This is a genomic window from [Enterobacter] lignolyticus SCF1, assembly GCF_000164865.1.
GTDB lineage: Bacteria > Pseudomonadota > Gammaproteobacteria > Enterobacterales > Enterobacteriaceae > Enterobacter_B > Enterobacter_B lignolyticus.
The window spans coordinates 2,399,063-2,513,724 of sequence record NC_014618.1 but is presented as its reverse complement, the minus strand read 5'-3'; the positions used below and the strand labels follow the sequence as shown (position 1 = coordinate 2,513,724).

Sequence of the window (114,662 nt, the reverse complement as noted above, 5' to 3'; positions counted from 1 at the left end):
GCGGGCGCTGCCGCGGCTTTTGATCATCAGCTCGCCGTTCTGGTGCAGGCCGGAGAAAATGTCAGCGCGGCAGACCACGTTGTCGCCGTGCACCAGGCGGGCGCTGCCTTTATTGTTCAGCAGCTGGTAGCGCAGCGACGGCGCTTTACCGGTGACCGGGTCTTTCACATCCACAATCACCCGCCAGCTGCCGTTCAGGAAGCGGGTGGTTCCGGCCCGCATTTGCCCGGCGTCCATCACCAGCGCATCTTTCGGGATAGCGGCAATCACGACCGGCTTGTTCTGCGTTTTCTCCTGCGGCTTTTCCTCAGCGCGCAGCGCGGAAACGCTCGCCTGATGCAGCGGCAGCGTGGTGGTCAGGGCGGGGACGGGCGGCGGCTGCAGAACCTCAGGCGGCTCAGCCTGGGCCGTGACGGGTGCAACGGGCGCCGCGCTCTGGCTCGTCCACAGCAGCGGCGCGGCGACGGCGGCGATCATCAGCGCGGCGGCCGGCAGGCTCCAGAGCGGTATCCGACGCTGACGCGCGGCCGCCGTGGTTTCGGCGGCGACGGGCGCAGGCGCGCTCTCAACGAGAACCGGCGCCTGCGGCGGCAGTTCCGGCTCGTCTTTCGGTTCGGCGATAACCTGTACCGGCGGCGCCAGCAGGGGTTCATCCGGCTGCGCCAGCGTGATTTTTGGCGCAGGCAGGGGATCGGCCTCTGGCTCTACGGCGACCAGTGGCGCATCGAGCGTGGTGGTCTGCAGGCAGGAGAAGCGATCGTCGCGGGCGCGCTCGTTCAGATTGACAAAGCCCCAGAAGGTGATGACCGGCTTTCCGTCGATCAGGAATACGTGGTTTTCACCGGGAAACTGCAGCGTTTTTTCCAGCAGCGCGCCAAACAGCTGCTGCGCGGTTTTATCCGACTGCAGGCATTTGCGGCTCAGGCTATCCGCGCCGTCGGCCAGCTTTTCCAGCATCCGGAGCGCGCGGTGGCGCTGGTCGTCATCCGCCGCTTTCCAGGACGTGACCTGACCTTCCACTGGCGCATACCAGTCAACGCGGTCGCCCTCGTCGTTGACCTGCGGTATCGCCAGACAATCCACCAGCGCCTGCTGTTTGCGCAGGCGCAGGGTTTCACGAATCTGCAGCGCGGAGGCAAACACGGCCTGACCGCCGCCGCCCACGGCCTGGAAATCATCCAGATCTCCGCTGCGCAATAACGTTTTCGCCACTTTCTTATCCCATCGACTTTTTCACGCCTCTACTCTACGAGATGCAGGCGGCGGCTAAACGGCGGAAGAGAGGGCAAAAACGGTAAATCCTCGCACTATTGAGCGCTTGCATTTTTTTAATGCGCCTAAGTGAAATTGCTGCTGATGACGCCAGTAATATTTTGTGATTCAGCATAACCTGATGACGATTGGTTATTTGCCAGCCTTTCGCGGCTGTGCTGTTATAACGGAATAATAAAACAGAAGGGCTTATAACGATGTTCGCAAGGAAAACCTATCTCGCGCTGGCGCTCAGCGCGCTGTTACCGGCAGGCGCCGCGATGGCGGCAGGTAACGATACTCTGATTTATTGCTCTGAGGCGTCGCCCGAATCCTTTAACCCGCAAATCGCCAGCTCCGGCCCGTCGTTTGTGGCAAGCTCCCAGACGCTGTATAACCGACTGATTACCTTTGATCCGGTGAAGAATACCCCGGTGCCGTCGCTGGCAACGGCGTGGACGATTTCCCCGGACGGTAAAACCTATACCTTTACCCTGCGTCAGGGCGTGAAGTTTAACAGCAATAAGTTCTTCACCCCGACCCGTGATTTTAACGCGGACGACGTTATTTTCTCCGTGATGCGTCAGAAAGACCCTAATCATCCGTACCATAAAGTGTCGCAGGGCAGTTACGAGTATTTTAACGACGTGGGCCTCGATAAGCTGATTAAAGACGTGAAGAAAATTGACGATTACCACGTTCAGTTTGAGCTTACCGAACCTAATGCCGCGTTTCTGGCCGACTGGGGCATGGATTTCGCCTCGATCCTCTCCGCCGAATATGCCGATGCGATGATGAAAAAAGGCACGCCGGAAAACGTCGATAACTGGCCTGTCGGCACCGGGCCGTATGTGCTGCAGCAGTACAAAACCGATTCGCAGATCCGCTATCTCGCCAACCCCCACTACTGGGAAGGCGACGTCCCGACCAAACACCTGATTTTTGCGATTACGCCGAACGTCGAAACCCGTCTGGCGAAATTGCAGACCAACGAGTGCCAGATTATTCCGGCGCCGTCTCCGGTGCAGTTCGACATCATCAACAAGAATAAAGACCTGACGCTGCACGCGGTAGAGGCGCTGAACGTCGGCTATCTGGCGTTTAATACCGAGAAAAAGCCGTTTGATAATGCGCTGGTGCGTCAGGCGCTGAACTACGCGACCGACAAGAAGGCGATTGTGAACGCCGTCTTTATGGGCTCCGGCACCGTGGCGAAATCGCCGCTGCCGCCAAACATGCTGGGCTATAAAAAGGATCTGCCGGACTACGGCTACGATCCGGAAAAAGCCAAAGCGCTGCTCCGCCAGGCTGGGGTAGCGGAGGGTACCGAAGTGACCCTGTGGTCGATGCCGGTACAGCGCCCGTATAACCCGAACTCGCGCCGCATCGCCGAGATGATCCAGAACGACTGGGCGAAAGTGGGCGTGAAGGCGAAAATCGTGACCTTCGAATGGGGCGAGTACCTGTCCGGCATGCGTAAAGGCGAGCACGATTCAGCGCTGTTCGGCTGGATGTCCGACAACGGCGACCCGGATAACTTTGCCGATACCCTGCTCGGCTGCAACAGCATTAAAACCGGATCGAACGCCGCGCGCTGGTGCGATAAGGGGTATGATGGTTTAGTCCAGAAAGCGAAGCTGACCAGCGACCCTGCTGCCCGCGCCAGGCTCTACGGCGAAGCGCAGGAGATTTTCTATCAGCAGGCGCCGTGGATTGCTCTGGCAAACGGGAAAACCTTCTACGCAACCCGCAGCAACGTCTCTGGCTTTAGCGTAAGCCTGATGGGCAGCGATTTTTCCAAAGCGAAGCTGAACTAAGGAGTCGGTATGTCACACCTGGATGACGTGATTGCCCGCGTTGACGCCGCGGTTGATGAAAGCGTGATTACGCATATGAATGAGCTGCTGATCGTCCTGAGCGACGATGCTGAGCTGAGCCGGGAAGACCGTTACGCTCAGCAGCAGCGTCTGCGCACCGCGATTGCCCATCACGGGCGTCAGCATAAGGAGGACGCCGAGGCGCGTCAGGAGCAGCTCACCAAAGGCGGCACGATCCTCTGAGGGTATCTTGATGCATAGCCGTTGAAGATAAAGACATAGCGGCATCGGTTATGCATTATAGGGTACTAATTTTTTCGGGGGTAAAGTAGGCGTAATCGCGCTTTACCCTTGCTATTGAGAGGAGTTGCAATGCGTAAAACAACATGGATTTTGATTGCGGTAGCGCTGCTAATGTTTGGTTATGAATACTTTACACGGTAGATGCTGATTTAACGCCCTGTCATCGATCGTCAAAACTGGCGTCTGGCGACCAGACAGGCGCCGATTCTTGTGTTGTTCTCCTTTTTTATCAATTGGATGTGTTGGTTTTTTCTTCCGATGTCATCATTTGCAGTTAAAAAAATAATCCTTATTTATCAAATGGATGTGAATGGTTTTGGGGAGGGAAAATTACCTCAAAAACCCTCGTTCTATGATTGTCACATTGTTTCGTAGCACAAAAGGCTAATTCAGCATCTAGGGTGATTTTCAAATTCTGTGGTTCCCTAAAAAAGAGCCGCCACGGATTGGATGGCTTGCTGGCGTGTAAGGTACCTCATGTCAGTGCCCCCCGTTCGTTGCCGTCATGGATTCGGAGCCGGGGAGTGCAAGGGAAACCGAACCTCCTGAGACCGGAGGCAACCCGCCCCCCATGTGAGAGTGATTGAGTTCGCGAAGGTCCATGGTTTGGGGGGCGCTATGCCTGGAGACGGTAGGGTTAGCCGTAAATGGGCGCATGTTTTGGATGAGCAGCCACTCAGACCGAAATCGATAGCGATCACCGTCAGCGCAGCTGAATTGTGCCTATTGGTTTTGGGGGGGAACTATACCCCCCAATCTCCGCTCCTCCCATCTGCGCCGCCACGCTCGCACTCACCCGCCGCACCACCAGAAAAAAATAAACCAACTCGTTAACATATGGCACTGGACACATCGAAACAAATCAAGGATGACCCGCAAGCCTGGGCTGAGTCTCGGCAAAAGCTCTCATACGCTGACGCCATAAAGCTGATGCGTGCAGCCGGGATAATCGCCAAGAAGCAAAACCGCATCAAGGCCGAACACTGGAAAGAACTGGAGGAGCTACAGCTACAGCAGGCCCGCGCACTATCGGTGATGAACATGCGCCACAACCTCGGCCTCATTGCGTCCAACCGGTCCCGCCTCTTGGCGCTGCTTCAGGCCTGCCTCGAAGACCCGGAGACCAAAGATTCCGCATTCGTCAGCCTGACGGCAACCTGGCACCGCATTGCTACTGCTCCGCTGTCCATCGCGGCAGAGGAAATCGAGAAGATTGTCGAGGATACGCTCTCAGACGACGAGCTTGAAAGGCTGCGCCAGCAGTACATCAAGGGCGGCATTGAATGAGCACGCAGGCTCGCCGCAACGACGTGCGCAAGCTGGCCCTGGCGATTTGTGAGGCCGGTGTGCGACCCGCTTCGTCAGCGAACGGCGCGTTTTACGCTGGTGCGTCCAACGGTTTTGTGCAGCCCGCAGAAACAACACCCATCGACACTAACGGATATGAGGAGAATTGGGGGCACACCATATGGGGGTGGTATGGCAACTACACGACCATGAGAACCGGGATTATGGTCGGGCAATTTTATTTTGCCAACTTCGCAATCACCCACGACGGTTACGCGGAATCATGGCAATTCCGCAGCTGCGGGCAATTTTGGGCTCCGGGGCTGATATTCCAGAACGGGGGGCAGCCAGTGACCGCGCTCAAGCAGGTTGAGAAAATGCTGGAGGTACACGCCACCGTCCTTCGCAGCGAAATAATGGCAGAGATAAGCCGCAGGCTGGATGCTGCCGGTATACCCCATATCCAAAATTAAACAATTAGAAGCACCGAAAGATTAATTAGTAATCATCGACCCGCGCAAAATGTGCGGGTTTATTTTGTAGAGTGCATGGAAATGAAAAAGAGATTTGTATTTGTAGTTGCCTTGAGTCTGTTTTCGGCGGGGCTGGGCGCCAAAGCGCTGAATTGTGTCAGCGAAGAGGGTGCTAGTCGTGCAGTCACTGTAAACGCCAAGTCGTTAGTGGTTAACGGGAAAACGTATAAACACGTGTACAGTGGTAGATCAAGCAGTACTTACTCAGATGGCTCGAACAGTATATTCGCGATTTCATATGGTGAAGCACAAAAGATGGTCGAGTCTGGGGAGGCGGGTAAGAATTCATATGCTGCGGCAGTACCACCGGGCGGGGCGTACATGTCAACGGGGGAGGGGTTGGGGCAAGTTAGCTGGATTTGCTTTCCAGCGGAAAAGGAAAGTGTGGGCGCCGTAAAATGAAAAAGGGGATCTTGGGGGTCACGATGTTGGTCATGGGACTGTCGTTTACTTCGGCAGCGGGCGATACGCGCCTCAGCGAACAGCAGTTGGCGGATATGTGGCTGCGTGCGGACAAGGCGGAGCGGAACGGGAAGGACGCGCAGGCGATATCCGCATGGATTAAAAGTGACTACGGGGATCAGGCGGTTACTGAATGGGGTGAGCCAATAGCGGTAATAGAGAGTATAGAAATTCACGCAGATGAAACAAGCGTGCAATCCGCTAAGGCTACGCTCAGGTCTGCCGTTGCTGGCGGGGATGCCAAAACAATTGAGCGGAAGAATGACGTTTTGCAGTCAATCGAGAAGGTTGGGGGCACCGGGATTCCTGTGTGCTACGTGGTGGCGAATACGCGAGCGCGCACGCTGTCATCCGCTAATGCGATAACTCACGGAGATACCTGCGAGGATATTGCCGCCGGTATAGCGGCTGAAATGATTGGTAGAGCGCCAAAGGCAAAACTAAAGGTGGTGGTCAATGGTAGGCCGCTATGACGGAACCCTCTTCGGCGGGTTTTTTGTTTTTGTGGTGGTATGAGATGGGTATAGGCCGAACATTTTCCGGGGTACGAGATAAGGTGGGTATCACAGCGGAAGACAATCGTGAACTACCTACTTTCTACGAGCAACGCTCGCTTTCAGGGCGACTATACAAAGAGCACGGAATAGACGTGCAAATGTTATGGGGGCATAAAACGGCGAAAATGTCTGAGCTGTACCTAGAAGATAGGTCTGATGAATGGCAGGTTATTGCGCTGTAGTTTTGGTGTGGAGTTTTGGGGATATTTTGGGGAGTAAAAATATCCCTTTTAAAATCAATCAAATATCAGAATTGACGTCTGGCCACCAGCCAGGCGCCAACCACCAGCATCACCGCGCCGCACACCGGCCCCACCAGCGCCCGCCACGGTATTCCCTGATGGCGCACAACGTCCATCGCCAGCCCGCCGATAAGCTGGCTGGCGACCAGCACCGCGATAGTGGTCGCCGCGCCGACGTACTGGTAGCCGCTGATGCTGGCAAAGACAAAGAACGAACCCAGCAGGCCAGGGACGAGCGTCCACCATTTGACGTTGGCCGCCAGCTCCTGGAAACCCGCCAGCCCGTGCTTGATCAGCAGAATCGACACAAACAGCACGATCCCCACCAGCGAGTTCAGCAGCATGGCGATAAGAATGGTGGAGGCAGACTGGGTGATGCGCACCATCAGCGTATTCTGCACGACCAGGCCAATGCCCGCAGCGATAAGAAAGGTGAGGGTCAGCGGCTGGTTCATGGCAGGGCGTCCGGCTCGCTGCGGTTATCCAGCTGCAGCTGCATAAAGGTCAGATCCAGCCAGCGGCCAAACTTGGTGCCGACCTGCGGCATCTGCGCGGTGGTTATAAACCCGAGCGAGGCATGCAGCTTCAGCGACGCGGCGTTCTGCGATTCGATACCGGCGACCATCACGTGTTTGCCCACGCGTTTCGCTTCGCTGATAAGCCGGGTCAGCAGCAGGCGGCCAAGGCCTTTCCCCTGATGCTGCGGGTGCACGTACACCGAATGCTCCACGGTATGGCGAAAACCGTCGAAGGCGCGCCAGTCGCCGAAGGAGGCGTAGCCGGTAATGACGCCGTTATCTTCGCTCACCAGCACCGGATAGCCCAGCAGCTGTCGCGCCTCATACCAGGCGATGCGGTTATCGGTATCGACGGTTTGATCGTTCCAGATGGCGGCGGTGTGGACAACGGCATGGTTATAGATTTCCGCAATTGCCGCGCAGTCGTCTTTACAGGCATAACGAATGGTCATAAAGCCCTCGGGTGTTCACTATAGTAGTACAGTATAGATACTATAGTTTTGCTGAGGTTGTCACCTTTTTCCTGCGGGGCGCGCAATTGTGCGTGCCTGGATCATGCACTATAGTGTTACGCCATGAATACTATTGAAGACACTCTTAACGCGCGGATCGGCGCCCGCATCCGCATCGAGCGCGAATCACGCAGCTGGTCGCTGAGCGAACTGGCCGATCGCGCCGGGGTCTCCCGGACGATGATCCACAAAATCGAACGCGGCGACAGCAGCCCAACGGCCACCATGCTCGGGCGGTTGTCCGGGGCGTTCGGCATCAGCATGTCGACGCTTATCGCCCGCGCCGAGATGCAGGAGGGCAAGCTGCTGCGTTTCGCCAGCCAGCCGGTATGGCGCGACCCGCAAAGCCATTATCTGCGCCGCCACGTGTCGCCGCGCAGCGACCTGCCGATTGACCTGGTGCAGGTTGAGCTGCCGCCGGGCAGCGATATTCCGATGCCCGCGTCATCCTATGCGCTGGCGCGCCAGCTTATCTGGCTGCAGCAGGGTGAACTGCTGTTTATCGAAGGCGATACCCGTCATGCGATGCGGGCCGGGGACTGTCTGGAGCTGGGGCCGCCGAACGACTGCCGGTTTGTGAATGAATCGGCGGAGAGCTGCGTCTATCTGGTGGTGCGCCTTAACCACTCCGGCGCCTGATCCCGGATGCGGTTTTTTCACGGGATAAACGGCAATTTATTTTACTAAAGCCATTATTCATAGTCGGCCATGGGTAAAAAAGTCAAAAACGACGCATTTTGCGTCGTTTTTTTCATGCAAATTTCCAGGTTACGACTTTACTTAATCAGGCAGGACCATTTTATTTTATGCCCACCAGATGGCTATTTTTTTCTCTAAACGTCGATGATTAAAATAACAGACGTACTTTAATACTGGATACAGGAAAGGTACATGTCTGGTTTTGAAAAAGCACAGCGACTGAGCCTGACGATGCAGGTTGAGGCTAATTTAAAGAATGCGTTGATTATCGGGGCATTAAAACCGGGAGCCAGGCTGATAACCCGGGATATTGCCCAACAGCTGGGAACGAGTATTACGCCGGTGCGCGAAGCGCTGCTGCGCCTGGCGTCGGCAGGCGCGCTGGAGGCGGCGCCCGCCCAGGCCTTTCTGGTGCCGAGGGTATCGTTACAGCGCTATCGCGAGGTGAATCAGATCCGCAAAATGCTGGAGGGAATGGCGGCATCGGCGTCAGCGGCGCTGATGACGCCGGATAAAATCCGCCGTCTGCGCCAGTGCGCGCAGGAGCTGCATGAGGCGAAAGCGCAGGGAAATATGGAAAGCGCGCTGCAGGCCAACTGCCGTTTTCGTTTTCGGCTCTACGAATATGCGGATATGCCGACGCTGGCCGCGCTGATTGAACAGCTGTGGGTGCGGATTGGCCCCTGCTTTAATTATCTGCATCCGCTATCGTGCGACGTATTTAAGTTTAACCACTTCTACGATGATTTACTGGCGGCGCTGGAAAACGGGGATGAGGCGCAAAGCTGCATCGCCATTTGCCGGGCTATCGATCAGGGGGAGGCGATTTTACGCCGACAGTACGCCAGTGAGGCGTAGCGGCATGATTTCGGGTGCCGGTTGCCGGCACCCGAAGTACCGTCACATAAAGGCGTAGGCTACCGATAACCCTACGCCGTAATTACGCCCCGGCGCCGGCTCATAATAGCGGCCGTTGGCTTCATTGACGATAACCGAACCGACGTAGCGACGGTCGAAAAGGTTGTCGATACGGCCGAACAGATCCATCTTCCAGGGGCCGAAATCGAATTTGTAGCCGGTGTTCAGCCCAACCACCGTCCAGGACGGGGCGGCGGCGGTATTTTCATCGTTGGCCATGATATCGCCCATATAGCGGATGTCCGACCCGGCATACCAGCCCGTTTCCGGCGCATATCCCAGCGACGCGTAGCCCATATTGCGGGCGATCCCCGGTATGCGGTTGCCGTTGCAGCTGGCGTCATCGCAGACGTTGCTGCGGTAGGTGGCGTCGAGCCACGTCCAGGCTGCCTGCAGGCGCCAGTTTTCGGCAAACTGCTGGTCCAGCGACAGCTCTGCTCCCTGACGGCGCGTTTTTCCGGCGTTCTTGTAGCTGGTGCGCCCGCCGCTGCTGCTGGCGACGACGATTTCGTTATCGGTGTCGGTCTGGAACAGCGCGGCGCTCAGCAGGCCGTTGCCTATGCGCGTTTTGCTGCCGATCTCCACCGTCTCGTTGGTCGCGGGCTGCAGCGCGACGTTGAGGCCGCTCTGGTTATCAGGGCGGTAGGAGAGCTCGTTGATGGTGGGGGTTTCAAAACCGCACCCGGCGGAGGCGTACAGGTTCCAGGCATCGGTCAGCGCATATTTTAGCGAGCTGACCGGCAGCCACTTGCGGTAGCTGGCGTCGCCGCTGTCGTCGCCGTTGCCGGGAGCGATGTAGTGGTCGTTAGAGTCAAACCAGACAGAGCTGTAGCGCACGCCAGCGTCCAGCGTCAGCTTATCGGTTAGCTGCCACTGGCTTTGCAGATAGGGGTCGAGGTTCCACATCAGGTTGCGTTCGTCGCGACGCAGCGCTCCGGTCTGGCCGTAATCCGGCACGCCGTTGTTCATCACGAAGTTCTGGTAGCCTTTACGCTGTTCGCTCATGTTCTCGTAATCCAGCCCGGTGGTAATGCTGACCGGCACCAGCAGCTCGCCGCGGTGCGTCCAGCGGGTGTCGATGCCCTGATAATACCGGGCCAGATCGATAACCCCGCCCGCGCTGGCCGGGTTAAGCTGCGGGCCGCGGGGAATCGACTGATACTGGGTGGTCTGTCGTTCGCCCGCGTACATCATGACGTTAAGGTCGTCGCGTTCGCTGAGCTGGCGCTCATAGCGAACGCCTGCCTGGGTCTGCGTGATGTCTTTACGGGTACTGTACTGGTCGCCGCGCGGCGACTGCTGCGGATCGCTGCGCCATTCATCCCAGCTCAGCCCGCCCGGATCGTTGGCCTTGATATCGACGCTGTTGAACAAAAGCGTCAGCGTGCTGACGTCGTCGATCCTCACGCCCAGTTTGGCGTTGGCGAGGTTTTTGCGCGCGCTGCTGTGGTCGCGATAGCCCTGAGTGGCAAACCGGCTGGCGGAGACGGCGTAATTCACATCGCCGGCGTGGCTGCCGTCGCCCACCGCGCCGGTGGCCTTCAGGCCGTAGCGCCAGCTGCCATAGCTGCCGTAGTAGCTGCTGGCCTCGATCGTCGCGGGCTCACGGCCCGTCTCGGTGGTGATATTCATCACGCCGCCGGAGGCGTTGCCGTACAGCGCGGAGAAGGGGCCGCGCAGCACGTCCACGCTTTCAATGCTGTTGATGTCGATGTTCGACGTCTGCCCCTGGCCGTCCGGCATGGTCGCCGGGATCCCATCGACATACAGGCGGATACCACGCACGCCGAAGGTGGAGCGGGAGCCGAAGCCGCGAATTGAGAGCTGCAGATCCTGCGCATAGTTTTGCCGGTTCTGCACCTGCAGGCCTGGCACCGCGCCGAGGGATTCTGAGAGGTTGACGCGCGGCGTCGCGCGGCGCATATCGTCGCCGTCCACCACGCTGATGGCGGCAGGGGTATCCAGTTCGGAGACGGGCTGGGGGCTGGCGGTGACGATCAGCGTCTGTTCATCGGCCGCGGCGGCATCGGGCAGGGCGATAAACGGGAGGAGCAGCGCGGGAAGCGCAGCCCGGCGGGCAGCAAGGACTTTCATGGGCGTTCTCTGTATAACAAACAGGAGGAAATGTATGTGAGCATGTTAATGTTTTTGTAAATTATTTGAAAATATTAAAGGCACGTTACGTTAAGTTCTGCGTTAACACTGGCCTGCTTGTGGCTAAATGCGTATTTAACGCTCCACTTTGTGACAAATAATGATTACTATTCGCATCTATAACTACGGCAGGGCAACGACTCCGCCGACCGGAAGCCTGTGATGCAGCACCATTTTTTGTTTATCAAAGGAAGTCGTCATGTCATTACGTCATTTTTCCGCACCGCGCCTGCGCCGTTCGTTGTTGTTAACCTCACTGCTGCTGGCGGGGTCGTTTACCGCTCAGGCTGACGAAATGCTGCGCAAGGCCGTGGGCAAAGGCGCCTATGAAATGGCCATCAGCCAGCAGGATAACGCGCTGTGGGTGGCAACCTCCCAGAGCCGGAGCGCCGACAAAGGCGGCGTGGTCTATCGCCTCGACCCGCAAACGCTTGACGCAACGCTTGCGGTGCACAGCGACGCCAAACCGTTCGGCGCGGCCATTAATAACCAGACGCAGACCCTGTGGTTCGGCAACAGCATCGACGGCGCGGTGACGGCGGTCGACGCCAGAACGGGCGAGGTCAAAGGGCGCCTGACGCTGGACGGCCGTAAGCGCAGCGAGACCGTTAAACCGCTGCAGCCGCGCGAGCTGGTCGTCGATGAGAAGCGCAACACCGTCTACATCAGCGGCGTGGGTAAAGAAAGCGTTATCTGGGTAGTGGACGGCGCAAACCTGACGCTGAAGACAACCATCAGCGGCACCGGCAGCCGCAGCACCGCGCTGGCATTGGACCGCGATGCGCAGCGTCTGTATACCGTTAGCGCCGACGGCGAACTGGTGACGATTGACACCGCGAGCCACCGTATTCTCAGCCGTAAAAAGCTGGCGGACGACGGCAAAGAGCACGCGTTCCTGAACATTGCTCTCGACCAGGCCGGGCATCGCGCGTTCATCAGCGATTTTAAACAGCCGGAGATACTGGTGGTGGACTACCGCGACGGTAAGGTGCTGGAGAAGATTTCCGCCGCGGAATCTCTGGCGGTGCTGTTCAACCCGGCGCGCAACGAAATTTACGCCACCCATCGCAAGGCCGGCAGCGTCAGCGTGATTGACGGCAAAAGCTATAAGGTGGTGAAAACGTTCGACACCCCGACGAATCCGAACAGCCTGGCGCTGTCTGCGGACGGTAAAACGCTGTACGTCACCGTGAAGCAGGCGTCTTCGCGGGAGAAAGAAGCGACGCAACCGGATGACGTTATTCGTATCACGCTGTAATCCTTCATGATGTCCCGATCCCTTCGTCTGTAGCGGAGAGGGGATCGCAATCACCTCCTGTTACAACCCGCCGGTAGCCCTTCGCGGCGCAGAGGCTTAAAATCCTTCTCCTTTCAACCGGCTGGCAGCCGGTGACGGATCATGATGGAGAACCAATGAAAAAGCCTTTCTTATTCTTTTTGGCCGGGACGGTGCTGGTCGCGCTGGCAGGCTGTAGCAGCAACTATGTAATGACCACCAAAAGCGGACAGACGATTGTCACCCACGGCAAACCGCAGCTCGATAAAGAGACCGGGATGACCCGCTATGTCGATCAGGACGGTAATGAGCGGCAGATTAACAGCAGCGACGTGGCGCAGTTAATTAAAGACTAAGTCCGCGAGAAAGATTGCCCGCCGGGCGGCGGGCAACAGAAACGACACGGATCAGCGGGCATCCGTTTGCTGCGTCAGGACGTTGCCCGGCGCGTCGCGATGGATGTGGTGTACGCGTTTGCGAACGCCAAACCAGCCCGCCACCAGCAGCACGGCGATCAGCGGAATCGATCCGATGGTGTAGGTCCCGTTCGGGTAGTCGAACGCCATCAGCACCAGCACGCTGAGCAGGAACAGCAGCGTCAGCCAGGAGGTCACCGGCGCCCCAGGCATACGGAAGCTGACCGGCGCGCATTTCCCTTCTTGAATCGCCTTACGCAGGCGCATTTGACACACCACGATAAACGCCCAGGAGGCGATAATCCCCAGCGAGGCGACGTTGAGGACGATTTCGAACACCTGCGATGGCACCAGATAGTTCAGGAAGACGCCAATCACGTAGACGCAGAGCGTGGCGAGGATCCCGGCGTACGGCACCTGGTGGCGGCTCATTTTTGACATGAACTGCGGCGCGGACCCGCCCATCGACATCGAGCGCAGAATACGGCCGGTAGAATAGAGCCCGGAGTTCAGGCTGGAGAGCGCCGCCGTCAGCACCACGATGTTCATAATGCTGCCGATATACGGCACACCAAGCTTCGAGAAGAAGGTTACGAACGGGCTCTGTCCCGCCTGGTAGGCGTTCCACGGCAGCAGCAGCACCAGCAGCACGACTGAACCGACGTAGAACAGGCCGATGCGCCAGATAACGCTGTTAATCGCTTTTGGCACCATTGTTTGCGGATCTTTGCACTCCCCGGCGGCGGTACCGACCAGCTCGATAGAGGCAAAGGCGAAAACGACCCCCTGCACCAGCACCAGCGCTGGCAGCAGGCCATGCGGGAAAAAGCCGCCGTTATCGGTGATCAGATGGAAGCCCGTGGCGCCGCCGTCCAGCGGTTTGCCGCTGCCGAGAAACACGGTGCCGACCACCAGAAACACCACAATAGCCAGCACTTTGACCAGCGCGAACCAGAACTCCATTTCGGCGAACCACTTCACGCCGATCATGTTCATGGTGCCGACAATCGCCAGCGCGCCGAGGGCAAATACCCACTGCGGCACATCGCCAAACGCGCCCCAGTAGTGCATGTAGAGCGCAACGGCGGTGATATCCACAATGCCGGTCATCGCCCAGTTGATGAAGTACATCCAGCCAGCGACAAAGGCGGCTTTTTCGCCGAGAAATTCGCGGGCATAAGAAACAAAGCTGCCGCTGGACGGACGATGCAGCACCAGTTCACCGAGTGCGCGCAGAATGAAAAAAGAGAATATACCGCAGACGAGATAAACGATGGCCAGGGAAGGACCGGCCATCTGCAGGCGCGCGCCCGCGCCTAAAAATAACCCGGTGCCGATGGCGCCGCCGATGGCGATCATCTGCACCTGACGGTTGCCCATGGCTTTGTGATACCCCGCGTCCTGCGAGTTCAGCCATCGGCGTTTGGCAGCATGATGCTCTGCCGCGCTGTTATGTTCGGTGTTCATTATAGTATTCAGATTCCTGTCATTACCCCAAACGGGGTTAAAGATATTTTGTTACGCAGAAATGATTGCGTACAGCATATTGCTCTGTTTTTCCCGGCATTCTGACGTAGGGATAAGACAAAAGCTGGCGCAGCATCCTACCTGTAAATGTTAAATGACGCAAAAGGTTGCCGCGGCAGGCTACACTTTGAGTGGGATGGGGGGCCAAATCGATGTCATCACTTTTTGCTTGCCGGAGGCGGCGAGGGGAATTCCCTTTGCGACCGCTCTTTTCGCTGTGCCTTGCGCTGCTTGCCGTGGCCTTTGCCGCCAGGGTTCAGGCGGCGGGGGGCGTTTTTGAGGAGTCTCTTGCGCTGCCGGTGGTGATTCATGGACACCGCTATACGCTGGATACTCTGGTGGTACACCCGGATGCGCCGGGCCGCTATCCGCTGGCGCTGATAGCCCAGGGGTCGAGCAGTTCGGAGTTTTCACCCCAGGATATCCGCCCGGACAGCTTTCGTTCAATTGCCCATGATTTCGCCCACCGCGGCTGGACGGCTGCGGTGGTGATGTGGCGCGGCTATGGAGCCTCAAGCGGCAGCGTGGTGGATGACGCCGGCACCTGCAAAGCGCCGGAGGCGGGGCGCTTTCTCAGCGATCATGCCGACGATTTGCAGGCCGCGATGATCTCGCTGGCGCACCGGTCGGACGTCGATTCGACGAAAAAAGCGCTGGTGATGGGGCTGTCTATCGGCGGCGTTTCCGCGCTGACGGTGGCGGGAAGGGTGACGATGCCGCCGGTCGGGGCGGTGATTAATGTCTCCGGCGGCGTCTATATGGATGCCCAGCCGTTTAAGCCCAACCCCGCCTGCCATCTGTTTTATGACGACCTGGTGATTGAGATGGGACGAAATGCGCATAATGTCGCGACCACCCACACGGCGATCCCCACGCTGTGGCTGTATGCCGCAAACGACCCCTGGTTTTCACCGCAGCTGGTCTGGCGGATGATCTCCGCCTGGCGGACGGCAGGCGGTCTTGCCGAGCTGAAGACGTTTCCGCCGTTTCAGAATGACGGGCACAAAATGATGCTGAGCGAAGCCGGGCGGCGCCTCCTGCTGCCGGAAATTGACCGCTTCCTGCGCGCGCACGGATTCCCGAGCTGGGACGAACGCCCGTGGGAAGGGTTTCTGGGTCAGCTGAGCTACGAGGACCGGGAGCAGGTCTATGACTATTTGCGTTCGGGGAGCACGGAAAAAGCGCTGGCCCGTGGGCAGGGCGGTCAGGGGTTTTACTGGTACAGCGGCGCGGCGACGCCTGCCGACGCGCGGGATGCGGCGCTGAAGCTGTGCCACCGGCGTACGGGCGATGCGTGCAATATCATTGCGGAAAACTTTCAGCTTCTCACCCGCTGACGATCAGGGCACAAAGTGTTAATCCAACGGCTAGCGGCATGATAGTTTTGAGGGCCGAGACAATAAGGAGATAGCCATGCCACATATCGATATTAAATGTTTTCCCCGCGGCCTGGACGACGAACAAAAAGCCGCGCTGGCGGAGGATATCGCCGAGGTGATTATTCGTCACCTCAACAGCAAGGACCGCTCGATAAGCGTCGCGCTGAATGAGGTGGCGGAAAGCGAGTGGAAATCGCAGGTGTGGGATAGCGAAATCGCCCCGCAGCTGGAGTCGCTGATTAAAAAGCCCGGTTACGCGATGTGACGGCGTCCCGGTAGCCTCACGGCTACCGGGCGTTTACTCCGCGGCGCGGACAAGGCGGCCGCTGGTAACGAACGTTCCGGCGCCGAGATGGTGTAACGTGTTGCGCTTATCGTCGTCAAACTGCCAGCGACCGGCGACGAAGGCCTGCTCATCCGCAGCGGCGCTGACGACCTCGCCGAACAGGGTATCGTACTTTTCCTGCGCACCGGTGGCGGGCAGCAGCCTGCACTCCATCCACGCCAGACACTTCTCTTCAATAAGCGGCAGACCAAGCACCGGCCCCTGGATAACCGGGATCCCATAGCAGTTGAATTTATCTTCATCGCGTCCGCTGACGCTGCCGACGGCGTAGGTCCAGTTCGTGGCCTCAACGCCCGGGATAACGATGCCAAAACGGCCGCTGCGCTCGATGAGCTCGCGCGACCAGGCGGATTTATCCACGACGATGGCAATGCGCGGCGGATCGAACTCCACCGGCATTGACCAGGCCGCCGCCATGACGTTTCGCCGCTCGATCTGCTCGTCATAGGTGGTAATCAGGATAGTCGGGCCGTGATTAAGCAGGCGGCTGGCATGTTTTAAGTCCACAGGGCGAAAATGAGGCATGGCAATTCCTCCGGATAATTTGCTGCATTACACTGCGAGGCGGGGGGAATGACAAGCACGGACGGGTAAATCGATCGCACAAAAACGACGGTCAGCAGAAAAAAATGCGTTATAAACAAAGCATCGTCATTGCAGGAGGCATCATGAGCCCATTTTTAATCGCCTATTTTTCCCGTCTTCACTGGACGCAGCCCCCGGCGGTCGACCTCGACACGCTGCGGGAGCTTCACCTGCGCCACAACTGCGCCATTCCGTTTGAAAACCTGGACGTTCTGCTTCCCCGGGAAATTCAGCTGGACGATCAGTCGCTGGAGGATAAGCTGCTGACCGCCCGACGCGGCGGCTACTGCTTTGAGCAAAACGGGCTCTTTGAGCGCGCGCTCAAAGAAATTGGCTTTAACGTGCGCAGCGTGCTGGGGCGCGTGGTGCTGGCAAACCCGCCGCAGATGCCGCCGCGTACGCACCGGCTGCTGCTGGTGGAGCTGGCCGGAGAGCGCTGGATTGCCGACGTCGGGTTCGGCGGGCAGACGCTGACGGCGCCGATTCGCCTGCTGGCGGATAAAGAGCAGGCTACGCCGCACGGAGTATATCGCCTGCTCAACGAAGGCAACGACTGGATCCTCCAGTTCCTTCATCACGAACACTGGCAGTCGATGTACCAGTTTGATCTCGAAAAGCAGTATTTCACCGACTACGTCATGGGCAATTTCTGGTCGGCCCACTGGCCGCAGTCCCATTTTCGTCACCATCTGCTGATGTGCCGTCATCTGCCGGAAGGCGGTAAGCTGACGCTGACCAATTTCCAGTTCACCCGCTGGGAGCAGGGGCATACGGTAGAAAAGCGCACACTGCCGGACGTTGAAAGCCTGTACCTGCTGTTGCAGGACACCTTCGGCATCGGCGTGGATGACCACAAAAACGGCTTCACGCTGGCGGATCTGGCCGCCGTGATGTCGGCGTTTGAGACGCATCCGGAAGCGGAAAAATAGGGCGGTAAAGGGTAGTGCTTGTCAGTTAAGCACTGCAGGTTGTTCCGTTCACCTGATGACCTGCAGGCTCTGAGACTTCACATCCTGTGAACGGGACAAGGGGGCCACCACGGCCCCATTGTATCCTGAGTTTTGGTTAGAATAACCCTGTAGAGATTTGCGACTGGCCGGAGCCGTCTGCCGGTACCATTACTGAGAGACAATGGCCGTCAGATTAACGACGCGATCGAACAATCTGATATCGTCGGGTGAAATACTCCACCGGCGCGCTCCAGACGTGAACCAGACGGGTGAACGGGAAGATCAGGAAAATGGTCATACCGAGCACCAGATGCACGCGGAACACGAACGCCACGCCGTCGAGATGCTGGGAAGCTCCGCCCCGGAAAGTTACCACCGCCTGCGCCCAGTCTACCAGTTTCAGCATCTCGCTGCCGTCCGGATGCTGTGCGGAAAACGGAATGGTGATTAGCCCAAGAATGCACTGAATCAACAGAATGCTGAGGATCAGAATATCCGCCGTGGTCGAGGTGGCCCGCACCCGCGGGTTGCACAGACGACGGACCAGCAGCCCTGCGCCGCCGACCAGCGTCATCACCCCGCACACGCCGCCGAGGATCATCGCCATCAGCTGCTTTTGCGACATCGGCAGGAACCAGGAGTACACCCAGTGCGGCGTCAGCATGCCGAAGAAGTGGCCGAAAAAGATCCCCAGGATGCCGATATGGAACAGGTTCGACCATATCACCATACCCCGCTTATCGAGCATCTGGCTCGAGGCGGCGCGCCAGGTGTACTGACCGTAGTCGTAGCGCAGCCAGCTGCCGAGCAGGAACACGGTGCCGCAAAGGTAGGGGTAGATATCGTAAAAGAAGACGTTAAGGTACTGTATCATTTCGGGCCTCCGGCACGGACGTCGACATACTGCGGCGCGACGTCCTGGCTAAAGCGTCGTTGATAGTGTTGCAGCGGAGAGCTGTCGCAGGCGGTGGCGTTATCTTCGATAAACTTCACCTGCTCCTCTTCCCATACCGCATCCAGCGCCTGGCGGGTATCGTCACGCTTCTCGCCGGTCACCTGCTTAGTGACGCTGTCACTTCTTAGTGGGCTGTTCGCCAGCATCAGCAGGGCGTCGAACAGCGTCCACCAGGACGCCTGGCGTTGTTTCAGCCGGCCGCCCAGCAGCGCCAGAATGGGCGCAACGTTCTGTAGCCCGTCGCGCGCCTCGTCGGGCGTCAGCGTACTGAGGTACTCCAGATACAGCGGCAGGTGGTCCGGCAGCTCGCGACAGTCAAGCGCCAGACCGGCCTGCTCATACTGGGCGAGCAAATCCACCATGGCCTGTCCGCGGTCGCGGGATTCGCCGTGTACGTGCTCGAACAGCAGCAGCGACGTCGCGCTGCCGCGCTCGAACAGATCGCACCATTCTTCCTGTTTATCCAGCAGCGGGGCCGCCAGATGCTGCGCCACCCAGGACTCCAGCGCTGGCGCCTCCTCGCGGGCCAGCGCCAGGGCGTCGTCGCGGTTTTCCCACAGCAGCGGGTCGGGGTACTCCAGCAGCAGGGCGATAAGCTTAAGGACTGGCATTATTCTCCCTCCCCGTGCTGGCGTACGCCGGAAACGTCGATTGCGTCAATACGGCGGCTGTTGAACAGGTTGAATTTGGTGTCGGAGCCGTGGCAGCCGTCGCCAAAGCTGAAGCCGCAGCCGTTGCGCTCCGGGAAGGCTTCACGCGCCAGCTCGCGGTGGCTGGTGGGGATCACGAAACGATCCTCGTAGTTGGCGATGGCGAGGTAGCGGTACATCTCCTCGACCTGCGCGACGCTCAGACCGGTCTCTTCCAGCGCGCGGGTATCGGTGACCCCTTCGACGGTCTGCGAACGCTTGTAGTGGCGCATCGCCATCATGCGTTTGAGCGCGCGCAGCACCGGGCCGGTATCGCCAGCGCTCAGCATATTGGCGAGGTACTGCACCGGAATGCGCAGGCTCTCGACCTCCGGCAGAATGCTGCCGTTGTGCGGCAGACCGCCCGCATCGGCCACGGACTGGATCGGCGACAGCGGCGGGACGTACCAGACCATCGGCAGGGTGCGGTACTCCGGATGCAGCGGCAGGGCGAGCTGCCACTCCATCGCCAGCTTATACACCGGCGACTGCTGAGCGGCCTCGATAACGTTATGCGGAATCCCTTGCTTCAGCGCTTCCTCTATCACGTTCGGGTCATGCGGGTTGAGAAATACGTCGCACTGGCGCTGATACAGGTCGGTCTCATGCTCGGTGCTGGCGGCTTCTTCAATGCGGTCCGCGTCGTACAGCAGCACGCCAAGGTAGCGAATACGTCCGACGCAGGTTTCGGAGCAGACGGTCGGCTGGCCGGATTCAATGCGCGGGTAGCAGAAAATGCATTTTTCCGATTTTCCACTCTTCCAGTTGAAGTAGATTTTTTTGTACGGGCAGCCGCTGATGCACATCCGCCAGCCGCGGCACTTGTCCTGATCGATAAGCACGATGCCGTCTTCTTCCCGCTTGTAGATAGCGCCGCTCGGGCAGGTGGCGACGCAGCTTGGGTTCAGGCAGTGCTCGCACAGGCGCGGCAGGTACATCATGAAGGTGTTTTCGAACTGGCCGTACATCTCCTTTTGCATGGCCTCGAAGTTGCGGTCTTTCGCGCGCTTTTCGAACTCGCCGCCGAGCAGCTCCTCCCAGTTCGGGCCCCATTCGATTTTATTGATGCGCTCGCCGCTGATCAGCGATCGCGGGCGGGCGGTCGGCAGGTGTTTGCCTTCCGGCGCGCGCTGCAGGTCCTGGTAATCGTAGGTAAACGGCTCGTAGTAGTCGTCGATGCCCGGCAGCGACGGGTTGGCAAAGATTTTTGCCAGTACGCCCACGCGCCCGCCGAGGCGTGGCGTCAGCTTGCCGTGGATGCCGCGGATCCAGCCGCCTTGCCACTGCTCCTGGTCCTCCCAGTTTTTCGGATAGCCGATGCCGGGCTTGGTTTCCACGTTATTGAACCACGCGTACTCCATCCCTTCACGCCCGGTCCAGACGTTCTTGCAGGTGACGGAGCAGGTGTGACAGCCGATGCATTTGTCGAGATTGAGTACCATCCCCACTTGCGAACGTATCTTCATTTTTTCGCCTCCTGAACCTGATCCCGACCTTCGTCGTCCAGCCAGTTAATATTTTTCATTTTACGGATCATGATGAACTCGTCGCGGTTGGAGCCGACGGTGCCATAGTAGTTAAAGCCCCATGCCAGCTGGGCGTAGCCGCCGATCATATGGGTAGGTTTCGGGCAAACGCGGGTGACCGAGTTGTGGATGCCGCCGCGCCGTCCGGTTACTTCGGAGCCCGGGATGTTCATGATTCGCTCCTGGGCGTGATACATCATGGTCATGCCCGGCGGCACGCGCTGGCTGACCACCGCGCGGGCGGTGAGCGCGCCGTTGGCGTTGAAGGCTTCAATCCAGTCGTTGTCGGCGATGCCGAGCTCCCGGGCGTCGGTTTCGCTTATCCATACGATCGGCCCGCCGCGCGACAGTGTCAGCATCAGCAGGTTTTCGCTGTAGGTGGAGTGGATGCCCCATTTCTGGTGCGGCGTCAGGAAGTTCAGCGCTTTCTCCGGGAAGCCGTTCGGCGGGATAGCCTTCATCTGGCTGACGCTGCGGGTATCAATCGGCGGGCGGTAGGCCACCAGGCTTTCGCCAAAAGCGCGCATCCACGGATGGTCCTGATACAGCTGCTGGCGGCCCGAGACGGTGCGCCACGGAATCAGCTCGTGGACGTTGGTATATCCGGCGTTATAGGAGACATGCTCGCTTTCAAGACCGGACCACGTCGGGCTGGAGATTATCTTGCGCGGCTGGGCGACGATATCGCGAAAGCGGATCTTCTCGTCCTCTTTGTTGAGCGCCAGATGCCGGTGATCGCGACCGGTGAGTTTGCTCAGCGCGTCCCAGGCCTTCACCGCCACCTGGCCGTTGGTTTCCGGCGCCAGCGCGAGGATCACCTCGGAGGCGTCAATTGCGGTGTCGATACGCGGACGGCCTTTGGCCGGGCCGTCGGCCTTGACGTAGTTTAGCTTGCTGAGGAAGTCGACTTCGGTTTGCGTCTGCCAGGAAATGCCTTTGCCGCCGTTGCCGAGCTTGTCCATCAGCGGGCCGAGCGAGGTGAAGCGCTCGTACGTCGCCGGATAATCGCGCGCCACCACCAGAATGTTGGGCGCGGTTTTGCCTGGCAGCAGCTCGCATTCGCCTTTGCGCCAGTCGGCCACGCCGAACGGCTGCGACAGCTCGGCCGGGGTATCGTGCAGCAGCGGCTGCAAAACGACGTCTGTTTCCTGCCCCAGGTGCCCGACGCAGAGCGTCGAAAAGGCTTTGGCGATCCCCTTGTAGATCTCCCAGTCGCTTTTCGCCTCCCAGGCCGGGTCGACGGCGGCCGTCAGCGGGTGGATAAACGGATGCATGTCCGAGGTGTTCATGTCGTCCTTTTCATACCAGGTTGCGGTCGGCAGAACGATGTCGGAAAACAGGCAGGTGCTGGACATGCGAAAATCGAGCGTCACCAGCAGGTCTAGTTTGCCCTCGATGGCGGCGGTCTGCCATTCCACCTCTTCCGGCTTCACGTCGTCGCTGTCGCCGAGCGCCTCGCCCTGAATACCGCTGTCGGTGCCGAGCAGGTACTTGAGCATATATTCATGCCCTTTACCGGAGGAGCCGAGCAGGTTGGAGCGCCAGATAAACAGGTTGCGCGGATGGTTGTTGCCGCTGTCAGGCTGCTCGCAGGCCATGCGGATCTCGCCGGAACGCAGCGCCTGAGCGGTATAGTCGGCAGGCGATATGCCGGCAGATTCGGCCTGGCGCTTGATGGTCAGCGGGTTAACGTTGAGCTGCGGCGCCGACGGCAGCCAGCCCATGCGCTCGGCGCGGACGTTGAAATCGATCAGGTGGCCGGAGAACTGGCTGGCGTCGGCCAGCGGCGACAGCAGTTCGCGGGCGGTCAGCTTTTCATAGCGCCACTGGCTGGCATGATTGTAGAAGAACGAGGTGCTGTTCATCTGGCGCGGCGGACGGTTCCAGTCCAGCGCAAAGGCCAGCGGCAGCCAGCCGGTTTGCGGGCGCAGCTTCTCCTGGCCGACGTAGTGCGCCCAGCCGCCGCCACTCTGGCCCACGCAGCCGCAGAACACCAGCATGTTGATCATGCCGCGGTAGTTCATGTCCATGTGGTACCAGTGGTTTACCCCGGCGCCGAGGATTATCATCGATCGGCCATGGGTCTTGTGCGCCGTATCGGCGAACTCGCGGGCGATCTGCGCAATATGCCGCTGCGGTACGCCGGTTATCTGCTCGGCCCATGCCGGGCTGTAGGCTTTCACTTCGCCGTAGTCGCTCGCCGCCAGCGGGTCGTTCAGCCCGCGATCCAGACCGTAGTTCGCCAGCACCAGGTCGTAAACGCTGGCTACCCGGGCCGTCGTGCCGTCGTGCAGCGTCAGCGTTTTCGTCGGCAGCTTACGCACCAGCACCGGCTCCTGTTTGACGCTGCGAAAATGTGGGTTTTCATTACCGCCGAAGTAGGGGAACGCCACGCCGGTGACGTCGTCATGGGCGCCGAGCAGGGTGAGCTGCAGCTCGGTTTCCTGACCCGCCGCCAGCGTCTCAAGGTTCCATTTTCCCTGCTCGCCCCAGCGAAAGCCGATCGAGCCGTTAGGCGCTACCGGCACGCCCGCGGCGTTGAGCGCTACGGTTTTCCACTGCGGGTTATTGGCTTCGCCGAGGTTATCGACCAGATCGGATGCGCGCAGCATCCGGCCCGGTTCGTAGCTGCCGTCGTCGCGGGCGTCGAGCAGGACCAGCATCGGCATGTCGGTGTAGCGGCGGCAGTAGTTGAGGAAGTAATCGCTGGGGTTGTCGAGGTGAAACTCTTTGAGGATCACGTGGCCCATCGCCATTGCCAGTGCGCTGTCGGTGCCCTGTTTCGGCGCCAGCCACTGGTCGCAGAGTTTCGCCACTTCCGAGTAGTCCGGAGTGATGGCGATGGTTTTGGTGCCCTTGTAGCGCACTTCGGTAAAAAAGTGGGCGTCCGGGGTGCGGGTCTGCGGTACGTTAGAGCCCCAGGCGATGATATAGCTGGAGTTGTACCAGTCGGCGGACTCCGGCACGTCGGTCTGTTCGCCCCAGGTCATCGGCGAGGCGGGGGGTAAATCGCAGTACCAGTCGTAGAAGCTCAGGCAGGTGCCGCCGAGCAGTGACAAATAGCGGGTGCCCGCCGCGTAGGAAACCATCGACATCGCCGGGATCGGCGAAAAGCCCGCCACGCGGTCGGGGCCGTAGCGTTTGATGGTCCAGACGTTGGCGGCGGCGATCAGCGGGTTCAGCTCTTCCCAGGTGGAGCGTACAAAACCGCCGTGGCCGCGCGCCTGCTTGTAGCGTCGGCATTTTTCCGGGTCCTGCATGATGGCGTCCCACGCCAGCACCGGATCGCTGTGCTGCGCGAGCGCCTCGCGCCACAGCGCGATCAGGCTTTTGCGGATTTGCGGGTACTTCAGCCGGTTGGCGCTATACAGGTACCAGGAGTAGCTGGCGCCGCGCGGGCAGCCGCGGGGCTCATGGTTGGGTAAATCGGGGCGGGTGCGGGGATAGTCGGTTTGCTGGGTTTCCCAGGTGACGAGACCGTTTTTGACGTAGATTTTCCAGCTACACGAGCCGGTACAGTTAACGCCGTGGGTGGATCGCACAATTTTGTCGAATTGCCAGCGCTGGCGATAGCTGTCCTCCCAGTCGCGGTTGTTGTTCATCACCTGTCCATGGCCGTTGGCGAAGGTTTCGCCCTTTTGCTTAAAGTAACGCAAGCGATCCAGTAGTTTGCTCATGACGTTTCTCCTGACGGGGCAGAACCTGCCCCGGGGTTGCACTGCTCACGCTGTTCTGATTTATGCTTTTGGCGACGTGCGGCGACCGTAGACGACCCAGGTCACCCCCACGCAGACGATGTAAAACACCAGAAAAACCTTCATGGCGCCGACGGGAGAGCCGGTCATGGCAAGCGAGGTGCCGAAGGCTTTCGGGATGAAAAAGCCGCCGACCGCGCCGATAGCGGAGATAAAACCCAGCGCCGCCGCGGTGTCGGTCACCGCCTCCTGCTGCGCCTGCTCGTCGCTGCCGCCGCGCTTTTTCACCCGGGCGATGGTTATCTGACGGAAGATAATGGCGATCATCTGGAACGTGGAGCCGCTGCCGAGCCCGGCGGTGAGGAACAGCCCCATGAAGACGATGTAGAAGGTGGTGAAATTCCCCTGCGAGCCGCCGCCGGGCAGCGTGAGGAACAGCAGGGCGGTAAACAGCGCCATAAAGACGAAATTCACCAGCGTCACCCGCACGCCGCCGAGCTTGTCGGAGATAACCCCGCCCGCCGAGCGCGCCAGGGCGCCGAGGAAGGGGCCGAAGAAGGCCAGCTTCAGGATATTGACGTCCGGGAACTGGGTTTTCGACAGCATGGCGAACCCTGCCGAAAAGCCGATAAAGGAGCCGAAGGTCGCCAGATACAGCAGCGCCAGCACCCACATGTGCAGCCTGCCCAGCACCGGCAGCTGGTCCGCTACCGAGGCTTTCGAGCTGGCGATATCGTTCATCCCGAACCAGGCGGCAAGAGTGGCGATAAGCAGCAGCGGCGCCCAGATCCAGGCCGCATTGGCAAGCCACATCGTCGAACCGTCGCCCTGCGGCGCGCCGTGAACGCCGAGAAAGGTGAAGACCGGCACAAAGATCACCGCCGGGGCGACCATCTGCATCACGCTGACGCCGAGGTTGCCGAGGCCGCCGTTGACGCCGAGCGCGCTGCCCTGTCTGGCTTTCGGAAAGAAAAAGCTGATATTGCCCATGCTGGAGGCGAAATTAGCGCCGGCAAATCCGCACAGCAGCGCAATTACAATAAATACCCAGTACGGGGTAGCGGTATTTTGAATGGCAATTCCGAGCCAGATGCAGGGAATAATCAGAATAACCGTGCTTATTACCGTCCAGTACCGGCCGCCAAATATAGGTACCATAAAGGAGTAGGGCACGCGCAATATTGCCCCGGATAAAGAAGGCAGTGCAGTTAATAAAAACAGTTCATCGGTAGTAAAATTAAACCCGACTTTATTCAGGTTGACCGATACGGCGCTAAACAGCATCCATACGCAGAAGGCCAGCAGCAGGCAAGCCACAGAAATCCATAGATTTCTTCTGGCAATATGCTTGCCCTTATTCTCCCAAAACGCCGCGTTTTCTGGCTTCCAGTTGCTTAAAAGATAATGATTATTCTTCTCACTTTGTTGTGACATATCGCCCTCGACTGCGCCAGCATATGATTGAAAATAAGCAAAAAGAAATGGGCAGAACCTGGGTTCTGCAGATGGGGTTGAATTTTATGGTGATGTGAAAAAGGATAGATAAAAAAGGACGACCCCGCGAATGGCCGTTGGATATAGCGCGGCTTAAGTGTTACTAATTGTAATTATACTCCCGAGGCTCACCGGTTTGCGCCGGAATGATTTTGAGTCTTCAGGGGGAATGTTACGAAAATAACTCAAGCTGAATAACGTGCTGCAGGTGGCGGGTGAATGCGGCATCGTCTACCTCCGGCATTCCCAGCACGTAAATCCCGTCCAGTCCACAGACCAGCGAAATCAGCCGCCAGGCGATATTTTCGGCGCTATCGCGCAGGGTAAATTCGCCAGCGGCATGGCCCGCGCGAATGATCCTGACCGCTTCGTCATGCCACAGGTTCATGGTCAGCAGGTACGCGCTTTTGATTTCCGGATCGCTGTCGGCCAGCAGCTGCGCCTGGCGCCACAGGCGGATATAGGGCTCCAGCCGTCCGTCCTCGCTGCCGAGGGCGGAAAACAGCTGTTCACGCCAGCCGGCGGTGCGCGAAAGGCGCTGCAGATCCATCATCTCGCGGATCACGCGGATAAACGCCTGGGATTTTAGCTCGCCGGAGGAGGTGAAATGGTGGTGGACCTGGCCTGCGGCGACGCCCGCGGCGGTGGCGATGTTGCGGACCGTCATACCGGTAAACCCTTGATCCAGCGCGACGCGCATGGCGGCCTGCATGATGGTTTCCCGACGTTCTTCGCGATTCAGATAGCCCATATCTCTCTTCCCTGGCGGTGATAGGGCGATAATAACAAAAAGCTGGACAAGTGTTCAACTTTCCCCCACGATCGCAAACTGGACGGATGTCCAGCTTTGTATTTATGAGGGAGATGTATGTTTCGCCAATGGGTAACGTTATTTGCGATTTTGCTGGTGTATATCCCGGTCGCGATTGATGCCACCGTGCTGCACGTTGCAGCGCCGACGCTGAGCGTATCGCTGGGGACCAGCAGCAATGAACTGTTATGGATAATCGATATTTATTCGCTGGTGATGGCCGGAATGGTGCTGCCGATGGGCGCGCTTGGCGATCGCATCGGCTTTAAGCGCCTGCTGCTGTCCGGCAGCGGGCTGTTCGGCCTTGCCTCGCTGGCGGCGGCGTTCGCCCCCAGCGCGATGTGGCTTATCGCCGCCCGCGCCTGTCTGGCCGTCGGGGCGGCGATGATCGTTCCGGCGACGCTGGCGGGTATTCGCAATACCTTCAGCGAGGCGCGCCACCGCAATATGGCGCTGGGGCTGTGGGCGACCATCGGTTCCGGCGGCGCAGCGTTCGGCCCGCTAATCGGCGGGATTGTGCTTGAGCACTTCTGGTGGGGCGCGGTTTTTCTGATCAACGTACCGATCGTGCTGGTGGTGATGGCGGTTAGCGCGCGGGTCGTGCCGTGGCAGCCGGGGCGGCGCGAGCAGCCGCTGAACTTTACCCACGCGGTCATGCTGGTGGCGGCGATTCTGCTGCTGGTGTGGAGCGCCAAATCGGCGATCAAGGGCAGCGAAGGGCTGGGGTTTGTTGCGCTGGCGCTGCTGGTGGGCGGCGTACTGCTGACGGCCTTCGTGCGCATTCAGCTGGCGGCGCGTACGCCGATGATCGACATGCGGCTGTTCACCCACCGTATTATCCTCTGCGGCGTGATGATGGCGATAACCGCGCTGGCGACGCTGGTGGGCTTTGAGCTGCTGATGGCGCAGGAGCTGCAGTTTGTGCACGGCAAAACGCCGTTCGAAGCGGGGCTGTTTATGCTGCCGGTGATGCTGGCGAGCGGTTTTAGCGGCCCCATCGCCGGAATACTGGTGTCGCGCATTGGTTTGCGTGAAGTGGCGACCGGCGGCATGATGCTCAGCGCGTTAAGTTTCCTCGGACTGTCGATGACCGATTTTACCACCCAGCAGTGGCAGGCCTGGGGGCTGATGACGATGCTGGGCTTCAGCGCCGCCAGCGCGCTGCTGGCCTCAACGGCGGCGATAATGGCGGCGGCGCCGAAAGAAAAAGCGGCCGCGGCCGGGGCTATCGAAACCATGGCCTACGAGCTTGGCGCCGGGCTGGGTATTGCGGTGTTCGGTCTGATCCTCACCCGCAGCTACAGCGGCTCTATTTTGCTGCCGGACGGGCTGCTGGCCGGGGAAGCGGCGCGGGCGTCGTCGTCTATCGGCGAGGCGGTACAGCTGGCGCAGACGCTGGAGCAGCCGCAGGCGATGGCGGTCATCGACGCGGCGAAAACCGCGTTTATTTCATCGCACAGCGTGGTGCTGTTCAGCGCCGGGGGAATGCTGCTGGCGCTGGCGGTCGGCGTCTGGTTCGGCCTGGCAAAGGTGCGCCAGACCGCGTGAAGCTAGCGGCTTCGGGTGGCTAACCAGCACAACAGCGAGCCGGCGCACACCATGCAGGCGCCCTGCCAGAAGCTCCAGGAGAGCGGGGCGCTGAGCAGGAACGAGGCCAGCGCCGAGGACAGTACCGGGGTAAAGTAGGAGCCGACGGCCAGCAGGCTGACGCTGCCGTGCAGGATGCCGATGTTCCATGCCGCGTAGGCGAAGCCGAGCGACAGCGCGCACATAATAAGTTTGATAACCACCGGCCAGCTGAACTGCATCGGCGGCTGGTCGCTGAACAGATATTGTATCCACAGGCTAAGCCCCGTCAGTAATACGAAAAAGGTGATGCCGTTTTTCCCTTTCGCATATTTCGCGGTAACCGTACAGTAGGCTGCCCAGATAAATGCGCCGCAGAAGGCCAGAATATAGCTCAGGGGGCTGGAAATAATATTGCTGATAATTTCATCAATATTTAATCCGTTCTCGCCGCCGAGTACCCAACTGACGCCGAGCAGCGAAAGCAGGAGCCCGGGGACGATCAATAAGGTTGATTTTTGACCGTTAAACAAAATAGCGAACAGAATGGTCAGGCTCGGCCACAAATAATTCACCATCCCCACCTCGATGGCCTGCTGACGGGTGGCGGCATAGCCCAGCGACAGGGCAAGACAAATTTCATAGCTGACGAACAGCAGGCATCCGGCCAGCAGGTAGCGCAGAGAAAATTGCCGTACGCCAGGGATTCCGACGGTGAAGACCAGCAGCAGGCCGCTTAGCGAGTAGATCATCGCCGCGCCGCCGACGGGCCCGAGCCCCTCGCTGACGCCGCGGATAAGCCCGACCATGGTGCTCCACAGGATGATGGCGATGAGTCCAATAAGCGTCGCGCGTTGTTTTGTCATTTTCCCCGGAGTTCTTTTCTTGAGACCAAAGAATAATTTATACCACTTTTATGGCGGCGGTGGGGCGTTAATTTCCGTCACCTTAATCACAAAGGATTATTAAAATTCGCCAGCGCCAACTATTAAGGGGGCATTAGTTTTCGATATTGATTTGACGCAAAAAAATCAGCGCCCGGGCTGTTAGTTTTCCCCGTGATTTATCCTGATTAACGAGGAAAACAATGGACGTCAGTCGCAGGCAGTTTTTTAAAATCTGCGCGGGCGGTATGGCCGGGACCACGGCCGCGGCATTAGGGTTCGCCCCGAAAATGGCGCTGGCTCAGGCGCGTAACTATAAGCTGTTACGCGCAAAAGAGGTTCGTAATACCTGCACATATTGCTCCGTGGGATGTGGGCTGTTGATGTACAGCCTGGGGGATGGCGCGAAGAACGCCAAAGAAGCGATTTATCATATTGAGGGCGACCCGGATCATCCGGTCAGCCGCGGCGCGCTGTGTCCCAAAGGGGCCGGGCTGCTGGACTATGTCCACAGCGAAAACCGCCTGCGCTATCCGGAGTATCGGGCGCCGGGGTCGGACAGGTGGCAGCGCATCTCCTGGGACGACGCGTTCTCCCGAATTGCAAAATTAATGAAAGCCGATCGCGACGCCAACTTTATAGAAAAGAACGAGCAGGGCGTCACGGTCAACCGCTGGCTTTCCACCGGGATGCTCTGCGCATCTGCGGCAAGTAATGAAACCGGCATGCTGACGCAAAAATTTGTGCGCTCTCTCGGCATGCTGGCGGTAGACAACCAGGCGCGCGTCTGACACGGACCAACGGTAGCAAGTCTTGCTCCAACATTTGGTCGCGGTGCGATGACCAACCACTGGGTGGATATCAAAAACGCCAACGTCGTGGTGGTGATGGGCGGTAATGCCGCAGAAGCCCACCCGGTGGGTTTCCGCTGGGCGATAGAGGCGAAAAACAACAACGATGCGACGCTTATCGTCGTCGACCCGCGCTTTACGCGTACGGCGTCTGTGGCCGATATTTATGCGCCGATTCGCTCCGGTACGGACATTACGTTCCTTTCCGGTGTGCTGCTGTACCTGATCGAAAACAATAAAATTAACGCCGAATACGTTAAGCACTACACCAACGCCGGCCTGCTGGTGCGGGAGGATTTTGCCTTCGAAGACGGTTTGTTCAGCGGTTATGACGCCGAAAAACGACAGTACGATAAATCGTCCTGGAGCTATCAGTTCGATGAAAACGGCTATGCGAAACGCGATGACACCCTGACCGACCCGCGCTGCGTGTGGAATCTGCTGAAGCAGCACGTTTCCCGCTATACGCCGGAGGTCGTCGAGAATATTTGCGGTACGCCGAAAGCGGATTTCCTGCGAGTGTGCGAAGTGCTGGCGTCGACCAGCGCGGCGGACAGAACCACCACCTTCCTGTATGCGCTGGGCTGGACGCAGCACACCGTGGGCGCGCAGAACATCCGCACTATGGCGATGATCCAACTGCTGCTCGGCAATATGGGGATGGCCGGCGGCGGCGTGAACGCCCTACGTGGACACTCCAACATTCAGGGCTTAACCGATCTGGGGCTGTTGTCGACCAGCCTGCCGGGCTATCTGACGCTGCCCTCTGAAAAACAGGCGGATCTGCAAACCTGGCTGGCGGCGAATACGCCAAAAGCGACGCTACCGGATCAGGTGAACTACTGGAGCAACTATCCGAAGTTTGCCGTCAGCCTGCTGAAATCCTTCTACGGCGATGCGGCGCAAAAAGATAACGACTGGGGCTTCGAGTGGCTGCCGAAATGGGACCAGTCGTATGACGTCATCAAGTATTTCAACATGATGGATAAGGGGCGCGTCACGGGCTATATCTGTCAGGGCTTTAACCCGGTGGCCTCTTTCCCCGACAAAAACAAGGTGGTTCGCAGCCTGAGCAAGCTGAAGTACATGGTGGTTATCGATCCGCTGGTAACGGAGACCTCCTGCTTCTGGCAGAACCACGGCGAAATGAACGATGTGGATACCGCGTCGATTCAAACCGAAGTGTTCCGCCTGCCGTCGACCTGCTTTGCCGAGGAAGACGGTTCGATTGCCAACTCCGGGCGCTGGCTGCAGTGGCACTGGAAAGGTCAGGATGCCCCTGGCGAAGCGCGTAACGACGGCGAAATTCTTGCCGGGATTTACCATCGCCTGCGCGCGATGTACCGCGCGGAAGGCGGCAAGGGCGTTGAGCCGCTGCTGAAGATGCGCTGGGACTACAAGCAGCCGGACCATCCGGAATCCGCAGAGGTGGCCAAAGAGAACAACGGCGTGGCGCTGGCGGATCTCTTTGACGCCAACGGTAATCTGCTGGCGAAGAAAGGCCAGCTGTTGAGCAGTTTTGCGCTGCTGCGTGACGACGGCAGCACTGCGTCTTCCTGCTGGATCTATACCGGCAGCTGGACGGAGCAGGGCAACCAGATGGCTAACCGCGACAACGCCGATCCGTCTGGGCTTGGCAACACGCTGGGCTGGTCCTGGGCGTGGCCGCTCAATCGTCGCGTGCTGTATAACCGCGCCTCGGCGGATATCAACGGCAAGCCGTGGGATCCGAAGCGGATGCTGATCGAGTGGAACGGACAGAAGTGGACGGGTAACGACATTCCGGACTTCAGCACCGCCGCGCCGGGCAGTAAAACCGGGCCGTTTATCATGCAGCCGGAAGGGCTGGGGCGTCTGTTCGCCCTCGACAAGCTGGCGGAAGGCCCGTTCCCGGAGCACTACGAGCCGATGGAAACGCCGCTCGGCACCAACCCGCTGCACCCCGGCGTGATCTCCAGCCCGGTGGTGCGTATTTACGAGGACGACGTGCTGCGTTTAGGTAAGAAGGACCGGTTCCCGTACGTCGGCACGACCTATCGCCTGACCGAGCATTTCCATACCTGGACCAAGCACGCGCGGCTTAACGCCATCGCGCAGCCGGAACAGTTTGTAGAGATAAGCGAAACCCTGGCGGCAAGCAAAGGCATTGCCAACGGCGACCGTGTGACGGTCAGCAGCAGGCGCGGCTTTATCCGCGCCGTTGCGGTGGTTACCCGCCGTCTGCAAACCCTGAACGTCAACGGCCAGCAGGTGGAAACCGTCGGGATCCCGCTGCACTGGGGCTTTGAAGGCGTGGCGCAAAAGGGCTATATCGCCAACACCCTGACGCCAAACGTCGGCGATGCCAACTCGCAAACGCCGGAGTATAAGGCGTTTCTGGTCAACATCGAGAAAGCCTGAGGAGCGATTCAATGACAATGGAAACACAGGACATTATCAACCGCTCCGCGACGAACCCGATGACCCCCGCGCCGCGTGCGCGGGATTACAAGGCTGAAGTCGCCAAGCTTATCGATGTCTCCTCCTGCGTGGGCTGTAAAGCCTGCCAGGTGGCCTGCTCAGAGTGGAATGATATCCGTGACGACGTGGGGCACTGCGTCGGGGTGTACGATAATCCGGCCGACCTGAGCGCCAAATCCTGGACGGTGATGCGCTTTAGCGAAACCGACCAGAACGGCAAGCTGGAGTGGCTTATCCGTAAAGACGGCTGTATGCACTGCGAAGATCCGGGCTGCCTGAAGGCGTGCCTGTCAGCCGGAGCAATTATTCAGTACGCGAATGGGATCGTCGATTTCCAGCAGGACAACTGCATCGGCTGCGGCTACTGCATCGCCGGGTGTCCGTTCAACATCCCGCGCCTCAATAAAGAGGATAACCGGGTCTACAAATGCACCCTGTGCGTCGATCGCGTCAGCGTCGGCCAGGAGCCGGCCTGCGTGAAAACATGCCCGACGGGCGCCATCCATTTTGGTAGCAAAAAGGAGATGCTGGAGGTGGCGCAGGCGCGCGTGGACAAACTGAAAGCGCGCGGCTATCAAAATGCGGGCATTTACAATCCGCAGGGGGTGGGCGGTACGCACGTTATGTACGTGCTGCATCACAACGACCAACCTGAGCTGTATCACAATCTGCCGAAGACGCCAGCGATCGATACCTCCATCAACCTGTGGAAAGGTGCCCTGAAACCGCTGGCTGCCGCCGGTTTTATCGCCACCTTTGCCGGGCTGATTTATCACTACATCGGTATCGGGCCAAATAAAGAGGCGGACGACGACGAGGAGGATCGCCATGAGTAAGTCGAAGATGATTGTGCGCACGAAGTTTATCGATCGCGCCTGCCACTGGACGGTGGTGATCTGCTTCTTTCTGGTGGCGGTATCGGGGATTTCGTTCTTTTTCCCGACGCTGCAGTGGCTGACCGAGACCTTCGGGACGCCGCAGATGGGGCGCATTCTGCACCCGTTCTTCGGCGTGCTGATTTTTGTGGTGCTGATGTTTATGTTCGTGCGTTTCGTCCATCACAACATCCCGGACAGGCAGGATATTCCGTGGTTGAAGGGGATTATCGAAGTCCTGAAGGGCAACGAGCATAACGTCGCGAAAGTGGGTAAATACAATGCCGGGCAGAAGATGATGTTCTGGACCATCATGAGCATGATCTTTGTGCTGCTGGTGACGGGCGTTATCATCTGGCGTCCGTATTTTGCTCAATATTTCCCGATTCAGGTCGTGCGCTATAGTCTGCTTATCCATGCGACCTCGGCCATCATTCTGATCCACGCCATCCTGATCCATATGTATATGGCCTTCTGGGTGAAGGGGTCGATTAAAGGGATGGTTGAAGGCAAGGTGAGCCGCCGTTGGGCGCAGAAGCATCATCCGCGCTGGTATCGCGACGTCGAACGTCTGGAGGCGAAGAAGGAGAGCGCCGAAGGGATACGCTAACGACTTGCCTGATTTGGCGCTACGTTCGTAGCGCCTTTGATCGATGCCTGCAGTCAGATACCGGTAATAAGCGCATCGACTGCCGCAACAACGTCATGTCGGGCGCTTTTTAAATTACATACAAAATCATTATGATTAATTTTAAGAATATTCAAGTTAGTAATCATAGGTGCGTAAAGAACCCATGTGTCGAATTCGATATTAATTTTTGGCGCTATATGGCGATGCCAGAGTGATAGTGAACGATTTTGCATTAATGGAACAATGGTTCTGGTAGTGAGATCCTCATAGCAATCATTCTGTATTATTATATAGTAAGGCCAGATTTTACTCGTTGCAGGTGAGGGGTTCCGGTAAACATTAAATTGTTTGAGCATTATAGCACCTTAAAAAAATCGTCATCCGTGAGTGCTCCATGTGTAGCTACAATCTCATTCATTGCACATATAAATTCTTTATCATGTTGGCGCTGCTCCTCATTTTCTTCCGGTGTCAACGTTGAGTGCTTCAGCCCCGGTGCGCTGTGCGGCTGCACATCATAGCCGTTCGTCGATGTCGATTTCATCGTGCTCTCCTGTGTTGGTGAGTGCATTATCTTCCTGCCGCGTTAAAAAACAATATGCTTTTCCCTGCCGTTTACTCATTTGCGCTGAGGGTTCTGAATAACAAGAAAGGGTCTGGTATTGCAGTGCGGAATTGTGAGGTGTATTCCTTCTTTTTTATTTGGTGAAATAAAACCGGGGTTTCCCCCGGTCAGAACAGCTCAGGAATAAAGCGGAAAGGGTAATCGACAGGCTTTATTTTACCAATTTTCCGTTTTGGCAGTTTAACCGGCTCCATCGGCAGGTCTTTATAGGGTATGCGAGAGAGCAGGTGCGAAATAATATTCAGCCGGACGCGCTTTTTATCTTCGGAGCGGGCGACGAACCAGGGCGCCCAGGCGGTATCGGTGGCGGCGAACATCGCGTCGCGCGCCTGGGTATACTCATCCCACAGGTTGAACGATTTGATATCCATCGGCGACAGCTTCCAGATTTTGCGTCCGTCGTCGATGCGGTCGCGCAGGCGGCGCTCCTGCTCCTTCGGGGTGACTTCAAGCCAGTATTTGAGCAGGATAATCCCGGATTCCACCATGGAACGTTCCACCAGCGGGGTGCCGTCGAGAAATTTTTCGACCTGCTCCTCGGTACAAAAGCCCATCACCCGCTCAACGCCCGCGCGGTTATACCAGCTGCGATCGAAAATAACGATTTCGCCCGCTGCGGGCAGGTGGCGGATGTAGCGCTGGAGATAAAGCTGGCTCTTTTCTCGCTCCGTCGGCGCGGGAAGGGCGACGACGCGGAATACGCGGGGGCTTACGCGCTCGGTAATCGCCTTGATGGTGCCCCCCTTACCGGCGCCGTCGCGGCCTTCAAAGACGATACAGACTTTGAGCCCTTTGGCGACAACCCAGCGCTGTAGCTTAACCAGCTCCACGTGGAGGCGCCGCAGCTCCTTTTCGTACGCTTTCGTCTTCATTGAAGCAGGCGTTGATGTCTCTGCGATGATGCTGACTTTTTTCTTGTTTCCCATAGCTATCTTCTTCTTCTGTGGAGGATGTTGGGATTGTTGAGGTAACACTTTGAAGTGTAATCGCGCCCGTGCGGGATCGCGAAAATTATGCAGAGAAAAAACAGGCGCCAGCATGGCGCCTGTTTGATGGGGCTATAGCCGCTCAAGACGGGCGTTGAGGGCGTCTATCTCCTCACGCCACTGCGCCTGCAGCTGCGGTTTTTGATGTTTCGGCTTTCGCGCCAGATCGTCCGCCAGCAGCGACTCAAGAGCCACCAGCGTCTCCAGCAGGTCCTCCGGTTCTTCGGCGGGCGTCGGTCGCCCACCTGCGCGGGCGGGCGCGATAGCGGTACTGTCTGAGCCATTGCGCAAGCGCTCCCAGGCCGCGTCGGCATCATGCCACTCTTCCAGCCGACCGTTATCGATTAACCAGAAACGGTTACAGCTTTGCGCCATCAGCTGGCGGTCATGGCTGACCAGCAGGACGCCGCCGGAAAACTCGCGCAGCGACTGCGCCAGCGCCTCTTTACCTTCCATATCGAGATGGTTGGTCGGTTCATCCAGCATCAGCAGGCTATAGCGCGCCAGCGTCAGCCCGACGAACAGCAGCCGGGAACGCTCGCCGCCGCTCAGTGAATTCACCTGCTGGCCGTGTCGGCTCCACGCAAATCCGGCGCTGATAAGCGCCATTTTGCGTTCTTCCGCTGAGGCCGCGAACGGCAGCAGGGCGTCAAACAGCGTGGCGTCATCCGCCAGCTGGCGCAGCGTCTGGTCGTAATAGCCGATGTCCACCCGCGGATGGATTTTCAACGCCGCGTCAGACGCAGGCAGGCCGACGTTTTGCCAGATAAGCCGCAGCAGTGAGGATTTCCCGCAACCGTTGCGACCGATAACCGCCACGCGATCGCCGGATTTAAGCCGCGCTGCTCCGGTGGTGAACAGCGCCGGTAAGCCCGGCGCGGGTGCTACCGCGAGGTTTTCCATTTCCAGCAGACGGTCGGCCTGCAGCGCATCGCCGCGCAGTATCAGCTGCCACTGGCTGCCGGCGGTAACGTCCGTCTGGCTTTCCGTTAGCCGTTCAACCTGCTTTTCCATCTGTTTGGCTTTACGGGCAAGGCCTTCGTTATCGTAGACTTTGCCCCAGGTGGCCAACCGTCTGGCGCTGGTGGCGATGCGGTCTATCTCTTTCTGCTCGGCTTTAAACCGCAGCGCATCGCTCTCATCCTGCGCCGCCAGCGCCTGACGCGCGGCGCTGCAGGGCAGAGCAAACGCGTGCAGACGACGGTCGCGCAGGATAAGGCTCGCGTTGGTGACGTTATCCAGCAGCTGCTGGTCGTGGGAAACCAGAATAAAACTGCCGTTCCAGCCGTTGAGAAAACGCTCCAGCCACAGCAGCGTGGGCAGATCGAGGTGGTTGCCAGGCTCATCCAGCAGCAGCAAATCCGGCTGGCGGATGAGCGCCCGCGCCAGCAGCAGGCGGGTATGCTGGCCGCCGCTCAGCGTTGCCGCCGTCAGCGCGGTATCCTGCGGGCTAAAACCCATCTCCGCCAGCAGGGCTTCGGCGCGCCAGCGCTGAGGCTCGCGTTCCAGAGGCGGCAGCTGCGCCAGCACGGCCGTGAGCAGGGTTAACTCGCCCAGCTGTTCCGGTAAATGCTGTTCCACGCGTCCCGGCAGGCAGTGGCGGGCGAGAGAGACGGAGCCCGAAGAAGGGGGCAGAGTGCCGTCCAGCATCTTCAGCAGCGTGCTTTTGCCGCAGCCGTTGTAGCCGATAAGCCCGACGCGGTCGCCTTTTTTCAGGGTAAAAGAGAGATCGGAAAACAGCGGACCAAAAGCCGTTTCCATGCACAGCGCTTGTGCAGTCAGTAATGTACTCATGTGAACTTACTCAAGTGTTACAGGCATGTTTATGCCTCGTCAAACATCGCTGACGATAACCTGATAAGCCCGAGAGAAGGGATTTGGGGTGGTTTCTTCGCTCAAGCCACCGTTATCGCAGCACGATACCGATAACGCCTGAGCAGATGCGATCACCAAAAGTATGTGAAATATCAAACATTTCACAGTACGGCATGGGATCCTCCTTATATTTTCATCAAGTTAATAGGTGAGGCGAGTGTAGCGGGGAATGCGGGTATTGACCAGTCGCGGGAGCAGGACCTACGAAGATACGTAGGTCCTGTCGGACATCAGACGGAGGTGCGGCGGTAGTTGCGGTATTCCGGCAACCAGAAGTTGTCGTCAATCGCCTGCTGCAGCGCATCGGCGGAGGTATTCATCGCGACGCCCTGCTGCTGCGCCATTCTGCCGACCGCGAAGGCAATCGCCCGGGAAACTTTATGGATGTCTTTTAGCGCCGGCAGCACCAGACCTTCGCCGTTATTGACCAGCGGTGAGTGTTTGGCGAGCGTTTCGCTGGCGGACATCAGCATTTCGTCGGTGATCCGCGTGGCGCCAGCGGCGATAACGCCAAGGCCGATACCCGGGAAAATGTACGAGTTGTTGCACTGGGCGATGGGGTACGTCTGGTCTTTCCACACTACCGGGTCGAACGGGCTACCGGTGGCGACCAGCGCATTGCCTTCGGTCCAGGCGATGATGTCCTGCGGCGTCGCCTCCACGCGGGACGTCGGGTTGGACAGCGGCATGACGATCGGCCGCGGGCAATGCTTGTGCATTTCGCGGATGATCTCTTCGGTGAAGAGGCCGGTCTGACCGGAAACGCCAATCAGAATGTCCGGCTTAACATTGCGCACCACGTCCAGCAGCGACAGGACGTCTTCTCGGGTGTCCCAGTGCTCCAGACCGTCGCGCTTTTGCACCAGCTTGTTCTGGAACGGCAGCAGGTTCGGCATCTGGTCGGTGAGCAGGCCGAAGCGATCGACCATAAAGACGCGGGAGCGCGCCAGCTCCTCGCTCAGCCCTTCGCGCTGGGTCTGGGCGATAATCTGCTCGGCGATACCGCAGCCGGCGGAGCCTGCGCCAAGGAAGACGATTCTTTGATCGCACAGCTGGCTGCCTGCAGCGCGGCTGGCGGCGATCAGCGTGCCGACGGTGACGGCGGCGGTGCCCTGAATGTCGTCGTTGAACGAGCAAATTTCATCGCGGTAGCGGTTGAGCAGCGGCATGGCGTTCTTCTGCGCGAAATCTTCAAACTGCAGCAGAACGTTCGGCCAGCGGTGTTTTACCGCCTGGATAAAGTCATCCACAAACTGGTAATACTCATCGTCGGTAATGCGCGGGTGGCGCCAGCCCATGTACAGCGGGTCATTGAGCAACTGCTGGTTGTTGGTGCCGACATCCAGCACCACCGGCAGGGTATACGCCGGGCTGATGCCGCCGCAGGCGGTGTACAGCGACAGCTTGCCGATAGGGATCCCCATCCCGCCGATACCCTGGTCGCCGAGGCCGAGGATGCGCTCGCCGTCGGTGACCACGATAACCTTAATGGTATGGTTCGGCACGTTTTGCAGGATATCGTCCATGTTGTGGCGGTTTTCGTAGGAGATAAACACGCCGCGCGCGCGGCGGTAGATCTCCGAAAAGCGCTCGCAGGCGGCGCCGACGGTGGGGGTATAAATAACCGGCATCATCTCGTCGAGATGGTTCTCGACCAGACGGTAGAAAAGGGTTTCGTTGGTGTCCTGGATGTTGCGCAGATAGATGTGCTTATCAATCTCGGTTTTGAAGCCCTGGTACTGGATCCAGGCGCGCTCTGCCTGCTCTTCAATGGTTTCCACCACCTCCGGCAGTAAGCCCAGCAGGTTGAAGTTGCTGCGCTCTTCGACGCTGAAGGCGCTGCCTTTGTTCAGCAGGGGAAACTCAAGCAGGATCGGGCCTGCATAGGGGATGTAAAGCGAACGGTTTTTTTTATGGTTAAGTAACATCTTACTCACTCCTTTGTCATCACTCCCGGCCTGTACCAGAGGCGGCATGGACCGGCGGGTACGGCGGCGGGGCAGAGTATAAAGCAAGTGCCTGCAAAAAGGGGCATCAGAAGGGATGTGAAAGTAAAAAAACAGCATCTTTGTTGTGAAGCCTGTGTTACGCGCGAAGCTGTGAACGGCCGGATAGCGCGTCGGTATTTCACTAATAGCTGTAATAACCCGAACTGTTTTAAATTATAAAAATATTCGCTTTCCGATTTAAATGAATAAGCACGCAATGCTTAATGTTATTCTGTTATGCTTATTAATATGTCTCGTGCCTGTAGCAATACAGGGCCAGTAGTAGTTCTTTCCTAACTATTAACTCGCGTAGACCCCTCCCTGGAATTCGTCCGATTTGCCAGGGAGGCTTTTTTAGTGAAGATGCCAGGCGATAGTGGTCGAGCTAAATCGATAATGCTGAATTCATTCAGCGTAATACCGTTGCTTCGCATCATCATTAATATAACGACAATTGTATCAAGCCACCTCGCCCGATATCGTCGCCGGTATCGGGTATTTTTTTATGGACGCAGGAGTCAACGGGTTGACTCCTGGCGTTAATTACATAATTTTCATGCCGATAAACTGGTTCATATGCCCGGCGCGCTTGATGAAGAGCAGCGCTTCAAGCGTGGCGACGTCCTGCTCCGTTGGGCCAGACTCCAGTCGGTCATACAGCTGTCCAGGGCTAATGCCGAACAGCGGGTAGAGGATACCCGCGAGGCGTCTGTATTCTTGTTTTATTTCAGAACTGGCTTTGCCGGATAATGGGAAATTGGAGAGTTCAATTACTCCATTCTGGAATGTGTGATGTTTGTCGAGCGTGCGATCCATCTTATCGTCCTTTGGTGTTGATGAGCGTACCGGCAATGCGGATATCATATTTTAACGTGTTTGCGTATTCCGATTCACTGAAAAATAGCGGCAATATATTTTTTAAAACGATATTTTTTTATAAAATGAATTAAAGATTGACAGCTGCTGATGTATGGCTGGCGGAAATAAAGAAAACCCCGCACAGCAAAAGCGGGGTCAGGCTCGACGTCGATAACATTTATACGCGGCGTTTACGGCCGGTTGCATGGGTATGGTTAAGCATGGTCTCTGCGTCGCCTTCGATCAACATCTTTTTCTGGTTAGACAGCTTGTAGTTTAAGCCGAGGATATGACGTGCCTTGCGGTTCGATTTCATTCTGACTCCTTAATCCTGTTTCTGGTTTCAAGGACAGGCCCGGCGGGGCCGGGCGGAATGCAACCCCATAGTGCATCGCGGAATGTTGATGCAGCTATGATACTCGGCCATCTCTGCAGAAATAGCAACGTCAGTACGCCGGATTAAGCGCCTTTACCATTTCATTTCCCCTTTGTTGACCTTCGCGCTCAGCTCCAGTGAGCTGTCGTCTTTAAGCGCTGGCCACTGTTTTTTCATCGCGGCGGTTACGCCTGCGGCGTCGCGGTGCGCGGCCAGCGCCTGTTCAAACTGCGCGAGGTAGTCGCGGGTGAAGGTAATCGCCCTGTCGCCCTGCGGCGGAGTGCCCAGATAGTGGCCCGGGATGACGCGCTGTGGGTGAAGCGCCGCCATCGCGTCAAGGGTCTGGCGCCATTCGTCGCGGCTGGCGGTGGTTTGCGTATCCGCCGTCCAGACATGAATGCCCCAGGAAATGGCGGTACCGCCGAGAATGGTTTTATTCGCCGGGATCCAGACGTAAGCGGCATGGCTGTCCGGCTGCTTGATCTCTACCTTTTCACCGTCGATGGTGAAGGTATCCGCGCTGATGACCTGAGGAACATAGACCGCGTCCGGCGCGCCGTCCTTCATTTTCGGTCCCCACCAGGCAAGCTTCGCCGCTTTGGTGGCGTTGATATGGTCAACCACCTTTTGGCTGGCGACGATCTCGACCTGCGGGAACGCCTTCACCAGCGGTTCGAGGCCAAAGTAAAAGTCCGGATCGCCGGAGGTGATCACAATACGCTTCAGCGGCTTGCCGTTTTTGCGGATCATCTCAAGCAGTTTTTCTCCGTCTTTCACGTTGAACTGCGCGTCAAACAGTACGGCCTCATGCGGACCGGAAACCAGCGTCGAGGTGACCGGAAACAGCCCCTTTTCCTGCGGGTTGTAGACCTCAAGGGTAAGCGGCGCGGCGAGAGTCGCGGTACTGAACAGGGCAGTGGCAATAGCAACAGCGGTTATTTTCATGATGTCATCTCATTAACGGGTGAATACGGCTATTGTACGGAAATCTTGATTTGCAAGAATTCCTGAAAAAAGAGATGCTGAGTTTCATAAATCGAGCAAATGGGGGCGGAAATGGACCGCATTATTGCCGCAGAGGTTTACAATCGCATCTGTGAGCTTGGCAGCCTGAGCGCGGCGGCGCGGGCGCTGGGAATGTCGAGGCCGATGGTGAGCCGCTATCTTGAACAGATGGAAAAATGGGCGGGAGCGCGGCTGATTCATCGCTCAACCCGCAGGCTGACGCTGACGCCTGCCGGGGAGAAAACGCTGCAGAAAACTCGCAACCTGGCGCGGCTGTCGCAGGAGATTGAAGGGCAAACGCAGCGCAATACGCCAGCCGGCGTTCTGCGCGTGGCCTGCGCGCATTTTACCGCCATGCAGCTGATTTCACCGATATTGCCCGATTTTCTCGCCCGTTATCCGCAGCTGCGGCTAGAGCTGGATATCAATAATCATCCGGTGAGCCTCGTCGGTGAGCGTATCGATGTGGCAATCCGCATCACCGATAACCCCGAGCCGGGCGCTATCGCCAGACGGCTGGGGGAGTGCCGTTCGGTGCTCTGCGCGGCGCCTGCCTATCTGCAGCAGCGGGGGACGCCGGACACGCTGGCGGCGCTGGCTGACCATAATTGCCTGCACTACAGCCATTTTGCCGGCCAGGCGTGGCACTTCAGCGATGCGCAGGGCGAAAGTCATTCCGTGGCCGTGCAGGGTAATTTGAGCGCCGGAATTTCGTCGCTGCTGCTCGACGCGGCGCTTGCCGGCTGCGGCATTGCGATGCTGCCCTGGCTTGAGGCGCAGCACGGGCTGGAAAGCGGCGCGCTGGTGCCGCTGCTGGCGGGGTATCAGCCGAAATCGCTGGGGGTGTACGGCCTCTATTTATCGCGCGACTATCAGCCTGGCGCGCTGCATCTGTTTCTGGATGAGGTGCAAAACAGACTGATATCGCCGCACACCTGACCGACATTATCTCGTTCTATACTTTACTTCCCACAGTTAAGTCGAAGAGGTGAAATGATGACTATCCACAAGAAAGGACTGGCGCACTGGGAAGGCGATCTTAAACGCGGCAAAGGTACGGTTTCCACCGAGAGCGGGGCGCTAACCCAGCAGCCTTACGGCTTTAACACCCGTTTTGAGGGCGTGAAGGGGACCAACCCGGAAGAGCTTATCGGCGCGGCGCATGCCGCCTGTTTTTCGATGGCGCTATCGCTGATGCTGAGCGAAGCAGGCTTTACCGCAACCTCGATCGATACTACCGCGACGGTATCGCTGGATAAAACCGCGTCAGGTTTTGCGATTACGAAAGTCGCGCTGGAAAGCCGTATTGCGGTGCCCGATGTCGATGCCGCGACGTTCGACGGCATCATTCAGAAAGCGAAAGCAGGATGCCCGGTTTCACAGGTGCTGAAGGCGGAAATTACCCTCGATTATCAGCTTAACGGCTAGCGGAATATGCCCGCATCTGCGGGCATATTCCGTGAGTTAGCGCAGGCGGCGGTGCAGAAGGCTGCCGGTCAGCACGGCGAGAACCAGCATCAACGCGATGAACCCGCCGACGCCGTTCCAGCCGTAGTTGTGCCAGAACACGCCGCCTGCCGTACCGGCAATACTGGAGCCGAGATAGTAGCTGAACAGATACAGCGACGACGCCTGCCCGCGGGCGCGACGGGCGCGCGGGCCTATCCAGCTGCTGGCGACGGAGTGGGCGGCGAAGAACCCGGCCGAGAACAGCAGCATCCCGGCGAAAATCAGCCACAGCGAGGAAAACAGCGTCATCAGCAGGCCAAACAGCATCACGCCGGTCGCGGTGACCATCACCGGTCCGCGCCCGTAGCGCTGCGTCATGGCGCCCGCTTTCGGCGAGCTCCAGGTGCCGGTGAGGTAGGCGAGCGACAGCAGGCCCACTACCGCCTGGCTGAGCGACCACGGCGACATCATCAGGCGATAGCCGATGTAGTTAAACAGCGTGACGAAGGAGCCCATCAGCAGGAAGCCTTCAAGAAACAGCAACGGCAACCCGCGGTCGCGCCAGTGCAGGCGGAAGTTGATCAGCAGCGATTTCGGGCGCAGCGATGTCGCTTTGAAATGGCGCGAGTCGGGCAGAATACGCCAGAACATCAGCGCGGCGGCCAGCGCAAAACAGCCGATAATCGCAATCGCCGCGCGCCAGCCGAAGAAATCGGTAATAACCCCGGTGATGAGACGCCCGCTCATGCCGCCAATAGAGTTACCGCTGATATACAGCCCCATCGAGAAGGCGACGAAGCTCGGGTGAATTTCTTCACTCAGGTAAGTCATGCCCACCGCCGCCACGCCGCTCAGCGACAGGCCGATCAGGGCGCGCATAATCAGAATGCCCTGCCAGCTGGTCATCAGCGTCGACAGCAGGGTGCAGCAGGAGGCCAGCAGCAGCGCGGTGACCATGACCTGTTTACGGCCGATAGCGTCAGAAAGCGGGCCGGTAAACAGTAGACCCACCGCCAGCAGCGCCGTGGAGATGGAAAGCGAAACGCTGGCGCTGGCGGGCGATACGCCGAACTCGTTCGACAGCACCGGCAAAATCGGCTGTACGCAGTAGAGCAGCGCGAAGGTCGCCAGACCGGCGGAGAAGAGCGCCAGGGTGACGCGAATAAACTGGGGAGTACCGCGCTGGATAAACTGACCCGGCTGGGCAGGGCGAGTATCGTTGATCGTGGTTGCCGGAACATTATCAACGGTGGTTGTACGACTCACGGGAAGATCCTTGGTGATAACAGCGAATAAAGAAGACGACACAGGTCACAGAATCAGGGTAGGAAATTGTGAATATTCTGTCTAATATATTAATAATCTCAAATGATATTTTAAACGTATGAATATTGAGCTGCGTCATCTGCGCTATTTCGTGGCGGTGGCCCAGGAGCTGCATTTTGGCCGCGCTGCCGCCCGCCTTAACATCTCCCAGCCGCCGTTAAGCCAGCAGATTCAAACCCTTGAAAATGAAATTGGCGCCAGGCTGCTGGCGCGCACCAACCGAAGCGTCAGCCTTACCGAAGCCGGAAAACAGTTTCTTGCCGACTGTCAGCAGATCCTGATGCAGGTCGAAGAGAGCGCGGCCCGCGCCGCCAGGCTCCATCAGGGCGAAACCGGCGAGCTGCGTATTGGCTTTACCTCGTCAGCGCCGTTTATTAAAGCGGTCTCCGACACGCTGTCGCTGTTTCGCCGCCAGCACCCGGATGTGCATATTCAGACGCGGGAAAGCAATACCCGTGAGCAGATAACGCCGCTGAACGAAGGCGCGCTGGATCTGGGCCTGATGCGCAAAACGCAGCTCCCGGAGACGCTCGAATGGCAGATTATCCTGCGTGAACCGCTGCTGGCGATGATCCATCGCGATCATCCGCTGGCCGCTCAGGCGCAGGTCAGCCTGGCGGAGCTGGTGACGGAGCCGCTGGTGTTTTTTGACCCGCAGGTCGGCACGGGGCTGTACGACGATATTCTGGGCCTGCTGCGCCGCTATGGCGCTCCGGTGATTACCCAGGAGGTGGGCGAGGCGATGACCATCATCGGACTCGTGGCCGCCGGGCTTGGCGTCTCCATTCTGCCGGCCTCGTTTAAGCGCGTTCAGCTCAATGAAATGCGCTGGCTGCCGATAGCTGAACAGGATGCGGTGTCGGAGATGTGGCTGGTCTGGGCAAAACACCATGAGATGAGCCAGTCGGCGATGCGTTTTCGCCAGCAGCTGCTGGCCGCCGCGAATGTGCACAGTTTCGCCGTAAATGAATGAAATTATGTGCAGTAAATCACACGGCGAAGCAAAAATTTGACGACTGGCGTTGAAGTGCTTCACCATAGCCCCAAGATTATTTCGAAGCGCGAAAATAAGGGAGTCCGCGGTGGTAGCTGAAAGTCAACCAGGGCATATTGATCAGATTAAGCAGACCAATGCCGGGGCGGTGTATCGCCTTATTGATCAGCTCGGCCCGGTGTCCCGCATTGACCTTTCGCGCCTTGCTCAGCTTGCTCCTGCCAGCATCACGAAAATCGTCCGCGAAATGCTGGAAGCCCATCTGGTTCAGGAAACTGAAATCCAGGAGCCGGGCAGCCGCGGTCGTCCGGCGGTCGGGCTGATGGTCGAAACGGAGGCCTGGCACTATCTGTCGCTGCGTATCAGCCGGGGAGAGATTAACCTCGCGCTGCGCGACCTCAGCAGCAAGCTGGTGGTGGAAGAGCAGCAGGAGCTCCCGCTCCAGTCGCCGCAGCCGTTCCTCGAACGGGTGATTCAACATATTGACGCGTTTTTTATTCGCCATCAGCAGAAGCTTGAAAGGCTGACGGCTATCGCGATTACGCTGCCAGGCATTATTGATACGGAAAACGGCATTGTTCACCGCATGCCGTTTTATGACGATGTTAAAGAGATGCCCCTTGGGGAAGCGCTGGAATCGCGTACCGGCGTACCGGTCTATATTCAGCATGACATCAGCGCCTGGACGATGGCCGAAGCGCTGTTCGGTGCCTCCCGCGGCGCGCGGGACGTGATTCAGGTGGTTATCGACCATAACGTTGGCGCAGGCGTCATTACCGATGGCCGCCTGCTGCACGCCGGCAGCAGCAGCCTGGTGGAGATAGGCCATACCCAGGTCGACCCGTACGGCAAGCGCTGCTACTGCGGCAACCACGGCTGCCTGGAAACCATCGCCAGCGTTGAGAGCGTGCTGGATCTTACCCAGGTGCGCATGAAGCAGTCGATGAGTTCAATGCTGCATCAGCAGCCGCTGACGGTGGAGTGGCTGTGCCAGGCGGCGCTGCTGGGCGACCTGCTGGCAAAGGATATCATCAGCGGCGTGGGCACCCACGTCGGCCGCATTCTCGCCATTATGGTGAATTTATTTAATCCGCAAAAAATTCTTATCGGATCGCCGTTCAACCTGGCGTCCGACATTCTGTTCCCTGCGATTGGCGCCTGTATTCATCAGCAATCCTTACCTGCCTACAGTAAACATATTGCGGTAGAGAGCACGCAGTTTCTTAACCGGGGTACGATGACCGGCGCCGCGCTGGTAAAAGATGCGCTCTATAACGGATCGTTGCTCATCAGACTGTTACAGGGTTAACATTTTTTCACTGTTAACGGAAAAATTGCGCTATCTCAATCTTGCCGGTAAAGGCATCACGTAGACTTTCACCACACTGAATTATTACTTTTATTGATATTTCACTCGTGTTGTTGTGGAGTTAGCTATGCTTAAGCGTTTCTTTATTACCGGTACTGATACCTCTGTTGGCAAAACAGTCGTGTCCCGCGCGCTGCTTCAGGCGCTCGCTGCCAGCGGGAAAAGCGTGGCAGGGTACAAACCTGTCGCTAAGGGCAGCAAAGAAACGCCGGACGGTCTGCGCAATAAAGACGCGCTGGTGCTGCAAAGCGTTTCTACGCTGGCGCTGTCCTATGACGAAGTGAATCCGATCGCGCTCAGCGAAGAGGAAAGCAGCGTCGCACACAGCTGTCCAATCAACTATTCGCTGCTGTCCAACGGCTTGAGTACGCTCAGCGGGCAGGTCGATCACGTGGTGGTTGAGGGAACCGGCGGCTGGCGCAGCCTGATGAACGATCTGCGTCCGCTGTCCGAATGGGTTGTCCAGGAACAGCTGCCGGTACTGATGGTGGTGGGGATCCAGGAAGGGTGCATCAACCACGCGCTGCTGACCGCCCAGGCTATCGCCAACGACGGCCTGCCGCTGATTGGCTGGGTGGCGAACCGGATCAACCCGGGGCTTGCGCACTACGCCGAAATCATTGAGGTGCTGAGCAAGAAATTGCCGGGGCCGCTGGTTGGCGAGCTGCCGTATCTGCCGCGCGCCGAGCAGCGCGAGCTGAGCCAGTACATCGACTTAACGATGTTCGGCGACGTGCTGGCGGTAGATAGAGTCGTGGCGTAACGTCCTCGACAGCACCGACGCCACCACGCAGGACATCAGTAAACCGGGCAGCAGCGTATACTGCCCGGTCATTTCACAAATCATCAGCGTCGCCATGATCGGCGCATGCGTTGTTGCCGCCAGCAGCGTCGCCATTCCCGTTAATCCCATCAGTATTGCCACCTCGTCGCCGTGCGGCAGCCATACTCCCCACATGCGCGCAAACAGCATCCCGACCGCCATACCGACAAACAGGGTGGGCGTGAAGACGCCGCCCGGCGCGCCGGAGCCGCTGCTGGCAAGCACGGCAAGCAGCTTACAGATAAACACCCCGGCGATAACGCTAAAGACCGGCGGCGTCAGCAGATAGCCCTGCACCACGCTATAGCCGTTGCCCCAGACCGCAGGGGTGAGCAGCGACAGCAGCCCGACGATAACGCCGCCGAGCGCCAGCTGCCACGGCGGGGAGAGCCTGAGGCGCAAAAACAGCGAGTGGCTAGCGCCCATCCCCCAGATAAACAGCGGGCCGCACAGCCCGGTCAGCAGACCGGTCGCCAGCATCAACGCATAGCTGGCGGCGGTCAGCGGCGCGTCCATGTGGACGCTGTACAGCAGCGCCGGGCCGCCGCTCAGCAGGTTGGTGGTGAGCAGGGCGACCACGGCCGCCACGACCACCGGGCCGAGCGAGGCGAGCATCAGCGTGCCGAAGAGGATCTCGGCGATAAACAGGCTGCCCGCCAGCGGCGCGTGATAGGCGCTGGCCATCCCCGCGGCGGCGCCGCAGGCTATCCACAGCTTCCATTCGGATTTGGGCGTGAAGCGCTGGGCAAACCAGGACGCCGCCAGCGCGGCCAGCAGGATCATCGCCCCTTCGCGGCCAATGGCGCTGCCGCTGACGACTACCAGCAGAGACGCCAGCGATTTCACCAGGCTCGCGCCGTAGTCGAACTGCCCGTCGCCGGTTTCCAGCGCCTCCATGTAGTCAGTGGGCGCGTGGGGACGCTGCCGGGTATAGCGCTGCCATCCCCAGAGCAGAGTCCCCGCCGCCAGCCCGCCGAGCGCCGGCGTCAGAAAGCGCCGCCACCCGGGCAGGCTTGCGGCGGCATTCACCAGGCTGCCGCTGTCGTTACTGAGCAGCAGCCATTCCAGCACCAGCATCGCATGACGAAACAGCGCGACCGCCAGCGCGGCGAGAATACCGAGGATCACCGCAATCAGCAGGCGGCGGAACATGGCGTGAATGTCGGGCCAGGCGTGGAGACGTTGCATGCGTTTCAATGATTAATCAGAGTGATACCGTATTGTGAGTGGAAACCGGCGAGTTGGCAAAAGCGAAAAATGCCGAAGGGACACAAAAACGCATTTCGTGACGTTGTCACGCGAATGTTGAACCACTGCGCCCGCCCGCAGGCAGGCGCAGAAGCACTAGCGGAACAGGTCTTTTTCAGCGACCGGGATCAGCAGCTGCGACTGCCACACCTGCAGGGTGTGCTGCGTCAGCTGGCCCAGAGCCTGATAAAACGGGTGTCCTGCATGCTGGACGAACACCTGCAAAAAGCGGTTCGCCCACGGCAGCACGTGCCAGGCCATCAGCTGCTGCCAGGCGTCGTCCCGGCCGTTTTCCCGCAGCCAGGCGCCGAGCATCAGCAGGGTACCGAAGTGGTCTTCCGGCTCGTTCTGTTCGCTGTCAAAGGCGATACCGTTCTCGCGCATCCACTGGCGCAGCGCCAGCGTTGAGTCGCCGAACAGCACGTTTTCCCGATCCAGCCAGACCGAGCCCCATGGCGGCGCCGGCAGCGCCCACGGGCCGATAAACAGACGCTGAAATGCTTCAGGCAGCGCTTCGTCGCAGGGGGCGCTGAAGCGGGCGGAAAGCTCATCGGCCTGCGGCAGCGCATCGGGCCACTGTTCGCTCCAGGAGCCGTCGGTAAACGCGTTGACCAGCGGCGCTGCCTGCTCGCTGTCGGGGGCAAAATAGAACAGGGCGCCCAGAATACGGGCGGTAAAAGCGAATGCGTCGCCTTGCTGGCGTGTTGTCATAACGTTATTTCCACAAAACGAAGGAGGCGAGCGTTTCCCGCCTCCGGAGTGTCACTATGATCTCAGACCTTCTCAATTTCCACCAGATTCGTGTGCTGGGGGTTACCCTTTGCCAGCGGAGAGGGACGATGGGTCGTGAGCGTATTGATACAGGCGCCGCGATCGATACGATCGCCGCCCATACTGGCGTCGTGCCAGGCGCCCTGGCCCATGGCGCTGACCCCGGGCATGATGCGCGGCGTTACTTTGGCCGGAATACGCAGCTCGCCGCGGGCGTTGAAGACGCGCACCATATCGCCGTTGGCGATGCCGCGCCTGGCGGCATCTGCCGGGTTTATCCACACTTCCTGCCGACAGGCGGCCTGCAGCACGTCGATGTTGCCGTAGCTGGAGTGGGTTCGCGCTTTATAGTGGAAGCCGAACAGCTGGAGCGGATAGTCGCGGCGCTGCGGGTCATCCCAGCCTTCAAAGGTGGAGGCGTACACCGGCAGCGGGCTGATGGTTTCGTCTTTCTCCAGCTGCCAGCTGGCGGCAATTTGCGCAAGCCTGGCGGAGTAGATCTCAATTTTGCCCGACGGCGTTTTCAGCGGGCTGGCGACCGGGTCGTCGCGAAACGCCTTGTAGGCCACAAAATGGCCGTTCGGATCTTTACGTTTGTAGATTCCCATCGCTTTCAGTTCGTCATAGGCGGGGAGCTGCGGATCTTTGGCGACCATTTTGGCGTACAGGTGCTGCAGCCACTGCGACTGCGTACGCCCTTCGGTAAATTTCTGATAGACGTCCGGGCCAAGGCGCTTCGCCACTTCGCTCATGATCCAGTAGATGGGTTTACGCTCAAATTTCGGCGCGGTAACCGGCTGCAGGAAAATCAGATACCCCATGTTGCCCGCATAGTCGTTCGGGATGATGTCCTCCTGTTCGACGGTCATCAGGTCCGGCAGCAGGATGTCGGCATACTTCGCCGAAGAGGTCATAAAGTTGTCGATCACCACAATCATTTCGCACTGGCTGTCATCCTGCAAAATGTCGTGCGTTTTGTTGATGTCGGAATGCTGGTTGGTAAGGGTATTACCCGCATAGTTCCAGATAAACTTGATGGGGACGTCGAGCTTATCTTTGCCGCGCACGCCGTCGCGCTTTTTGGTCATTTCCGGGCCGCGGGCGATTGCGTCGGTCCAGCTAAAGCAGGAGATGCTGGTTTTCACCGGGTTCTCAAGCACCGGCATGCGCTCGATGGTGATGGTGTAGGTGGACTCGCGGGCGCCGCTGTTGCCGCCGCTGATGCCCACATTGCCGGTGAGAATCGCCAGCATGGCGATGGCGCGCGAGGTCAGCTCGCCGTTCGCCTGGCGCTGCGGTCCCCAGCCCTGACAGATATACGCCGGTTTAGTGCTGCCTATCTCCCGCGCCAGCTGGATGATTTTGTCTTCCGGAACGCCGGTAATACGCGCAGCCCAGGCCGGTGTTTTGGCCACGCCGTCATCGCCCTGGCCGAGGATATAGGCCTTGTAATGACCGTTGGCCGGCGCGCCTTCCGGCAGGGTTTTCTCGTCGTAGCCGACGCAGTACTTATCCAAAAAAGGCTGGTCGACGAGGTTTTCATCGATCAGCACCCAGGCGATGCCCGCGACCAGCGCGGCATCGGTGCCCGGGCGAACAGGAACCCATTCATCTTCGCGCCCCGCTGCGGTATCGGTATAGCGCGGGTCGATAACGATCATTCGCGCGTTGGAGCGCTCCCGCGCCTGCTCAAGAAAATACGTAATACCGCCGCCGCTCATGCGGGTTTCCGCCGGGTTGTTGCCGAACATCACCACCAGCCTGCTGTTTTCGATATCGGAGGTGCTGTTGCCGTCGTTTGAGCCGTAGGTGTAGGGCATCGCGCAGGCGATTTGCGCCGTGCTGTAGGTGCCGTAATGGCTGAGATAGCCGCCGTAGCAGTTCATCAGGCGCGCCACCAGCGATGCATAGGGCGAAGAGCGGGTGATATTGCCGCCGACAATGCCGGAAGAGTAGTTGATGTAGACCGCTTCGTTGCCGTACTGCCTGACAATGCGTTGCAGGTCGCCGGAGATGGTATCCAGCGCTTCCTGCCAGCTGATTCGCTCAAATTTGCCTTCGCCGCGTTTGCCCACGCGTTTCATCGGGTAGTTGAGACGTTCGGGATGGTTAATTCGCCGACGAATTGAACGCCCGCGCAGACAGGCGCGCACCTGGTGGTCGCCGTAGACGTCATCGCCGGTATTGTCCGTTTCCACCCAGTACACTTCGTTATCGCGCACGTGCAGACGCAGGGCGCAGCGGCTGCCGCAGTTTACGGAACAGGCTCCCCAGACGACGCTATCGTGCGGTGCGGCCGCCTGCTGGACGGCCGCCGCCGCGCCGCGCAGGCTGAAAGGCAGGGAAAGACCGCCCGCGGCCAGCGCCAGTGAACCGATAGCTGAGGATTTAATCAGAGAACGACGGCTGATGCCGCCGTGGAGTTCATGTTCAGACATTGTGCACTCCAGCCATGTTAAATGCCCGGCGGACGCCAGGGTAATGGTGGAGTGATGTTACTGGCACAGAGGGCGCGAGATATTATCCCTGGTCAAATCAGGGATAATATCTTTCATCTGAAAGGCGTTACTGCTGATCGCCGTCAGTACGGGTATAAATAATCTTGAAGGTATCGTTGGCGCAATGGCCGACGACCTGGGCATCCGCACGATCGGCCTGATCGTTAGGCACAATCTCCAGCGTAAATCCGGACTCCGGCACGCCGTTATTGATGATTTTCTGCTGAATTTCATCCTTTACCCGCTCACAGGAATCCGGCGCCGCGAGGGCGGGCATGGCGCCTGCAAGCAGAAGGGCTAACAGCCAGCGCGTCTTGTTCATAAGCATCTCCTTAGCATTTCCTTTTCGCAGAGTAGAGATAAAAGCATAGCATTAATAGTGTAAGTCTCTGTCTTTGCATTTAACTTTCTGAAATTTCTTAAAAATGCGCGTTTCCCGACGCGCTTTTCATGCGCGGCGATCGCGCGCAGAAGGCAGGGGGAAAATATCAGCATGGCTATGAAAACGGATAGAAAAATAAATACATGGGGTTACGGGCAGAGTGTAAAATCGCGGCGGGTGCTTGAGGCTAACTGTCTCAGGTATGACCGAAAGGCAGATAGATAAAAGCCCCAAGTGACTTTAACATCAACTTGAGGCCCCTATATGCTCGACACATGTAGAGTAGCCTCTTACCGACCTTTGGGTCAAGGAGAAGCAGGCTATGAAGCAGCGCAAGGCGATGGTCGTCGCCCTGATCGTCATCTGTATTACCGTCGTGATGGCGGTGCTGGTTACGAGAAAAGACCTCTGCGAGGTACGCATTCGGATCGGCCAGATGGAAGTCACTGCCTTCACAGCTTACGAATCTGTTAAGTAAGGGCGCTGGCGGGGAGCAATCCCCGCCATTCTTGACGTTGTCAGGTATCCTCAATGTACCCATTTTTTCCTTTGCGACCCGCGTACTTAGTGTAAATTGCTGTATTTGCTAATATGATTGAGAAAATCCCCAGTGAAGGACGGAATGTGAAAAAACGGCTGTTGGTGCTCCCGCTGATGGTGCTGCTGACCGCGTGCGACAACGCGTCGTCGCCGGTCGCCTATACGCCTGAGATGGCGAGCTTTTCAAATGAGTTTGATTTTGATCCCCTGCGCGGGCCGGTGAAAAGCTTCACCCAGACGCTGGTCAACGAGCAGGGCAAAGAGACCAAACGGGTCAGCGCGAAGGTATCCGCCGAAGGCTGTTTCGACCAGATAGAGATGCACGATCTTGAAAATAACACCGGTGCGCTGCTGGTGCTGGATGCGAACTACTACCTTGACGGCAGAACGCAGGAAAAACGCATTTTGCTGCAGGGAAAATGCCAGCTGGCGGCGCTACCTTCCGCCGGAATTACCTGGGACACCGACGACAACGGATTCGTGGTGGCCTCTCACAGCAAGACGCTGAAGGTGACCTATCGCTATGACGCCGAAGGCTATCCGCTGGGCAAAACCTCGGTGGTGGATGGCGATACGCTGAGTATCGTTATGACGCCGGGTCACGATGTGCGTAAAAAAATGGACTACACCGCCGTCAGCAGCCTGAACGACAAAACCCTGGGTAAAGTGACGCAGACCTGCGAGTACGACAAACACGATAACCCCGTCAGCTGCAAGCTGGAGATGGTGGATGACAGCGTAACGCCGGCGGTAACGCAGCATTACGCCGTCAAAAACGACATCGAATACTACTGAGCCGTGGGTTTCAGCATGGCGTGACTGGCGGGACGGTGTTCCGCCAGATACTGGTGCTGGAACAGGCACATACGGATAGCATTGCGGTATTCGCCGTTGATGAAGAACTCATGGATGAGCTCTCCCTCTACCTGGAACCCCAGCTTGCGATAGATATGAATCGCCTTCTCGTTGTCCCTGTCGACAATCAGGTAGAGTTTGTACAGGTTGAGAACGGTAAAGCCGTAATCCATCGCCAGCCGCGCGGCCTTCGAGGCAAGGCCTTTCCCCTGATGCTCGGGGGAGATGATTATCTGAAATTCCGCACGCCGGTGGACATGGTTAATTTCGACCAGTTCGACCAGCCCGGCTTTCTCGCCGTCGCACTCTACGACAAAGCGACGCTCGCTCTGATCGTGAATGTGCTTGTCATAGAGATCGGAAAGTTCGACAAACGCCTCGTAGGGTTCTTCAAACCAGTAGCGCATCACGCTGGCGTTGTTATCAAGCTGGTGAACAAAACGGAGATCTTCGCGCTCCAGTGGGCGCAGCTTAACGGTATAAGCGTTGGCCATGGGGGATCCTTATTAAGGGGAAGCGGAAAGGGCGCTGGAACGCCCTTTGATATCAGGGGGCAAGCGGGCGACCGGTGCGACGGTCGAGGCAGCGCAGGGTGTTTGGCTCCCAGTACGCGTTGAGGTTGGCGCTTTGCTCGCATTTGTCGCGAGAGTCAAAGGCCGCGTCGTGCTTATCCCACTCTTTCTCGGCACGCGTGTTGACCTTCTGGCGTAATGCGCGGGTATCGTTCCACTGCTCCTTGTCCATCGAGGCATTCTGGCGACTCTGGGCGCTGTCGCCCGATTCGATAACCAGCTTGCTGGTCTCTGCGGACGCAGAGGCCGTGTACGCGATGGCACCCAGTGTTAGCATTGCCGTCAGACACAGGCGTTTGCTAAAAGTCACTTTCATTGTTGTTTCCTTTTGGGTGATGAAATACGGTAAACCCACGGCAGAGTCTACTACAACTCACCGGTACGGCATACTTGGCAAACGGGTATTATTGCCCGGGGAAACTAAACCCGATTTCAACCAAAAAGGCGCGATGGCGGGGATCAGCAGGCGCTGCTAAGAGTGGTTTTGTAGATACGAACGGCTTCGTTGATATCAGTGGTTTTGACTTCGTGCACTTTTTTACCGTTGATGAGGATGTCGTAACCCTGCTGGTTAAAGCGAAATACCAGGGTGGCGCCCCGGAACCGAACCACCTTCTCTTTGACGCCGATACCCTGACGTCGTAGCACCACTTTCGCCATTCTGTCGAGACTCACTGTATTTTCCTCCGACATGAGAATACGAATACAAAAAGAGATTCTTCACCATTTAATATTAATTTATCCTTAAGCCCCTGGCCCCCGGAGAGCGATTTAATTTTGTTTATATTCAAAACGACCCTGCTGTTTTTTGCGACGGCTATCTGCGAAATCCTCGGCTGCTATCTCCCCTGGCTCTGGCTGAAACGGGACGCCAGCGCCTGGCTGCTGCTGCCGGCGGGGGTTGCGCTGGCGCTGTTTGTCTGGCTGCTGACGCTGCATCCGGCGGCCAGTGGGCGGGTGTATGCCGCCTACGGCGGGGTGTATGTGATGACGGCGCTGCTGTGGCTGCGCTATGTCGACGGCGTTCGCCTGAGCGGCACTGACTGGGCGGGCGCCGCGATTGCGCTGTGTGGCATGCTGATTATCGTGGCAGGCTGGGGACGCGCGTAGCGACGGCCGCCAGCCGTAACCCGGTTTAGAACTCCACGTCTTCGAGGCTGAATATTTCCGTCTGGTCGTTATATGAAAATATCTCGGCATAGCGGCCCCAGTTAATGACGGTATCCAGCGTCTCTGTTGCGGCGATATTCGCGAGCGTATCCTCCAGCTCCTGTTCAAAGCGCACTCTGGGCGCGCGGTGATCGGCGCGCTCGTCCAGAACGTTTTTGATAAGCGCCGCCAGCGGGACATAGCGCAGCAGGTGGTCGGCAAACATGACCTTACGGGCCTGGGTGTCGGATTCGGCAAATACCCGGGCCTGCGGCGTCAGGAAAATATCCCCTTCGCGGATATCCGCAAAGCCGAGAAACTGCAGCACTTCGGCGATAGGGAACAGATCGTCAACCTCAAGATGCAGGGAATGGGCAATGTCCGGCATATCCGCGCGTCCGTGGTAGGGCGCGGCGGACAGCGTTTCGATAAGACCGGCAATCAGGTTGGTGGACACATGCGGCAGCGCGGCGCCGGGTTTGAGGCCTTTTCGCAGCGGTCCGCTCACCGGACGCGCGGTCATGCGCGCATAAACGTCATCCACCAGCTGGCGGAAGGCGGGGGCCAGACGGTTGCGGGGATGAGGGAAAGGCACCTTGATTTCTGTGACGACCTTGCCGGGATTCGATGACAGCACCAGAATACGGTCGCACATAAACACCGCTTCCTCGATGTTATGCGTGACGATCAGCACCGATTTAATCGGCATTCTGCTTTCGTTCCACAGGTCTAGCAGGTCGGTACGCAGGGTTTCCGCCGTGAGTACATCCAGAGCAGAAAAGGGCTCATCCATCAGCAGAAGCGCGGGATCAACCACCAGCGCGCGGGCAAAACCGACCCGCTGGCGCATGCCGCCGGAAAGCTCGCGCGGATAGGCGTTTTCAAAACCATCAAGCCCGATCAGGTCTATCGCCGCCAGCGCCCGGGTGCGGCGTTCCGCAGCGGCGACGCCCAACGCTTCCAGGCCCGCCTCCACATTTTGCAGCACCGTCAGCCAGGGAAACAGCGCGAAGGTCTGAAACACCATGGAAATGCCTTTCGCGGGACCGTTAACCGCAGCGCCCTGGAACTGCACCTCGCCAGAGGTTGGGGCGATAAGCCCGGCAACAATGCGCAACAGCGTTGACTTCCCTGAACCCGAACGGCCGAGCAGCCCGACGATTTCGCCTTCACGCAGCGTCAGGTTGACGTTATCCAGAATCATCCTTTCGTCATGCGCTTTATCAAATCCGTGGCATACCCCGCGCACGGCCAGAATCTCGTTATGGGTCTGCGGCGAGTGGCCCTGTACTGCAGGTTGATCTTGCATGGGGAATCCTTTGTTAATCAATGCGGAATCTGGATTCTGCATAGGCGTACAGCGGCCGCCACAGCAGACGGTTGAATAAGGTGACGAACAAGGACATGACCGCGACGCCGAGGATTATCTTCGGAAAATCTCCCGCCGCGGTGGTTTTGGCAATGTAGGCGCCTATCCCGTAGGCGGTGAGCTGAGTATCGCCCCATTGCACAAACTCCGCCACGATGCTGGCGTTCCATGCGCCGCCGGACGCGGTGATGGCGCCAGTAATGTAGTAGGGGAAAATCCCCGGCAGCATCACCTCACGCCACCACTGCCAGCCACGAATATGAAAATTCGCGGCAGCCTCCCGGTAGTCATTCGGTATGGCCGACGTTCCGGCAACCACGTTAAACAGGATGTACCACTGGGTACCCAGCACGATCAGCGGCGATAGCCAGATGTTCGGGTTCAGCTGAAAGTGCACGATGGTAATGACAAAAATCGGAAACAGCAGGTTTGCCGGGAACGCGGCAAGAAATTGCGCGATCGGCTGTATTTTTCCCGCCAGCGCAGGGCGCATGCCGATCATCACGCCAAGGGGAACCCAGACCAGCGATGAGATCAGAATCAGCACGGAGACGCGCAGCAGCGTGGCAAAACCGAGCAGAAAGACGTGGCCGACCTCGCTGAGCGAAACGCCGGCGCTCACGTAGCTAATGACGCGCCAGGCGACATACAGCGCCAGCAGGATGACCAGCGTTCCCCAGAGGATGTCGACGACCCGCGAAAGCCGCCGGGCGGAGCGCGGGCTGGCCGCTCCCCAGTGCGGGAGAGGAACGTGCAGCGGGATACGCGCCATTCCCGACAGCAGGAAGCCAAACGGCGACAGCAGGCGGTGAATCAGGCGCGTACGGCGTATCAGGTTCAGCACCCATGAGGTTGGCGCGCTGCCTGAGCGGGTATTTTCCATACGAAATTTGTCGGCCCAGGCCACCAGCGGGCGGAACAGCAGCTGATCGTAGGCCAGAATCACCAGCGTCATTGCCAGCAGCACCCAGCCGATCGCATGCATATTTTTGCTTAAAATCGCCTGGGCGAGGTAGGCGCCGATACCGGGAAGCGTGAAGGTATTATTCCCCACGGTAATGGCTTCGGAAGCCACAATGAAAAACCAGCCGCCGGACATCGACATCATCATATTCCAGATGAGCCCCGGCATGGCGAAGGGAACGTCAAGCTTCCAGAAGCGCTGCCACGGCGTCAGGTGAAAACCGCGCGACACCTCCACCAGATCGCGCGGCACCGTACGCAGCGACTGATAAAAACTGAAGGTCATGTTCCACGCCTGGCTGGTAAAAATGGCGAAGATAGCGGCCAGCTCAACCCCCAGCACCCGTCCAGGGAAAAGGGCGATAAAGAACGTAACGGTGAAAGAGATATAGCCCAGCACCGGGACGGATTGCAGGATATCGAGAATCGGGATCAGGATTTTTTCCGCCCGACGGCTTCTGGCGGCCAGCGTACCATAAACCAGGGTGAACAGCAGGGCGGCGATCATCGCAACCAGCATACGCAGCGTGGTACGCAGGGCGTATTCAGGCAGGTTGGCGGGATCCAGGGAGATGGTCTGTGTTTTCAGACTGACGATGGGCATCATGGTCTGGTTAAATCCCGTCACCATCATGGCAATCAGGCAAATAATGAGCGGGAAAGCGACGATATCCCAGCGATTAGGCTTCAGATGCCGGTAAGCGGTATTCACCGCAAAATGCAAATTCATAAAACGTCCCTTTATGTACAAAAGGTCAGACTGATTGCAGATGCGCAGATTATTACTCAGCATAATTAAACGCCGCGTATCTTCCATCAACGAAGCGCATCCTTTTTCACTGACAGCGGATATTTTGCACGTCCTTCTGCTTTTTTGTGATCTGCAGGTCATTTCGTGATCATTATACTTGTATGGTAGTAGTTCAGTTGCGTAAATTTCCTGCATCAACGACGAGATGTAAGGATAAGAAATGAAAATTGTTGGCGCTGAAGTCTTTGTGACCTGCCCGGGGCGTAACTTTGTCACGCTGAAAATCACCACCGAGGACGGGATTACCGGGCTGGGGGATGCGACGCTCAACGGCCGCGAGCTGTCGGTCGCCTCCTACCTGAAAGACCACCTCTGCCCGCAGCTTATTGGCCGCGATGCGCAGCGTATCGAAGACATCTGGCAGTTTTTCTACAAGGGTGCCTACTGGCGCCGTGGCCCGGTGACCATGTCGGCGATTTCCGCGGTCGACACGGCGCTGTGGGATATCAAAGCCAAAGCCGCCAACATGCCGCTCTATCAGCTGCTGGGCGGCGCCTCGCGCGATGGCGTCATGGTTTACTGCCACACCACGGGGCACACGCTGGACGATGTGCTGGAAGATTACGCGCGGCACAAGGAGATGGGGTTTAAAGCCATTCGCGTCCAGTGCGGCGTACCGGGAATGAAAACCACCTACGGCATGGCCAAGGGCAAAGGGCTGGCTTATGAACCGGCTACCAAGGGGCAGTGGCCCGAAGAACAGCTGTGGTCAACCGAAAAATACCTCGACTTCACGCCGAAACTGTTCGAGGCGGTGCGCAATAAGTTTGGCTTTCACGAGCATCTGCTGCATGACATGCACCACCGGCTGACGCCGATTGAGGCCGCGCGCTTTGGCAAAAGCATCGAGGACTACCGCCTGTTCTGGATGGAGGATCCGACTCCGGCGGAGAACCAGGCGTGCTTCCGGCTGATCCGCCAGCACACGGTCACGCCGATTGCGGTGGGCGAAGTGTTCAACAGCATCTGGGACTGCAAACAGCTGATAGAGGAGCAGCTTATTGACTATATCCGCACCACCATTACCCATGCGGGGGGGATAAGCGGGATGCGGCGCATCGCGGACTTCGCTTCCCTCTATCAGGTGCGTACCGGCTCGCACGGTCCGTCCGATCTTTCGCCGGTCTGTATGGCGGCGGCGCTGCATTTTGACCTGTGGGTGCCGAACTTCGGCGTGCAGGAGTACATGGGCTACTCCGAACAGATGCTGGACGTCTTTCCGCACAGCTGGACGTTCGATAACGGCTATATGCATCCGGGCGACAAGCCGGGGTTGGGTATCGAATTTGATGAAAAGCTGGCGGCAAAGTATCCGTATGATCCGGCTTATTTACCCGTTGCCCGTCTTGAGGACGGTACGCTGTGGAACTGGTGAGGAACCGTAAAATGAAAAGTATCGTCATTCAGCAGCCCAATGAACTGGTCATTGAGGAGCGGGAAATTCCGGCGCCGGGAGCAGGCGAGGTGCGGGTGCGTATTACCCTTGCCGGAATTTGCGGCTCCGACAGCCATATCTACCGCGGGCACAACCCTTTTGCAAAATACCCGCGGGTGATTGGCCACGAGTTCTTCGGCGTGATCGATGCCGTGGGCGACGGGGTTACCGATAAATCACTGGGTCAGCGGGTCTGCGTCGATCCGGTGATCAGCTGCGGCCGCTGCTATCCCTGCTCGGTCGGCAAACCGAACGTCTGTACCTCGCTGGTGGTGCTTGGCGTACACCGTGACGGCGGTTTCAGCGAATACGCGGTCGTTCCGGCGGGTAATGCATGGGTCGTTCCTGCATCAATTCCTGATGAGCATGCCGTGATGGTCGAACCGTTTACCATTGCGGCGAACGTGACCGGACAGGTAAACCCGCGTGAGGACGACATTGCCCTTATTTATGGCGCCGGTCCGATGGGGCTGACCACGCTGCAGGCGCTGAAAGGCGTTTACCGCGTGAAGCAGGTGATTGTCGTCGATCGTATTGATGAGCGGCTGGCGCTGGCTGAACGCAACGGTGCCGACTGGGTGATTAACAACGGCGAACAGCCGCTTGCCGGGCTGCTTGAGGCCAGGGGCATTAAGCCGACGCTTATTGTCGATGCCGCCTGTCACCCGGCGATCCTCTCAGAGGCGATTGCCATCGCGTCACCCGCGGGTCGAATCGTGCTGATGGGTTTCTCGACAGAGCCTTCATCGCTTGTTCAGCAAGGGATCACCGGTAAAGAGCTGTCTATTTATTCCTCCCGCCTGAATGCGCGGAAATTCCCCGTAGTGATTGACTGGATGGAGAAAAAGCTTATCCACCCGCAGAGGCTGATCACGCATCATTTTGAATACCAACAGGTCAGAGAGGCCATTGAGGTATTTGAAAAAGACCAGAAACGCTGCTGCAAGGTGCTACTGACTTTCACAGAAAAATAATGAGATAGCCGTTTACCTCTTACCCTCAGAGAAAAAGATGATGACACAACATAAATCTGAACGAACAACCAAAGACCTTGTCCGCGCAGCGGTGTCGGGCTGGCTAGGGACCGCGCTGGAGTTTATGGATTTCCAGCTCTATTCGCTGGGCGCGGCGCTGGTCTTCCATGAGATATTTTTCCCGGAGCAATCGGCGGCGATGGCGCTTATTCTGGCGATGGGCACTTATGGCGCCGGATATATCGCGCGGATTATCGGCGCGTTCATTTTCGGCAAGATGGGCGACCGCGTCGGGCGTAAAAAGGTGCTGTTTATTACGATCACCATGATGGGGATTTGCACCACGCTTATCGGGGTGTTGCCTACCTATGGGCAGATAGGCATTTTCGCGCCGGTGCTGCTGGTGACCCTGCGTATTGTTCAGGGGCTGGGCGCCGGGGCGGAAATTTCCGGCGCCGGGACGATGCTTGCGGAGTACGCGCCGAAAGGCAAGCGCGGGATCATCTCTTCGCTGGTGGCGATGGGCACCAACTGCGGCACGCTAAGCGCCACGGCCATTTGGGCGGTGATGTTCTTCGCGCTCGACCGTGAAGCGCTGATCGCATGGGGCTGGCGCGTTCCGTTTCTGGCAAGCGTAGTGGTGATGATCTTTGCCATCTGGCTGCGTCTGAATCTTAAGGAAAGCCCGGTATTTGAAAAGGTCAGCGAAAAAGAAGGCGTCGCCGCGGTCGCGACGGCGGTCGAAGACAGTTCGCTCGGCGCTATGTTCCGCAGCAAATCTTTCTGGCTTGCCACCGGGCTGCGCTTCGGCCAGGCCGGCAACTCCGGGCTGATTCAGACGTTCTTAGCCGGGTATCTGGTACAGACGCTGCTGTTCGATAAAGGCATTCCCACCGATGCGCTGATGATAAGTTCGATTATCGGGTTCCTGACTATCCCGCTGCTGGGCTGGCTGTCGGATAAATACGGGCGCCGGTTGCCGTATATCCTGCTGAATATATCGGCCATTATTCTCGCCTGGCCGATGCTGGCGATGATCGTCGATAAGAGCTACAGCGCGGGAACCATTATGACCAGCATGATTGTGATTCATAACGTGGCGGTGCTGGGACTGTTCGCGCTGGAAAACATCACCATGGCGGAAATCTTCGGCTCCCGCAACCGCTTCACCCGCATGGCGATTGCCAAAGAGGCGGGCGGTCTGGTGGCGGTCGGCTTCGGTCCGGTGCTGGCCGGTATTTTCTGCAACATGACCGGTTCATGGTGGCCGATTGTCGCCATGATTATCTGCTACTCGCTAATTGGTCTGCTTTCCGCCGTGCTGATGCCCGAAGTGCGTGACCGCGACCTTAGCCTGCCGCAGGATGCAGCGGAAAAATGTCAGGTGAATCAAGTCTCTGTCGTGGCTCATCAGGAGTATTGAAATGGTCAGTTCTGTCGATAACATAAATGCTGCTGATAACACGCCGGTCATCAAGCGCGTTGCGACAGCATCAGCAATTGGCACCGCAGCCGAGTATTACGACTTCTTTGCCTACGGCACTGCCGCGGTCCTCTTTTTTGGGCATTTGTTCTTTCCGAGCACCGATCCGCTTATCAGTACGCTTGCGGCGTTTGCCACCTATGCGGTGGGATTTCTGGCAAGGCCTCTGGGCGGTATTGTTTTCGGGCATATCGGCGACAAAGTCGGGCGTAAAAAGGCGCTGGTGATTACCATTCTGATTGTAGGGTTGGGAACATTTTGCATCGGGCTACTGCCAACCTATGAAAAAATCGGTATCTGGGCGCCGGTACTGCTCATCTTGATCCGCGTGCTGCAGGGATTTGGCGTTGGCGGGGAGCAGGCCGGGGCGGTGTTAATGACCGCGGAGTATTCAATGCCTGCCCGACGCGGTTATTTTGCCAGCTGGGTACAGATTGGCGCGCCTACCGGGTTTCTGCTGCCGATGGCCTTGTTTGCGATCCTCAATATGACGCTGTCCGCTGAAGCGATGATGGACTATGGCTGGCGCATTCCGTTCCTGCTCAGCGCCTTATTGGTCATCGTGGGGTTATTTATTCGCCTGCGAATTGATGAATCTCCGGTGTTCGCCCAGATTCGCGAAACAAAAACGGCGGAGTCGCGTCCGGTAATTGAGGTGCTTCGCGACTACCCCGGCATTGTCGTCAAAGGCGTCTGCGCAAAGCTCATTGAGGCGTGCACATTCGCTATGTTCACCGTGATTGTGCTGGCTTACGGCAAAGCCAATAACCTGAGCGCGAACTACCTCATGGATGCGATGATTGTCGCCGTACTGCTTGAGATCTTCGCGATTCCCGCCATGGGAGCATTAAGCGACAGAATAGGGCGCAAGCCGGTCTATATCACCGGCGCGGTGCTGCAGATTATAGCGATTATTCCGTTTTTTATGGCCATTAATCAGGACAGCTTCTGGCTGACGCAGCTGGCGATGATCCTGGTGATCACCTTCGGCCATAGCATGTGCTATGCGCCTCAGGCGTCCTGGTTCCCTGAACTGTTTCCCACCCACATCCGCTGTAGCGGTATTGCGCTCATCTGGCAGTTAGGCTCGCTTATCGGCAGTGGTGTTCTCGGCCTGGTCGCGGTGAAAATCCTGCAGGCAACCGGCGGGCATTATTATGGTATGGCCGGGTATGTCATCGTGCTGGGCGTCATTTCAGTGGTGGGGCTTATCGCCATGCCGGAAACAGCGCCGCGCAAACTTAAGCGTGAGTATCAGCAGTGGGGCGGTCATTAAGGTAGGCCCCGTACCGGCGGGGCATTATCACCCATATCAATATCAATCCTTCTTCTTGTATGGTAGTTGACTGAAATCAAAGATGTCATACCAATTAAGTGCGATGGTTTATATCATCGCACTTGACCACTTACACAGAATGAGCAATTTAATGAAAAATCAATTATTAAAAGCCAATGCCGCTGTGCCTGGCTACGACCGTAGTACGCTGGTGCCGCGTATTGTTCATCTTGGCTTTGGCGCTTTCCATCGCGCGCATCAGGCGGTATACGCCGATATTCTTGCGCAGGAGCACGGGAGCGACTGGGGCTATACCGAAGTGAATCTGATCGGCGGCGAGCAGCAGATCGCCGATCTGAAACGTCAGGATAACCTGTATACCGTGGCGGAAATGTCCGCCGACGCCTGGACGGCGCGCGTGGTCGGCGTCGTGACCGAGGCGCTGCATGCCCAGGTCGATGGGCTGGAGACCGTGCTGGCGAAAATGTGCGAACCGCAGGTGGCCATTGTGTCACTGACCATCACCGAAAAAGGCTACTGCCACTCTCCGGCGACCGGACAGCTGATGCTCGATCACCCTTTAATCGCCGCCGATTTACAGCGTCCGCACCAGCCGACGTCCGCTCCGGGCGTGGTGGTTGAAGCGCTGGCCCGCCGTAAGGCGGCCGGGCTGCCGGCATTCAGCGTTATGTCGTGCGACAATATGCCGGAAAACGGCCATGTGGTGGGCAATGTGGTGCGCGCCTACGCCCGCGCCGTCGACAGCGACCTGGCCGAATGGATCGACAAAAACGTCACCTTCCCGTCAACGATGGTTGATCGTATTGTGCCTGCCGTCACGCCGGAAACGCTGGAGAAGATTGAGCAGATAACCGGCGTGCGCGACCCGGCAGGCGTCGCCTGCGAACCGTTCCGCCAGTGGGTTATCGAGGATAACTTCGTGGCTGGCCGCCCGGCATGGGAAAACGCCGGAGCGGAGCTGGTGGCTGACGTAATACCGTTTGAAGAAATGAAGCTGCGGATGCTTAACGGTAGCCACTCTTTCCTTGCCTACCTCGGCTATCTGGCCGGTTATCAGCACATTAACGACTGTATGGAAGATGATAATTATCGTCGTGCCGCCCATGCGCTGATGCTAAAAGAGCAGGCGCCGACGCTGAAAGTGAAGGGGGTCGATCTGGCCCGCTATGCCGACCTGCTGATTGCCCGCTACAGTAACCCGGCGCTGCGTCACCGCACCTGGCAGATTGCGATGGACGGCAGTCAGAAGCTGCCGCAGCGTATGCTGGACTCCGTCCGCTGGCATCTGGCGCACAACAGCGAGTTCTCGCTGCTGGCGCTCGGCGTGGCGGGCTGGATGCGCTATGTCGGCGGTATTGATGAGCAGGGCGATGCCATCGACGTGTGCGACCCGCTGCTGAGTACCCTTCAGTCTGCGGTGCAAAACAGCGCCGAAGGCGAAGCGCGCGTGAAGGCGCTGCTCGGCATCGACGCTATTTTCGGCAATGAGCTGCCGCTGGAGGCGCGTTTTGTGGCGCAGGTGACGGCTGCGTACCTCTCGCTGCTGGAGCACGGCGCGAAAGCGACCGTCGCGAAATACGCGCAGGCGCTGCAATGACGGAGTGAGGAGCCCGCCGTGGGCGCGTTACTGGCGTCGGCTGTAGGCATACAGCAACAGCGGCAGCGCGATAAAACCGACGGTCCCCGCCAGCAGCAGCAGAACGTAGAGCGCCGGTGAGCCGACGGGGATCTGGTCTGGCGGAATAAAGCTCAGCGCGAAAGCCAACAGCGCGGCGGCCAGACCAACGCCTGCGACCAACCAGATGCCGACACGACCGCCGGGTATGCGATAAGGCCGCGGCGTGTCGGGCTGGGTATAGCGCAGGGTGATAACCGCCGCAAACAGCAGAATATACATCAGCAGGTAGAGAATGGCGGCCAGTTGACCGAGGATCTGAAAGGCCGCCTGTACCGAGGGCAGACAGACCAGCGCGATCGCCATCAGGGTCACGATAGCGCCCTGCAACAGCAGGATATTGCGCTGTACGCCACTGCGGTTGGCCGCCTGTAGCCAGCCCGGCAGATATCCTTCCCGTCCCACTTCGAACAGGCCGCGCGAAGGCCCGGCGACGATCATCGTAACCTGTCCCAGCACGCCGACCGCCACCATCAGGGCGACCACATGCCCGAGCCAGGGAACCCCCAGCGAGATGAAAAGCAGGTCATAAGCTATCTGCAGACTTTGCACCAGATTGATGCGATCGGCCGGGATCAGCGCGCTGATGGTCAGGGTGCCGAGAACCAGCACCATCACGGTTATCAGGGCGCTGATCCCGACCGCCAGCGGGTAGTTACGCGATGCGTTGTGCAGTTCCCGCACGTGGACGGCGTTAATCTCCATCCCGGAATAGAACAGGAATACGCTGGCGGCCAGCACCAGGTTGTGCAGGCTGGTGATATCGGGACACAGCGCGTGCCAGCCGAGGGCAAAGTGAACCGGGTTGCCCCGGGCGATGTAGAGGATACCGCAACCGATCAGAACGACCGCCGGGATCAGGGTGCCGATTATCCCGGCGATAGCGCTGATGCGCGACGCCGATTTTACCCCGTGCAGGTTAATCCAGGTGGCCAGCCAATAGACTATCAATACGACGATCAGCGTATACAGGGCGCTGGAGGCCAGCTGCGCATCGGCGCCGGGAAGCGGCAGGGCATAGGCCAGCGCCACGGCGGTGAAGATTAGCATCGTCGGGAAGCAGATGGTGGTGGCCAGCCACTGAAGAAAGATGGCAAGCAGGCCAAAACGGTCGCCGAAGGCCTGGCCAATCCAGCGGAACACGCCGCCTTTCTGCGGCCAGCCGGTGGCCAGTTCGGCGGCGCACAGCGAGACCGGCACCAGAAAGCACAGGGCGGCGAACAGGTAAAAGAAGACCGCTGCCAGGCCATATTCGGCTTCGGCGGCCAGACCGCGCAGACTGACCACGGTGGTAATGTTCATCATGGCGAAGGTGCCGGCCCCCAGCGTGACGGCCGTCAGCGCAGGTTTACTGCTTGATTGCGAACTCATGATAAGGTTCTCACGCGAAATGGGCCGCGCGGCGCGGCCCGGAATGAGCGGCTATTGCTGACGGGCAGTGGCCGATAGCCAGGACGGTTTACGGCAGGCGTAGATAATCAGCGGAATGACGAAGAAACAGAGCGAGCCGACGACGAGGATCAGGATGTAGCTGCCCGGGTTACCTACCGGGATCTGCGAAGGCGGAATAAAGCTCAGCACAAACGCCATCAATGACCCGATGAAGCCGGCTCCGGCGACGACCCACATCCCGACCGTTCCGCCGGGAACGCGATACGGACGCGGCGTGTTCGGTTCTTTATAACGCAGGTAGATGGCCGCAGCGAACATCATGATATACATCAACAGATAGAGAATGGCCGCGAGCTGGCCCAGGATCTGATAGGCGGACTGCACAGAGGGCAGTACTACCAGCAGGACGGAGATGATGCTGACCACAATGCCCTGGAAGATCAGGATACGCTGCTGTACGCCGTGGCGGTTGGTCTTTTGCAGAAAGGGAGGGAGATAGCCGGAACGTCCGACCTGCAGCAGGCCGGTGGAGGGACCGGCGACGATGGCGGTTATCTGCCCAAGCACCCCGAATGCCAGCATGGCCGCCAGCACTTCCCCCAGCCAGTGCAGACCAAAGTGGTCAAACAGCGTGTTGTAGGCGATAAGCAGGCTTTGCACCAGGTTTATCTGTTCTTTCGGGATCAGGGTGGCGATACACAGGGTGCCAAAGACGAAGATCACCACGGTCGCGATGGCCGCGCTAATGATAGCCAGAGGATAGTTGCGCGATGGGTTGTCCACCTCGACCACGTGAACAGCGTTGATCTCCATCCCGCCAAAGAACAGGAAAATACTGGAGGCTAGCACCAGATTATTCAGGTTAGTCAGGTCGGGGAAGAAGTCAGCGGCGTGGGCGACGAAGTGCACCTGGTTGCCGGTCAGGACGTACACCAGCGTCAGCAGCATCAAAATAACCACCGGAATGATAGTCCCAATCAGGCCGCCCAGGGTCGCCAGCCTGGCGGAAGAGCGAATTCCGCGCAGGGTTACCAGCGTCGCTATCCAGTAGACCAGCAACAGAATAACCACGGTATACATCCGGTTGGACGCCAGCTGGGAGTCGGCGGCGGGATGGGGGCCGATAAAGGCCAGCGAGACGGCGGCGAAGATAAGAACGGTCGGGAACCAGATGGTGGTCGCGACCCACTGCAGGTAGATGGCAACGAATCCCCAGCGGTGGCCAAAGGCTTCGCCGATCCAGCGGAATACCCCCCCTTTTTGCGGCCAGCCGGTCGCCAGTTCGGCCGCAACCAATGAGACGGGAATGAGAAAGAAGAGGGCGGCGAACAGGTAATAAAATGCAGAGGTGATGCCATATTCAGCTTCGGACGGCAGACCACGTAAACTGACTACCGTGGTGATATTCATGACGGCCAGGGTCACAATACTGAGCCTGGCAGAGGGTTTTCCTTGCGCCATAGAATCTGAGGTGGAGGCCATAATTACTCCTTGATAGCACGTCGTTTAGGCGTATCTCATAAGCCAGCTATGCGAAATCTAAAAACGGACAGGCCGGGCGAACCGGCCTGTGCATGGATATTTTTTAATACGGGTAGTGCCGAAAATTATTTGACGCCCAGCACCTCATTTCGTGCGGCAATAACGCAGTCCACGGCGTGCTGCATAATTTCATGGGTTAAATGAACGTTCATCGGATAAATTTTCAGGGCAAATACCATAGCCTCCGGATCGCTGGCGTCGCGGTTATATTCTGTGACGCGAAAACCGGTGCTGAAGCTCATATACGGAGTGTATTTCCCGTTGACTTTATTACCGCCACGGTACCACTCGTACAATTTATTGCCGACATCCATGGTCAGTTTATTATTGGCTAATAGCTGATCTTTACAGGCCGGGTCGCTCAGCTCTCTTTGATATTGCTGATGCGCCATTACGCCTTCGGGATAAACGCGGAACAGGGTTACCAGACTATAATCATCCGGGTTGACGCAGACGGTGGACGCATTTTCATGCAGCAGGTTACGCAGGTAGTATTGATTTTCCAGAATACCGCCCATGATGGCCTGGAAGCCTTCATAACCAAAGTATTTCAGCGTAGCCCAGCCTGCTAATGCGCCGGTCGCGGCGCGGGAGACCTCCAGCGTGTAGTCCAGCGGGTTGTACGGCGAACGCGGCTGCAGATAGGCGGAGCCCGGACGTTTCAGCAGGTTTTCGAACTCATCGGCGTTGCGATAGAGGAAACAGCTGCTGGCGTAGGGCGTGAAACCGGCCTTATGGAAGTCAAAGCCGATGGCGTCAGCATACTTCATGGCTTCCAGAGCGCGGTAGTTGGCCTCAATAAACGGGAGCAGCGCCTCGCTGAACTGCAGCGGGTTTTTAGCAAAGTCATATTTCCTGAAGGCCAGCCATGACCAGCTGGTGACCGCATCGCAGTACAGCAGTGCTTTACCGTATGGCGATGCGTTCGGATACCGATCCAGCAGTTTACGTACCCCGGCAACCGGGTCAACGGCGTTGGCATCGGTCGTCCCCATGGTGCATACCACGGAGGCCACCGGGATATTACTGGCTTGCAGCGACGTCAGCACGGCCTCCAGATCCTGCAAGTCCATGACGTTGGTGTCGGGGTCGGTTTTAATGCGGATGATATTGTTCATCCCCAGCCCCATCCAGTCGGTGCTGTTGAGCATGGTGTAGTGCGCCTGTTGCGAGCACAGCACTTTTGCGTCGGTACGGACACCGCTGTAGCGCGAGTCTGGCAGTACGCGGGTCAGCGCGTATTTAACGTGGTAGGTCCAGCAGCCGGACCCGCCGTAGGTGTAGATACAGCCGGCGTGTTTCGCCTCCCAGCCGACCAGGTTGGCCAGCATCCCGCCGCTTTCCAGCTCGGCGCGGTGTACGTTCCATGCGTATTCCCCTTCAAGGATATTCGGGGAGAAGATTTCCGACATGATAGCCGCGATAATGGAGGCGGTGTTGGCCTGCGGGATAACGTTACACATGGTCAGCGGATGGCCCCAGTTCGGCAGCCCTTCGAACAGTTCGCTGGTTTGTGCGATGACCTGCTCGCTGCTGCTCATGGTATCCGCCATTTCAATCTCCTTGACCTTATCGAAATCGATAGTCAAAGCCGGATTTTGGCCGAGATAAGCCGGACCGCCATCGCAGGGGCGCAGCTTATTCAGGTGTTCAATGGCTTTGGCTATCGACTTGGATAACGAATCGCGATCGTCGCTGAATGCAGAGGGAAATGCAGAGCACATCTCTTCGCGATATTTTGTCCAGCGCTTGCTGCTGTTACTGTTATTCATTTTCATTTTAATGTCCTTGGGTGAGTAAATTATGTATGACCTGTGGTTACTCTATTTTTTTCTTCGGAAATAAGTCCCCGGCTGTAGCTAAACAGTTTATTGATAATGGCGCGCAGACATTTATGTTTAATTTTTCGATGTCCGATGCGTTAACGAATCTGATGTTAGCACCGTAATTTCATGTCGTTGAAAATAAATGCCGCGAGGTGCGACAAAAAGCCGATAGCGATATAATCCAAGGCTGATACTTTTATATTACCTCTGCAAGGCCGGATCCCGGCCGTACGTAAGCGTGCGCCGGGCATATTCTTTGACCCGCTTCACAAATATGTCTATTGGTTTGCATTTTTATCCACACTATACAAAAACTGAACGTATTACCGTTATTCTGGGGCTGGAAACGAACGTTTATGAACCGGATATCGCCACAAAGGAGTGCGGGTATGTATAAAAAAATACTGATGCCAGTTGATGTTTTCGATATGGATTTGAGCGATAAGGCTATCCGTCACGCCGAGCATCTGGCCTCGGCGGAGCACGGTGAAATTACCTTGCTGAACGTCCTGCCCAACAGCAGCAGCTCGTTGCTGCGCGGGTTTGCGGCCGATATCCGCAAGTTTGAAGCCTATATGAAAGATGAGTCCGAAAAGAAAATGCGCATTCTGCGCGATGTTTTCAATATTTCGCCAGCGCGTATCCACACCGTGGTGCGGTTTGGCAGCGTACGAGATGAAATCCTTGCGACGGCAAGGGAAGGTGGATTTGAGGCGATCGTCATCGGTTCGCGTAAACCCGGCATCAGCACCCATTTATTAGGATCTAACGCCGAATCGGTGCTGCGCTACGCCAAAATTCCGGTGCTGGTCGTCCGATAATCCGCACACCTCATCCCTGATGCGGGGTGAGGTTTTTTTACTCTTCACTAAACCAGTCGCGGTTTTCCTGGCGAATTAACAGCACGGATTCGCTGATTTCCTGCAAATGCTGCGTCATCGCGGCATCCACTCCGGCAACGTCGCGCTGCTCCAGCGCGCTGAAAATATCCTGATGCTGGCGCAACAGCATATCCGGCGAGGAGATGTGGTCGAGGCTCATATAGCGCACGCGATCGATGGTCGCTTTAATGTTTTCCACCGTGTCCCAGGCGAGCTGGCAGTCGGCGATCGTGGCCAGCAGCTGGTGGAACTCGTCGTCGAGCTGAAAGAAATCGTTCAGCTGGTGGCGGTCGATGGCGATCCGCTGCTGGTGCAGATTCTGCTCCAGCTGATAGCTCTGGGCGTCGGTAATCATGGTCGCCGCCCGGCGCACTACCGCGCACTCGATAGCCTGGCGCACGAAGCAGCCGTTGCGCACCTGGGATAACGAGATTTTATTGACGTAGCTGCCGCGCTGCGGGCGAATCTGAATCAGACCGTTTTCCGCCAGCTTGATAAACGCTTCCCGCACCGGCTGGCGCGAGACGTCAAAACGCACCGACACCTCTTTTTCCGAAAGCGGCGTGCCCGGCGGGATCAGGCAGTGCACAATATCCCGACGTAAAATGCGGTAAATTTGCTGATTTACGGGCTGTGTAGGGTTGAGCTGTGATTCTGCGGCCATTGGCGTTTTCTTTATTGCGGATTAAGTGCGCTATTTTACGCTTTTTTTCCCGTCCCGCCCATACCCGGCGGGCTGCCGGGCAGGGCAAAAGGCAGAGAAATACGGCTTATCCCTGACGGTGGATGCTTAACCCGGCGTAGGTCTGGCTGACCGGCATCATCTCCAGGGTGTTGATGTTGACGTGCTTCGGTAGCGTCGCCACCCACCAGACGGCTTCGCTGATGTCTTCCGCCGACAGCGCGCTGGTATTCTCGTAGGTTTTGCTGGCCTTCGCGTCATCGCCTTTAAAGCGGACGTTGGAGAATTCGGTGCCGCCTACCAGCCCCGGCTCGATATCGGTCACGCGAACGGCGGTTCCGTGCAGGTCGGTGCGCAGGTTCAGGCTGAACTGACGAACGAACGCTTTGGTCGCGCCATAGACGTTGCCGCCGGCATAGGGCCAGCTGCCCGCCGTTGAGCCGATATTGATAATATGGCCGCGGTTGCGCTCGACCATCCCCGGCAGAACCGCGCGGGTCATGTAGATCAGGCCTTTGTTGTTGGTGTCGATCATGGTTTCCCAGTCCTCGACGTTAGCTTTCTGCGCGGGTTCCATGCCCAGCGCCAGCCCGGCGTTGTTGACCAGCACATCGATTTGTTGCCATTCGGCCGGCAGGCTGGCGATCATCTCTTCAATCGCGGCGCGGTTACGAACGTCAAGCTGCGCGGTCAGAATGTTGTCGCCCAGGCTCTCTTTGAGCTCCTGAAGACGCTCCTGGCGGCGACCGGTGGCAATCACTTTATGGCCATTAGCGACGAAACGGCGGGTAATGCTTTCACCAAATCCTGCCGTCGCGCCAGTCACGAGTACGATCATTTTCTGTTATTCCTCAACGCGTTTTGTGTGGTATTACCATAGCACGCGAGGGCGGGCGGCGGTATGTCAACTTTTGCCGACTGAGAAATCATTGCGGGCGGGTAAGGGGTTGCCTACTCTATGGAAACTATCGCAATCAGGAGCTAATGATGTCTTTCGCGAATCCTTTTTTTACCATCAGCCTGCTGCCGTACCAGGCGCCGCCCTTTGATCTCATCCGCGACAGCCACTATCGCCCGGCCTTTGATGAGGGCGTGCGGCGTAAACGGGAAGAGATAGCGGCCATCGCCGCGCATCCGGACGCGCCGGATTTTGCCAATACCTTCATTGCCCTGGAGAAAAGCGGGGCGCTGCTTGCCCGGGTGACGTCGGTGTTTTTTGCGATGGTGGCGTCGAACACCAACGACACCCTCCAGCAGCTTGATGAGCAGTTCTCCGCAGAGCTGGCTGAACTGGCCAATGACATTTATCTCAATGCAGCGCTGTTTGAGCGTATCGAGACGGTGTGGCGCCAGCGTCATCAGCTGTCGCTGGACGAGGAGTCGCTGCGGCTGGTGGAGGTCACCCATCAGCAGTTTATCCTGGCGGGCGCCACGCTTTCGGACAGGCAAAAAGCAGAGCTGCGCGCGCTCAATACGCAAGCGGCGACGCTGACCAGCCAATTTAACCAGCGGCTGCTGGCGGCGGCGAAAAACGGCGGGCTGGTGGTGGATTCCCCGGCGGCGCTTGACGGTATGAGCGACGACGATATTGCTGCCGCGCGCAGCGCCGCCGAGGAAAAAGGATTGAGCGACGGCTGGCTTATCGCGCTGCTTAATACCACTCAGCAGCCGGCGCTGGCGTCGCTGCGCCAGCGGGCGACGCGGGAAAAACTGTTTCAGGCCAGCGTGCTGCGCACGCAGAAGGGGGATGGTAACGATACCCGTGCGCTGATTTTGCGGCTGGTTGCGCTGCGCGCGCGGCAGGCGGAGTTGCTCGGCTTTACGGACTACGCCAGCCTGAGCACCGCCGACCAGATGGCGAGGACCTCCGCGGTAGCGCTGGGGTTCATGCGTGAGATAGCCCCTGCGGCGCGGGGGCGCGCCGAGCGGGAGCTGGCGGATATTCAGCAGGTTATCGATGCGCAGCAGGGCGGCTTCAGCGCCCAGGCCTGGGACTGGCCGTTTTACGCCGAACAGGTTCGCCTGGCGCGCTATTCGCTTGATGAGGCGCAGATTAAGCCCTATTTCGAACTCAACCGGGTGCTGACGGAGGGCGTATTCTGGGCCGCGTCAGCGCTGTTCGGCATTCGCTTCGTCGAACGGTTTGATATCCCGGTCTATCATCCAGACGTTCGCGTCTGGGAGATCTTTGACGCCAGCGGTGAAGGTCTGGCGCTATTTTATGGCGACTATTTTTCCCGGGAGTCAAAGAGCGGCGGGGCGTGGATGGACAATTTCGTCCAGCAGTCCACGCTGCTGGAAAGCCGCCCGGTTATCTACAACGTGTGCAACTATCAGAAGCCCGCGGAGGGGAAAAGCGCGCTGCTGTCCTGGGATGATGTCATCACGCTGTTCCATGAGTTCGGTCATACGCTGCACGGTCTGTTCGCCAGCCAGCGCTATCCGGGGCTTTCCGGTACGCGAACACCGCGCGATTTTGTCGAGTTTCCGTCTCAGATTAACGAGCACTGGGCCAGCCATCCGCAGGTATTTGCGCGCTTCGCCCGCCACCACGAAAGCGGAGAGCCGATGCCGGAAGCGCTGCGTGAAAGCATGATGCGCGCGGCGACCTTCAACAAAGGCTACGATATGACCGAGCTGCTGAGCGCGGCGCTGCTGGATATGAACTGGCACAGCGTCACTGCGGCCACGCTGCCGGACGATGTTGATGCGTTTGAAGCACAGGCGCTTGAGAAAGAGCGTGTTGATTTACCCGCCGTTCCGCCACGCTATCGCAGCAGCTATTTTGCCCATATCTTTGGCGGCGGCTACGCGGCGGGATACTACGCTTATCTGTGGACGCAGATGCTGGCGGATGACGGCTATCAGTGGTTCGTGGAGCAGGGAGGGTTAACCCGGGAAAACGGACAACGTTTTCGCGACGCTATCCTGTCGCGCGGCAACAGTAGCGATCTCGACGCGCTGTACCGCGACTGGCGCGGGCACGATCCGCAGCCGGAGCCGATGCTTAAACATCGCGGTTTGAGAGCGTAAATCACGGGCGTGTTTTTTCAGGCTAAACCTGCACCGTTTAGATTTTATTGAGACAGGCGGTGCTAGCATGCCTGCAGTGTCGTGGAGAAGGCAAAGGTATGCTGGATCCGCGACGTAAAACACAAATCTATCCATGCAAGCATTTACCGCCATCTTATGGCGGTTTTTTTTGCCCAAAATAAGCGGCGCTGTCTAAATAAACGCCGTCGCGCGGCGCTGGCGCCTTGCGATTTTATTTTATGCTGAAAAACTGGTGTCGATGCGCCTGAATCAGCATAAACCATCCGTTTTTACCATGGGTGGTCTCGCGACTCGCGGGGGTTGTATTTTCAGAACCAGCATTTCATGCTGTGACAGCGTATGCCGGATAACCCCCGGGTAATTAGGAATTAATCAGATTGCTGGCGAGGATAAAAGCACATACTGTTAGCTCTGTGTATGACATTAAAAGGATCGCATCATGTTTAAGTGTCGTGGAGTTTCAGTTGCGCTGGCGGCTGTTGTTTCATTATCGATGCTTGCAACGCCTGTACTGGCAAACCCGGGTAACGGCCATGGCAACAGCGGTAACCATGGTAATAACGGCAATAAAGGTAACAACGGTAGCCCGGGGAAAAGCCAGAGCGGGAGCGAGGATGATAGCAACTCGTCCGGCCATCGTAAAAACTACGGTAAACCGGATCATGTTGATTCCGATATCAGCTACTCGATGGCTCGCCAGCTGGCGGTCAACTATGGTCTGACGGGGTATCAGTCTCTGCCGCCGGGGATTGCGAAAAACCTGGTACGTGGCAAACCATTACCTCCAGGGATCGCGAAAAAGACGGTGCCCGCCTCTATGCTAGGCCAACTGCCGTATTATCCGGGTTACGAATGGAAAGTGATTGGTGATAATCTGGTGCTTATTGCACTCAGTACGGCGATCGTCACGACCATTATCAATGGTGTTTTTGACTAGTTCAGCGGTTTTTTTGTATTAAGGCTCCAGCGACTGGGGCCTTATTCTTATCATTTTTCCCGAAAGTCTTTTGCTGAACCAACAGATTTGCGTTTTTTGTCGTCGCTGACGCAATGGGGAAATTAAACCAGATAAGGATCTATATATTTATCCATTTGATCCGGGGTAGTGTCGTCTTTTAATTGATGAACTATCTTTCCGACATTTTTGAGAATATAAAGCATGTCAGCGTCGAGTGCGGTGACAAGATTATTATCCGTAGTAAAAAATGGGTCATTAAATGTAGATGATGCGGATTTCAATATCAGCGAGCTGTATTTCGCGCCAATTCTGACGCCAAGATAAAACACCCGCGCGCGGTCAGGTGAGCATCCTCCCGCAAGGCATGCGTAATAAAACATAATGTCGGCCTCTTTTCTGTTGGCGCCCTGGGTACAGGCAACATCATGAACAACGGAGGCCAGCCTGTAGTCGCCAATGTAGGGCGATCCGACGGTAGACCATAGCGCCTGCGGAATACTGGCGCCGTTAATGACGCTGCCTGCGGGCGCCGACCAGACTCTCGAGGACGGATCGGTGTAGTAAAAATCCTCCGTTAACACCATGTTTCTGTCAGGTCCCTGTCTTCTTGACCACTGGGCTACAACGTTACCTGTAAACGAACCGTAATCAGCCATATTCTACTTCCTCAATATTTGGCCCTGAACGCCATGTTTTGCCAGGAATATATCGCAGAAGTCAGCGTGCGGTGGTGTATTCATCGGTAGTTAATCGGTAGCTGGGGCATATTCTATCTTATAAAAAAGAAGGACGCCTGAAATCATAGTAATGTATGATTTGCGCCATCCCGAGGTTTCCCCCGCATCCATCAGGCGATGCTGTAGCGATACCAGTCAATGTCGCCGAGCCCCACATGCTGCTGGCTTGAACCCGTTAACAGCAGAGTCAACACCCATCAACAGGTTTAACATTTCGTGGCTATCTGAAAAATGCGAGCCACTTTAATATGGCTATAACGATTATGTATAAAATTTGTAATGAATGGTTGATTTATTTTTAAAATTTTATCTGATGGTGGCATAAATGAAGGATGTCCTGGTTTAATGATTTTTTTATTATTCTAAAACATTAAGGAATCCTTAAGCTATGACGGGAAGATTAAAATTAAACTTAATGACGATATTGAACTAAAACAGAAGGTCTTTGCCAAACTTAAATCATATTCTTGTCAGAGGCAGGCCAGGCATGAGAGCGATTCCCAAAAAGATTCACCAAATTTATACAAAAGGGTGGGATATACTCCCTGGCGACGTAAAAACGCAGATTGACCGGCTTAAATGGATAAACCCTGATTATGCCTATGCGTTCTATGCTGAACCTGACATGTATCAATATATAAAAAAGCACTATGGACAGGATATGCTTGATGTTTATCAACAGATCAATCCGGAGTATGGGGCCGCCAGAGCTGATTTGTTTCGCTACCTGGTTATTTATCAGGAAGGCGGTGTTTATCTGGATATCAAAAGCAGCTGCGAAAAACCGCTGGATGCCGTTATTCCTCCTGACTGTGAGCTGATTTTGTGCCACTGGGATAACGGGCCCGGCGGGCTTGATAAGCAAAAAGGGCTGCATCCTGAGCTTTCATTTATGGCCCATGGGGAGTACGAACAGTGGAATATAATGGCAAAGAAAGGCTCTCCTTTCATAAAAGCGGTGATTGATGAGGTGGTTTACAGGATCAAAAACTATAAGCCATGGCGTTATGGCGTTGGTATGAAAGGGGTATTGATGACGACCGGGCCCATTGTCTATACCGAGGTCATCGGAAAGATGGCGGACCACGGGAACGTGTTGCATGTGTTGAACCACAGAGAGATCGGGCTGGTGTATTCAGCAGTCAATAAAAGCATCTGGAAGTGTATAGGGAAAAGCGCTTATGCCAGATATAAGACTCCCGTTGTAAGGCTTGGTAAAAAAGATTATAAGCTGTATCAGCTATGGCTGATGTTTATATTTCCTTGCAAAAGATTAAAAAAGAATATCCATAATGAATGCCGTAACTTTATTCGAAAAATAAAGAGTGGTATTTAATAATTCAGACGTGTATTGATTATTGTTTCTGACAGGAAATGAAGGGCGATTCGGTGTTGTAAGCTGACACGCTTGCCCCATAACTGTTAGGGCAAGCGTGTTTTTCTTTATTTTATTAATTCAATTTTCGGCGGCTGCCAGCTGCCGTCAATAATGGGTTTCTCACCCCAGTAAGCACGAATATACAGTGAGAACGTCCCATCCGGTGACGGAAGCCAGTTATTGACCTTGTCGCCGCCAGGATTTGTCTTACTGATATACAGGGTCAGCGAGCCATCGGAATTATACTTCAGATCCTTGTTTTTCGTTCCCAGCGAATAACGGTTCAGCTCATTCGGGCTGAACAGATGCTTGCTGTTATACAATGTCAGGGACCAGAACCCTTTCACCGGCGGAATGCCTCCTTTCGGGAACGTCACCGTGTAATCATGTTCGCCAGACAATTGCGAATTCGCCGCATCGTTATCCGTGTAGAAATACTGAGTTTCGTCGGGTTTATTGTCGAACATGTTCGACTTCGCGGTACCGGTGCGGTTGAAATAATCCACGCCAAACTGGGCGTTATTTTTCGAACGGTTCCAGCCGTTGCCGGCGGGTACACCGTTATTCTTCCATTTAAAGAACTCGGCGATCGTCGTTTTATCAGTCTCAACGGCGGCTTCATCCATCCATTTACGCACCTGCGGATCCTGTTTTCCGGCTTCAACAAGATGGCGGAACTGCGCGTACATGGCTTCCTCTCCCGGCAGAGGCGGAACCTTATCCAGAACATTGGCAAACTGATCGAAGAATGTCTCAGGCACAACCCATTTAGTTTCGCCAGCGCTGGCATCGGGCTTATCGCCGATGGACGGGATCTTTGAATATTCGTACGACTTCATCTTGCCGTTAAATTCGCGAAGCGGGTAGGTCATGACCTCCTTAATGGGGGCCTGAATGGCCATCCGGTCCTCTGCGGTATCGTTCATCTGGATACGAGGAATGACGTTGGCCATTTCAGTCGACGAGTGAATCACGCCGTTAAACCCTTTTGGTGTCTCACCCTTCCAGTCAGGACCGACCAGCAGATAGAACCCCGGTTTGGTGCCGTACGGTTTCCCGACATTGCCAATCTGATTGGTACGGGCATCGTAGATGGCGTAAACCCAGAAGCGATCGCCAAAGTCGGGCACCTGAATCACGATCGGATCTTTATCGAGCTCAAAGAAACCCAGGCCATAAACAACGTCCTGATTCGGGCAGGTGACGAAGGTCTCTTCCGGTTTGATGTAATCAGTCAACATGCTCAACTGCCCCATGGGAGCCACCGGCACCATCCCTCCGTTGAGCGCCGGATAGGGGGCTTTGGTGATGGTCGCGCGGCGGTTGAACTGGTTCACCATGGGCCAGCCCCAGAGATAAGCCTGCTGGGCAATGGCTTTCACATAGCTTTCCGGCATATTGACCCCGGCTGCGGGCTGGGTTAGCTGGTCAAATTGACTCGGATGAGCAATCGTCAGCGGCGCGGATTGCGCAATCGCGCCGGCGCTGGATACCAACGCGGTGAATAAAGCAACGTACTTCAGTTTCATCACAATGGCCTTCTCTTATTTGTTGGTTTGAATCAGGTCGTCCGGCACCCAGGTCTGGTCGTAGAAGCTGTCTTCGGTGCCATAAAGCCGCAGGGCGACGAGGAAATTACGGTTTGCTACGGTTTTGATAAAGGCGCTGTCAGCCACGCCATCAGGTTTACTCGGGCCGAACCAGAGATCGATGGAACCGTCGCTGTTCTTCGGAATGTTGTAGTAGCCGTTGGTGGAAGGCAGCAGTTGATCGGTTTCCGGCATGGTGCCGTCAGTGATGTTATAGGCGGTAACGGCCCAGAACAGCGCTGCTGGCGGGTTTGGCGGCAAATGCAGTTTGTAAGTATTGCTGCCGTCGAGGAACTTGCCGTCTTTATCCTTCGTGGCGTACGGGTACTTGGAGCCAGCGCCGGTTGTGTGCATGACCATGGCCGCGGCGCTGGAGTAGGCAATCTGGAAGAAGGCCGCCCGCTGGTTTTCATCAAGAGTACCGTACTGCATCCATTCGGCCGTCGCGCCAGCCCACGAGTTTTCCCACTGGCGGTCTTTGTAGTAGAGCTGACGTTGATCGTCGCGACCCATCTGGCGACGGGCAAGGATCATCCTCGGTGCAGTCTCTACGGCTTTCTTCAGCAACGCTTGTTCCTTCTCACTTGGGTTAAAGGGCTTGCCTTTAACCATACCAATACTGAGAAGGGCGCTGCGTGTGTCGTCAGGAATGGCCGTCAGCGGTTCATAATCGATAAAGTCTTTCAGCTTCTTCCAGTAGGTCACATCCGTCGGGTACATCATGTTCACCCGTTTGCCGCTGGCATCGGGGAACTGCATCGGTTTGACTTCTTTTTCCACATTCCACAGCGGATAGATACGCGTGGTTTCCGCGTTTTTTACCGCCGGGATCGGATCCGGTTTCCCATCGCCTTTGCCCATAATGGTGCGAAAGAACAGGAAGACGTTATAGGTCGGGGATTTAAAGGTAAAATAACCCTGAGGGACCGGGCCCTCATAATCTGGCGGTAGCAGAAGATAGAGCCCGCCGCGTGCCCGATCGGGGCCGATAGCGCCGACATCCGTAATGGTTTTCTGGAAAAAGTCGGTAAACATCCCGATAACGTTAGCGGGGGCTTTGATGACCAGCGGACCCGTTTCTTTCAGATCGAGATAGCTCATTGAGTAGATAACATCGCCATTCGGTGTCGGCACGACGGCGCGGCTGTCCATTCTCTCTTTCCATACAGGCAGTACGTTATAGCCTTTCCCGAATGCGGCCTCTGAGCCATCGCGCAGGCCAATGGTATTCAGCAGCGGTAGCGTCTGGATGTAAGCGTGAATGGCGTCCTGGTAATAAAGCTCTTCACTCAGCGACTGCGCTTCCTGCTGCGGTAGCCAGTTGCCATTATTCAGTTGCTTCATCAGTGGGGACATCGGTGCTGATGCATCGTCCGCCAGAACGCTGGTACTGGTCAGGCATGAAACCAGTACCGCACTGGTTAATAAATGCAGCGTAAAGCCTTTCTTTTTCATCGGTAACTCCGGTTAGCGAAGGTGGACTTATCAAACGTAGCACAGCTATTTTGATTGGTGAGGAAACTGTGCTGATAGAGAAAAAAATAGTGTTAATACTCGCCGGAAAATATAAAACTTCCGCATTACGAATGGTAAAAACGAAGTATTACGTTATGAACATGGATGGTGACTCATTTTTCTATTAGTTTACCTGCTATTATTTTTGTGAGAAGTCCACAGCGGGACTTCTTAGAAGTACGTATGTCCAGTGTGGATGCCTGTCTGGGGCGGCGCACAGGTGAAAGGGGCCGGAAAGATAATGAAATTTGTATTTGAAACACTACATGACTATTACCGAAAACGAGTGCTGGACAGGCACCTGCGCGATGTCATAGCGTGCGCAGACCGTATCTCTCTGAAGACGAATGAGGTGCTTACGCTCTCTGACGAGACAATTTATTTTGTCTCAGAGGGAACTATGTCGATCGCCATGAGTGACGATCCAAGAATAATTGGCGCTACAATTGAGAATATGCCTATTGGACTTCTGGAATATTATTGCCCATTGGTTGAATTTACCTATATGGCGCTCTCTCCAGTGACAATATTAACGATTTCAATGGCGGAATTTGAGCGGATTTTCTTTCACACATCCCCTGAAAATATGAAAGAATTGACAACAATTCTCGTTTTCATGCTGGTCTTTATTCTTGATGTGCACGTTGAAAGACGAACAGACTCTGGCTACCACACGATCAAGGCGATGCTTTACCGTTATCTCTATCGCCGCAGCATTAACAGCGCAGAGAATGAGGGCATTGCCAATTTCATTATTCGTCGTACAAATTTGTCGCGCAGCTATGTGTTTCGTGTTCTTGCTGAACTCAAAGAGGGGGAGTACATCACCGTAAAGAAGGGAAAGTTAATTTCGATTGACCGTAAGTTGCCGGTAGATTATTGAACCTGATATTTCTGACAGGCATCAGCAGCGGAGAAAACAAAAAGCCCCTTGCGCGAAACCGGCAAGAGGCCTTTAAGGACGTGGGTTGTCGGCGTTCATCAATCATCCCATTTGTGGCTGAAATACGCAGCAAGGAAACCTGACGCTAAGATAGTTCCTAAAACCGCGATGAAAACATGCATATTTCCCAGCATGATTAACCTCCTGATAGTGACAAATTACTGACGATATTGACCTCACTGATCAAAAATGATGTGGAACGGATTGATTATAATCTGAGCAATCTAAACAAATCGTTAATTATGTGAACTATTTCGCCGTTTCGGTAAATTTACCCGGCGCATCTGTCAGACGGCGTTCAGCGCGCGGCTCAAGGGCGTAATGCGCATGCCGCGCAGGATCATCAGCCACGCCGCGATGATGACCGCAATCATAATGGCAAACAGCGTCCAGGTGGGCAGGGTGGTCAGAATAATCCCGGTAATCATGGGGTTAAAGGCGGCACCCAGCCAGCCGAGGGCCTGAGCGGAGAAGTAGCTCGCCTTCATGCCCGGCGGCGCAATGTTATCGATAAGCATATATTCGCCCGGCGCGTAGATGATTTCGCCAATGGTAAAGACCGCCGCGGCGATGCCCCAGAGCAGCAGGTTTTCGCCGGAAACCATAAAACCGCCCAGGCCGAGGATAAAAAAGAGGGTACCGACGGTCATCAGCGGGCGAATGTTGCCTGGCGTGATGCTGCGGCCGACGAAATACTGCAGGCTGACCACCACAATGGCGTTAACCGGCAGCACGACAGACACCACCTTCTGGGCGAAATCGCTGTCGTGGGCGATAACCAGTACGTACTGGGAAATACAGGTAGCGAATGACCCGCCGACATAGGACGCGAGCAGTCCGGAAAGCGTAAACCAGAGCAGCGCACGGTCGCGCAGCAGCACCGAGGGCTGCCAGGGCGCCGCCTGACGATCTTCGTCGGTGATAACCTGTTTCTGCACGCAAAACTGAATTAATACCAGTGGGATAGCTGCGCTGATTGCCGCCAGCCAGAACGGCAACTGGAGGCTGTACATCACCAGAAATGTGCCGATCGGCGGGCCAATCGTCCAGCCGATATTCAGAAAGCTGTAGTTAAGCGAGAAAATCCGCGCCTTTTCACTCCCGCTCAGCACGTCGGAAAACCAGGCCTTCAGGACGGTGGAAAAGACCGAGTATGAGCAGTTAATCAGGGCAAAAAAGAAAACCACCAGCGGGATCGCGTTCGCCAGCGGGATAACGATAAAACCGGCGATAAACACGGTAATGGCGATCAGCATATAGCGCTTCTTATCGAACTTATCCGCCAGAATGCCGAAGCCGAGGCTGAAAATAACCCCAACGGTGAGGGCAGTCGTCAGCGCATAGCCAATAGCCTCCACGCTCATGGCAAACCTGCGCGTGAGGTAGATGGTCATAAACGGAAGCGTTGCGCCGCGTCCTATCGTCAGCAACAGCGACGACGCCAGCAGCGCGCTGGTTGAGCGCCTGATAGAGGTTTTCATTTTCCTGCCCGACAAAGTGTAAATGTTATTATGTTGTGTCTTATCAGGAGTATCACGGCATAAGAGACTTGTATAGACCTCCGTTTATCTATCAGTGCTGCCAGAAATAGTGATCTTTCCCTCGGTCGGGTTTTTCGTTACTTTGGTTCTGTTTACAAAAATTTAATATTTCAGGGGCGGAGTATGACGCGCAAAGATGGGCTGCTGGCGTTGCTGGTGGTGGTGGTGTGGGGGCTGAATTTTGTGGTTATCAAACTGGGGCTTCACAACATGCCGCCGCTGATGCTGGCCGGATTACGCTTTCTGCTGGTGGCCTTTCCGGCGCTGCTGTTCGTTGCGCGTCCTAAAATTCCGTTTCGCCTGCTTGCCGGGTACGGCCTGACCATCAGCTTTGGCCAGTTTGCCTTTTTGTTCAGCGCGATAAAATTCGGTATGCCCGCGGGGCTGGCCTCGCTGGTGCTGCAGGCGCAGGCGTTTTTCACCATCCTGCTCGGCGCGTTCATTTTTGGCGAGCGGCTGCAGAGCCGGCAGGTCGCAGGAATTACGCTCGCGGTCATTGGCGTGCTGGTGCTGATTGACGCCAGCCTCAACGGTCAGCATGTGGCGATGGTGGGCTTCTTCCTGACCCTGGCTGCGGCCTTCAGCTGGGCCTGCGGCAATATTTTCAATAAGCGGATCATGCTGCACGAGGCGCGCCCGGCGATTATGTCGCTGGTGGTGTGGAGCGCCCTGATTCCAATCGTGCCGTTTATGCTGGCGTCGGCGATGATCGACGGCCCGGCGGTGATGTGGGCAAGCCTCGTGGAGATCGATCTGGTGACTCTGCTGTCGCTGGTCTATCTGGCGTTCGTCGCCACCATCGTGGGCTACGGGATCTGGGGGGCGCTGCTCGGACGCTACGAAACATGGCGAGTGGCGCCGCTGTCGCTGCTGGTGCCGGTCGTGGGGATGGGCAGCGCGGCGGTCTTGCTGGGTGAAACGCTGAGCGGGCTGCAGCTGGCCGGCGCGGCGCTTATCATGGCGGGGCTGTACATCAATGTCTTTGGCCTGCGGGTGCGTCGCGTAAAGGCGCTGCGGGGATAAAAAAAGCCCCGCGTCGGCGGGGCAAATAACGAATTACTGGTTGTGCTGATTATAGTAAGGCACGCCCAGTTCGTCGGATTTGTCGCTGCCTGCGCCCATATGGTTGAAGTCAAAAGGGGACTTCTCATGGGGTGAGCGCAAGCTGATCGCGTCATGGTCAGAATGCTCTGCCGGAATAGTGGATTGCTCCGCAAAACTCTGGCCGGAGACCAGCACCAGCAGGGTGAGGGCGGCGGAGACGAACAGCTTCATGGTTTCCTCGATACGTCTTGTGCAGGCGATTAACAGTTACAGTTATTTATGGGGTACAGATAACGCGACTCGCCGGGAATATTGGTCATACGATATTTATGCGGCGGCACGTCAAAGTAGTTCTTAAACGTCCGGGTCAGCGTTTGTTGCGATTCAAAGCCATAGCGCTCGGCCAGATATAAAATCGGCTCGTTGCTCTGCTTCAACTTCTGGGCGATTTCAGTAAGCTTACGGCTGCGAATGTATTGGCCGAGTGAATGACCGGTCTCTTTCTTGAACATTCGCTGCAGATGCCATTTCGAATAGCCTGAACGTTCGGACACCTTTTCAAGCGACAGCGGTGACTCCAGGTTATCTTCAATCCAGTCCAAAATGCTATGAATAGTGATGGCATCAGTATTACGTCTGGACATCGTCTTACCTCTTTCGGTTTACGGCAGAACTTTCTTGAGCAGCAGCTCAAGGGTTGCGATTTCATCCGCCGTTAGGTTTTTTGTTAGTTCCTGATGCAGGTTTTGCCCCACAACCTGGTGGCATTGCTCACAGATTGCGGCGCCGTCCGGGGTCAGCTTGACCAGAACGCCGCGCTTATCATTTGGATTTGGCAGCCGCTCAATCCAGCCCTTGCAGACCAGACGGTCCAGCATACGGGTCAGGGCGCCCAGGTCGACAGACAGGATTTTCTTCAGCTCAACGGGCGTGATGCAGACCTGACAGCGAATAGAACACAGCGTCTTGAACTGCGTGGCGGTGATGTCCATTGGCGACAGGTAATCGTTGAGCAGGCGATCCTTTTTCTGGTTGACCATGTGAATCAGGCGACCGAGTGGAATGATTTCGTTAAACAGGTCGCTGGTGTTTTTCACAATGGTTGCCCTGGCAAGTAGTTTAGTTGCCATGGATATTATTGCCCAGGCAACCATAAGTCAATTGGATGGATTTTGTGATGCCACAAATTGCTAAAACGGTTCAGGTCCGCTTCGTCTTGATCTTCAGACTTTATTTATAACTATCAGTTATAGCCCAATCTGTGGAAACGGGTGGAAATGATTAGACGTGGCAAACGGTCCGGATTCCCCCGTATACTGCCTGCGGCCATTGTGTTTGCTTCTGGAGAGAAACCCTTATGCTCGACCTTATGAAAGCTATCAGCCTTGGGCTGGTGGTGCTATTGCCGCTGGCAAACCCGCTGACAACCGTGGCGTTGTTTCTGGGGCTGTCCGGCGATATGAACAGCGCGGAGCGTAACCGACAGTCTCTGATGGCGTCGGTTTACGTGTTCGCGATTATGATGGTGGCCTACTATGCCGGGCAGGTGGTGATGAACACCTTCGGGATCTCCATTCCCGGCCTGCGCATCGCCGGCGGGCTCATCGTGGCCTTTATCGGCTTCAGGATGCTTTTCCCGCAGCAGCGTGCGCACGAAAGCCTGGAGGCGAAAAGCAAATCGGAAGAGCTGCAGGACGAGCCGACGGCGAATATCGCCTTTGTGCCGCTGGCGATGCCGAGCACCGCGGGGCCGGGGACAATCGCGATGATCATCTCGTCAGCGTCGACGGTAAAGGCGGGTTCAACCTTCCCTGACTGGGTGGTGTGGGTCGCGCCGCCGCTGATTTTTGCCCTGGTTGCCGTTATTTTGTGGGGATGCCTGCGCAGCTCCGGCGCCATTATGCGGCTGGTGGGTAAGGGCGGAATTGAGGCGATTTCCCGTCTGATGGGCTTCCTGCTGGTGTGTATGGGCGTGCAGTTTATTATTAACGGCGTGCTGGAAATTATTACGCATTACCATGCCTGACCGGCGCGGGTGGCGGCAGCCACCCGACACCCTCTATGCGTGGCGCGGCTGCGCTTCTTTCGCCGCCGGCCAGCGGCGAAAGATAACCACCGACCAGACAAACGCCGCCAGCGCCGGGAACGCGCCGACATAGCCGATATCGGCCATCGACAGATGTAAACTCACCTGATTGCCGACCAGCGCGCCCGCGCCGATGCCGATATTGAAAATCCCGGAAAACAGCGACATGGCGACGTCGGTGGCGTCCGGCGCCAGCGCCAGCACTTTCACCTGCATCCCAAGACCGATCATCATAATCGCAATGCCCCAGAAGATACTGAGCACGGCAAGCCGGGTTTCGCTGTCTGCCGCGGTCATCAGGAGCGCCAGGCACAGGGTAAGCGCGCCGATGGCGCCGCTGACCAGCGATGATGCGTACTGATTGCCAAGCTTACCAAACAGCAGCGAACCGATGATGCCCGCGCCGCCCAGCGTCAGCAGCAGGAAGGTGGCGAAACCGGCATCATAGCCCGCGACGTTTATCACAAACGGTTCAATGTAGCTGTAGGCGGTGTAATGGGCGGTGACCACGACGGCGGTCAGCAGATAAATGCTCATTAATGCCGGACGACGGAACAGCAGCGGCAGGCTTTTCAGCGACCCGGAATGCTCGCTCGGCAGTTTTGGCAGCAGCCTGATGAGCGCCAGCAGGGTGAGTAATGCGCCAGCGCCGATCAGCAAAAACGTGGTGCGCCAGCCGAAATATTGTCCGACGATCCGCCCGACGGGCAGCCCCAGCACCATCGCCAGCGCGGTGCCGGTGGCGATAAGGCTCAGCGCCTGGGCGCGTTTCCCGGCGGGCGCCATGCGGATGGCCAGCGATGCGGTAATCGACCAGAACACCGCGTGGGCAAAGGCGATGCCGATACGGCTTATCACCAGCACGGTAAAGCTCCAGGCGAAAAAGGAGAGCAGGTGGCTTGCGATAAACAAGATGAATAAACCGATCAGCAGCTTCCGGCGCTCCATCTGGCTGGTCATCAGCATGAAGGGCAGCGACATCAGCGCCACCACCCAGGCATAGATGGTCAGCATAATGCCGACCTGGGCCGTCTCCATGGAAAAGCTCTGGGCAATGTCAGAGAGCAGGCCGACCGGCACGAACTCCGTGGTATTAAAAATAAAAGCGGCAACGGCAAGCGTCACCACCCGTAGCCACGCGACCTTGCGTGAAACCGTGTTTGTTGTCATAGCGTTGTTCTGGATGCGTTACGGGAAAGCGAGAGGGCGATCTTAAGACTATCGCTGGTTAAAAGACAAACATTTCGTGATCGGCTTCTCATTTTTATTTCCGTAAGAGCCGCACGGCAGCTGCAAAAAAAGACTGTTTTATAAGGTTTTTTATGTCAGTGTGGAGTCACACAACAACAATCGCAGGGTAGAGCTATGCAGGAAATTGCGTTTTACATGGTTGATGCGTTCAGCGATCGAACGTTTGGCGGCAATGCGGCGGCGGTATGCGCGCTGAAGAGCTGGCTGCCGGATGAAACGCTGCTGAAGATGGCGCAGCAGCATAACCAGTCGGAAACCGCCTTCTTCGTCCCAACCAAAGGGGGCTTCGAGCTGCGCTGGTTTACCACCCAACACGAAGTGAACCTCTGCGGTCACGCGACGCTCGCGACGGCGCACGTTATTTTTCATCATCTGGCATACCCGGACGCGCGGCTGCATTTCGATACCCTGTCCGGGCGTCTGACGGTGAGCCGCGAAGGCGAATGGCTGACTCTCGATTTCCCCGCAGGCGACACGCAGGCGCAAACGCCGTCGCCGGAAATGCTGGCCGCACTGGGCATTAGCGACTATCTGGCGGCCCGTAAAGGGCGCGCGTGGCTGATTGAGCTGGCGAGCCGTGAGGCGGTGGAAGCCGTCAGGCCGAATATCAGCGCGATGACGCCTGGCGAACATAAGGTGACCATCACGGCGCGGGGAACCGGCGGCTACGACTTCGTCAGCCGCTTTTTCTCACCCGGCGAAGCGGTATGGGAAGATCCGGTGACCGGATCGGCCCACACGATGCTAATTCCGTACTGGAGCGAGAAGTCAGGTAAAACAACGATGCTGGCGCGACAGGTGTCGGCCCGCGGCGGCGATATTCGCTGTGAGCTGCGCGGCGACCGGGTGCTGATGAGCGGCACCGCGATTACCTATCTGCAGGGGACGGTATTTCTGCGCTAAGCCCGTCGCGCTGAGCATAGGGCGCATCATCCAGCAACTCGATAAAGGCCTCCAGCTGGCGGGTCATCGCGCTGCGTCGCCACACAAGCCAGGTGGTCAGCCAGCGCCATTTCTCCGCCAGCGGCCAGGCGTCAACCTGGTGATGGCCGGGCATACTTTCCAGCATGCTGCGGGGGATAAGCGCCAGCCCGGCGCCGGCAATGACGCAGGCCAGCATGCCGTGGTAGGACTCCATCTCGTGAATCCGCCCGGGCGTGGCGCGATCGGCATGGAACCAGCTTTCAAAATGGCGGCGGTAGGAGCAGTTGGCGCGAAAGGCATAGATGCTGACGCCGTTCACTTCGCTGGCGCGCGCTATCGGCGCATGCCCCTTTGGCGTGACGATCATCATCTCTTCACGATAAACCGGCACGCCGTCAAGGCCTGGGTGCATCACCGGGCCGTCGACAAACGCCGCGCTGAGCGTTCCCTCCAGCACGCCGTCAATCATCGTCCCGGAAGGTCCGGTGGCTAAATCAAACTGGATCTTCGGATAGCGCTGATTGTACAGGGCCAGCGTCGGCGGAATGCGCACCGCCGCGGTGCTTTCCAGCGAGCCCAGCGAGAACAGCCCCTGGGGCTCATCGCCAGCGACGACCATTCTGGCCTCCTCAACCAGCGCAAGGATCTGCTGGCTGTAGCGCAGGAAGCTGTGTCCGGCGGGCGACAGGCGCAGACGCTGGTTTTCACGAATAAACAGCTCAACGCCAAGGTCCGCCTCCAACTGGCGGATACGGGTCGTGAGGTTCGAGGGCACGCGATGCACCTTTTGCGCGGCCTGGGTAATACTGCCGGTCTGGGCGACGGCATTAAACATCTCAAGCTGAGTCAGATCCATAGCGTTCTCGTATCGTGAATGGTGTGGTTAATATTATTCATTTTCCATAAATAGCAGAGTGCGCCAGGATAAAGCAACTGTGTAATCGATGGAGAGAGACAAATCATGACATCACCTGCAACTCACGCCATTTCTGTGAATCCGGCGACGGGAGAAACCCTGTCAGCGCTGCCGTGGGCGACGGCGGATGAGGTTAATCAGGCGATTGCGCAGGCGGATAAGGGCTATCGTCTGTGGAAAAACGCCACGCTGGCCGGGCGGGCCGACGCCCTGCGTCAGGTTGGCGCGGCGCTGCGTCAGCGCGCGGAAGAGATGGCGCTGATGATAAGCCGCGAAGTGGGTAAACCGATTGCCCAGGCGCGCGGCGAAGTTACAAAATCAGCCAACCTGTGCGACTGGTATGCCGAACATGGCCCGGCGATGCTGGCGACGGAGCCGACGCAGGTCGAAAACCATAAGGCGGTCATCGAATATCGCCCGCTGGGACCGATTTTAGCCATCATGCCGTGGAACTTCCCGCTGTGGCAGGTGATGCGCGGCGCGGTGCCGATTCTGCTGGCGGGCAACAGCTACCTGCTTAAGCATGCGCCGAACGTTATGGGCAGCGCCCAGCTTATCGGCAAGATTTTCCGCGAAGCCGGCATCCCGGACGGCGTATTTGGCTGGGTTAACGCCACCAACGACGGCGTTTCGCAGGCGATTAACGATCCGCGTATTGCGGCGGTCACGGTGACCGGCAGCGTTCGCGCCGGCAAGGCAATTGGCGCTCAGGCGGGCGCCGCGCTGAAAAAATGCGTACTGGAGCTGGGCGGTTCCGATCCGTTCATCGTGCTTAACGATGCGGATCTGGACGAGGCGGTCAAAGCGGCGGTCATTGGCCGCTACCAGAATACCGGGCAGGTTTGCGCGGCGGCGAAGCGCTTTATCGTTGAGGCGGGCGTAGCGAAAGCCTTTAGCGAAAAATTTGTCGCGGCGGCGGCGGCATTAAAAATGGGCAACCCGGAAGATGAGCAAAACTACCTCGGGCCGATGGCGCGTTTCGACCTGCGCGACGAGTTGCACAATCAGGTGACCGCGACGCTGGATGAAGGCGCGACCCTGCTGTTGGGCGGTGAGAAGGTGGAAGGTAAAGGGAACTACTATCCGGCCACCGTGCTTGGCAACGTCACCCCGCAGATGACCGCGTTTCGCCAGGAGATGTTTGGCCCGGTGGCGGCGATTACCGTCGCGCGGGACGCCGACCATGCGCTGGCGCTGGCCAACGACAGCGAATTCGGCCTTTCCGCGACCGTCTATACGGCGGACGAGCAGCTGGCGCAGCGTTTTGCCGCAGGGCTTGAGTGCGGCGGCGTGTTTATTAACGGCTATAGCGCCTCTGACGCCCGCGTTGCCTTCGGCGGCGTGAAGAAGAGCGGCTTTGGCCGCGAGCTGTCGCACTTTGGCCTGCATGAGTTCTGTAATATTCAGACGGTGTGGAAAGATCGCCGCTGATCCCTCGGGCGCCCGCTGCGGCGCCCTGTTTTTTTGTCATGGTTCTGTCATTTTTCTTCCGTAAACTCGCGGCTAACGTGTTGTTATAGATGAAAATTATGAACCTAACGCAAATTTTTGGCCGTGCTGTACGTCGTTTTCTTCCCCGGCAGTTCGGCCTGTTGGCCGGGATCTTCTGCATCATTGGATTGTTCTCCGCGCTACAGATTTCGTCTTCGCTTTTACTCTCTTATTCGTTACAGAATGCCCAGCGCAATGAGCAGCATAATCAGCTGGCGCATCTTCAGCAGGTCAAAATCGACGAAGCGCGCATCGCGCTGCTGGCGGCAAGCGATCTGCTGAACCGCGCGGGCGTTTACTTTATGCAGGATAAAGAAACCGGGTCGGTCGGCAGCTGGAACAGCCTGATGGACGAGGCGCAAAAGGCGCTGGCGCACTCCCACGACGCCTGGCAGGCCTGGCTTGCGATGAGCCCGCCGAAAGATGAGGCGCTGATTAACAGCTATCAGCTGTTTTATGGCGCAATTAAGGAGCAGGCGGACGGGCTGGTGAAGAGCCAGTCGATTGACGCCTTCTTCGCGGTGCCGGTGCAGGCGTTTCAGAGTGACTTCAACGATAACTACGCCCGTTTCCAGCAGGCCAGCGAGCAGCGGGCGGAGCAGGGACGCCTGGCGCTGATGAACAATCTCGCGAGCCTGAAGCAGCTCTTTTTCCTTGCCCCGGCGCTGCTGGTGGTGATCGCGGCGATGGTCTGGTTCGGCATGTCGCGCTGGGTGATCGTGCCGCTGCGCCGCCTGATCGCCCACATCAACACCCTGGCGGCCGGGGATCTTTCGCGACCGCTGCCGTCGGTGCCGCGCTTTAATCGCGAAGTGGATCAGCTGAGCTTTAGCATTGGCGACATGCAGCAGGGGCTGCAGCAGCTGGTCACGCAGGTCAGCGACGCCACGCGCTCTATGGTCGGTAACATTACCCGGCTGGCGGCAGGGAACGATAAGCTCTACCAGCAGGCGCAGAAACAGGCCCAAGAGCTTAGCGATGTGACGCGACATATCGCGCAGCTGGAATCGCACGTAGAGGGCAACACCGGTTATGCCGGGCTCGCCAGCAGGCGGGCGGAAGAGGCGCGCAACGTCGCGGCAGGCGGCGACCGTATGATGGATACAGTGAATGAGTCCATGCGGGCGATTGTTGACCGGTCATCGGAAATGCGCGGGATTGTGGCGATGATTGACAGCGTCGCCTTCCAGACGAACATCCTGGCGCTGAATGCCGCCATTGAGGCCGCGCATGCGGGGAATCAGGGGCGCGGTTTTGCGGTCGTGGCGAAGGAGGTCGGCCTGCTGGCGCGTCAAAGCAGCCAGTCGACGCAGACGATTCAGGAGCTGATCAACCATTCGCTACAGGGGATAGAAGACGGGTCGAAAGCCGTTAACCGGCTTGAAGATAACCTGCAGCAGGTCACGGGGCTGGTCGGTACTCTGAGCGGGTTGCTTAATGAAATCTCCAGCGCCACCCTGAGCCAGGGGGAAAGTATTCATCAGATGACCCGGCAGCTGCATGCGCTGAACCAGGTGGCGCAGCAGACCGGGGAGCTGGTCAGTCACGCGGCGACCTCTTCCCATCACCTGCAGGAAAGCTCTCAGCAGCTTATGCAGGCCGTGACCCGCTTTCGTCTGCCTGCCTGACACTGGTATACTCGCAGGCCAACTAAGGCCTGCGGGCAAGGAGCGAATGTGGGAACGGTCATTGATAACGCTATGCTGGAGGCCATTCTGGCGGAGGTCACGCCGCTGATTGGGCAGGGCAGAGTGGCGGACTATATTCCGGCGCTGGCCTGCGTTGACGGCGCGAAGCTGGGTATCGCCATTAGCACCGTTGACGGGCAGCACTACTGCGCCGGCGACGCCCGGGAGCGTTTCTCCATTCAGTCTATCTCGAAGGTGCTAAGCCTGGTGGTGGCCATGAACCACTATCAGGAAGAGGAGATCTGGCAGCGGGTGGGGAAGGATCCGTCCGGACAGCCGTTTAACTCACTGCTGCAGCTGGAGATTGAGCAGGGCAAGCCGCGTAACCCCTTTATTAATGCCGGTGCGCTGGTGGTGTGCGATATGCTGCAAAGCCGCCTGAGCGCGCCGCGTCAGCGGATGCTGGAAATCATCCGCAAACTTTCCGGTGTCGGTGATATCGCCTATGACGCGGTGGTCGCCCGTTCGGAGTTCGACCATTCCGCCCGAAATGCGGCCATTGCCTGGCTAATGAAATCGTTCGGCAACTTTCATAACGATGTCGCCACCGTGCTGCAGAACTACTTCCATTACTGCGCGCTGAAGATGAGCTGTAGCGAACTGGCACAGACGTTTCTCTTTCTGGCAAACCAGGGGCGTTCGCCGCGCCACGAGCAGGCGATTATTACGCCGCTGCAGTCGCGGCAGGTGAACGCGCTGATGGCGACCTGCGGTATGTATCAGAACGCGGGTGAGTTTGCCTGGCGCGTCGGGCTGCCGGCGAAATCGGGCGTGGGCGGCGGTATTGTGGCTATCGTTCCCCATGAAATGGCGATTGCGGTCTGGAGCCCGCAGCTTGATGAGGCGGGGAATTCGCTGGCCGGAATCGCGGTACTCGAGCGGCTGACCCAGCGTCTTGGCCGTTCGGTGTTTTGATCGCTGTGGCGATAAGTAAACGCTATGACGCCCGCGCTTGTGTTACTCAAATGTTAAGTTAATAGTGCTGAGAGACCCGATACTGGAGCCTCAGCATGACGACATCTCACTCTCTTTTACTCCTCTCTGGCGCGGAGATCCGCGACCGTCTGGACCCACTGGCCGCCGTACTGGCAGACTGCGTCAACGGCGGCGCGTCCGTCAGCTTTATGCTGCCTTTCCATCCTGACACCGCGCGCGCCTTCTGGCTCGACGTCGCCGACAGCGTGGATGCCGGTGAGCGGCTGCTGCTGGTGGCGGAGGATGGCGACGGCCTGATTTCCGGTGCCGTACAGTTAATTACGGCGATGCCGGAAAATCAACCGCACCGGGGCGAAGTCGCCAAATTGCTGGTTCACTCTCGCGGACGACGGCAGGGTACCGCCCGCGCGCTGATGGCGGCGCTGGAACAGCTGGCGCGGGAGCGTGAGAAGAGCGTGCTGGTGCTGGATACCGCGACCGGCAGCGGCGCCGAGATTTTTTATCAGCGCTGCGGCTGGCAGAAAGTCGGGGAGATTCCGCGTTTTGCGCTGATGCCGGACGGTGAAATGAGCGCGACCTCGGTGTTTTATAAACTCTTATAACCTTCGTCCGGTGTTTCCTAAATCTGGTAGGCATATTCTGCCGGATAGTCCCGATACAATAATAGGAATTGTGAGCCAGGAAATCGCCGGAAGTGTATTTCTTCATTTTCTGGCTCCTGGCTTATTTATTTTCGGTGAGTTGACCTATGTCAGGAGGATATATGTCATTTGAGGACAGAAAACAACGCGCTCTTACCCTCATGGACAGCAAGAAAATGTGGCGCAGCAGCTATGCTCCGCCTTTACTGCGCCTGTTGTGGAAAATGGGGTTCCGGATACCGCCTTTACCTTTTGTTCCCTTCTGGCAGAACTTTCTGCTGATGAGCCTGAGTTTCGGCCCGCTGTGGGGGATTTTCATGTGGTTGTCAATCTGGCAAAGCGAAGGCACATCTGCTGCTGAAGCCATTGCCAGGACCTGTCTGGCCGGAGGGCTTTTCGGGATAGTGATGGCGGCTTATCAGTATTGGCTGAGGAAGGCGAATAAGTTACCGGACTGGACTTGCCTGGGCCGCTAGTTAGCGTGAAACACGGTACTTTAATAGGGTGGATTATTTATAAAAGGGAAAAGAATGAAAAAAACAAAAGTTATGACGGGAATATTTCTGTCTCTTATCCTCGCGGGATGCGTCACACAGACATCACCTGAGCGCCACTCGATGTATTTTGCCCGGCACGATCCGACGATGACCGGAGGGAACTATGTGTCGAGTCCAACCTATACCGCAAAACTCAACTTACCCGTTTACCAGAAGATTTATAAACAGGGGCAGGACGCGAAATCCAGAGGCGTTAGCAAGGAACAGGCGATGCGTTTCGCTGACGACATTTATCAGTCGGCGGTCAAATCTACCGTATGGAACCAGTCGTTTATGAACCTCAAAGATCATAAAACGCCGATGGACCCCGATGAACGGGCCGCGGCGCTGTGGGGACAGACCTTAAAGGATACCTACCTTGATGGCTACAACGGTATTCAGTGATTGCGGCAATGTGGCCGCTGCACGGAGGATGGGAATGTCGGGTTGATCGCGCAGAAAGCGGCGGAGTGTTTGATCAAAACAGGGGTTTATGGTTCAAAAGTCTGATAAGTTATTATACCAATAACAAAGGCTGTATGACCAACCTACGAAGGAACTCGACTGTGAACACACTAAACCGCCGTGATTTTCCCGGTGCGCAGTACCCGGAACGCGTTATCCAGTTCGGTGAGGGTAACTTTCTCCGCGCTTTTGTCGACTGGCAGATTGACCTGTTGAATGAACATACCGACCTGAATGCCGGTGTGGTTATCGTTCGCCCGATTGAGAGCGCGTTTCCGCCGTCGCTGAGCACGCAGGACGGTCTGTACACCACAATTATTCGCGGGCTGAATGAAAAGGGCGAGGCGGTCAGCGACGCGCGCCTGATCCGCAGCGTAAACCGTGAAATCAGCGCCTACACCGATTACGCTGAATTTCTCAAACTGGCGCATAACCCGCAGATGCGTTTTGTGTTTTCCAACACTACAGAAGCGGGAATCAGCTATCACGCAGGCGACACGTTTGAGGATGCGCCGGCGGTAAGCTACCCGGCAAAGTTAACTCGCCTGCTGTTCGAACGTTTTAGCTATTTCAACGGCGACGCCGATAAGGGCTGGGTTATCGTCCCGTGCGAGCTGATTGACTACAACGGCGACGCGCTGCGCGAACTGGTGCTGCGCTACGCGCAGGAGTGGGCGCTTCCGGCGGCATTTGTGGCCTGGCTAAGCACGGCCAATACCTTCTGTTCGACGCTGGTTGACCGTATCGTCACTGGCTACCCGCGTGATGAAGCGGCCCAGCTTGAGAACGGACTGGGATATAAAGACGGTTTTCTGGATACCGCAGAGCATTTCTATCTGTTTGTTATTCAGGGGCCGAAAACGCTCGCCCGCGAGCTTCGTCTGGATAAGTACCCGCTTAACGTGCTGATTGTTGACGACATCAAACCGTACAAAGAGCGGAAGGTGGCTATTCTTAACGGCGCGCACACCGCGCTGGTGCCGGTCGCATTCCTGGCCGGGCTGGATACCGTCGGTGAGGCCATGAACGACAGCGATATTTGCGCTTTTGTCGAGAAAGCCATCTACCAGGAAATTATTCCGGTGCTGGACCTGCCGCGCGATGAGCTGGAGTCGTTCGCCAGCGCGGTGACCGGCCGATTCCGTAACCCGTATATTAAGCATCAGCTGCTGTCTATCGCGCTGAACGGGATGACGAAATACCGCACCCGTATTTTACCTCAGCTGCTGGCAGGGCAGGCGGCAAGCGGTAAATTACCGGCTCGTCTGACCTTTGCACTGGCGGCATTGATTGCCTTCTATCGCGCTGAGCGCAGCGGTGAAAGCTATCCGGTACAGGATGATGCCGACTGGATTGAACGCTATCAGCAGCTGTGGAGCCTGCACCGCGACAAGCAGATCAACACCGTGACGCTGGTTGAAGCTGTGCTCTGCGTGCAGGCGCACTGGGAGCAGGATCTGACGCTGGTGAATGGGCTGGTCGGGCAGGTCGCCGCCGATCTTGACGCCATTTTAACACAGGGGATGCGCGCCGCCGTTAAGCCGCTATGCTAATCGTCTGACGATCTCCCGGCCGCGCGCCGGGATTTTGTTATACTTGATTAGTTACAACATACATTATAAGCCTATAAACAGAATCCTCCCTTTAGCTTCATCGCCAACCATCGCTTGTTAGTAAATTGTAAGGAAAATTCGTGGCGGGCTTGAAAGAGTGATAACGATCACGTTAAATAATGCAGACCTCTTTTCTCTGACTGATAACCATGATCGTAAGACCTCACGAACACTGGCTGACGCGCATCTTTGTCTGGCACGGCTCGGTGTTGCCGAAAATTTTTTCCCGTTTACTGCTCAATTTCCTGCTCTCTATCGCGGTGATCCTGATGCTGCCCTGGTACTACAGCCTGGGTATCAAGCTGACGGTGGCGCCGTTCAGCATTCTGGGCGTTGCTATCGCTATCTTCCTCGGCTTTCGTAATAACGCCTGCTATGCGCGCTATGTCGAAGCGCGCCTGCTGTGGGGGCAGCTTATGATAGCCTCCCGTTCGCTGCTGCGGGAAGTCAAAAATACGCTGCCGGACGGCACCTCTGTCGATAGCTTTGTGCGTCTGCAAATTGCCTTCGCCCACAGTCTGCGCATGACGCTGCGTCGCCTGCCGCAGCAGGAAACGCTGTCCCGCTACTTAACCCCGGAGCAGCTCAGTGCCGTGCTGGCCGTGCAGTCTCCGGCAAACCATATTCTGCTGCTGATGGGCAACTGGCTGGCGGAGTACCGTAAACAGGGCGTGCTGTCGGATATTTTGTTCCACAGCCTGAATAACCGTCTCAACGACATGTCTGGCGTACTGGCCGGTTGTGAACGTATTGCCAATACGCCCGTGCCGTTTGCCTATTCGCTTATCCTGCACCGTACGGTCTACCTGTTCTGCATCATGCTGCCGTTTGCGCTGGTTGTGGACCTGCACTACATGACGCCGTTTGTTTCTGTGCTGATTTCCTATACCTTTATTGCGCTTGATGCGCTGGCCGAAGAGCTTGAAGATCCTTTTGGCCTGGAAAATAACGACCTGCCGCTGGATGCCATTTGCAATACGATTGAAATCGATATGCTGCAGATGAATGCGGAAACGGCGCTCCCCCCTAAAATGAGTCCGGATAAATGCTATCAGCTCACCTGATGGAGAAGGGTATGGAACTTGTGATTCGTGAAGTCGCCGAAGGTGACTGGGCGGCCTGGCATACGCTGTGGGACGGTTACAACCGGTTTTATGGCAGTGATATTTCTGCTGAGATTACGCAACACACCTGGCAACGCCTGCGCGATCCGCATTCCGCTGTTCACTGTCGGGTTGCGGTAGCCGATGGCTGCGTCGTCGGGTTCGCAATGATTGTGCTGCACGAAGGCACTTGGGTGACCTCGCCGATATGCTACCTGGAGGATCTGTTCGTGGCGGCCGAAATGCGGGGTCAGGGGATTGCGCGTCGGCTTATCCAGGCGCTGGTTGCAGAAGGAAAATCAGCAGGCTGGTCGCGTCTGTATTGGCACACAGCGCAAAATAATCCGGCGAGAAATCTGTATGATGAATTTACCCCGGCTGACGAATACGTGCGTTATCGGATGAATCTGTAGTCGTGGTGATTAAGAAAACATTAAGATTTTCCCAGCGTAATGGCTGTAGCAGCATCAGGAGAATCCTCATGGAAAAGAAAATTGAAACCGCCGTTAACATTATCCTCTTCGTTTCACTGTTCGCGACGGCCTGGGATCTGTCGTTAGTTAGCGACTTCAGCTGGTAAGCCGCCGGGCGACGATGAATAAGCGAGGAAACGCCAGCAGAATCTGGCCGTTCTGCTGGCGAGGATAATGTTCCTCAAGCAGCTGCAGATAACGCTGCAAAAAAGCCTGCTGCCTCGCTGGCGCCAAATCCTGCAACCAGGGGCGCAGCCCTGTGGCGCTCAGCCAGTCGACGATCGCCTGATGGGATGCCATCGGATGAAAATAGGTCGTCCGCCAGATATCCACCTCGCAGCCGCGGCTGCTCAACATATCGTAATAGGCCCGTGCGCCTGAAAGCGGCTCACGGTCGCGCGGCGTAAGCCCAAGCTCCTGGCCCACCTGACGCATCAGCACGTGCGACGGCTCCTGCCAGTTATCCGGCATTTGTACCGCCAGTACGCCGCCGGGCGCCAGCAGCGACGCCAGGCGGGGCATCAGCGCAGCGTGGTCAGGAACCCACTGGAGCGAGGCGTTGGCATACAGCACATCCAGCGGATGTGCTGGCGTCCATCGGCTGATGTCCGCCTCCTGGAACTGGCAGTCCGGCAGCGCTTTTCGCGCTTTTTCCAGCATGGCGGCCGAGCTATCGACGCCGGCGATCTGCGCCTGCGGCCAGGCGCTGCGCAATAGCGCGGTGCTGTTTCCCGGACCGCAGCCGAGATCGGCGATATAGCGGGCGTCAGGGTGAGAGATGCGGGCCAGTAATTCCGCGGCCGGGCGGGTGCGTTCTGAGGCAAACTGCAGGTACAGCGAGGGATTCCAGTCGGCCATGGCAGACTCCTGTTAAAGGTCATTGGCGGGTAACAGCATAGCGCAGAGCCCGGTGAAATGTGTTTTCCGCGCGTCATTTTTCGTTAACAGAAACGAAATAAAGTGTCGTTACTTTTGTACCCGGAGCGACTCATATGAAAAACGCCAAACTGGCTGAAACCTTTATCGACCCCAGCGTACGTATTCGCGAATGCACGATTGGCCAGCAGTGTGAAATTCTTGGTCACAGCGCCATGGAGTACAGCTCGCTTGGCGACTTTTCCTATCTTGGCGAATACTGCACGGTTGCCGATGCCGACATTGGCCGCTTTGTGGCGATTGCCAGCCAGGTGCGCATTGGTGCGCCGAACCACCCGATGCAGCGGGCTTCTCAGCATCGCATAACCTATTGCCCGGAGTACTACTCCTGCGCCGCGGTGCGGGATCATGATTTTTTTACCGATCGCCACGCCGATAAGGTCGTTATCGGCCATGATGTCTGGATAGGCCACGGCGCGATTGTTCTGCCGGGCGTGACCGTCGGCAATGGGGCGGTTATCGCCGCCGGTGCCGTGGTCAGTAAAGACGTCGCCCCTTACACCATTGTCGGCGGCGTTCCGGCAAAGGTGATTCGCGCCCGTTTTTCTGAGTCAGTCGCTCAGCAGCTGCAGCAGATCGCCTGGTGGGAGTGGCCGCTGGAGACGGTCATCGAGCGGCTGGCGGATTTTCAGCAGGATGATATCGCCGCATTTTGCGAAAAGTATGCGCGGGGGTAATAACAAAAAGGGCCACGAAGTGGCCCTTGAACGCTGAAAACGGTATTAACCCGGATAGATACCGCGATCTTTACGCGCCAGCAGGATGCGCTCACAGGCGACGATGTAGGCGGCGGTACGCAGGGAGCAGGATTTTTCAGCTGCTTTTTCCCAGACGTGAACCATCGCATCGGTCATGATTTTGTCCATGCGTGCGTTGATCTCTTCTTCACTCCAGAAGAAGCTTGCCATGTCCTGCACCCATTCAAAGTAGCTGACGGTTACGCCGCCGGCGTTACATACCACGTCAGGCACTACGATGATGCCGCGGTTTGCCAGCACGTCGTCAGCATCCGGGAAGGTCGGACCGTTAGCGCCTTCCAGCACCAATTTACAGGTCAGTATTTCAGCGCGATGGCGGGTAATCTGACCTTCAAGCGCAGCCGGGATCAGGATGTCCATCTGCACGCTCCAGAACGCTTCGCTGGCAATGGTTTCCGCGCCCGGGAAACCGGCAATCTGCTTGTGCTCGATCTGCCAGGCGGTGAGGGCGTTCATATCGATACCGGTGTTGTTGAACAGCGTCGCGGTATGATCCTGAATCGCCACAACGCGAGCGCCGGCGGCAGAGAACAGACGCGCGGCTTCACTGCCCACGTTACCGAAGCCCTGCACCGCAACGCGAGCGCCTTCGATAGTGATGTTGGCGCGACGCGCCACTTCCAGACCGCTGACAAACACGCCGCGGCCGGTAGCTTTCTCACGGCCCAATGAGCCGCCGAGGTGGATCGGTTTGCCGGTCACAACGCCGGTAATGGTCGTGCCGTGGTTCATGGAGTAGGTATCCATCATCCAGGCCATTACTTTGCCGTTGGTGCCGACATCCGGCGCCGGAATGTCTTTCTGCGGTCCAATAATAATGCCGATTTCGCTGGTATAGCGACGGGTCAGACGCTCCAGTTCACCTTCTGACAACGAGAACGGATCGACGCGAATACCGCCTTTGGCACCGCCGTACGGCAGGTTCAGCGCCGCACACTTGATGGTCATCCACGCGGAAAGGGCCATCACTTCATTAAGATCAACGTCAGGGTGATAGCGCACGCCACCTTTGCCCGGACCGCGGGAAAGGTTGTGCTGCACGCGATAGCCTTCGAAATGGCGGATAGTACCGTCATCCATTTGCACCGGGATATCGACGATCAGCGCACGCTTCGGGTGGCGCAGGGTATCTACCCAACGGGACAGTTCGCCCAGGTAAGGGGCCACACGCTCGATTTGTTGCAGGTAGGTATTCCAGGCAGATGTGCTGCTATCTGAGGCGTAAGATAACTTATCCATGATAAACCTTAGTTATAAAAGTAATATGTTCTTTGTTTGGCCGTGGTACATAGTGATACTCACTAGGTGAGTGTAAATTTAACACTTTTTTAAAGAATTGGATCCAACCAAACGTGGCATCCCGGCGCGTTTGGCCATACTTTTTTAACGCGTAATGAATAATTATCTATTGATGACGGCAATATTGCCGAACATAGCGCGAAGTTAGCGGCTTAAGCTGCATAATCAGCAAAATCCGCTATTTGTCAGAACTATGATGCGCCTCTAAAAGTAAATATTATGATAATTATCTGTGTTGACTTTGTTTCGCAATCACGGCTGCCAGCCCGGTATCAGTAGGTGACGGATACCGTCACGGTGTCCGCATAGCTATCGGGCGTATAGTTGGCGCCCGGCACGGTAGCATAAACCGTATAGGGTTTCGTCGAGCCGCTACCGGTACCGGCGATATTGTTTTGTGACGTGTTTCCCCATGGCGTACCCGACGGCCCCGTGGTTGAGCTGAGCTGGTAAGGAACCTGGTCGGTATTGCTCCCGGTGCCTTTCATTACGCCGCTGCCTGCCGTGCTGCCGTTCGACGGCTGCAGACCGATGGTATAGGGGGTGTTGTTGGAACACGCCACGCCAAGCGTATTCGACGTCGTCAGGTTGGTTTGCGTTGAATTGACCGCGCCAAAATTGACATTGTTGGCATAGCTAATGTTGCATTGCTTCGTGACAGCCGCCGACACCGTGAAAGGAAACGTCGTCGCCACCGTACTGCCGCAGGTTGTTGGCGGCGCGAGCAGACCAATATTGACCGTCACGTTTGCCGTCGCGGCGGTATAGCTATCCTGATAGTTTCCCGGCGCGGCGGCCGTTTGCGGCGTCGTAATCTGGCCATAGACCGTCAGGCTTCCCGTCACGGGAACAAGGTCCAGCAAGGTGAGCTGTACCATCGGGGGACTGGTGCCTGCCTGGTTCTGGCTTCCCCAGACGGTGCTGTATCCGCTGTCCTGATACAGCTGATAGTTGAGCGTGCTGGCGGGAGGGCCGGCAAACGACATGCTGCGCGTCGTCACTTGTCCGCTCACCGCAGAAGCGCCAATATTAAAGCACAGGTTGACGCCTGCCAGCACGTCGCCCACCTGTTTTGCGCAGGAGTAGCTAAAGGTCATGGAGGTACTGGCTCCCGTCGCTGAAAGCGGGTTCACCGCGCCAAAATTGATTGTCTGAACGTTACTCACCGAGCAGGTCACCGCATGGCCTGGGCCCGGGCACAGCAGCAGTACGGCGAGCAGCCACTCTCTTACTCTCATGCGAAAACCTCCTGTCTGTTTAACGGCATACCAGCGGACCAATCTGCGCAATGCCTTTCACCTTATCGGGATAATCAAACGCCACGGCGCAGGTTCCCGACTCGGTGTTGACCCGCAGACGATTGTGCGGCTCCAGGGTGTCAAAATAGGCCATACCGTCAAAGCCGACGATCGATGACTGACCGGCGCCGGTAACCGAGGTCGCCGTACTGCCTTCCGGGATAGCCTTTCCCTGACCGTCCACCAGAATCACCAGACCGGCGCGCACGGGGGTAATACCAAATCTCACCAGCGTCCCGGCGCGATCCGCCGGCGTCGCGTTAACGCTGACCCGGTCGATACGCATATTGGCCGGGAGATTCGTCGGATCGATGCTTATCTGGTTGTTCTGGTAGCTATTCAGCGAGGTGACCAGCAGCAGCCCGCGGGCGTCGCTGGTACCGACCAGGTTGTTTTGCAACTTAACGGGGACATCCGCAATCCCGTCGGTGGAGACCACGGCAAAACCGTTATTGATCTCCCGTGCGGCAAAGATCCCGCCGCCCATCGCGACCAGCGAACCGGTGGCGCCAGCGTAGCCATACTGGTTATCGGGGACGCTGCTAAAACCGGTATACACCTTTCCATAGCGCCCCAGGTAGCCGACTTCGCCCTGGCCGCTTTGCTGCGATGCCTGCTGGCTGGCGGCGACGTTCCAGCCCCAGCCGCCGTCGGTAAGCGGCGTCTGGCTGGCGTTGAGCTGAACGCCGGTGTTGCCGTTGGTGCGCTGTACGGTGCCGCTTGCGCTCAGATTCCCGCCGGTGGTGAGGGTCACCATCAGATACAGGCTTCTGTCCCGAGTATCATCGACGTTCTGGTTGAAGCCGGCGTTAAGCGTAATATTGTCGCTGATGGACTTATACCAGCTGACGTTGACATACCGCTCAGCGCTTTCCTGCGGGTAGCGAAACTGCAGGTAGCTCAGGCTGACGTTGCCAGCCGACGCCAGCGAGTAGCCAATGACCGTGTTGCTGCTTAACGACGGCGGCGGGGTGCCGTAATGGGTCGCGACATCGTGATAATCGCCGGAGGTGGCGGTTGTACTGGTACTGAAATTGAGTTTTTCCCCGGACCAGCGGTAGCCGATGCTGTATAAAAAACCGCTTTCACCCGCATCTTTGCTCGCCGCAAAAGCCAAAGACAGCGTTCCGCTGCGGCTACCGGGAACCCAGTCGCTGCTGAAACCGGCATTGATCAGTCCATCGCTAGCCTCTGCGTGAGCCCCCGCGGTGAAGGTGTTGCTGATGCCGCGCCGCCAGGTTCCGCTCAGCGCCGGAGCGCTGGCATAATCAAACGAGGCGTAACCGTAATTTTCCCGTACGACGCCCAGTTCGGCCGACCAGGAGGTCAGCCCCTCGCGCAGGAGCTGCTGATCATTGTAAAACGAGAAGTTTTGCACCGAGGTTCTGCCCAGCGCATCCGTCATCATCACCTGCGCATTACCGGCGCCGCTGATATTCGGCATTGTGTTGATCTGGAAACTGCCTGCCGGTACTTCGCCGTTGTAGTACTTCACCCCGTTGACGTACAGCTCAACGTTTGACGGCAGGGTAGCAGAGCCGAGGAACGCCGGAAGCGGGGTGGTGGGCATGTACGGCCGCAGGCCGAAGTCGGTGCCTATCTGGATGCCGCCGATGCGGGTCGGACGCGACCAGGGCAGCGAGCTGGTCAGGGTATCGCCGAGGGTCACGGCCAGCATGTTATCCGGAAAAGACGAACGCCAGCTGGTATCAAGGCGGTTAAACCGATTTTCCGCATGGGCCTCTGTGGAGTACTGCGTCAACTGAGTGGTGCTGAACACGCCCAGAGCGTTAAAAGCCCGCAGCTCGCTGAAGGTATTTACGCTGCTTTCCTTTCCCTGTTCCGCGTAAAGGTCATAATTCAGCAGCGCTCCGCGCGACGCTGATGCCGCAGGCCCCGTTTCTGCCGGCGAATTAAGCTGGGTGGTGGCGAGATCCAGCTGGTTCAGAGGCGCCGTTAGCGCCAGCGTTTGCTGCTGAACGTTATAGTCAATTTTTAACTGCGCAATATCGTTCAGGCAGACGACCGCTGGGGCGTTTTTTGGCAGGCGTAATCCCAACTGCCGCAACGCGTTTGCGCTGCCGTATAATTTTCCATTGGCATAGCCCAGGTGAACCAGCCCCACGGGATTTCCATTCAGAGTTACGTCGAGATATAAATCACTCCCGACAAGCGGGGTTGCATCAGCAATGACCCCGGCCTGTGGGGTGTTATTATTGATAGCCTGTGCGGACGCCATTCCCGATATGAATACTCCATTGAGCAAGAAAAACTTCACCAGACAATATGGCCATTCAGAGATCTTGTATTGTTTTTTGACCATTTATCGTTACTTCAACTTTACCGCCATGATGCGTACCGTTGGCAGACGGGGATAAAATCCACCGCATAGTTGAACCTGGGAGAACATAACCTAACAGCCCCGGCGTGATAGCAATCCGTGTTCCGCTGGCCCCAATGAGCGTCGCGGCGGAAAGCTGTGCATGGCTGTTTCCCTGATTGTTAACCTCAAGAAAGGTATTTCCATCAATATGCTGCAGTTTCCATTGCAGCTTTGCGGATGCCTGCGCGTCAGTGACTGGCTGAATAAAAACAGGAACCGAATAGCGCAGCACAAACTGGAGCTTATTTCGCTGTAGCTTCGGCGGCGGGAGTTCATCAATTGACAACCGGTAAGCGCTTTCAACCTGTCCGGAAGGCGGGCCAGTACGAATAACCCGAATAAGCTGGCGCTCACCTGGCGCCAGCGCCAGCATCGGCGGGCTTATCGCCAGCCCTTGCGACGATGAAAGCTGGTCTGCAAAACCGCTCTGGGTCCAGCGATAGACGCGAACCTGTGCATTTATCGCATTGTCGCCTTCGTTGCTTAGCCAGATGCCGTCGGCATTTTGCGTCCCCTGAAGCGTTAGCGTTACAGGGGCTATCTGTAAGCCGCTCGCCGCGGCGTGTGGTACTGCAATTATGCTGCCTAACAGACAAGCGAAGGCGTACGACTGGACGCGTAATGTCAATTTCATCCGATTTCCTGGCGTTAATAGTTAACGTTAACCGTTACCGTATCGGCATAGCTGTCCGGGGTGAAATCGGCGCTGGCCGCTGTTGCGTAGACCGTCAGAGTTTGCGCCGCCCCGGTTCCTGTTCCGGCGACGCCGTTTCCAACGGTAGTTGACGTGGCGGTATCTCCCCATACCGGGCCCGTCGCTGAGGTTTGGTTTAGCTGGTAGGGGACTTTGTCCGAGTTAGTTGCCGCGTTGGCGACAGAAGACATGGCACCGGCGCCGTTGGTATTTCCGCCATTAGCGGACGATGGCGACAGCCCAATAAAATAGGGGGTCGTCTTCGAACAGTTAACTGAGATAGTACTGCTCGCGCTGGTATTTATCGCCGTCGCGCTGACGGTACCAAGGTTAATATTTGACGATGCGCCAGCGGTGACGGTACAGGCCTTTTGGATAGTCATCAGCACCTGAAATGTGCCGTTTGCCGTCTGCGCCGTGGCTGCAGGAATAACAGAAAAGGCGGAGCAGAAGAGAATCAAGCGCGCGGTAATAACCAGGTTCATATCCTTTTCCTTTTTCAAACAACCCTATTTTCTACGCTAAAAGAAAACAATACGGCGACGGTGGGATGCCTGATTTAACCCTAGGATATGTATTAATTTCGCGCCAGTTTGCCTCATGCGTTTTCCTTAAAAAAAGAAGGGGCCGCTGGCAAAAAATAATGACTTCGCATGAGCGAATTTTTTACTGTATGCCTTACCGGATTACGCCGGTGGCCTGGCGGGCAGCGTCATTTGCTGAAGATGCGTACGTAGCCAGTTTCCGGCAATGCCTGGCGGCGAACGCTTGTTCCAGGCCAGATCGATAGAAATCGCGGCGGGCCAGCCTGGCACATTAAGCGGCACCAGCGCATGATGATGGGCAAACTCGGTCACCAGCGCGCAGGGCAGCTTACACCAGCCAAACCCTTGTTCCGCAAGGCTCAGCAGCAGCAGGTAGTTCGGCGCAGACCATACCGGCCCGGGTGCCGGTAGCCCGGGATTTTCCAGATAGGTACTCAACCGGAGTTCACGCCAGGTGCGCAGCTCTTCCCACTGAATGGTTTCACGAACCGCCAGCGGGTGACCGGCGGCGGCGTAAATCCCCATGTGCGACTGCACCGGTAGCCGGTTGCTGCCGATCTCCGCCGGGTAGCTCTCTCTTGCCTGCATCAGCCCAAGGTGCGCGCGGCCTTTCTGCAGCAGGTCGATGACGTCTTCATCCTCGCCAATCAGACACTCGAATTCGGTATGCGGGAAACGCTTGTCAAACTCCGCCAGCAACACGGCCAGCATGTCAGGGTGGAGAGTATCGGAAAGCACGAATGTCAGCCGGGGTTCGGTTTCGCTGCCCAGCGATACCGCCAGTTCATCAAGGCGATCGCTGGCCGCCAGTATCGCTTCGGCGTAGATCAGCACGCGCTTGCCCTGTTCCGTCAGCACCGGATTCCGGGCGCTACGGTCAAACAGGGTAACGCCCAGATCGACCTCCAGATTAGCGATAGCGGTACTGACGGTGGACTGGCTTTTGCGTAACCGACGGGCCGCGGCAGAAAACGAACCGCTGTAAACCGCTTCAACAAACGCCATAAGCGCTTCCGGAGAGTATTTCATATCTATCTATTTTATCGATGGTATGTATCTTTAACTTATCTTTTTTATGTATAAAAATCCAACCCAGTGAACAGAAGTGAATAACATTGAGGTTACGATTTATGCAACAGAAATCCATGCAGCACAGAACACTTGCCGAGCGCATTTTCCACGCCGTTAGCTTTGAGGGACTGGCAACCCTGATCCTCGCGCCGACCGCAGCCTGGATTATGCAGCGTTCCGTTCTGGAGATGGGAGGCGTTACGGTATTGCTGGCGACTATCGCCATGGTCTGGAACATCATTTACAACGCGATTTTCGACCGGTTCTGGCCTGTGTCCCGCGTAGCGCGTACGGCGAAAGTCCGTGTATTTCACGCGCTCGGGTTCGAGGGTGGGTTTATTATTATGGGGGTCAGCGTACTGGCTTTCGCATTGCGCATAACGCCGGTCGAAGCCTTTATGCTGGAGGCAGGGTTCCTGCTGTTCTTCCTGCCTTATACCATTGTGTATAACTGGGTTTACGATACCGTACGCCAGCGTGTTGTCACCCGGCTGGCAAAACGCGCCCAGGCTTACTAAGTCGTACGAAAAGGCCCGCCTGCGGGTCTTTTTTACACATAAGGCGTGCCGCACATTGCAGCGCTAATGCCGCGGCTCCCCTTATCGATAATAGCGAGAAAAGCCGTGCGGGCATTATCCCTGTGCTGGTCATCGCGCCAGCGACGATGGCCCTCAGCCAGCGCCGCACTCCAGGTTGCAAGCACCAGGTGCGCTGTCAGGCAGGCATCCGGGTCATGGGCTGGGGCGTTAACGCAATCAATAAGTGACGTTGTCACTAATTGCGTAAGCTCATCGCGAATCTGCCGCACTCTGGCTTTCAGCGTTTCGCTGCCGGTGATAGCCCCGATAAAGTGCTGACTATCCGCGCTGAATTCAACGAAAGGGCTATTTTGCGCAACCAGGCTATGCGCCAGCAGACGCAGCGTTTCGACAGGCGAAACCGTAGTCTGCCGCTGCTTTAGCGCCTGGCGGATCGTCTCCCGCACCTCGTCGTCGCGGTCGAAAAACATCTCTTCTTTACGCGGAAAATGATTAAACACCGTCATTCTTCCCACGCCGGCAGCCGCAGCAATCTCATCCACCGTGACCTGCTCGAAACCCCGCTCCAGAAACAGTCTGGTGGCAGCAGTTGAGATAATGCGCCGGGTTTCCAGACGTTTACGGCTGCGGCGATCGCCTGGCATACTCATTCGTTCTCCTTACTGCTGTACATCAGCTTGCGTTTGCGACGATGTTTGCTGCGCGGCATTGCGGGTGCCAAGGATAATCAGCGGTACGGCAATGGCATAAATGACGACAACCGAAAGCCATACTGCGCCTGGCCAACTTTTCTGCACCACAAAATAGAAGCTGGAAAAGGCGAGGGGACCGATAATGGAGGCAAGGCTTATCGCCGACGCGAGCACGCCCTGGAATTGCCCCTGGCGGTCACTGTCGACCTGCCGCGTTGCCAGCGATTGCAGCGCCGGGCTGCCGATCCCGCCCAGCGCAAACAGCGGCATAATAGCGAAAACCACCCAGCTCTGCTGTGTAAAAGCCAGAATAATCAATGCAATGCATGAACTCGCTACGCCTGCAAGTACGGCGCCGCGCTCGCCCAGCAGCCGTGATGCCGGGCCGGGTAAGAACGCCTGTACCAGCGTCTGGCAAACGCCGAATGCCCCCAGAGACAGGCCAATCCACAGACCGTTCCACTGGAAGGTATCGATTCCCCACAGCGCCCAGCAGGTGCCGTAAACTTCACCGGTCATGGTCAAAATAAAGAAAACCAGAATAATGGGGATCAGGTGCTTCATTGAAAACACCCAGCGTAATGGCCGCAGCGGGTTCAGCGTACCGAGGCTGATTTTCTGCCGGGCAGGCGGCCTGGACTCCGGCAGCAGAAACAGTGCCATCAGCAGATTGCAGGTATTGAGGATGGCTGCCGCAATAAACGGCAGACGCACGCCGTAATCTCCCAGAATACCGCCCAGCACGGGACCAATAATAAAGCCCATTCCAAACATGGCGTTGAACAACCCAAAGCGACGGGCGCGCATGTCCGGCGACGAGATATCGGTAATATATGCCGTCGCGACGGCAATGTTGGCGCTGGTTAGCCCGGCGATAGCACGACCAATCATCAGCATCCACAGATGCGGCGCGAACGCCATCACCACATAGTTGACGGCCATTCCCGCCAGAGACAGCAGCAATACCGGACGCCTGCCAAGGTTATCGCTCAGCGCGCCCAGTACCGGCGCGAAGATAAACTGCATCAGGGCATACAGCGCCGTCATTATGCCGATCCAGTGGGCAATATCCGATGAATGGGTGACATCCTCGAGAAGCCGGGGAAGAATAGGGAAGATGAGGCCAATGCCCACCGCGTCGAGCGCAATGGTGGTAAAAATAACCAGAAGCGGCTTGTTCATAGGTAACCTGAGGGTTGTTATTATACTTTTATTGTACTGAGTACACATTTTCATTGTGTCGCAGTTTACAGGTAAAAGAAAGCGTAATGTACGGGCAACTGGCGCTGAGAGCGGTACCTTGCCAGGATAATAGTTGCCAGAGGTCAGTAATCGACTGTGGATTGACGAAGCGCCGGAACTGGGTCAGGCCGAGGTCTGGCTTGAGCTGTTTACGACTGATTTCAAACTCGCTGAAAAACACCTCGAAAAGCGCGGGGTTGTACGCTGTAATTCTGAGACCGTTTGCCCGACGGATTTAAAGGCGGGTGGATCATATGTACATATGCTGCGAGAGCCAGAAGCCTGGTGAAGTTTAACGGCAGACGGAAGTCATTTTGCGTCAAATTTGACCAGGACAAAGGGTGGCCAGATATCGCAAGACGCAGACCCAAGGATGTCCGTGGTACGTCAGATTTTGTGATTATCCATGTAAGTGCGCATAATGTCATATGCAGCTTATGTTGAATCGGGCGCAGCCGTGCGACCGCGCTCGGCTAAGGCGCCCGCGACCGATTTAACATAGGCTGCGTTGTGCGCATTTTTGGGTGGCATTCCCTTATTTCCTCCAGTTCGTCACCCTTCATCGCTTCCGGCCTCAGTCGTTACGTAATAATTTTCACGTAATAACGCGCGTTATTAACAAACCTTTTCTTCCATTTCATCAAACTGGTGAGGGGGGAAGGCGTAGCACCCGCAGGATCGAGGATGCAACGCCTTCATGCCGAGCCGGGAGGATCACAGGCGGGGAGGAGGCTTGATAAGCCACTTACTTTAATAGTGGCTTATCGTCCAAACGGTGGAATCGTACCAAATCAACATCTTGTGCTTCACAGGGCGTTTTTTACGTAAATATCTTTTTAAAACACCATATGTAGTGTGGTACGACCTTCTTACTCTGTGATTTTTACTTCTCTTACGTAGTGCCTGATTAACATGGCCTCTAACAGGGTTTCAATGCAGCTTTTTTCGTCCTGATTTAGCTTCTAAGGATAAAGACGGCAACGCGGCGCTTTCAACGTTCTGCCGACCGGGGGATCTGATTGTCATTGATGAGGCATGGCGCATCTGGCCAACGGACAGCGCGGTATCTGTCGAACACCGCTCGTTTATTGCGGAGCACCGTCATTTTACGCACCCGGACACGGGACAGTGTTGTGATATGGCCTATATCACGCAGTCGCTGACCACCATTGCCCGGTTTTTGCGTGACCGTACCTCAAAAACGTTTCGCATGAAAAAACTGACCGCGCTGGGGCTGGCAAAACGTTACCGGGTTGACGTGTTTGAAGGGGTTAAACAGACCAAAACGTCTTTAATCACGCAATATCAGTGCAGCTATAAAGCTGAGATATTCCCGTTGTATAAATCATATGACGGTCAGAACGGTAATGAGCAGATCGTCGATAAACGCCAGTCCGCGCTACAGCCAAAGTTTATTATTCTGATGTTCGTTATTCCCTTAATTCTGCTGGCTGTGGGTATCACGCTGATTATTCGTTTTTTCTCTCCGGACACCCAAAAGGATCCGGTTTTAGATCCTCCCGCTGCCGCAGCTGCTGCACGTAAACCCGCCGAAACACCCTCTGTCGCGCAGGGCTCCCGCGTGCCGTCATCCGTTCCGGCGGTGTCATCGGTCTGGCGCATTGGCGGTCAGTTCCGGCGCGACGGGTTTGCGTATGTGGTGCTCGTCAACAATGCCGGGCGCATTCGTACAGAGGCGTTGTCATCGTTCACGTTTGAAGGGCTTTTGATGTCCGGTTACATCGATGGCGAGCAGGTGACGGTGTATTCAGGTTCGGTGAAAAATGGAGGTGTTCAGTGATACGGATTCTTGTTTTGTGGTTCTTCCTGCTGCCGTTCTGCGTGCAGGCCAAGGGGGTTTCGCTCGAATTAAATCGCGTTCCGCTGCCGGAAGCGATTCATCTTCTTTACAGCGAGGTGTTCAGCCGTCCCTATATGCTGGCGCCGGAACTGGCGAATGATGCGCGGGTGGTGTCGCTGCGCATCACCCCAGACATTGATGAACGGGCATTCATTACGCGTTATTTCGGCAATATGAACATCCGTATTCATGCCCGTGACGGGATCGATTATGTCGCCCCGGTGGAAAAGAAGGTTCAGCAGGAAAAACAGGAGGTGTTTGTGTATCAGCCCCAGTACCGCAGCGTCGCGTATCTGTCCGATATTCTGCGTACATTCGTTGACGGCCAGTTTAACGCGGGCGGCGGAATAGGGGGCAGCGACAGTCTTTTGCCGGACCAGGTAAAACCGGGTAGCGCGACCGACAACATTAACCGCTCCGGGGATGTGCTGGTCTTTTATGGGACGGCCGAAAATATCCGCCGGATAAAACGGGTTTTACCGGAAATCGACAGCGCCGGTGATGAGGTTTTCATTGCAGGTTATGTATTTGAGGTTCAGACCAGTGAACGCAATGGTTCAGGGCTGGCACTGGCGGCGAAGCTGCTCGGCGGTAAGATTGAGATCGGCATGGGTAACATGTCCGGCGGCTATGAAAATTTTATCCGTATCGGCGGTTCGTCACTCGATGCCATGTACGAACTTTTCCGCACAGACAGCCGTTTCAATGTGGTCAGTTCTCCGCGGCTGCGGGTGAAATCTGGCTACTCTGCAACGTTTTCAGTCGGTCAGGAAGTGCCCGTATTGAGCGGTATCGATCGCAACCAGAATTCGACGTATCAGAGCGTGGATTACCGGAGCGCGGGGGTTATCCTCGATGTGACACCGTCAGTCCGTAACAGTGTGACCGATTTAAAAATCAGCCAGCAACTCAGCAACTTTATCAAGACGGACACGGGCGTGAACAACACGCCGACGCTGATAAAGCGCGAGGTTTCAACGTTTGTGTCGGTGAAGTCCGGTGATATCGTGGTGCTGGGTGGCCTTGCTGAAACTAAGGATTCGGATGCCCGGACAGGATTTTCATTTTTGCCAAAAGTGCTTGGCTCACGTTCGGATGAGAAATCAAAAACGGATATTCTGATCGTGCTGCAGGTTCGAACCGCTAAGGCAGCGTGATATGCCGTTCAGGGAGGAGCAACGCGACGGAGACAACCGCAGCGTTTAACGCGAGGACTCAAAAAGCCTCGCGATTTATCGCGAGAAATCCCCGTCACTGCAAAGCCGTCTTTTGACTTTTTCCGGCACAGGGTGAGCTGAGACTGTTATCCGGCATGGTTCCCGCCATGACATCATCATTATGATGTTTGTCATCCATCGACATTGCCTCCATGTGGCATCTTCCCGGCCTTACAGAAGCTCACTGTAAGGCCTTTTTTTATCGGTAAATCCAGCTTCTTTGAAGGGTTATATCTGAGCAGCACAACGGCAGCCGCAAAACACCAGATTCCGTCCATATCCCCAAAAGTGCGCATAATGTATATTATGTTAAATTACATTTATGGAGCCAAAACCCCTTATTCCCCGCCAGCAATCGCGGTCAGACGCAGATTAAGCAATTGTTAAGATTGCAGGCTCACAATGGCATACGGACTCGCCGAAGACTGGAGAAACTGCGATGCTCACTTCTGTGATTGCGACCGTACAGCCTTATCTTAAGCATCAGATGAACTACGCCAGGCAATTTATTCTCTCGCCGCGTACCTTTGGTTCCGTAACTCCCTCATCTCCCTGGCTGTGCAACCGGATGGCCAGTCTCGCCAGTTGGGAAACCGCGACAACCGTTGCAGAACTTGGCGCCGGTGATGGCGTTCTTACCCGTCGGCTGCTCAAACGTCTGTCTCCCGCAGCGCAGCTGGATGCCTGGGAAATTCAGCCCGGGCTTGCGCGCCAGCTACAGACGCTTGCGGACCAGGACCGTCGGCTGCAAGTCATTACCCGCTCTGCCGAGCAGCTGGACAGAAATTACGATCTTATCTTTTCCTGCCTGCCGCTGCTGTCTATCCCGCTGTTTCCACGGTTACGGATACTGCAGCAGATCAGAAAACAGCTTAATCCCGGCGGGATGCTGATTCAGTTTCAGTACAGCCCGCTGTCGGAGAAACTGTTGTCCCGTTACTTCGAGTGGCGTCGGGTATATGAAATTCGTAACTTCCCGCCGGCATGGGTTTATGTCTGCACTCCGCGCGTAGTGCTGGCATAACGGGCATCCGCTGGAGAGTATGTTATCTTTATT

The 114,662-nt window shown here is 57.0% G+C and carries 107 protein-coding genes (1 of these 107 cut by a window edge); 52 read left to right on the top strand and 55 right to left on the bottom strand.

Annotated features, from left to right (window positions below; genetic code table 11):
• Positions 1-1,212 carry the 5' portion of an SrfA family protein gene (locus tag ENTCL_RS11850; RefSeq protein ID WP_013366364.1) on the bottom strand. 132 nt of this gene lie to the left of the window's left edge, so only the first 1,212 of its 1,344 coding nucleotides appear in the window; its start codon is at positions 1,210-1,212; the stop codon falls past the left edge of the window.
• 257 nt (positions 1,213-1,469) lie between these two features.
• On the opposite strand from ENTCL_RS11850, the gene ENTCL_RS11845 reads away from it, so the two are divergent.
• The 6 genes from ENTCL_RS11845 to ENTCL_RS11815 all read left to right on the top strand — a co-directional run bounded on the left by ENTCL_RS11845 (position 1,470) and on the right by ENTCL_RS11815 (position 6,392).
• Positions 1,470-3,068 carry an ABC transporter substrate-binding protein gene (locus tag ENTCL_RS11845; RefSeq protein ID WP_013366363.1) on the top strand — a complete coding sequence of 533 codons (1,599 nt, stop codon included), beginning with the start codon at positions 1,470-1,472 and terminating at the stop codon, positions 3,066-3,068.
• A 9-nt stretch (positions 3,069-3,077) separates the two neighbouring features.
• Positions 3,078-3,311 (top strand): YdcY family protein, encoded by a 234-nt coding sequence (locus tag ENTCL_RS11840; protein WP_013366362.1) that lies wholly within the window; start codon positions 3,078-3,080, stop codon positions 3,309-3,311.
• An 897-nt stretch (positions 3,312-4,208) separates the two neighbouring features.
• Positions 4,209-4,658: a hypothetical protein gene (locus tag ENTCL_RS11835; protein ID WP_013366361.1), complete on the top strand. Its 450-nt coding sequence runs from the start codon at positions 4,209-4,211 to the stop codon at positions 4,656-4,658.
• Complete coding sequence (locus ENTCL_RS11830) at positions 4,655-5,131, top strand: hypothetical protein (RefSeq protein WP_013366360.1); 477 nt, start codon at positions 4,655-4,657, stop codon at positions 5,129-5,131. The genes ENTCL_RS11835 and ENTCL_RS11830 overlap by 4 nt, the downstream gene beginning before the upstream one ends.
• A 458-nt stretch (positions 5,132-5,589) precedes the next feature.
• Positions 5,590-6,126, top strand: a complete 537-nt coding sequence (locus ENTCL_RS11820; protein ID WP_013366359.1) for a hypothetical protein — start codon at positions 5,590-5,592, stop codon at positions 6,124-6,126.
• Complete coding sequence (locus ENTCL_RS11815; RefSeq protein ID WP_044611958.1) at positions 6,123-6,392, top strand: site-specific integrase; 270 nt, start codon at positions 6,123-6,125, stop codon at positions 6,390-6,392. The genes ENTCL_RS11820 and ENTCL_RS11815 overlap by 4 nt, the downstream gene beginning before the upstream one ends.
• Positions 6,393-6,457: 65 nt before the next feature.
• Here the strand turns inward: ENTCL_RS11815 and ENTCL_RS11810 are convergent, their stop codons facing one another.
• Both ENTCL_RS11810 and ENTCL_RS11805 read right to left on the bottom strand, forming a co-directional pair.
• Positions 6,458-6,907, bottom strand: a complete 450-nt coding sequence (locus ENTCL_RS11810; protein ID WP_013366358.1) for a DMT family transporter — start codon at positions 6,905-6,907, stop codon at positions 6,458-6,460.
• Positions 6,904-7,422 (bottom strand): GNAT family N-acetyltransferase, encoded by a 519-nt coding sequence (locus ENTCL_RS11805; RefSeq protein WP_013366357.1) that lies wholly within the window; start codon positions 7,420-7,422, stop codon positions 6,904-6,906. The genes ENTCL_RS11810 and ENTCL_RS11805 overlap by 4 nt, the downstream gene beginning before the upstream one ends.
• 123 nt (positions 7,423-7,545) lie before the next feature.
• Between ENTCL_RS11805 and ENTCL_RS11800 the strand changes: the two genes are divergently transcribed.
• The gene (locus tag ENTCL_RS11800) at positions 7,546-8,121 is read left to right on the top strand and encodes a helix-turn-helix domain-containing protein (protein WP_013366356.1); all 576 of its coding nucleotides are present in this window, start codon (positions 7,546-7,548) and stop codon (positions 8,119-8,121) included.
• Between the two features lie 252 nt (positions 8,122-8,373).
• Positions 8,374-9,039 (top strand): GntR family transcriptional regulator, encoded by a 666-nt coding sequence (locus ENTCL_RS11795; RefSeq protein WP_013366355.1) that lies wholly within the window; start codon positions 8,374-8,376, stop codon positions 9,037-9,039.
• Between the two features lie 42 nt (positions 9,040-9,081).
• Here ENTCL_RS11795 and pqqU read toward each other — a convergent pair whose 3' ends face one another.
• Positions 9,082-11,193, bottom strand: coding sequence for a TonB-dependent receptor PqqU (pqqU, locus tag ENTCL_RS11790; protein ID WP_013366354.1), 2,112 nt, complete (start codon positions 11,191-11,193; stop codon positions 9,082-9,084).
• A 259-nt stretch (positions 11,194-11,452) separates the two neighbouring features.
• On the opposite strand from pqqU, the gene yncE reads away from it, so the two are divergent.
• Positions 11,453-12,511 (top strand): 7-bladed beta-propeller protein YncE, encoded by a 1,059-nt coding sequence (gene yncE / locus ENTCL_RS11785; RefSeq protein WP_013366353.1) that lies wholly within the window; start codon positions 11,453-11,455, stop codon positions 12,509-12,511.
• 155 nt (positions 12,512-12,666) lie between these two features.
• The gene (locus tag ENTCL_RS11780; RefSeq protein WP_013366352.1) at positions 12,667-12,885 is read left to right on the top strand and encodes a YgdI/YgdR family lipoprotein; all 219 of its coding nucleotides are present in this window, start codon (positions 12,667-12,669) and stop codon (positions 12,883-12,885) included.
• Between the two features lie 51 nt (positions 12,886-12,936).
• Here the strand turns inward: ENTCL_RS11780 and ansP are convergent, their stop codons facing one another.
• Positions 12,937-14,412 (bottom strand): L-asparagine permease, encoded by a 1,476-nt coding sequence (gene ansP / locus ENTCL_RS11775; RefSeq protein ID WP_013366351.1) that lies wholly within the window; start codon positions 14,410-14,412, stop codon positions 12,937-12,939.
• 257 nt (positions 14,413-14,669) lie between these two features.
• Here ansP and ENTCL_RS11770 point away from each other — a divergent pair, with 257 nt between their 5' ends.
• Together ENTCL_RS11770 and pptA are read left to right on the top strand one after the other, a co-directional pair.
• A complete protein-coding gene (locus ENTCL_RS11770; RefSeq protein WP_013366350.1) occupies positions 14,670-15,809 on the top strand; it encodes a dienelactone hydrolase family protein in 1,140 nt (379 codons plus the stop codon).
• A 76-nt stretch (positions 15,810-15,885) separates the two neighbouring features.
• Positions 15,886-16,116, top strand: a complete 231-nt coding sequence (pptA, locus tag ENTCL_RS11765) for a tautomerase PptA (protein WP_013366349.1) — start codon at positions 15,886-15,888, stop codon at positions 16,114-16,116.
• Between the two features lie 33 nt (positions 16,117-16,149).
• On the opposite strand, the gene ENTCL_RS11760 is transcribed toward pptA, so the two are convergent.
• Positions 16,150-16,722, bottom strand: coding sequence for a flavin reductase family protein (locus ENTCL_RS11760; protein WP_013366348.1), 573 nt, complete (start codon positions 16,720-16,722; stop codon positions 16,150-16,152).
• A gap of 143 nt (positions 16,723-16,865) precedes the next feature.
• Between ENTCL_RS11760 and nhoA the strand changes: the two genes are divergently transcribed.
• Positions 16,866-17,711: an N-hydroxyarylamine O-acetyltransferase gene (gene nhoA, locus ENTCL_RS11755; protein WP_013366347.1), complete on the top strand. Its 846-nt coding sequence runs from the start codon at positions 16,866-16,868 to the stop codon at positions 17,709-17,711.
• 214 nt (positions 17,712-17,925) lie between these two features.
• Here the strand turns inward: nhoA and narI are convergent, their stop codons facing one another.
• The 6 genes from narI to ENTCL_RS11725 form a co-directional block, all read right to left on the bottom strand.
• A complete protein-coding gene (narI, locus tag ENTCL_RS11750) occupies positions 17,926-18,606 on the bottom strand; it encodes a respiratory nitrate reductase subunit gamma (RefSeq protein WP_013366346.1) in 681 nt (226 codons plus the stop codon).
• A complete protein-coding gene (narW, locus tag ENTCL_RS11745; RefSeq protein ID WP_013366345.1) occupies positions 18,603-19,298 on the bottom strand; it encodes a nitrate reductase molybdenum cofactor assembly chaperone in 696 nt (231 codons plus the stop codon). Before narW ends, narI begins: the two co-directional genes overlap by 4 nt.
• The gene (gene narH, locus ENTCL_RS11740) at positions 19,298-20,842 is read right to left on the bottom strand and encodes a nitrate reductase subunit beta (protein WP_013366344.1); all 1,545 of its coding nucleotides are present in this window, start codon (positions 20,840-20,842) and stop codon (positions 19,298-19,300) included. Before narH ends, narW begins: the two co-directional genes overlap by 1 nt.
• Complete coding sequence (locus ENTCL_RS11735; protein WP_013366343.1) at positions 20,839-24,579, bottom strand: nitrate reductase subunit alpha; 3,741 nt, start codon at positions 24,577-24,579, stop codon at positions 20,839-20,841. Before ENTCL_RS11735 ends, narH begins: the two co-directional genes overlap by 4 nt.
• A 60-nt stretch (positions 24,580-24,639) precedes the next feature.
• Positions 24,640-26,031: a NarK family nitrate/nitrite MFS transporter gene (locus tag ENTCL_RS11730; protein ID WP_013366342.1), complete on the bottom strand. Its 1,392-nt coding sequence runs from the start codon at positions 26,029-26,031 to the stop codon at positions 24,640-24,642.
• 232 nt (positions 26,032-26,263) lie between these two features.
• Positions 26,264-26,842, bottom strand: a complete 579-nt coding sequence (locus ENTCL_RS11725) for a TetR family transcriptional regulator (protein ID WP_013366341.1) — start codon at positions 26,840-26,842, stop codon at positions 26,264-26,266.
• A gap of 117 nt (positions 26,843-26,959) precedes the next feature.
• Between ENTCL_RS11725 and ENTCL_RS11720 the strand changes: the two genes are divergently transcribed.
• Complete coding sequence (locus ENTCL_RS11720; RefSeq protein ID WP_013366340.1) at positions 26,960-28,450, top strand: MFS transporter; 1,491 nt, start codon at positions 26,960-26,962, stop codon at positions 28,448-28,450.
• A gap of 2 nt (positions 28,451-28,452) precedes the next feature.
• Here ENTCL_RS11720 and yddG read toward each other — a convergent pair whose 3' ends face one another.
• Complete coding sequence (gene yddG, locus ENTCL_RS11715) at positions 28,453-29,334, bottom strand: aromatic amino acid DMT transporter YddG (RefSeq protein ID WP_013366339.1); 882 nt, start codon at positions 29,332-29,334, stop codon at positions 28,453-28,455.
• Positions 29,335-29,555: 221 nt separating this feature from the next.
• Here yddG and fdnG point away from each other — a divergent pair, with 221 nt between their 5' ends.
• From fdnG to fdnI, 3 genes are read left to right on the top strand one after another with little or no spacing between them, the layout of a single operon-like run.
• Complete coding sequence (gene fdnG / locus ENTCL_RS11705; RefSeq protein ID WP_157865544.1) at positions 29,556-32,603, top strand: formate dehydrogenase-N subunit alpha; 3,048 nt, start codon at positions 29,556-29,558, stop codon at positions 32,601-32,603.
• A gap of 11 nt (positions 32,604-32,614) precedes the next feature.
• The gene (gene fdxH, locus ENTCL_RS11700; protein ID WP_013366336.1) at positions 32,615-33,499 is read left to right on the top strand and encodes a formate dehydrogenase subunit beta; all 885 of its coding nucleotides are present in this window, start codon (positions 32,615-32,617) and stop codon (positions 33,497-33,499) included.
• On the top strand, positions 33,492-34,148 hold the full coding sequence (fdnI, locus tag ENTCL_RS11695) for a formate dehydrogenase-N subunit gamma (protein ID WP_013366335.1): 657 nt from the start codon (positions 33,492-33,494) through the stop codon (positions 34,146-34,148). The genes fdxH and fdnI overlap by 8 nt, the downstream gene beginning before the upstream one ends.
• A gap of 53 nt (positions 34,149-34,201) precedes the next feature.
• Here fdnI and ENTCL_RS22960 read toward each other — a convergent pair whose 3' ends face one another.
• The 8 genes from ENTCL_RS22960 to ENTCL_RS11660 form a co-directional block, all read right to left on the bottom strand.
• The gene (locus tag ENTCL_RS22960) at positions 34,202-34,525 is read right to left on the bottom strand and encodes a CcdB family protein (RefSeq protein ID WP_013366334.1); all 324 of its coding nucleotides are present in this window, start codon (positions 34,523-34,525) and stop codon (positions 34,202-34,204) included.
• Positions 34,525-34,713 carry a hypothetical protein gene (locus ENTCL_RS24055; RefSeq protein WP_044611957.1) on the bottom strand — a complete coding sequence of 63 codons (189 nt, stop codon included), beginning with the start codon at positions 34,711-34,713 and terminating at the stop codon, positions 34,525-34,527. Before ENTCL_RS24055 ends, ENTCL_RS22960 begins: the two co-directional genes overlap by 1 nt.
• A gap of 188 nt (positions 34,714-34,901) precedes the next feature.
• On the bottom strand, positions 34,902-35,720 hold the full coding sequence (gene ppk2 / locus ENTCL_RS11685; protein WP_013366332.1) for a polyphosphate kinase 2: 819 nt from the start codon (positions 35,718-35,720) through the stop codon (positions 34,902-34,904).
• Positions 35,721-35,852: 132 nt separating this feature from the next.
• On the bottom strand, positions 35,853-37,574 hold the full coding sequence (locus ENTCL_RS11680; RefSeq protein ID WP_013366331.1) for an ABC-F family ATP-binding cassette domain-containing protein: 1,722 nt from the start codon (positions 37,572-37,574) through the stop codon (positions 35,853-35,855).
• A 311-nt stretch (positions 37,575-37,885) separates the two neighbouring features.
• Positions 37,886-39,583 carry an NAD-dependent malic enzyme gene (locus ENTCL_RS11675; RefSeq protein WP_013366330.1) on the bottom strand — a complete coding sequence of 566 codons (1,698 nt, stop codon included), beginning with the start codon at positions 39,581-39,583 and terminating at the stop codon, positions 37,886-37,888.
• A 603-nt stretch (positions 39,584-40,186) separates the two neighbouring features.
• Positions 40,187-40,459, bottom strand: coding sequence for a hypothetical protein (locus ENTCL_RS11670; RefSeq protein ID WP_013366329.1), 273 nt, complete (start codon positions 40,457-40,459; stop codon positions 40,187-40,189).
• A gap of 220 nt (positions 40,460-40,679) precedes the next feature.
• Positions 40,680-40,817, bottom strand: a complete 138-nt coding sequence (sra, locus tag ENTCL_RS11665; protein WP_013366328.1) for a stationary-phase-induced ribosome-associated protein — start codon at positions 40,815-40,817, stop codon at positions 40,680-40,682.
• 153 nt (positions 40,818-40,970) lie between these two features.
• Complete coding sequence (locus ENTCL_RS11660) at positions 40,971-41,822, bottom strand: Vmh family MBL fold metallo-hydrolase (protein ID WP_013366327.1); 852 nt, start codon at positions 41,820-41,822, stop codon at positions 40,971-40,973.
• Between the two features lie 111 nt (positions 41,823-41,933).
• On the opposite strand from ENTCL_RS11660, the gene ENTCL_RS11655 reads away from it, so the two are divergent.
• Positions 41,934-42,821 carry a LysR family transcriptional regulator gene (locus ENTCL_RS11655; protein ID WP_013366326.1) on the top strand — a complete coding sequence of 296 codons (888 nt, stop codon included), beginning with the start codon at positions 41,934-41,936 and terminating at the stop codon, positions 42,819-42,821.
• A gap of 57 nt (positions 42,822-42,878) precedes the next feature.
• On the top strand, positions 42,879-43,310 hold the full coding sequence (locus ENTCL_RS11650; RefSeq protein ID WP_013366325.1) for an OsmC family protein: 432 nt from the start codon (positions 42,879-42,881) through the stop codon (positions 43,308-43,310).
• Between the two features lie 36 nt (positions 43,311-43,346).
• Here ENTCL_RS11650 and ENTCL_RS11645 read toward each other — a convergent pair whose 3' ends face one another.
• A complete protein-coding gene (locus tag ENTCL_RS11645; protein WP_013366324.1) occupies positions 43,347-44,597 on the bottom strand; it encodes an MFS transporter in 1,251 nt (416 codons plus the stop codon).
• Between the two features lie 118 nt (positions 44,598-44,715).
• Between ENTCL_RS11645 and ENTCL_RS11640 the strand changes: the two genes are divergently transcribed.
• The 3 genes from ENTCL_RS11640 to bioD all read left to right on the top strand — a co-directional run bounded on the left by ENTCL_RS11640 (position 44,716) and on the right by bioD (position 47,783).
• Entirely contained in the window at positions 44,716-45,630 is a 915-nt protein-coding gene (locus tag ENTCL_RS11640) for a LysR family transcriptional regulator (RefSeq protein ID WP_013366323.1), read from the top strand.
• 109 nt (positions 45,631-45,739) lie between these two features.
• Positions 45,740-46,960 (top strand): sugar metabolism global transcriptional regulator Mlc, encoded by a 1,221-nt coding sequence (mlc, locus tag ENTCL_RS11635; RefSeq protein ID WP_013366322.1) that lies wholly within the window; start codon positions 45,740-45,742, stop codon positions 46,958-46,960.
• 127 nt (positions 46,961-47,087) lie between these two features.
• Positions 47,088-47,783 carry a dethiobiotin synthase gene (gene bioD, locus ENTCL_RS11630; RefSeq protein WP_013366321.1) on the top strand — a complete coding sequence of 232 codons (696 nt, stop codon included), beginning with the start codon at positions 47,088-47,090 and terminating at the stop codon, positions 47,781-47,783.
• Here bioD and clcB read toward each other — a convergent pair.
• From clcB to ENTCL_RS11610, 4 genes are all read right to left on the bottom strand, one after another.
• Entirely contained in the window at positions 47,736-49,031 is a 1,296-nt protein-coding gene (gene clcB, locus ENTCL_RS11625; RefSeq protein WP_013366320.1) for a voltage-gated ClC-type chloride channel ClcB, read from the bottom strand. The genes bioD and clcB overlap by 48 nt on opposite strands.
• Positions 49,032-49,187: 156 nt before the next feature.
• Entirely contained in the window at positions 49,188-49,802 is a 615-nt protein-coding gene (dmsD, locus tag ENTCL_RS11620; protein WP_013366319.1) for a Tat proofreading chaperone DmsD, read from the bottom strand.
• Positions 49,803-49,864: 62 nt separating this feature from the next.
• Complete coding sequence (gene ynfE, locus ENTCL_RS11615; RefSeq protein WP_013366318.1) at positions 49,865-52,300, bottom strand: selenate/tellurate reductase subunit YnfE; 2,436 nt, start codon at positions 52,298-52,300, stop codon at positions 49,865-49,867.
• Between the two features lie 127 nt (positions 52,301-52,427).
• Positions 52,428-52,682, bottom strand: a complete 255-nt coding sequence (locus tag ENTCL_RS11610) for a DUF1161 domain-containing protein (RefSeq protein WP_013366317.1) — start codon at positions 52,680-52,682, stop codon at positions 52,428-52,430.
• A 382-nt stretch (positions 52,683-53,064) separates the two neighbouring features.
• Here ENTCL_RS11610 and ENTCL_RS11605 point away from each other — a divergent pair, with 382 nt between their 5' ends.
• Both ENTCL_RS11605 and ENTCL_RS11600 read left to right on the top strand, forming a co-directional pair.
• Positions 53,065-53,220, top strand: coding sequence for a Hok/Gef family protein (locus ENTCL_RS11605; RefSeq protein WP_013366316.1), 156 nt, complete (start codon positions 53,065-53,067; stop codon positions 53,218-53,220).
• Between the two features lie 146 nt (positions 53,221-53,366).
• The gene (locus ENTCL_RS11600) at positions 53,367-54,077 is read left to right on the top strand and encodes a YnfC family lipoprotein (RefSeq protein WP_013366315.1); all 711 of its coding nucleotides are present in this window, start codon (positions 53,367-53,369) and stop codon (positions 54,075-54,077) included.
• On the opposite strand, the gene speG is transcribed toward ENTCL_RS11600, so the two are convergent.
• From speG to ENTCL_RS11585, 3 genes are all read right to left on the bottom strand, one after another.
• The gene (gene speG, locus ENTCL_RS11595) at positions 54,071-54,631 is read right to left on the bottom strand and encodes a spermidine N1-acetyltransferase (RefSeq protein ID WP_013366314.1); all 561 of its coding nucleotides are present in this window, start codon (positions 54,629-54,631) and stop codon (positions 54,071-54,073) included. The genes ENTCL_RS11600 and speG overlap by 7 nt on opposite strands.
• Positions 54,632-54,683: 52 nt before the next feature.
• The gene (locus ENTCL_RS11590) at positions 54,684-55,025 is read right to left on the bottom strand and encodes a DUF1283 family protein (RefSeq protein ID WP_013366313.1); all 342 of its coding nucleotides are present in this window, start codon (positions 55,023-55,025) and stop codon (positions 54,684-54,686) included.
• Positions 55,026-55,168: 143 nt separating this feature from the next.
• Positions 55,169-55,384: a hypothetical protein gene (locus tag ENTCL_RS11585; protein WP_125451970.1), complete on the bottom strand. Its 216-nt coding sequence runs from the start codon at positions 55,382-55,384 to the stop codon at positions 55,169-55,171.
• Between the two features lie 108 nt (positions 55,385-55,492).
• On the opposite strand from ENTCL_RS11585, the gene ENTCL_RS11580 reads away from it, so the two are divergent.
• Positions 55,493-55,819 (top strand): YnfA family protein, encoded by a 327-nt coding sequence (locus ENTCL_RS11580; protein WP_044612124.1) that lies wholly within the window; start codon positions 55,493-55,495, stop codon positions 55,817-55,819.
• Between the two features lie 25 nt (positions 55,820-55,844).
• Here the strand turns inward: ENTCL_RS11580 and ENTCL_RS11575 are convergent, their stop codons facing one another.
• Both ENTCL_RS11575 and ENTCL_RS11570 read right to left on the bottom strand, forming a co-directional pair.
• Positions 55,845-57,167, bottom strand: coding sequence for an ABC transporter ATP-binding protein (locus ENTCL_RS11575; protein ID WP_013366310.1), 1,323 nt, complete (start codon positions 57,165-57,167; stop codon positions 55,845-55,847).
• 13 nt (positions 57,168-57,180) lie between these two features.
• Positions 57,181-58,920: an ABC transporter permease gene (locus ENTCL_RS11570; protein ID WP_044612122.1), complete on the bottom strand. Its 1,740-nt coding sequence runs from the start codon at positions 58,918-58,920 to the stop codon at positions 57,181-57,183.
• Between the two features lie 241 nt (positions 58,921-59,161).
• Here ENTCL_RS11570 and rspA point away from each other — a divergent pair, with 241 nt between their 5' ends.
• From rspA to ENTCL_RS11545, 5 genes are all read left to right on the top strand, one after another.
• Positions 59,162-60,376: a starvation-sensing protein RspA gene (rspA, locus tag ENTCL_RS11565; protein ID WP_013366308.1), complete on the top strand. Its 1,215-nt coding sequence runs from the start codon at positions 59,162-59,164 to the stop codon at positions 60,374-60,376.
• Positions 60,377-60,387: 11 nt separating this feature from the next.
• Positions 60,388-61,410: a Zn-dependent oxidoreductase gene (locus ENTCL_RS11560; RefSeq protein ID WP_013366307.1), complete on the top strand. Its 1,023-nt coding sequence runs from the start codon at positions 60,388-60,390 to the stop codon at positions 61,408-61,410.
• A gap of 40 nt (positions 61,411-61,450) precedes the next feature.
• Positions 61,451-62,833 (top strand): MFS transporter, encoded by a 1,383-nt coding sequence (locus tag ENTCL_RS11555; RefSeq protein ID WP_044611954.1) that lies wholly within the window; start codon positions 61,451-61,453, stop codon positions 62,831-62,833.
• Between the two features lies 1 nt (position 62,834).
• Positions 62,835-64,169 carry an MFS transporter gene (locus ENTCL_RS11550; RefSeq protein WP_013366305.1) on the top strand — a complete coding sequence of 445 codons (1,335 nt, stop codon included), beginning with the start codon at positions 62,835-62,837 and terminating at the stop codon, positions 64,167-64,169.
• 151 nt (positions 64,170-64,320) lie between these two features.
• Positions 64,321-65,787: a mannitol dehydrogenase family protein gene (locus ENTCL_RS11545; RefSeq protein WP_013366304.1), complete on the top strand. Its 1,467-nt coding sequence runs from the start codon at positions 64,321-64,323 to the stop codon at positions 65,785-65,787.
• Between the two features lie 27 nt (positions 65,788-65,814).
• Here the strand turns inward: ENTCL_RS11545 and ENTCL_RS11540 are convergent, their stop codons facing one another.
• From ENTCL_RS11540 to ENTCL_RS11530, 3 genes are all read right to left on the bottom strand, one after another.
• Positions 65,815-67,236 carry an amino acid permease gene (locus ENTCL_RS11540; RefSeq protein ID WP_013366303.1) on the bottom strand — a complete coding sequence of 474 codons (1,422 nt, stop codon included), beginning with the start codon at positions 67,234-67,236 and terminating at the stop codon, positions 65,815-65,817.
• A 51-nt stretch (positions 67,237-67,287) separates the two neighbouring features.
• A complete protein-coding gene (gadC, locus tag ENTCL_RS11535) occupies positions 67,288-68,739 on the bottom strand; it encodes a glutamine/gamma-aminobutyrate antiporter GadC (RefSeq protein ID WP_013366302.1) in 1,452 nt (483 codons plus the stop codon).
• Positions 68,740-68,864: 125 nt separating this feature from the next.
• Positions 68,865-70,577, bottom strand: coding sequence for a pyridoxal phosphate-dependent decarboxylase family protein (locus tag ENTCL_RS11530; RefSeq protein WP_013366301.1), 1,713 nt, complete (start codon positions 70,575-70,577; stop codon positions 68,865-68,867).
• 437 nt (positions 70,578-71,014) lie between these two features.
• Here ENTCL_RS11530 and ENTCL_RS11525 point away from each other — a divergent pair, with 437 nt between their 5' ends.
• The gene (locus tag ENTCL_RS11525; RefSeq protein WP_013366299.1) at positions 71,015-71,446 is read left to right on the top strand and encodes a universal stress protein; all 432 of its coding nucleotides are present in this window, start codon (positions 71,015-71,017) and stop codon (positions 71,444-71,446) included.
• 37 nt (positions 71,447-71,483) lie between these two features.
• Here the strand turns inward: ENTCL_RS11525 and ENTCL_RS11520 are convergent, their stop codons facing one another.
• Positions 71,484-72,170: a GntR family transcriptional regulator gene (locus ENTCL_RS11520; protein WP_013366298.1), complete on the bottom strand. Its 687-nt coding sequence runs from the start codon at positions 72,168-72,170 to the stop codon at positions 71,484-71,486.
• Between the two features lie 106 nt (positions 72,171-72,276).
• Entirely contained in the window at positions 72,277-73,026 is a 750-nt protein-coding gene (gene ydfG, locus ENTCL_RS11515) for a bifunctional NADP-dependent 3-hydroxy acid dehydrogenase/3-hydroxypropionate dehydrogenase YdfG (protein ID WP_013366297.1), read from the bottom strand.
• A 149-nt stretch (positions 73,027-73,175) separates the two neighbouring features.
• On the opposite strand from ydfG, the gene dcp reads away from it, so the two are divergent.
• Both dcp and ENTCL_RS11505 read left to right on the top strand, forming a co-directional pair.
• On the top strand, positions 73,176-75,221 hold the full coding sequence (gene dcp / locus ENTCL_RS11510; RefSeq protein ID WP_013366296.1) for a peptidyl-dipeptidase Dcp: 2,046 nt from the start codon (positions 73,176-73,178) through the stop codon (positions 75,219-75,221).
• Between the two features lie 460 nt (positions 75,222-75,681).
• Complete coding sequence (locus ENTCL_RS11505) at positions 75,682-76,179, top strand: anti-virulence regulator CigR family protein (RefSeq protein ID WP_013366295.1); 498 nt, start codon at positions 75,682-75,684, stop codon at positions 76,177-76,179.
• A 122-nt stretch (positions 76,180-76,301) separates the two neighbouring features.
• Here ENTCL_RS11505 and ENTCL_RS22405 read toward each other — a convergent pair whose 3' ends face one another.
• Complete coding sequence (locus ENTCL_RS22405; protein ID WP_013366294.1) at positions 76,302-76,856, bottom strand: DUF1353 domain-containing protein; 555 nt, start codon at positions 76,854-76,856, stop codon at positions 76,302-76,304.
• Between the two features lie 568 nt (positions 76,857-77,424).
• On the opposite strand from ENTCL_RS22405, the gene ENTCL_RS11495 reads away from it, so the two are divergent.
• Positions 77,425-78,273: a glycosyltransferase family 32 protein gene (locus ENTCL_RS11495; RefSeq protein WP_013366293.1), complete on the top strand. Its 849-nt coding sequence runs from the start codon at positions 77,425-77,427 to the stop codon at positions 78,271-78,273.
• A 107-nt stretch (positions 78,274-78,380) separates the two neighbouring features.
• Here the strand turns inward: ENTCL_RS11495 and ENTCL_RS11490 are convergent, their stop codons facing one another.
• Together ENTCL_RS11490 and ENTCL_RS11485 are read right to left on the bottom strand one after the other, a co-directional pair.
• Entirely contained in the window at positions 78,381-79,844 is a 1,464-nt protein-coding gene (locus ENTCL_RS11490) for a DUF1254 domain-containing protein (RefSeq protein ID WP_013366292.1), read from the bottom strand.
• Positions 79,845-79,859: 15 nt separating this feature from the next.
• Positions 79,860-81,359: a DUF1254 domain-containing protein gene (locus ENTCL_RS11485; RefSeq protein ID WP_013366291.1), complete on the bottom strand. Its 1,500-nt coding sequence runs from the start codon at positions 81,357-81,359 to the stop codon at positions 79,860-79,862.
• A 301-nt stretch (positions 81,360-81,660) separates the two neighbouring features.
• Here ENTCL_RS11485 and ENTCL_RS11480 point away from each other — a divergent pair, with 301 nt between their 5' ends.
• Positions 81,661-82,302, top strand: a complete 642-nt coding sequence (locus ENTCL_RS11480) for a helix-turn-helix domain-containing protein (RefSeq protein WP_044611953.1) — start codon at positions 81,661-81,663, stop codon at positions 82,300-82,302.
• 98 nt (positions 82,303-82,400) lie between these two features.
• Here the strand turns inward: ENTCL_RS11480 and mgtS are convergent, their stop codons facing one another.
• Entirely contained in the window at positions 82,401-82,496 is a 96-nt protein-coding gene (mgtS, locus tag ENTCL_RS23690) for a protein MgtS (protein ID WP_013366289.1), read from the bottom strand.
• A gap of 153 nt (positions 82,497-82,649) precedes the next feature.
• A complete protein-coding gene (gene ydeE, locus ENTCL_RS11470) occupies positions 82,650-83,843 on the bottom strand; it encodes an efflux MFS transporter YdeE (RefSeq protein WP_013366288.1) in 1,194 nt (397 codons plus the stop codon).
• Between the two features lie 183 nt (positions 83,844-84,026).
• Here ydeE and eamA point away from each other — a divergent pair, with 183 nt between their 5' ends.
• On the top strand, positions 84,027-84,926 hold the full coding sequence (gene eamA / locus ENTCL_RS11465; RefSeq protein WP_013366287.1) for an O-acetylserine/cysteine exporter: 900 nt from the start codon (positions 84,027-84,029) through the stop codon (positions 84,924-84,926).
• Positions 84,927-84,959: 33 nt separating this feature from the next.
• Here the strand turns inward: eamA and marB are convergent, their stop codons facing one another.
• From marB to marR, 3 genes are read right to left on the bottom strand one after another with little or no spacing between them, the layout of a single operon-like run.
• A complete protein-coding gene (marB, locus tag ENTCL_RS11460; protein WP_013366286.1) occupies positions 84,960-85,178 on the bottom strand; it encodes a multiple antibiotic resistance protein MarB in 219 nt (72 codons plus the stop codon).
• A 29-nt stretch (positions 85,179-85,207) separates the two neighbouring features.
• Complete coding sequence (marA, locus tag ENTCL_RS11455; protein ID WP_013366285.1) at positions 85,208-85,591, bottom strand: MDR efflux pump AcrAB transcriptional activator MarA; 384 nt, start codon at positions 85,589-85,591, stop codon at positions 85,208-85,210.
• Positions 85,592-85,609: 18 nt separating this feature from the next.
• Complete coding sequence (gene marR / locus ENTCL_RS11450) at positions 85,610-86,044, bottom strand: multiple antibiotic resistance transcriptional regulator MarR (RefSeq protein ID WP_013366284.1); 435 nt, start codon at positions 86,042-86,044, stop codon at positions 85,610-85,612.
• A 260-nt stretch (positions 86,045-86,304) separates the two neighbouring features.
• Here marR and ENTCL_RS11445 point away from each other — a divergent pair, with 260 nt between their 5' ends.
• Entirely contained in the window at positions 86,305-86,973 is a 669-nt protein-coding gene (locus ENTCL_RS11445) for a MarC family NAAT transporter (protein WP_013366283.1), read from the top strand.
• Positions 86,974-87,006: 33 nt separating this feature from the next.
• Here ENTCL_RS11445 and ENTCL_RS11440 read toward each other — a convergent pair whose 3' ends face one another.
• A complete protein-coding gene (locus ENTCL_RS11440) occupies positions 87,007-88,203 on the bottom strand; it encodes a sugar transporter (protein WP_013366282.1) in 1,197 nt (398 codons plus the stop codon).
• 195 nt (positions 88,204-88,398) lie between these two features.
• Here ENTCL_RS11440 and ENTCL_RS11435 point away from each other — a divergent pair, with 195 nt between their 5' ends.
• Positions 88,399-89,187, top strand: a complete 789-nt coding sequence (locus ENTCL_RS11435; protein ID WP_013366281.1) for a PhzF family phenazine biosynthesis protein — start codon at positions 88,399-88,401, stop codon at positions 89,185-89,187.
• Here the strand turns inward: ENTCL_RS11435 and ptrR are convergent.
• Positions 89,153-90,064 (bottom strand): putrescine utilization regulator PtrR, encoded by a 912-nt coding sequence (gene ptrR, locus ENTCL_RS11430; protein WP_013366280.1) that lies wholly within the window; start codon positions 90,062-90,064, stop codon positions 89,153-89,155. The genes ENTCL_RS11435 and ptrR overlap by 35 nt on opposite strands.
• Positions 90,065-90,166: 102 nt before the next feature.
• Between ptrR and sad the strand changes: the two genes are divergently transcribed.
• The 9 genes from sad (at position 90,167) to ENTCL_RS11390 (ending at position 99,010) form a co-directional block, all read left to right on the top strand.
• Positions 90,167-91,555 (top strand): succinate-semialdehyde dehydrogenase, encoded by a 1,389-nt coding sequence (gene sad / locus ENTCL_RS11425; RefSeq protein WP_162098846.1) that lies wholly within the window; start codon positions 90,167-90,169, stop codon positions 91,553-91,555.
• Positions 91,556-91,653: 98 nt separating this feature from the next.
• Entirely contained in the window at positions 91,654-93,243 is a 1,590-nt protein-coding gene (locus ENTCL_RS11420; protein ID WP_044611952.1) for a methyl-accepting chemotaxis protein, read from the top strand.
• A 48-nt stretch (positions 93,244-93,291) separates the two neighbouring features.
• A complete protein-coding gene (gene glsB / locus ENTCL_RS11415; RefSeq protein WP_013366277.1) occupies positions 93,292-94,218 on the top strand; it encodes a glutaminase B in 927 nt (308 codons plus the stop codon).
• A 95-nt stretch (positions 94,219-94,313) separates the two neighbouring features.
• On the top strand, positions 94,314-94,841 hold the full coding sequence (locus tag ENTCL_RS11410) for a GNAT family N-acetyltransferase (RefSeq protein WP_013366276.1): 528 nt from the start codon (positions 94,314-94,316) through the stop codon (positions 94,839-94,841).
• A 161-nt stretch (positions 94,842-95,002) separates the two neighbouring features.
• Positions 95,003-95,356 carry a DUF6404 family protein gene (locus ENTCL_RS11405; protein WP_013366275.1) on the top strand — a complete coding sequence of 118 codons (354 nt, stop codon included), beginning with the start codon at positions 95,003-95,005 and terminating at the stop codon, positions 95,354-95,356.
• Between the two features lie 54 nt (positions 95,357-95,410).
• On the top strand, positions 95,411-95,821 hold the full coding sequence (locus ENTCL_RS23685) for an Exc2 family lipoprotein (protein ID WP_013366274.1): 411 nt from the start codon (positions 95,411-95,413) through the stop codon (positions 95,819-95,821).
• 161 nt (positions 95,822-95,982) lie between these two features.
• Entirely contained in the window at positions 95,983-97,434 is a 1,452-nt protein-coding gene (locus ENTCL_RS11400) for a tagaturonate reductase (protein WP_013366273.1), read from the top strand.
• A 209-nt stretch (positions 97,435-97,643) separates the two neighbouring features.
• Positions 97,644-98,558 (top strand): bestrophin family protein, encoded by a 915-nt coding sequence (locus ENTCL_RS11395; protein ID WP_013366272.1) that lies wholly within the window; start codon positions 97,644-97,646, stop codon positions 98,556-98,558.
• Positions 98,559-98,569: 11 nt separating this feature from the next.
• The gene (locus ENTCL_RS11390; protein ID WP_013366271.1) at positions 98,570-99,010 is read left to right on the top strand and encodes a GNAT family N-acetyltransferase; all 441 of its coding nucleotides are present in this window, start codon (positions 98,570-98,572) and stop codon (positions 99,008-99,010) included.
• A gap of 156 nt (positions 99,011-99,166) precedes the next feature.
• Here ENTCL_RS11390 and tam read toward each other — a convergent pair whose 3' ends face one another.
• On the bottom strand, positions 99,167-99,928 hold the full coding sequence (gene tam, locus ENTCL_RS11385; protein ID WP_013366269.1) for a trans-aconitate 2-methyltransferase: 762 nt from the start codon (positions 99,926-99,928) through the stop codon (positions 99,167-99,169).
• Between the two features lie 134 nt (positions 99,929-100,062).
• Between tam and ENTCL_RS11380 the strand changes: the two genes are divergently transcribed.
• A complete protein-coding gene (locus tag ENTCL_RS11380) occupies positions 100,063-100,683 on the top strand; it encodes a DapH/DapD/GlmU-related protein (RefSeq protein WP_013366268.1) in 621 nt (206 codons plus the stop codon).
• Between the two features lie 45 nt (positions 100,684-100,728).
• Here the strand turns inward: ENTCL_RS11380 and ENTCL_RS11375 are convergent, their stop codons facing one another.
• From ENTCL_RS11375 to ENTCL_RS11350, 6 genes are all read right to left on the bottom strand, one after another.
• On the bottom strand, positions 100,729-102,003 hold the full coding sequence (locus ENTCL_RS11375) for a Glu/Leu/Phe/Val family dehydrogenase (RefSeq protein WP_013366267.1): 1,275 nt from the start codon (positions 102,001-102,003) through the stop codon (positions 100,729-100,731).
• 332 nt (positions 102,004-102,335) lie between these two features.
• The gene (locus ENTCL_RS11370; protein WP_013366266.1) at positions 102,336-103,301 is read right to left on the bottom strand and encodes a Csu type fimbrial protein; all 966 of its coding nucleotides are present in this window, start codon (positions 103,299-103,301) and stop codon (positions 102,336-102,338) included.
• Between the two features lie 19 nt (positions 103,302-103,320).
• Positions 103,321-105,600: a fimbria/pilus outer membrane usher protein gene (locus ENTCL_RS11365; RefSeq protein ID WP_013366265.1), complete on the bottom strand. Its 2,280-nt coding sequence runs from the start codon at positions 105,598-105,600 to the stop codon at positions 103,321-103,323.
• A gap of 55 nt (positions 105,601-105,655) precedes the next feature.
• Positions 105,656-106,378 carry a fimbrial biogenesis chaperone gene (locus ENTCL_RS11360; protein WP_013366264.1) on the bottom strand — a complete coding sequence of 241 codons (723 nt, stop codon included), beginning with the start codon at positions 106,376-106,378 and terminating at the stop codon, positions 105,656-105,658.
• Between the two features lie 14 nt (positions 106,379-106,392).
• Positions 106,393-106,923 carry a Csu type fimbrial protein gene (locus ENTCL_RS11355; RefSeq protein ID WP_013366263.1) on the bottom strand — a complete coding sequence of 177 codons (531 nt, stop codon included), beginning with the start codon at positions 106,921-106,923 and terminating at the stop codon, positions 106,393-106,395.
• A 201-nt stretch (positions 106,924-107,124) separates the two neighbouring features.
• Positions 107,125-108,012: a LysR family transcriptional regulator gene (locus tag ENTCL_RS11350; protein ID WP_013366262.1), complete on the bottom strand. Its 888-nt coding sequence runs from the start codon at positions 108,010-108,012 to the stop codon at positions 107,125-107,127.
• 101 nt (positions 108,013-108,113) lie between these two features.
• Here ENTCL_RS11350 and ENTCL_RS11345 point away from each other — a divergent pair, with 101 nt between their 5' ends.
• Positions 108,114-108,572, top strand: a complete 459-nt coding sequence (locus ENTCL_RS11345) for a multidrug/biocide efflux PACE transporter (RefSeq protein ID WP_013366261.1) — start codon at positions 108,114-108,116, stop codon at positions 108,570-108,572.
• 32 nt (positions 108,573-108,604) lie between these two features.
• On the opposite strand, the gene ENTCL_RS11340 is transcribed toward ENTCL_RS11345, so the two are convergent.
• Both ENTCL_RS11340 and ENTCL_RS11335 read right to left on the bottom strand, forming a co-directional pair.
• Positions 108,605-109,243 (bottom strand): TetR/AcrR family transcriptional regulator, encoded by a 639-nt coding sequence (locus ENTCL_RS11340; protein ID WP_013366260.1) that lies wholly within the window; start codon positions 109,241-109,243, stop codon positions 108,605-108,607.
• 9 nt (positions 109,244-109,252) lie between these two features.
• Entirely contained in the window at positions 109,253-110,467 is a 1,215-nt protein-coding gene (locus ENTCL_RS11335; RefSeq protein WP_013366259.1) for a TCR/Tet family MFS transporter, read from the bottom strand.
• A 1,075-nt stretch (positions 110,468-111,542) separates the two neighbouring features.
• Between ENTCL_RS11335 and ENTCL_RS11325 the strand changes: the two genes are divergently transcribed.
• From ENTCL_RS11325 to ENTCL_RS11315, 3 genes are all read left to right on the top strand, one after another.
• The gene (locus tag ENTCL_RS11325) at positions 111,543-112,328 is read left to right on the top strand and encodes a zonular occludens toxin domain-containing protein (protein WP_081449260.1); all 786 of its coding nucleotides are present in this window, start codon (positions 111,543-111,545) and stop codon (positions 112,326-112,328) included.
• On the top strand, positions 112,325-113,545 hold the full coding sequence (locus ENTCL_RS11320) for a type II secretion system protein GspD (protein WP_013366258.1): 1,221 nt from the start codon (positions 112,325-112,327) through the stop codon (positions 113,543-113,545). The genes ENTCL_RS11325 and ENTCL_RS11320 overlap by 4 nt, the downstream gene beginning before the upstream one ends.
• Positions 113,546-114,044: 499 nt before the next feature.
• Positions 114,045-114,629, top strand: a complete 585-nt coding sequence (locus ENTCL_RS11315; RefSeq protein WP_013366257.1) for a class I SAM-dependent methyltransferase — start codon at positions 114,045-114,047, stop codon at positions 114,627-114,629.
• Positions 114,630-114,662: the final 33 nt, after the last annotated feature.

Coding starts and splice junctions, on each gene's coding strand:
- ENTCL_RS11845 (WP_013366363.1), top strand. CDS start 1,470: ATGTTCGCAAGGAAAACCTATCTCGCGCTGGCGCTCAGCGCGCTGTTA.
- ENTCL_RS11840 (WP_013366362.1), top strand. CDS start 3,078: ATGTCACACCTGGATGACGTGATTGCCCGCGTTGACGCCGCGGTTGAT.
- ENTCL_RS11835 (WP_013366361.1), top strand. CDS start 4,209: ATGGCACTGGACACATCGAAACAAATCAAGGATGACCCGCAAGCCTGG.
- ENTCL_RS11830 (WP_013366360.1), top strand. CDS start 4,655: ATGAGCACGCAGGCTCGCCGCAACGACGTGCGCAAGCTGGCCCTGGCG.
- ENTCL_RS11820 (WP_013366359.1), top strand. CDS start 5,590: ATGAAAAAGGGGATCTTGGGGGTCACGATGTTGGTCATGGGACTGTCG.
- ENTCL_RS11815 (WP_044611958.1), top strand. CDS start 6,123: ATGACGGAACCCTCTTCGGCGGGTTTTTTGTTTTTGTGGTGGTATGAG.
- ENTCL_RS11810 (WP_013366358.1), bottom strand. CDS start 6,907: ATGAACCAGCCGCTGACCCTCACCTTTCTTATCGCTGCGGGCATTGGC.
- ENTCL_RS11805 (WP_013366357.1), bottom strand. CDS start 7,422: ATGACCATTCGTTATGCCTGTAAAGACGACTGCGCGGCAATTGCGGAA.
- ENTCL_RS11800 (WP_013366356.1), top strand. CDS start 7,546: ATGAATACTATTGAAGACACTCTTAACGCGCGGATCGGCGCCCGCATC.
- ENTCL_RS11795 (WP_013366355.1), top strand. CDS start 8,374: ATGTCTGGTTTTGAAAAAGCACAGCGACTGAGCCTGACGATGCAGGTT.
- pqqU (WP_013366354.1), bottom strand. CDS start 11,193: ATGAAAGTCCTTGCTGCCCGCCGGGCTGCGCTTCCCGCGCTGCTCCTC.
- yncE (WP_013366353.1), top strand. CDS start 11,453: ATGTCATTACGTCATTTTTCCGCACCGCGCCTGCGCCGTTCGTTGTTG.
- ENTCL_RS11780 (WP_013366352.1), top strand. CDS start 12,667: ATGAAAAAGCCTTTCTTATTCTTTTTGGCCGGGACGGTGCTGGTCGCG.
- ansP (WP_013366351.1), bottom strand. CDS start 14,412: ATGAACACCGAACATAACAGCGCGGCAGAGCATCATGCTGCCAAACGC.
- pptA (WP_013366349.1), top strand. CDS start 15,886: ATGCCACATATCGATATTAAATGTTTTCCCCGCGGCCTGGACGACGAA.
- ENTCL_RS11760 (WP_013366348.1), bottom strand. CDS start 16,722: ATGCCTCATTTTCGCCCTGTGGACTTAAAACATGCCAGCCGCCTGCTT.
- nhoA (WP_013366347.1), top strand. CDS start 16,866: ATGAGCCCATTTTTAATCGCCTATTTTTCCCGTCTTCACTGGACGCAG.
- narI (WP_013366346.1), bottom strand. CDS start 18,606: ATGATACAGTACCTTAACGTCTTCTTTTACGATATCTACCCCTACCTT.
- narW (WP_013366345.1), bottom strand. CDS start 19,298: ATGCCAGTCCTTAAGCTTATCGCCCTGCTGCTGGAGTACCCCGACCCG.
- narH (WP_013366344.1), bottom strand. CDS start 20,842: ATGAAGATACGTTCGCAAGTGGGGATGGTACTCAATCTCGACAAATGC.
- ENTCL_RS11735 (WP_013366343.1), bottom strand. CDS start 24,579: ATGAGCAAACTACTGGATCGCTTGCGTTACTTTAAGCAAAAGGGCGAA.
- ENTCL_RS11730 (WP_013366342.1), bottom strand. CDS start 26,031: ATGTCACAACAAAGTGAGAAGAATAATCATTATCTTTTAAGCAACTGG.
- ENTCL_RS11725 (WP_013366341.1), bottom strand. CDS start 26,842: ATGGGCTATCTGAATCGCGAAGAACGTCGGGAAACCATCATGCAGGCC.
- ENTCL_RS11720 (WP_013366340.1), top strand. CDS start 26,960: ATGTTTCGCCAATGGGTAACGTTATTTGCGATTTTGCTGGTGTATATC.
- yddG (WP_013366339.1), bottom strand. CDS start 29,334: ATGACAAAACAACGCGCGACGCTTATTGGACTCATCGCCATCATCCTG.
- fdxH (WP_013366336.1), top strand. CDS start 32,615: ATGACAATGGAAACACAGGACATTATCAACCGCTCCGCGACGAACCCG.
- fdnI (WP_013366335.1), top strand. CDS start 33,492: ATGAGTAAGTCGAAGATGATTGTGCGCACGAAGTTTATCGATCGCGCC.
- ENTCL_RS22960 (WP_013366334.1), bottom strand. CDS start 34,525: ATGCTCAAACAATTTAATGTTTACCGGAACCCCTCACCTGCAACGAGT.
- ENTCL_RS24055 (WP_044611957.1), bottom strand. CDS start 34,713: ATGAAATCGACATCGACGAACGGCTATGATGTGCAGCCGCACAGCGCA.
- ppk2 (WP_013366332.1), bottom strand. CDS start 35,720: ATGGGAAACAAGAAAAAAGTCAGCATCATCGCAGAGACATCAACGCCT.
- ENTCL_RS11680 (WP_013366331.1), bottom strand. CDS start 37,574: ATGAGTACATTACTGACTGCACAAGCGCTGTGCATGGAAACGGCTTTT.
- ENTCL_RS11675 (WP_013366330.1), bottom strand. CDS start 39,583: ATGTTACTTAACCATAAAAAAAACCGTTCGCTTTACATCCCCTATGCA.
- ENTCL_RS11670 (WP_013366329.1), bottom strand. CDS start 40,459: ATGGATCGCACGCTCGACAAACATCACACATTCCAGAATGGAGTAATT.
- sra (WP_013366328.1), bottom strand. CDS start 40,817: ATGAAATCGAACCGCAAGGCACGTCATATCCTCGGCTTAAACTACAAG.
- ENTCL_RS11660 (WP_013366327.1), bottom strand. CDS start 41,822: ATGAAAATAACCGCTGTTGCTATTGCCACTGCCCTGTTCAGTACCGCG.
- ENTCL_RS11655 (WP_013366326.1), top strand. CDS start 41,934: ATGGACCGCATTATTGCCGCAGAGGTTTACAATCGCATCTGTGAGCTT.
- ENTCL_RS11650 (WP_013366325.1), top strand. CDS start 42,879: ATGACTATCCACAAGAAAGGACTGGCGCACTGGGAAGGCGATCTTAAA.
- ENTCL_RS11640 (WP_013366323.1), top strand. CDS start 44,716: ATGAATATTGAGCTGCGTCATCTGCGCTATTTCGTGGCGGTGGCCCAG.
- bioD (WP_013366321.1), top strand. CDS start 47,088: ATGCTTAAGCGTTTCTTTATTACCGGTACTGATACCTCTGTTGGCAAA.
- clcB (WP_013366320.1), bottom strand. CDS start 49,031: ATGCAACGTCTCCACGCCTGGCCCGACATTCACGCCATGTTCCGCCGC.
- dmsD (WP_013366319.1), bottom strand. CDS start 49,802: ATGACAACACGCCAGCAAGGCGACGCATTCGCTTTTACCGCCCGTATT.
- ynfE (WP_013366318.1), bottom strand. CDS start 52,300: ATGTCTGAACATGAACTCCACGGCGGCATCAGCCGTCGTTCTCTGATT.
- ENTCL_RS11610 (WP_013366317.1), bottom strand. CDS start 52,682: ATGAACAAGACGCGCTGGCTGTTAGCCCTTCTGCTTGCAGGCGCCATG.
- ENTCL_RS11605 (WP_013366316.1), top strand. CDS start 53,065: ATGAAGCAGCGCAAGGCGATGGTCGTCGCCCTGATCGTCATCTGTATT.
- speG (WP_013366314.1), bottom strand. CDS start 54,631: ATGGCCAACGCTTATACCGTTAAGCTGCGCCCACTGGAGCGCGAAGAT.
- ENTCL_RS11590 (WP_013366313.1), bottom strand. CDS start 55,025: ATGAAAGTGACTTTTAGCAAACGCCTGTGTCTGACGGCAATGCTAACA.
- ENTCL_RS11575 (WP_013366310.1), bottom strand. CDS start 57,167: ATGCAAGATCAACCTGCAGTACAGGGCCACTCGCCGCAGACCCATAAC.
- ENTCL_RS11570 (WP_044612122.1), bottom strand. CDS start 58,920: ATGAATTTGCATTTTGCGGTGAATACCGCTTACCGGCATCTGAAGCCT.
- rspA (WP_013366308.1), top strand. CDS start 59,162: ATGAAAATTGTTGGCGCTGAAGTCTTTGTGACCTGCCCGGGGCGTAAC.
- ENTCL_RS11560 (WP_013366307.1), top strand. CDS start 60,388: ATGAAAAGTATCGTCATTCAGCAGCCCAATGAACTGGTCATTGAGGAG.
- ENTCL_RS11555 (WP_044611954.1), top strand. CDS start 61,451: ATGACACAACATAAATCTGAACGAACAACCAAAGACCTTGTCCGCGCA.
- ENTCL_RS11550 (WP_013366305.1), top strand. CDS start 62,835: ATGGTCAGTTCTGTCGATAACATAAATGCTGCTGATAACACGCCGGTC.
- ENTCL_RS11545 (WP_013366304.1), top strand. CDS start 64,321: ATGAAAAATCAATTATTAAAAGCCAATGCCGCTGTGCCTGGCTACGAC.
- ENTCL_RS11540 (WP_013366303.1), bottom strand. CDS start 67,236: ATGAGTTCGCAATCAAGCAGTAAACCTGCGCTGACGGCCGTCACGCTG.
- gadC (WP_013366302.1), bottom strand. CDS start 68,739: ATGGCCTCCACCTCAGATTCTATGGCGCAAGGAAAACCCTCTGCCAGG.
- ENTCL_RS11530 (WP_013366301.1), bottom strand. CDS start 70,577: ATGAAAATGAATAACAGTAACAGCAGCAAGCGCTGGACAAAATATCGC.
- ENTCL_RS11525 (WP_013366299.1), top strand. CDS start 71,015: ATGTATAAAAAAATACTGATGCCAGTTGATGTTTTCGATATGGATTTG.
- ENTCL_RS11520 (WP_013366298.1), bottom strand. CDS start 72,170: ATGGCCGCAGAATCACAGCTCAACCCTACACAGCCCGTAAATCAGCAA.
- ydfG (WP_013366297.1), bottom strand. CDS start 73,026: ATGATCGTACTCGTGACTGGCGCGACGGCAGGATTTGGTGAAAGCATT.
- dcp (WP_013366296.1), top strand. CDS start 73,176: ATGTCTTTCGCGAATCCTTTTTTTACCATCAGCCTGCTGCCGTACCAG.
- ENTCL_RS11505 (WP_013366295.1), top strand. CDS start 75,682: ATGTTTAAGTGTCGTGGAGTTTCAGTTGCGCTGGCGGCTGTTGTTTCA.
- ENTCL_RS22405 (WP_013366294.1), bottom strand. CDS start 76,856: ATGGCTGATTACGGTTCGTTTACAGGTAACGTTGTAGCCCAGTGGTCA.
- ENTCL_RS11495 (WP_013366293.1), top strand. CDS start 77,425: ATGAGAGCGATTCCCAAAAAGATTCACCAAATTTATACAAAAGGGTGG.
- ENTCL_RS11490 (WP_013366292.1), bottom strand. CDS start 79,844: ATGAAACTGAAGTACGTTGCTTTATTCACCGCGTTGGTATCCAGCGCC.
- ENTCL_RS11485 (WP_013366291.1), bottom strand. CDS start 81,359: ATGAAAAAGAAAGGCTTTACGCTGCATTTATTAACCAGTGCGGTACTG.
- ENTCL_RS11480 (WP_044611953.1), top strand. CDS start 81,661: ATGAAATTTGTATTTGAAACACTACATGACTATTACCGAAAACGAGTG.
- mgtS (WP_013366289.1), bottom strand. CDS start 82,496: ATGCTGGGAAATATGCATGTTTTCATCGCGGTTTTAGGAACTATCTTA.
- ydeE (WP_013366288.1), bottom strand. CDS start 83,843: ATGAAAACCTCTATCAGGCGCTCAACCAGCGCGCTGCTGGCGTCGTCG.
- eamA (WP_013366287.1), top strand. CDS start 84,027: ATGACGCGCAAAGATGGGCTGCTGGCGTTGCTGGTGGTGGTGGTGTGG.
- marB (WP_013366286.1), bottom strand. CDS start 85,178: ATGAAGCTGTTCGTCTCCGCCGCCCTCACCCTGCTGGTGCTGGTCTCC.
- marA (WP_013366285.1), bottom strand. CDS start 85,591: ATGTCCAGACGTAATACTGATGCCATCACTATTCATAGCATTTTGGAC.
- ENTCL_RS11445 (WP_013366283.1), top strand. CDS start 86,305: ATGCTCGACCTTATGAAAGCTATCAGCCTTGGGCTGGTGGTGCTATTG.
- ENTCL_RS11440 (WP_013366282.1), bottom strand. CDS start 88,203: ATGACAACAAACACGGTTTCACGCAAGGTCGCGTGGCTACGGGTGGTG.
- ENTCL_RS11435 (WP_013366281.1), top strand. CDS start 88,399: ATGCAGGAAATTGCGTTTTACATGGTTGATGCGTTCAGCGATCGAACG.
- ptrR (WP_013366280.1), bottom strand. CDS start 90,064: ATGGATCTGACTCAGCTTGAGATGTTTAATGCCGTCGCCCAGACCGGC.
- ENTCL_RS11420 (WP_044611952.1), top strand. CDS start 91,654: ATGAACCTAACGCAAATTTTTGGCCGTGCTGTACGTCGTTTTCTTCCC.
- ENTCL_RS11410 (WP_013366276.1), top strand. CDS start 94,314: ATGACGACATCTCACTCTCTTTTACTCCTCTCTGGCGCGGAGATCCGC.
- ENTCL_RS11405 (WP_013366275.1), top strand. CDS start 95,003: ATGTCATTTGAGGACAGAAAACAACGCGCTCTTACCCTCATGGACAGC.
- ENTCL_RS23685 (WP_013366274.1), top strand. CDS start 95,411: ATGAAAAAAACAAAAGTTATGACGGGAATATTTCTGTCTCTTATCCTC.
- ENTCL_RS11395 (WP_013366272.1), top strand. CDS start 97,644: ATGATCGTAAGACCTCACGAACACTGGCTGACGCGCATCTTTGTCTGG.
- ENTCL_RS11390 (WP_013366271.1), top strand. CDS start 98,570: ATGGAACTTGTGATTCGTGAAGTCGCCGAAGGTGACTGGGCGGCCTGG.
- tam (WP_013366269.1), bottom strand. CDS start 99,928: ATGGCCGACTGGAATCCCTCGCTGTACCTGCAGTTTGCCTCAGAACGC.
- ENTCL_RS11380 (WP_013366268.1), top strand. CDS start 100,063: ATGAAAAACGCCAAACTGGCTGAAACCTTTATCGACCCCAGCGTACGT.
- ENTCL_RS11375 (WP_013366267.1), bottom strand. CDS start 102,003: ATGGATAAGTTATCTTACGCCTCAGATAGCAGCACATCTGCCTGGAAT.
- ENTCL_RS11370 (WP_013366266.1), bottom strand. CDS start 103,301: ATGAGAGTAAGAGAGTGGCTGCTCGCCGTACTGCTGCTGTGCCCGGGC.
- ENTCL_RS11365 (WP_013366265.1), bottom strand. CDS start 105,600: ATGGCGTCCGCACAGGCTATCAATAATAACACCCCACAGGCCGGGGTC.
- ENTCL_RS11360 (WP_013366264.1), bottom strand. CDS start 106,378: ATGAAATTGACATTACGCGTCCAGTCGTACGCCTTCGCTTGTCTGTTA.
- ENTCL_RS11355 (WP_013366263.1), bottom strand. CDS start 106,923: ATGAACCTGGTTATTACCGCGCGCTTGATTCTCTTCTGCTCCGCCTTT.
- ENTCL_RS11350 (WP_013366262.1), bottom strand. CDS start 108,012: ATGAAATACTCTCCGGAAGCGCTTATGGCGTTTGTTGAAGCGGTTTAC.
- ENTCL_RS11345 (WP_013366261.1), top strand. CDS start 108,114: ATGCAACAGAAATCCATGCAGCACAGAACACTTGCCGAGCGCATTTTC.
- ENTCL_RS11340 (WP_013366260.1), bottom strand. CDS start 109,243: ATGAGTATGCCAGGCGATCGCCGCAGCCGTAAACGTCTGGAAACCCGG.
- ENTCL_RS11335 (WP_013366259.1), bottom strand. CDS start 110,467: ATGAACAAGCCGCTTCTGGTTATTTTTACCACCATTGCGCTCGACGCG.
- ENTCL_RS11315 (WP_013366257.1), top strand. CDS start 114,045: ATGCTCACTTCTGTGATTGCGACCGTACAGCCTTATCTTAAGCATCAG.